This window comes from Mesorhizobium sp. M7A.F.Ca.US.011.01.1.1 (genome assembly GCF_003998295.1).
Lineage (GTDB): Bacteria > Pseudomonadota > Alphaproteobacteria > Rhizobiales > Rhizobiaceae > Mesorhizobium.
The window spans coordinates 315,953-428,025 of record NZ_RZRT01000003.1 but is presented as its reverse complement, the minus strand read 5'-3'; the positions used below and the strand labels follow the sequence as shown (position 1 = coordinate 428,025).

Annotated in this window: 113 protein-coding genes and 1 tRNA gene (2 of these 114 running past the window's edge); 68 read left to right on the top strand and 46 right to left on the bottom strand. The window is 63.3% G+C overall.

The features are described 5' to 3' along the window. Both EOA13_RS06780 and EOA13_RS06775 read left to right on the top strand, forming a co-directional pair. On the top strand, positions 1–168 hold the 3' portion of the coding sequence (locus EOA13_RS06780; RefSeq protein ID WP_127290739.1) for a hypothetical protein. It extends 159 nt beyond the left edge of the window; 168 of the gene's 327 nt are visible here — the last part of the coding sequence; its start codon lies off the left edge, out of view; its stop codon occupies positions 166–168. 35 nt (positions 169–203) lie between these two features. Then, complete coding sequence (locus EOA13_RS06775) at positions 204–782, top strand: invasion associated locus B family protein (protein ID WP_127290737.1); 579 nt, start codon at positions 204–206, stop codon at positions 780–782. An 85-nt stretch (positions 783–867) separates the two neighbouring features. Here the strand turns inward: EOA13_RS06775 and coaBC are convergent, their stop codons facing one another. The 5 genes from coaBC to ubiE all read right to left on the bottom strand — a co-directional run bounded on the left by coaBC (position 868) and on the right by ubiE (position 5,288). Beyond that, positions 868–2,100, bottom strand: a complete 1,233-nt coding sequence (gene coaBC / locus EOA13_RS06770; protein WP_127290777.1) for a bifunctional phosphopantothenoylcysteine decarboxylase/phosphopantothenate--cysteine ligase CoaBC — start codon at positions 2,098–2,100, stop codon at positions 868–870. Between the two features lie 25 nt (positions 2,101–2,125). Beyond that, a complete protein-coding gene (locus tag EOA13_RS06765) occupies positions 2,126–2,533 on the bottom strand; it encodes a type II toxin-antitoxin system VapC family toxin (protein WP_127290735.1) in 408 nt (135 codons plus the stop codon). Continuing rightward, positions 2,530–2,790 carry a plasmid stabilization protein gene (locus tag EOA13_RS06760; protein ID WP_023812567.1) on the bottom strand — a complete coding sequence of 87 codons (261 nt, stop codon included), beginning with the start codon at positions 2,788–2,790 and terminating at the stop codon, positions 2,530–2,532. The genes EOA13_RS06765 and EOA13_RS06760 overlap by 4 nt, the downstream gene beginning before the upstream one ends. 76 nt (positions 2,791–2,866) lie before the next feature. Next, positions 2,867–4,441 carry a 2-polyprenylphenol 6-hydroxylase gene (ubiB, locus tag EOA13_RS06755; protein WP_127290733.1) on the bottom strand — a complete coding sequence of 525 codons (1,575 nt, stop codon included), beginning with the start codon at positions 4,439–4,441 and terminating at the stop codon, positions 2,867–2,869. 70 nt (positions 4,442–4,511) lie between these two features. Continuing rightward, positions 4,512–5,288 carry a bifunctional demethylmenaquinone methyltransferase/2-methoxy-6-polyprenyl-1,4-benzoquinol methylase UbiE gene (gene ubiE / locus EOA13_RS06750; protein ID WP_127290731.1) on the bottom strand — a complete coding sequence of 259 codons (777 nt, stop codon included), beginning with the start codon at positions 5,286–5,288 and terminating at the stop codon, positions 4,512–4,514. Between the two features lie 134 nt (positions 5,289–5,422). Here ubiE and EOA13_RS06745 point away from each other — a divergent pair, with 134 nt between their 5' ends. The 3 genes from EOA13_RS06745 (at position 5,423) to EOA13_RS06730 (ending at position 7,962) form a co-directional block, all read left to right on the top strand. Then, positions 5,423–6,397, top strand: coding sequence for an adenosine deaminase (locus EOA13_RS06745; RefSeq protein ID WP_127290718.1), 975 nt, complete (start codon positions 5,423–5,425; stop codon positions 6,395–6,397). Between the two features lie 146 nt (positions 6,398–6,543). After that, positions 6,544–7,173 carry a uracil phosphoribosyltransferase gene (gene upp / locus EOA13_RS06740; RefSeq protein ID WP_023812571.1) on the top strand — a complete coding sequence of 210 codons (630 nt, stop codon included), beginning with the start codon at positions 6,544–6,546 and terminating at the stop codon, positions 7,171–7,173. 225 nt (positions 7,174–7,398) lie between these two features. Continuing rightward, the gene (locus tag EOA13_RS06730; protein WP_127290714.1) at positions 7,399–7,962 is read left to right on the top strand and encodes a TIGR02281 family clan AA aspartic protease; all 564 of its coding nucleotides are present in this window, start codon (positions 7,399–7,401) and stop codon (positions 7,960–7,962) included. A gap of 81 nt (positions 7,963–8,043) precedes the next feature. Here EOA13_RS06730 and deoA read toward each other — a convergent pair whose 3' ends face one another. Genes deoA through EOA13_RS06700 form a run of 6 tightly spaced genes read right to left on the bottom strand, consistent with a single transcriptional unit; the run spans position 8,044 to position 14,292 of the window. Next, positions 8,044–9,363, bottom strand: a complete 1,320-nt coding sequence (deoA, locus tag EOA13_RS06725) for a thymidine phosphorylase (protein ID WP_127290712.1) — start codon at positions 9,361–9,363, stop codon at positions 8,044–8,046. Further along, positions 9,363–10,172, bottom strand: coding sequence for a purine-nucleoside phosphorylase (locus EOA13_RS06720; RefSeq protein WP_127290710.1), 810 nt, complete (start codon positions 10,170–10,172; stop codon positions 9,363–9,365). The genes deoA and EOA13_RS06720 overlap by 1 nt, the downstream gene beginning before the upstream one ends. A 30-nt stretch (positions 10,173–10,202) precedes the next feature. After that, positions 10,203–10,595, bottom strand: a complete 393-nt coding sequence (gene cdd / locus EOA13_RS06715) for a cytidine deaminase (protein WP_127266925.1) — start codon at positions 10,593–10,595, stop codon at positions 10,203–10,205. Between the two features lie 55 nt (positions 10,596–10,650). Then, positions 10,651–11,622, bottom strand: coding sequence for an ABC transporter permease (locus EOA13_RS06710; protein ID WP_127290708.1), 972 nt, complete (start codon positions 11,620–11,622; stop codon positions 10,651–10,653). 1 nt (position 11,623) lies between these two features. Beyond that, positions 11,624–12,763, bottom strand: a complete 1,140-nt coding sequence (locus EOA13_RS06705) for an ABC transporter permease (RefSeq protein WP_127290706.1) — start codon at positions 12,761–12,763, stop codon at positions 11,624–11,626. Beyond that, complete coding sequence (locus EOA13_RS06700) at positions 12,760–14,292, bottom strand: ABC transporter ATP-binding protein (RefSeq protein ID WP_024502792.1); 1,533 nt, start codon at positions 14,290–14,292, stop codon at positions 12,760–12,762. The genes EOA13_RS06705 and EOA13_RS06700 overlap by 4 nt, the downstream gene beginning before the upstream one ends. A gap of 215 nt (positions 14,293–14,507) precedes the next feature. Here EOA13_RS06700 and EOA13_RS06695 point away from each other — a divergent pair, with 215 nt between their 5' ends. Both EOA13_RS06695 and EOA13_RS06690 read left to right on the top strand, forming a co-directional pair. Further along, positions 14,508–14,714: a SlyX family protein gene (locus EOA13_RS06695; RefSeq protein WP_206535266.1), complete on the top strand. Its 207-nt coding sequence runs from the start codon at positions 14,508–14,510 to the stop codon at positions 14,712–14,714. Between the two features lie 20 nt (positions 14,715–14,734). Next, positions 14,735–15,142, top strand: a complete 408-nt coding sequence (locus EOA13_RS06690; RefSeq protein ID WP_127290775.1) for a hypothetical protein — start codon at positions 14,735–14,737, stop codon at positions 15,140–15,142. Here the strand turns inward: EOA13_RS06690 and EOA13_RS06685 are convergent. The 5 genes from EOA13_RS06685 to EOA13_RS06665 form a co-directional block, all read right to left on the bottom strand. Then, positions 15,137–15,598 carry a GNAT family N-acetyltransferase gene (locus EOA13_RS06685; RefSeq protein WP_127290702.1) on the bottom strand — a complete coding sequence of 154 codons (462 nt, stop codon included), beginning with the start codon at positions 15,596–15,598 and terminating at the stop codon, positions 15,137–15,139. The genes EOA13_RS06690 and EOA13_RS06685 overlap by 6 nt on opposite strands. 116 nt (positions 15,599–15,714) lie before the next feature. Continuing rightward, the gene (locus EOA13_RS06680) at positions 15,715–16,704 is read right to left on the bottom strand and encodes a BMP family ABC transporter substrate-binding protein (RefSeq protein ID WP_023812582.1); all 990 of its coding nucleotides are present in this window, start codon (positions 16,702–16,704) and stop codon (positions 15,715–15,717) included. Between the two features lie 208 nt (positions 16,705–16,912). After that, positions 16,913–17,578, bottom strand: coding sequence for a peptide-methionine (S)-S-oxide reductase MsrA (msrA, locus tag EOA13_RS06675; RefSeq protein WP_127290700.1), 666 nt, complete (start codon positions 17,576–17,578; stop codon positions 16,913–16,915). A 101-nt stretch (positions 17,579–17,679) separates the two neighbouring features. Continuing rightward, on the bottom strand, positions 17,680–18,003 hold the full coding sequence (locus tag EOA13_RS06670; protein WP_127290698.1) for a hypothetical protein: 324 nt from the start codon (positions 18,001–18,003) through the stop codon (positions 17,680–17,682). A gap of 308 nt (positions 18,004–18,311) precedes the next feature. Continuing rightward, on the bottom strand, positions 18,312–19,016 hold the full coding sequence (locus EOA13_RS06665) for a hypothetical protein (protein ID WP_245490315.1): 705 nt from the start codon (positions 19,014–19,016) through the stop codon (positions 18,312–18,314). Between the two features lie 359 nt (positions 19,017–19,375). On the opposite strand from EOA13_RS06665, the gene EOA13_RS06660 reads away from it, so the two are divergent. Together EOA13_RS06660 and EOA13_RS06655 are read left to right on the top strand one after the other, a co-directional pair. After that, positions 19,376–19,465 (top strand) — tRNA-Ser (locus EOA13_RS06660). Positions 19,466–19,577: 112 nt separating this feature from the next. Continuing rightward, complete coding sequence (locus tag EOA13_RS06655) at positions 19,578–19,862, top strand: alcohol dehydrogenase catalytic domain-containing protein (protein ID WP_245490314.1); 285 nt, start codon at positions 19,578–19,580, stop codon at positions 19,860–19,862. Between the two features lie 212 nt (positions 19,863–20,074). Here EOA13_RS06655 and EOA13_RS06650 read toward each other — a convergent pair whose 3' ends face one another. Next, the gene (locus EOA13_RS06650) at positions 20,075–20,965 is read right to left on the bottom strand and encodes a LysR family transcriptional regulator (protein WP_127290692.1); all 891 of its coding nucleotides are present in this window, start codon (positions 20,963–20,965) and stop codon (positions 20,075–20,077) included. Positions 20,966–21,113: 148 nt separating this feature from the next. On the opposite strand from EOA13_RS06650, the gene EOA13_RS06645 reads away from it, so the two are divergent. From EOA13_RS06645 to EOA13_RS06635, 3 genes are all read left to right on the top strand, one after another. After that, a complete protein-coding gene (locus tag EOA13_RS06645) occupies positions 21,114–21,497 on the top strand; it encodes a DUF1330 domain-containing protein (protein WP_127290690.1) in 384 nt (127 codons plus the stop codon). Between the two features lie 105 nt (positions 21,498–21,602). Next, complete coding sequence (locus EOA13_RS06640) at positions 21,603–22,445, top strand: SDR family oxidoreductase (protein WP_127290688.1); 843 nt, start codon at positions 21,603–21,605, stop codon at positions 22,443–22,445. Between the two features lie 194 nt (positions 22,446–22,639). Beyond that, a protein-coding gene (locus EOA13_RS06635) for an IS5 family transposase (RefSeq protein ID WP_127290686.1) occupies positions 22,640–23,406 on the top strand; the annotation gives its coding sequence in 2 pieces (ribosomal slippage) (positions 22,640–23,258 and positions 23,258–23,406; 768 coding nt in all). Here EOA13_RS06635 and EOA13_RS06630 read toward each other — a convergent pair. Then, positions 23,403–24,620 (bottom strand): FAD-dependent oxidoreductase, encoded by a 1,218-nt coding sequence (locus EOA13_RS06630; protein ID WP_127290684.1) that lies wholly within the window; start codon positions 24,618–24,620, stop codon positions 23,403–23,405. The genes EOA13_RS06635 and EOA13_RS06630 overlap by 4 nt on opposite strands. 14 nt (positions 24,621–24,634) lie before the next feature. Continuing rightward, on the bottom strand, positions 24,635–25,399 hold the full coding sequence (locus EOA13_RS06625; protein WP_023810162.1) for an HpcH/HpaI aldolase/citrate lyase family protein: 765 nt from the start codon (positions 25,397–25,399) through the stop codon (positions 24,635–24,637). 110 nt (positions 25,400–25,509) lie between these two features. Here EOA13_RS06625 and EOA13_RS06620 point away from each other — a divergent pair, with 110 nt between their 5' ends. Genes EOA13_RS06620 through EOA13_RS06600 form a run of 5 tightly spaced genes read left to right on the top strand, consistent with a single transcriptional unit; the run spans position 25,510 to position 29,235 of the window. Beyond that, entirely contained in the window at positions 25,510–26,400 is an 891-nt protein-coding gene (locus tag EOA13_RS06620) for a 2-hydroxy-3-oxopropionate reductase (RefSeq protein WP_023810161.1), read from the top strand. Between the two features lie 5 nt (positions 26,401–26,405). Next, on the top strand, positions 26,406–27,218 hold the full coding sequence (locus EOA13_RS06615) for a shikimate dehydrogenase (RefSeq protein WP_127290682.1): 813 nt from the start codon (positions 26,406–26,408) through the stop codon (positions 27,216–27,218). Further along, positions 27,211–28,017 (top strand): SDR family oxidoreductase, encoded by an 807-nt coding sequence (locus tag EOA13_RS06610; protein ID WP_127290680.1) that lies wholly within the window; start codon positions 27,211–27,213, stop codon positions 28,015–28,017. Before EOA13_RS06615 ends, EOA13_RS06610 begins: the two co-directional genes overlap by 8 nt. 31 nt (positions 28,018–28,048) lie before the next feature. After that, entirely contained in the window at positions 28,049–28,396 is a 348-nt protein-coding gene (locus tag EOA13_RS06605; protein WP_023810158.1) for a RidA family protein, read from the top strand. Positions 28,397–28,446: 50 nt separating this feature from the next. Continuing rightward, positions 28,447–29,235, top strand: coding sequence for a FadR/GntR family transcriptional regulator (locus EOA13_RS06600; protein WP_164779999.1), 789 nt, complete (start codon positions 28,447–28,449; stop codon positions 29,233–29,235). A gap of 42 nt (positions 29,236–29,277) precedes the next feature. On the opposite strand, the gene EOA13_RS06595 is transcribed toward EOA13_RS06600, so the two are convergent. Then, positions 29,278–29,541, bottom strand: a complete 264-nt coding sequence (locus EOA13_RS06595; protein WP_127290676.1) for a hypothetical protein — start codon at positions 29,539–29,541, stop codon at positions 29,278–29,280. On the opposite strand from EOA13_RS06595, the gene EOA13_RS06590 reads away from it, so the two are divergent. The 22 genes from EOA13_RS06590 (at position 29,525) to EOA13_RS06480 (ending at position 54,793) form a co-directional block, all read left to right on the top strand. Continuing rightward, a complete protein-coding gene (locus tag EOA13_RS06590; RefSeq protein WP_127290674.1) occupies positions 29,525–30,235 on the top strand; it encodes an SDR family oxidoreductase in 711 nt (236 codons plus the stop codon). The genes EOA13_RS06595 and EOA13_RS06590 overlap by 17 nt on opposite strands. Before the next feature lie 11 nt (positions 30,236–30,246). Next, positions 30,247–30,996 carry an SDR family oxidoreductase gene (locus tag EOA13_RS06585; protein WP_127271850.1) on the top strand — a complete coding sequence of 250 codons (750 nt, stop codon included), beginning with the start codon at positions 30,247–30,249 and terminating at the stop codon, positions 30,994–30,996. Between the two features lie 52 nt (positions 30,997–31,048). Beyond that, a complete protein-coding gene (locus EOA13_RS06580; RefSeq protein ID WP_245490313.1) occupies positions 31,049–32,032 on the top strand; it encodes a LysR substrate-binding domain-containing protein in 984 nt (327 codons plus the stop codon). 86 nt (positions 32,033–32,118) lie between these two features. Then, positions 32,119–33,153, top strand: coding sequence for an amino acid ABC transporter substrate-binding protein (locus EOA13_RS06575; RefSeq protein WP_127290672.1), 1,035 nt, complete (start codon positions 32,119–32,121; stop codon positions 33,151–33,153). An 82-nt stretch (positions 33,154–33,235) separates the two neighbouring features. After that, complete coding sequence (locus EOA13_RS06570) at positions 33,236–34,399, top strand: ABC transporter permease subunit (RefSeq protein ID WP_127290670.1); 1,164 nt, start codon at positions 33,236–33,238, stop codon at positions 34,397–34,399. 3 nt (positions 34,400–34,402) lie between these two features. Continuing rightward, entirely contained in the window at positions 34,403–35,482 is a 1,080-nt protein-coding gene (locus EOA13_RS06565) for an amino acid ABC transporter permease (RefSeq protein WP_127290668.1), read from the top strand. Positions 35,483–35,493: 11 nt separating this feature from the next. Then, the gene (locus tag EOA13_RS06560) at positions 35,494–36,258 is read left to right on the top strand and encodes an amino acid ABC transporter ATP-binding protein (protein WP_127290666.1); all 765 of its coding nucleotides are present in this window, start codon (positions 35,494–35,496) and stop codon (positions 36,256–36,258) included. 32 nt (positions 36,259–36,290) lie between these two features. Beyond that, positions 36,291–37,721 (top strand): FAD-binding oxidoreductase, encoded by a 1,431-nt coding sequence (locus EOA13_RS06555; RefSeq protein ID WP_245490312.1) that lies wholly within the window; start codon positions 36,291–36,293, stop codon positions 37,719–37,721. 95 nt (positions 37,722–37,816) lie between these two features. Continuing rightward, positions 37,817–39,487 (top strand): thiamine pyrophosphate-binding protein, encoded by a 1,671-nt coding sequence (locus tag EOA13_RS06550; protein ID WP_127290664.1) that lies wholly within the window; start codon positions 37,817–37,819, stop codon positions 39,485–39,487. Beyond that, entirely contained in the window at positions 39,484–41,577 is a 2,094-nt protein-coding gene (locus EOA13_RS06545; protein ID WP_127290662.1) for a hydantoinase/oxoprolinase family protein, read from the top strand. The genes EOA13_RS06550 and EOA13_RS06545 overlap by 4 nt, the downstream gene beginning before the upstream one ends. Continuing rightward, positions 41,574–43,193: a hydantoinase B/oxoprolinase family protein gene (locus tag EOA13_RS06540; protein ID WP_127290660.1), complete on the top strand. Its 1,620-nt coding sequence runs from the start codon at positions 41,574–41,576 to the stop codon at positions 43,191–43,193. The genes EOA13_RS06545 and EOA13_RS06540 overlap by 4 nt, the downstream gene beginning before the upstream one ends. Beyond that, entirely contained in the window at positions 43,190–44,392 is a 1,203-nt protein-coding gene (locus EOA13_RS06535) for a pyridoxal phosphate-dependent aminotransferase (protein WP_127290658.1), read from the top strand. The genes EOA13_RS06540 and EOA13_RS06535 overlap by 4 nt, the downstream gene beginning before the upstream one ends. A 3-nt stretch (positions 44,393–44,395) precedes the next feature. Further along, complete coding sequence (locus EOA13_RS06530) at positions 44,396–45,208, top strand: NAD(P)-dependent oxidoreductase (RefSeq protein WP_127290656.1); 813 nt, start codon at positions 44,396–44,398, stop codon at positions 45,206–45,208. A 163-nt stretch (positions 45,209–45,371) separates the two neighbouring features. Next, entirely contained in the window at positions 45,372–45,596 is a 225-nt protein-coding gene (locus tag EOA13_RS06525) for an alkylphosphonate utilization protein (protein WP_013529641.1), read from the top strand. 257 nt (positions 45,597–45,853) lie between these two features. After that, the gene (locus EOA13_RS06520; RefSeq protein WP_023810142.1) at positions 45,854–46,156 is read left to right on the top strand and encodes a DUF982 domain-containing protein; all 303 of its coding nucleotides are present in this window, start codon (positions 45,854–45,856) and stop codon (positions 46,154–46,156) included. Positions 46,157–46,607: 451 nt separating this feature from the next. Next, complete coding sequence (locus tag EOA13_RS06510) at positions 46,608–46,697, top strand: K(+)-transporting ATPase subunit F (RefSeq protein ID WP_032808122.1); 90 nt, start codon at positions 46,608–46,610, stop codon at positions 46,695–46,697. Between the two features lie 21 nt (positions 46,698–46,718). Continuing rightward, positions 46,719–48,422 carry a potassium-transporting ATPase subunit KdpA gene (gene kdpA / locus EOA13_RS06505; protein ID WP_127290652.1) on the top strand — a complete coding sequence of 568 codons (1,704 nt, stop codon included), beginning with the start codon at positions 46,719–46,721 and terminating at the stop codon, positions 48,420–48,422. 25 nt (positions 48,423–48,447) lie between these two features. Continuing rightward, positions 48,448–48,645, top strand: coding sequence for a hypothetical protein (locus EOA13_RS06500; protein ID WP_245490311.1), 198 nt, complete (start codon positions 48,448–48,450; stop codon positions 48,643–48,645). Then, a complete protein-coding gene (kdpB, locus tag EOA13_RS06495) occupies positions 48,642–50,735 on the top strand; it encodes a potassium-transporting ATPase subunit KdpB (protein ID WP_127290648.1) in 2,094 nt (697 codons plus the stop codon). Before EOA13_RS06500 ends, kdpB begins: the two co-directional genes overlap by 4 nt. 12 nt (positions 50,736–50,747) lie before the next feature. Continuing rightward, entirely contained in the window at positions 50,748–51,314 is a 567-nt protein-coding gene (gene kdpC, locus EOA13_RS06490; protein ID WP_127290646.1) for a potassium-transporting ATPase subunit KdpC, read from the top strand. A gap of 54 nt (positions 51,315–51,368) precedes the next feature. After that, on the top strand, positions 51,369–54,104 hold the full coding sequence (locus tag EOA13_RS06485) for a sensor histidine kinase KdpD (RefSeq protein WP_127290644.1): 2,736 nt from the start codon (positions 51,369–51,371) through the stop codon (positions 54,102–54,104). Beyond that, entirely contained in the window at positions 54,101–54,793 is a 693-nt protein-coding gene (locus EOA13_RS06480) for a response regulator transcription factor (RefSeq protein WP_127290642.1), read from the top strand. The genes EOA13_RS06485 and EOA13_RS06480 overlap by 4 nt, the downstream gene beginning before the upstream one ends. Positions 54,794–54,805: 12 nt before the next feature. Here the strand turns inward: EOA13_RS06480 and EOA13_RS06475 are convergent, their stop codons facing one another. From EOA13_RS06475 to EOA13_RS06445, 7 genes are all read right to left on the bottom strand, one after another. Continuing rightward, positions 54,806–56,242 (bottom strand): MFS transporter, encoded by a 1,437-nt coding sequence (locus EOA13_RS06475; protein ID WP_127290640.1) that lies wholly within the window; start codon positions 56,240–56,242, stop codon positions 54,806–54,808. Between the two features lie 210 nt (positions 56,243–56,452). Further along, on the bottom strand, positions 56,453–56,932 hold the full coding sequence (locus EOA13_RS06470) for a DUF992 domain-containing protein (protein ID WP_127290638.1): 480 nt from the start codon (positions 56,930–56,932) through the stop codon (positions 56,453–56,455). A 93-nt stretch (positions 56,933–57,025) separates the two neighbouring features. Next, complete coding sequence (locus tag EOA13_RS06465; RefSeq protein WP_127290636.1) at positions 57,026–57,502, bottom strand: DUF992 domain-containing protein; 477 nt, start codon at positions 57,500–57,502, stop codon at positions 57,026–57,028. Between the two features lie 201 nt (positions 57,503–57,703). After that, positions 57,704–58,546, bottom strand: coding sequence for a tetratricopeptide repeat protein (locus tag EOA13_RS06460; RefSeq protein ID WP_127290634.1), 843 nt, complete (start codon positions 58,544–58,546; stop codon positions 57,704–57,706). A 141-nt stretch (positions 58,547–58,687) separates the two neighbouring features. Further along, positions 58,688–58,966, bottom strand: a complete 279-nt coding sequence (rpsU, locus tag EOA13_RS06455; protein ID WP_023671138.1) for a 30S ribosomal protein S21 — start codon at positions 58,964–58,966, stop codon at positions 58,688–58,690. A 201-nt stretch (positions 58,967–59,167) separates the two neighbouring features. After that, the gene (locus tag EOA13_RS06450; protein ID WP_127290632.1) at positions 59,168–59,554 is read right to left on the bottom strand and encodes an SET domain-containing protein-lysine N-methyltransferase; all 387 of its coding nucleotides are present in this window, start codon (positions 59,552–59,554) and stop codon (positions 59,168–59,170) included. Positions 59,555–59,663: 109 nt separating this feature from the next. Beyond that, the gene (locus EOA13_RS06445; RefSeq protein ID WP_127290630.1) at positions 59,664–60,422 is read right to left on the bottom strand and encodes an SDR family oxidoreductase; all 759 of its coding nucleotides are present in this window, start codon (positions 60,420–60,422) and stop codon (positions 59,664–59,666) included. 269 nt (positions 60,423–60,691) lie between these two features. Here EOA13_RS06445 and EOA13_RS06440 point away from each other — a divergent pair, with 269 nt between their 5' ends. The 8 genes from EOA13_RS06440 (at position 60,692) to EOA13_RS06405 (ending at position 68,529) form a co-directional block, all read left to right on the top strand. Continuing rightward, positions 60,692–61,945 (top strand): sarcosine oxidase subunit beta, encoded by a 1,254-nt coding sequence (locus EOA13_RS06440; protein ID WP_127290628.1) that lies wholly within the window; start codon positions 60,692–60,694, stop codon positions 61,943–61,945. Further along, on the top strand, positions 61,945–62,385 hold the full coding sequence (locus tag EOA13_RS06435) for a hypothetical protein (RefSeq protein WP_127290626.1): 441 nt from the start codon (positions 61,945–61,947) through the stop codon (positions 62,383–62,385). The genes EOA13_RS06440 and EOA13_RS06435 overlap by 1 nt, the downstream gene beginning before the upstream one ends. An 11-nt stretch (positions 62,386–62,396) precedes the next feature. Beyond that, a complete protein-coding gene (locus EOA13_RS06430; RefSeq protein ID WP_127259924.1) occupies positions 62,397–62,693 on the top strand; it encodes a sarcosine oxidase subunit delta in 297 nt (98 codons plus the stop codon). Continuing rightward, on the top strand, positions 62,690–65,686 hold the full coding sequence (locus EOA13_RS06425; protein WP_127290624.1) for a sarcosine oxidase subunit alpha: 2,997 nt from the start codon (positions 62,690–62,692) through the stop codon (positions 65,684–65,686). Before EOA13_RS06430 ends, EOA13_RS06425 begins: the two co-directional genes overlap by 4 nt. Then, positions 65,679–66,263: a sarcosine oxidase subunit gamma gene (locus tag EOA13_RS06420; RefSeq protein WP_127290622.1), complete on the top strand. Its 585-nt coding sequence runs from the start codon at positions 65,679–65,681 to the stop codon at positions 66,261–66,263. Before EOA13_RS06425 ends, EOA13_RS06420 begins: the two co-directional genes overlap by 8 nt. A 59-nt stretch (positions 66,264–66,322) precedes the next feature. Continuing rightward, a complete protein-coding gene (locus EOA13_RS06415) occupies positions 66,323–66,553 on the top strand; it encodes a hypothetical protein (RefSeq protein WP_127290620.1) in 231 nt (76 codons plus the stop codon). Positions 66,554–66,630: 77 nt separating this feature from the next. Continuing rightward, positions 66,631–67,416 (top strand): ThuA domain-containing protein, encoded by a 786-nt coding sequence (locus EOA13_RS06410; protein WP_023810120.1) that lies wholly within the window; start codon positions 66,631–66,633, stop codon positions 67,414–67,416. Positions 67,417–67,479: 63 nt separating this feature from the next. After that, positions 67,480–68,529, top strand: coding sequence for a Gfo/Idh/MocA family oxidoreductase (locus EOA13_RS06405; RefSeq protein ID WP_127290618.1), 1,050 nt, complete (start codon positions 67,480–67,482; stop codon positions 68,527–68,529). Between the two features lie 42 nt (positions 68,530–68,571). Here EOA13_RS06405 and EOA13_RS06400 read toward each other — a convergent pair whose 3' ends face one another. The 5 genes from EOA13_RS06400 to EOA13_RS06375 all read right to left on the bottom strand — a co-directional run bounded on the left by EOA13_RS06400 (position 68,572) and on the right by EOA13_RS06375 (position 72,161). Continuing rightward, on the bottom strand, positions 68,572–68,820 hold the full coding sequence (locus EOA13_RS06400) for a DUF680 domain-containing protein (protein ID WP_127290616.1): 249 nt from the start codon (positions 68,818–68,820) through the stop codon (positions 68,572–68,574). Between the two features lie 170 nt (positions 68,821–68,990). Then, positions 68,991–69,629, bottom strand: a complete 639-nt coding sequence (locus EOA13_RS06395; protein ID WP_127290614.1) for a TetR/AcrR family transcriptional regulator — start codon at positions 69,627–69,629, stop codon at positions 68,991–68,993. Positions 69,630–69,792: 163 nt separating this feature from the next. Beyond that, the gene (locus EOA13_RS06385; protein WP_127290610.1) at positions 69,793–70,824 is read right to left on the bottom strand and encodes a phosphotransferase family protein; all 1,032 of its coding nucleotides are present in this window, start codon (positions 70,822–70,824) and stop codon (positions 69,793–69,795) included. Continuing rightward, positions 70,821–71,306 (bottom strand): MaoC family dehydratase, encoded by a 486-nt coding sequence (locus tag EOA13_RS06380; RefSeq protein WP_023810115.1) that lies wholly within the window; start codon positions 71,304–71,306, stop codon positions 70,821–70,823. Before EOA13_RS06380 ends, EOA13_RS06385 begins: the two co-directional genes overlap by 4 nt. 39 nt (positions 71,307–71,345) lie before the next feature. Continuing rightward, complete coding sequence (locus EOA13_RS06375) at positions 71,346–72,161, bottom strand: SDR family oxidoreductase (RefSeq protein WP_127290608.1); 816 nt, start codon at positions 72,159–72,161, stop codon at positions 71,346–71,348. 115 nt (positions 72,162–72,276) lie between these two features. Between EOA13_RS06375 and EOA13_RS06370 the strand changes: the two genes are divergently transcribed. The 6 genes from EOA13_RS06370 (at position 72,277) to EOA13_RS06345 (ending at position 78,181) form a co-directional block, all read left to right on the top strand. Then, complete coding sequence (locus tag EOA13_RS06370; RefSeq protein ID WP_127290606.1) at positions 72,277–73,518, top strand: acyl-CoA dehydrogenase family protein; 1,242 nt, start codon at positions 72,277–72,279, stop codon at positions 73,516–73,518. Positions 73,519–73,571: 53 nt separating this feature from the next. After that, positions 73,572–74,609 (top strand): zinc-binding dehydrogenase, encoded by a 1,038-nt coding sequence (locus tag EOA13_RS06365; RefSeq protein ID WP_127290604.1) that lies wholly within the window; start codon positions 73,572–73,574, stop codon positions 74,607–74,609. A gap of 213 nt (positions 74,610–74,822) precedes the next feature. Then, complete coding sequence (locus EOA13_RS06360; RefSeq protein WP_127290602.1) at positions 74,823–75,986, top strand: glycosyltransferase 87 family protein; 1,164 nt, start codon at positions 74,823–74,825, stop codon at positions 75,984–75,986. Then, positions 75,979–76,968 carry a glycosyltransferase family 2 protein gene (locus EOA13_RS06355; RefSeq protein WP_127290600.1) on the top strand — a complete coding sequence of 330 codons (990 nt, stop codon included), beginning with the start codon at positions 75,979–75,981 and terminating at the stop codon, positions 76,966–76,968. The genes EOA13_RS06360 and EOA13_RS06355 overlap by 8 nt, the downstream gene beginning before the upstream one ends. Then, positions 76,965–77,774 (top strand): ChbG/HpnK family deacetylase, encoded by an 810-nt coding sequence (locus tag EOA13_RS06350; protein ID WP_127290598.1) that lies wholly within the window; start codon positions 76,965–76,967, stop codon positions 77,772–77,774. Before EOA13_RS06355 ends, EOA13_RS06350 begins: the two co-directional genes overlap by 4 nt. Continuing rightward, a complete protein-coding gene (locus EOA13_RS06345) occupies positions 77,771–78,181 on the top strand; it encodes a GtrA family protein (RefSeq protein WP_127290596.1) in 411 nt (136 codons plus the stop codon). Before EOA13_RS06350 ends, EOA13_RS06345 begins: the two co-directional genes overlap by 4 nt. A gap of 61 nt (positions 78,182–78,242) precedes the next feature. Here the strand turns inward: EOA13_RS06345 and EOA13_RS06340 are convergent, their stop codons facing one another. The 3 genes from EOA13_RS06340 to EOA13_RS06330 form a co-directional block, all read right to left on the bottom strand. Continuing rightward, on the bottom strand, positions 78,243–81,374 hold the full coding sequence (locus EOA13_RS06340) for an efflux RND transporter permease subunit (protein ID WP_127290594.1): 3,132 nt from the start codon (positions 81,372–81,374) through the stop codon (positions 78,243–78,245). After that, complete coding sequence (locus tag EOA13_RS06335; RefSeq protein WP_127290592.1) at positions 81,371–82,531, bottom strand: efflux RND transporter periplasmic adaptor subunit; 1,161 nt, start codon at positions 82,529–82,531, stop codon at positions 81,371–81,373. Before EOA13_RS06335 ends, EOA13_RS06340 begins: the two co-directional genes overlap by 4 nt. A gap of 193 nt (positions 82,532–82,724) precedes the next feature. Beyond that, complete coding sequence (locus EOA13_RS06330) at positions 82,725–83,552, bottom strand: MurR/RpiR family transcriptional regulator (protein WP_127290590.1); 828 nt, start codon at positions 83,550–83,552, stop codon at positions 82,725–82,727. A gap of 144 nt (positions 83,553–83,696) precedes the next feature. Between EOA13_RS06330 and EOA13_RS06325 the strand changes: the two genes are divergently transcribed. The 15 genes from EOA13_RS06325 (at position 83,697) to EOA13_RS06255 (ending at position 99,564) form a co-directional block, all read left to right on the top strand. Continuing rightward, positions 83,697–84,515, top strand: coding sequence for an N-formylglutamate amidohydrolase (locus EOA13_RS06325; RefSeq protein ID WP_127290588.1), 819 nt, complete (start codon positions 83,697–83,699; stop codon positions 84,513–84,515). A 44-nt stretch (positions 84,516–84,559) separates the two neighbouring features. After that, a complete protein-coding gene (locus EOA13_RS06320) occupies positions 84,560–86,116 on the top strand; it encodes an amino acid permease (protein ID WP_127290586.1) in 1,557 nt (518 codons plus the stop codon). Between the two features lie 87 nt (positions 86,117–86,203). After that, complete coding sequence (locus EOA13_RS06315; protein WP_127290584.1) at positions 86,204–87,574, top strand: glutamine synthetase family protein; 1,371 nt, start codon at positions 86,204–86,206, stop codon at positions 87,572–87,574. Between the two features lie 60 nt (positions 87,575–87,634). Beyond that, positions 87,635–88,072: a helix-turn-helix transcriptional regulator gene (locus tag EOA13_RS06310; protein WP_127290582.1), complete on the top strand. Its 438-nt coding sequence runs from the start codon at positions 87,635–87,637 to the stop codon at positions 88,070–88,072. Beyond that, complete coding sequence (locus EOA13_RS06305) at positions 88,062–88,481, top strand: type II toxin-antitoxin system VapC family toxin (protein WP_127290580.1); 420 nt, start codon at positions 88,062–88,064, stop codon at positions 88,479–88,481. Before EOA13_RS06310 ends, EOA13_RS06305 begins: the two co-directional genes overlap by 11 nt. A gap of 15 nt (positions 88,482–88,496) precedes the next feature. Beyond that, positions 88,497–89,882 (top strand): aldehyde dehydrogenase family protein, encoded by a 1,386-nt coding sequence (locus EOA13_RS06300; protein ID WP_127290578.1) that lies wholly within the window; start codon positions 88,497–88,499, stop codon positions 89,880–89,882. Between the two features lie 41 nt (positions 89,883–89,923). Further along, a complete protein-coding gene (locus tag EOA13_RS06295) occupies positions 89,924–90,412 on the top strand; it encodes a DUF2569 family protein (RefSeq protein WP_127290576.1) in 489 nt (162 codons plus the stop codon). A 35-nt stretch (positions 90,413–90,447) separates the two neighbouring features. After that, positions 90,448–91,620, top strand: a complete 1,173-nt coding sequence (locus tag EOA13_RS06290; protein ID WP_127290574.1) for an iron-containing alcohol dehydrogenase — start codon at positions 90,448–90,450, stop codon at positions 91,618–91,620. A gap of 242 nt (positions 91,621–91,862) precedes the next feature. Beyond that, positions 91,863–92,969, top strand: a complete 1,107-nt coding sequence (locus EOA13_RS06285) for an ABC transporter substrate-binding protein (RefSeq protein WP_127290572.1) — start codon at positions 91,863–91,865, stop codon at positions 92,967–92,969. A 63-nt stretch (positions 92,970–93,032) separates the two neighbouring features. Further along, positions 93,033–93,947, top strand: coding sequence for an ABC transporter permease subunit (locus EOA13_RS06280; RefSeq protein ID WP_023810098.1), 915 nt, complete (start codon positions 93,033–93,035; stop codon positions 93,945–93,947). Continuing rightward, complete coding sequence (locus EOA13_RS06275; RefSeq protein WP_023759707.1) at positions 93,944–94,735, top strand: ABC transporter permease; 792 nt, start codon at positions 93,944–93,946, stop codon at positions 94,733–94,735. The genes EOA13_RS06280 and EOA13_RS06275 overlap by 4 nt, the downstream gene beginning before the upstream one ends. A 30-nt stretch (positions 94,736–94,765) precedes the next feature. Beyond that, positions 94,766–95,830 (top strand): ABC transporter ATP-binding protein, encoded by a 1,065-nt coding sequence (locus tag EOA13_RS06270; protein ID WP_127290570.1) that lies wholly within the window; start codon positions 94,766–94,768, stop codon positions 95,828–95,830. 272 nt (positions 95,831–96,102) lie between these two features. Further along, a complete protein-coding gene (locus EOA13_RS06265) occupies positions 96,103–97,653 on the top strand; it encodes a sodium:proton antiporter (RefSeq protein WP_127290568.1) in 1,551 nt (516 codons plus the stop codon). Positions 97,654–97,819: 166 nt separating this feature from the next. Next, positions 97,820–98,722: an endonuclease/exonuclease/phosphatase family protein gene (locus EOA13_RS06260; RefSeq protein ID WP_127290566.1), complete on the top strand. Its 903-nt coding sequence runs from the start codon at positions 97,820–97,822 to the stop codon at positions 98,720–98,722. After that, positions 98,719–99,564, top strand: coding sequence for an EamA family transporter (locus EOA13_RS06255; protein WP_127290564.1), 846 nt, complete (start codon positions 98,719–98,721; stop codon positions 99,562–99,564). The genes EOA13_RS06260 and EOA13_RS06255 overlap by 4 nt, the downstream gene beginning before the upstream one ends. 8 nt (positions 99,565–99,572) lie before the next feature. On the opposite strand, the gene EOA13_RS06250 is transcribed toward EOA13_RS06255, so the two are convergent. From EOA13_RS06250 to EOA13_RS06200, 11 genes are all read right to left on the bottom strand, one after another. After that, positions 99,573–100,790, bottom strand: coding sequence for an MFS transporter (locus tag EOA13_RS06250; protein WP_164779998.1), 1,218 nt, complete (start codon positions 100,788–100,790; stop codon positions 99,573–99,575). A gap of 171 nt (positions 100,791–100,961) precedes the next feature. Beyond that, positions 100,962–101,270: a Dabb family protein gene (locus EOA13_RS06245; RefSeq protein ID WP_127290560.1), complete on the bottom strand. Its 309-nt coding sequence runs from the start codon at positions 101,268–101,270 to the stop codon at positions 100,962–100,964. 17 nt (positions 101,271–101,287) lie between these two features. Next, entirely contained in the window at positions 101,288–102,916 is a 1,629-nt protein-coding gene (locus EOA13_RS06240) for a choline dehydrogenase (RefSeq protein ID WP_127290558.1), read from the bottom strand. A gap of 12 nt (positions 102,917–102,928) precedes the next feature. Continuing rightward, positions 102,929–103,687, bottom strand: coding sequence for a 3-ketoacyl-ACP reductase (locus EOA13_RS06235; protein ID WP_127290556.1), 759 nt, complete (start codon positions 103,685–103,687; stop codon positions 102,929–102,931). A 199-nt stretch (positions 103,688–103,886) separates the two neighbouring features. Further along, the gene (locus EOA13_RS06230) at positions 103,887–105,389 is read right to left on the bottom strand and encodes a GMC family oxidoreductase (protein WP_127290554.1); all 1,503 of its coding nucleotides are present in this window, start codon (positions 105,387–105,389) and stop codon (positions 103,887–103,889) included. A gap of 5 nt (positions 105,390–105,394) precedes the next feature. Next, a complete protein-coding gene (locus EOA13_RS06225; RefSeq protein ID WP_127290552.1) occupies positions 105,395–106,510 on the bottom strand; it encodes an ABC transporter ATP-binding protein in 1,116 nt (371 codons plus the stop codon). A gap of 4 nt (positions 106,511–106,514) precedes the next feature. Beyond that, positions 106,515–107,459 (bottom strand): carbohydrate ABC transporter permease, encoded by a 945-nt coding sequence (locus tag EOA13_RS06220; RefSeq protein ID WP_023810088.1) that lies wholly within the window; start codon positions 107,457–107,459, stop codon positions 106,515–106,517. Beyond that, positions 107,456–108,412, bottom strand: a complete 957-nt coding sequence (locus EOA13_RS06215) for a sugar ABC transporter permease (RefSeq protein ID WP_127290550.1) — start codon at positions 108,410–108,412, stop codon at positions 107,456–107,458. Before EOA13_RS06215 ends, EOA13_RS06220 begins: the two co-directional genes overlap by 4 nt. Before the next feature lie 102 nt (positions 108,413–108,514). After that, entirely contained in the window at positions 108,515–109,768 is a 1,254-nt protein-coding gene (locus tag EOA13_RS06210) for an ABC transporter substrate-binding protein (RefSeq protein WP_127290548.1), read from the bottom strand. Between the two features lie 57 nt (positions 109,769–109,825). Next, a complete protein-coding gene (locus EOA13_RS06205; RefSeq protein ID WP_127290546.1) occupies positions 109,826–111,337 on the bottom strand; it encodes an aldehyde dehydrogenase family protein in 1,512 nt (503 codons plus the stop codon). Positions 111,338–111,346: 9 nt separating this feature from the next. Continuing rightward, positions 111,347–112,073, bottom strand: the 3' portion of a protein-coding gene (locus EOA13_RS06200) for an enoyl-CoA hydratase/isomerase family protein (RefSeq protein ID WP_127290544.1). It continues 50 nt past the right edge of the window; the window shows 727 of its 777 coding nt (coding positions 51–777); the start codon falls outside the window, past its right edge — the gene reads right to left on this strand; the stop codon is at positions 111,347–111,349.

Sequence of the window (112,073 nt, the reverse complement as noted above, 5' to 3'; positions counted from 1 at the left end):
CCCGCATTGCACTTGACGGAGGCCGTCGATTCGCCGCTCTATCGTGTCGGCGCCGGCCTTGAGCTGAATGGCGTCAATGGCGTCGGCATGTCCGTCAGATATAATGGCGCCTTCGGCCAAACGGTTAAACAGAACGCGATCAGCGCGTCTCTCAAGGTCAGTTTCTAGCTGGCCCGAGGCGGAGCCGGGCGGGAGGGATATTGATGAGGAAGTTCGCGTATTTCGTGGCGATGCTGGGTGTTGCCTGCACCGTCGGTGTGCCGGCCGTGGCGGCGCAAACCAAGAGCGACAAGGCGGTCGCGGCACCGGCTGCCGCGGATGCGCCGCAGTTGCCCGGCGGCGCGTCGGCACTGTCTGAAACCCATGGCGACTGGACGGTCAATTGCCAGATATCGGGCACGGCCAAGACCTGCAGCCTGTCGCATCAGCAATTCAACAAGCAAAGCAATCAGCGGCTGCTGGCGATCGAGCTGTCGAGCAAGACCGGCGAGGATGCCACGGGCACGCTTGCGTTGCCGTTCGGCCTGGCGCTGGCCAAGGGGGTCAGCCTGACCATCGACGATCAGAAGCTGGACGGCAGCCTGGCGTTCAACACCTGCCAGGTCGTCGGCTGTCTGGTGCCGGTGGTGTTCGATGCGACTGTCACGCCGCTGCTGAAATCAGGCACCACACTGAAGATCGACGCTTTCGCGGCGGACACCGGACAAGCGGTCAGCTTCTCCATTCCGCTCAACGGCTTCGCCGGCGCGCTTGCCCGAACCGCCGAGCTTTTGACCAATTGATGTAGAGCCGCAGGACTTAAAGCGCGCCGCCTGAATGCCGTCTCGCGGCAGGGCGGTGCGTCACTGCAGCAGAACGTCTTTCAGCTCAAACGACGATCGTTTTAAGCCTTTCGGCGATCAGGGCGGCGAGCCGCGCCGCCACATCATCCTTGCTCATCTCCGGCCATTCCTCGACGCCAGCCTTTGACACGATCCGCACCCGGTTGCGATCGCCGCCCATCACGCCCGAAGAACCGACGCCGCTTCCCTGCGACACGTCGTTGGCAACGATGAGATCGGCGCCTTTCTTCTTGAGCTTGGCCTCGGCGTTGCGCAGGAGATCCTGTGTCTCGGCGGCGAAGCCGATAACCAGGCCGGGTCGCTGGCTGTGATGGCCGACGCCGGCGAGAATGTCGGGGTTCTCGACCATGCGCAGCACCGGCGGCCCTTCGCCGGCGACCTTCTTGATCTTCTCACCCGCCGAGTTCTCGGGGCGCCAGTCGGCCACGGCGGCAACGAACACCGCCGCGTCCGCGGGCAGGAGCTGTTCCACCGCGTCGCGCATCTCTTGCGCACGTTCAACATGGATGGTCTTCACGCCTGCCGGATCGGCGATGCCGACAGGGCCGGAGACGAGGTGCACATCGGCGCCGAGCCTGGCCAGTGCCGCGGCGATGGCATGGCCCTGCTTGCCGGACGAACGGTTGGCGATGTAGCGCACCGGGTCGATCGGCTCATGCGTCGGGCCGGAGGTGACGATGATCTTGCGCCCCGACAGCGGTTTGGGGCCGCCATCGAGCAGCGCCTCAATGGCGGCGACGATCTCCAGCGGCTCGGCCATGCGGCCTTCGCCCGCCTCATTGCTTTCGGCCATCTCGCCCCTGGCCGGGCCGATGAAGGCAATGCCATCCTTCTGCAGCGTCGCGCGGTTTCGGCGGGTGGCCGGATGCGCCCACATTCTGGGGTTCATGGCCGGCGCCATCAGCACCGGCTTGTCGGTGGCGATGAGCACCGTGGAGGCCAGATCGTTGGCGTGGCCGTTTGCGAGCTTGGCCATCAGGTCGGCGGTGGCGGGGGCCACCACCAGCAGATCGGCCTCGCGCGACAGCCTGATGTGGCCGACATCGTGCTCGTCATTGCGGTCGAACAACTCGGTAAAGACCTGGTCGGCGGAGAGCGCGCCGGCCGACAGCGTGGTGATGAATTCCTGCGCGGCCGATGTCATGACCACCCGAACGCCGGCTCCGCGCTCGCGCAGCCGGCGGATCAAATCCAGCGCCTTGAAGGCAGCTATGCCGCCGCCGATGATGAGCAGGATGCGCTTGCCGGAGAGGCTCATGCCCAAGACCAGTTCCTGTCCAGTGTCATGCCGGCTTCAGCGCCGGTTCGATATCGGTATGGATGAAATCGTTGCCCTTGAAAAGCAGCGGCAGGTTTCGCGTCTTGGCCAGGGCATAGGCGAAGCAGTCGCCCATGTTGAGATCAGCACGATGATGAGATCCACGGCCATAGAGAGAGTAGGCAAGCCGTGCGACTTCAAGCTGCGCTAAATCAAAAGGAACTACCGTCAACTCGAGAAGATCGATTAGCAGTTTGAGTTCGTTGACGTTAACGCCATCACTCGACCGGCTCGCGACACAATGCGCCTCCAGCAGCGTCGCTGCGCTTACCAGTGCAACAGATGAGGTACCGAAAACGTCGACGAATGCAGCGGCATCCGGCTCTGCGCCAAGGATTGCGATCAACGCCGAGGTATCGACCGCGACTGTCACAGAAGTCCCTCGTCCCACATATGGTCAGTAATCGCCTTGAGATCAAAAGGGCGTTCCAGCTTCCGCCCGAGCGCCAAGATTTCGTCACGGGAAGCCTTCAGTCGCCACGCCCCATTCTCAAGCCTGGTTTTTGGGATTGCCGCCTCACGCAAGGCATCCCGCACTTCCTGCTCCATCGAAACGCCGCGCGCGGCGGCGCGCTCGCGGAGCACCTGCTTCACGTTGTCGTCAAGGTTGCGGACTGTTATCGTGCTCATGGTCTTGCTCCATGCCGCTTAATATAGGCAACAAGCAGCGTGCATGCAATGACAGCATTGCTGTCATTGCATGCACTCAGATGAGCTTCCAGGCGATATAGACCAGCGTCAACGCGATCACCCAGAGTGCCCAGCGGCCGGAGCGGCTGTAGCGCGCCTCGGCTTTGCCGATGGCGTGGGCGGTGGTTTCGTCGAAGCGCAGGCCGTGCTCGGCCATCAGGTCGATCTCGCGCGAAAGCCGGTCGGTGCGCGCCGCAAGCTCTGGCACCTGCCGGGCCAGCGTCAGCAGCGCCTTGGCGCCATCGCGCGCGTCGATCATCATGCCACGCGGCCCAAGATTGCCTGATATCCAGTCGCCGACCACCGGCTCGGCCGTCTTCCACATGTTGAAGGCCGGGTCGAGCGTGCGCGCCACGCCCTCGACCACCACCATGGTCTTCTGCAACAGGATCAATTCGGGCCGCGTCGCCATGTCGAAGAGTTCGGTGACCTCGAACAGCAGCGTCAGAAGCTTGGCCATCGAGATGGTCTCGGCCGGCTGGCCATGGATCGGCTCGCCGATGGCCCGGATCGCCTGCGCGAAGGCTGCGACATTGTGCTGGCGCGGCACATAGCCGGCCTCGAAATGGACCTCGGCGACACGCAGATAGTCGCGCGTGATGAAGCCGTAGAGGATTTCAGCGAGGAAGCGGCGCTCCTTCTTGCCGAGCCTGCCGGCAATGCCGAGATCGACGGCGACGATGGTGCCGTTTGCCTCGACGAACAAATTGCCCGGATGCATGTCGGCATGGAAGAAGCCGTCGCGCAGGGTGTGGCGCAGGAACGACTGGATGAGATTGGCTGCGATCGCTTTCAGATCATGGCCGGCGGCCTCCAGGCCGGCAATGTCGTTCATCTTGACGCCGTCGACCCATTCCATGGTCAAGACGTCGCGGCCGGTGCGCTCCCAGTCGACGGACGGCACGCGAAAGCCGGGGTCATCCCTGGTACTTTCGCCGAGCTCCGAGAGGGCGGCCGCCTCGAGGCGAAGATCCATCTCGATCTTGGTGGTCTGCGCCAGCGTCTGGGTGACCTCGACCGGCCGCAGCCGGCGTGACGACGGGATGTATTTCTCTTGCAGGCGAGCGGCGAGGAAATAGCTTTCGAGATCCTGGAAGAAGCGGCGGCGCACGCCGGGCCGGATCACCTTGACCGCCACCTTGGTGGCAACGCCGTCATGCATGGCGTCGGCGGCATGGACCTGGGCGATGGAGGCGGCTGCGACCGGATCGCCGAAATGCGTATAGAGATCGCCGACCTTGCGCCCGAGCGAAGCCTCGATGGCCGCGATGGCCTCGGCCCTGGGGAAGGTGTGCATCTTGTCCTGCAACATGGCGAGATCCAGCGCCATGTCGTTGCCGACGACGTCGGGCCGTGTCGCCAGGAACTGGCCGAGCTTTACATAAGATGGACCGAGCCGGACGACCGCCTTGGCCAGCCGGTCGCTGCGCTCATAGGCCAGCGCGCGGCGGCGGGTGAACAGCCGCGCCATCCGCCAGCCGAACTTCGGCAGGCCCGACAGCTCCTCACCCGGCAAGGCGGCGACGACACCCTCGCGGACCAGCACCCAGCCGGCCCTTACGAGCCGGAATCCTGCACTGACATTGCTCATGGCAGCGCCAATCCTGCCGGCTCTTTGAACCGGCATAGCACGCGTCGATTATGAGAAATGCGGTCCGGCCTCAAAGCTTCCAGCCCGAATGAAGTGCTGCAATACCGCCGGAATAGTTGCGGAAGGAAACGCGGTCGAAGCCGGCGCGGGAAATCATCGTCGCGAAATTCTGCTGATTGGGAAACCTGGCGATCGATTCGACCAGATAGGAATAGGGTTCGCCGTCGCCAGTGACCATCTTGCCGATCTTGGGGATGGCATTGAACGACCAGGCTTCATAGGCCTTGTCGAGCAGCGGCATCTCGACCTCGGAAAATTCCAGGCACAGGAAGCGCCCGCCGGGCTTCAGCACGCGAAACGCTTCGCCCAAGGCGACCTCGATGCGCGGTACGTTGCGGATGCCAAAAGCGATGGTGTAGGCATCGAATGTGGCATCAGGGAAAGGCAGTTCCTCGGCATTGGCCTCGACGAAATCGGTGTTGCCGGACAGGCCTTTCTTTTCGGCCCGGTCGCGGCCGACAGCCAGCATAGAGCCATTGATGTCGAGCACGGTGGCATGGGCATTGCCGTGGCTGGCATCGACGATGCGGAAGGCGATGTCGCCGGTGCCGCCGGCAACGTCCAGCACGCGCCAGCCGATCCTTTTGGGAGGATTGAGCCAGGCGACCATGGCGTCCTTCCACAGCCGGTGCAGGCCAGCCGACATCAGATCGTTCATCAGGTCGTAGCGGTTGGCGACCTTGTGGAAAACATCGTTGACCAGGGACTGCTTGTCGCCAGCCCCTACACGCTTGAAACCATAGGAGGTTTCCATGCCGCCCGCGGCCGTGGTTCTCTCAACTGACATTTTTTTGATCCGTCATAAAACCGGCGGGACCATAGCCGATCGATGGTGCGGGCGCTATTGTTTAAGGCGCGGTGTTCAGCCGCGCTTCCAGGTGGCGGGTTTTCGAGACCTGGACGGACCGACGGGATGATTGAATGCCTTTGAAAGCGGAACTGCACTGCCACATCGAAGGGGCAGCGGCGCCCGAACTCGTCATCCGCCAGGCGCAGAAATACGGCAAGGACACCTCGCCCTATATCCAGAACGGTTCCTTCGTCTGGCACGATTTCACCTCCTTCCTGGCGGCTTATGATTTTTCCGCCGATCTGTTCCGGACCGAGGAGGACTATGCGCGGCTGGCCGACCACTATCTGACCAGTCTCGCTCGCGATGGCGCCATCTATTCCGAAGTGTTCACCTCGCCGGACCACGCGAAAAGGGCCGGGCTGTCGCCGAAAGCCTATACCGACGCGCTCGGCGAAGGCATGGCCCGCGCCAAGGCCAAGACCGGCATCGAAGGCCGCATGATCGTTACCGGCGTGCGCCATGTCGGCGTCGAGTCCATCGAGCAGGCGGCGCGCTTCGCGGCGCGCTGCGGGCATCCGCTGGTCACCGGTTTCGGCGTTGCCGGCGATGAGCGCATCGGCGATATGGAGGACTATGTCAGGGCTTTCGAGATCGCTCGCGAAGCCGGGCTCGGCATCACCATCCATGCCGGCGAACTGACGGGCTGGGAGACGGTCCAGGCGGCGCTCGATCATATCCGTCCGTCCCGCATCGGCCATGGCGTGCGCGCCATCGAGAACCTGGACCTCGTCCGGCGCATCGCCGACGAGGGCGTCGTGCTGGAATGCTGCCCCGGTTCCAACATCGCGCTCAAGGTGTTCGACAGTTTCGCCGATCATCCGTTTCCGGCCCTGCAGGCGGCAGGCTGCAAGGTGACACTAAATTCCGACGATCCGCCCTATTTCTGGACCTCGCTGAAGCGGGAATACGACATTGCCGCCGAGCATTTCTCGATGAACGAAAAGGCGCTGGCCGCCGTCACCCGCACCGCCATCGAAGCCGCTTTCGTCGATAGAAAGACGAAGACGGCACTTCTTGCCCGGTTGAACAGCGCGGCACGCTGATTTCCGCCGACAAAGCTGTGGTCGGTGCGGGCCAAGCGGTTCCTTGGCCGGCGCATTGCCGCTAGGGTTTGCCGAGGCAGCTTGAAGCGCGGCGCGTCCGAAAGGGCTATGCGCGCATTTTCGGGCGCAGGCACCAGGAGAACACCATGAAGGGCGTCACCGTCGTCGACCACCCGCTTGTCCAGCACAAGCTGACCATCATGCGCAAGAAGGAAACCTCGACGGCTGGCTTCCGCCGGCTGCTGCGCGAAATCTCGCTGCTGCTCGGCTACGAGGTCACCCGCAACCTCGAACTGACGACGACGACCATCGAAACGCCGATGGAAACGATGGAAGCGCCGACGCTGGAGGGCAAGAAACTGGTCTTCGCCTCGGTGCTGCGCGCCGGCAACGGCTTGCTGGAAGGCCTGCTCGACCTGGTTCCGGCGGCCCGCGTCGCCCATGTCGGTCTCTACCGCGATCACGAAACGCTGGAAGCGGTCGAATATTTCTTCAAGGCGCCGAGCGATCTCGCCGACCGGCTGGTGATCGTCGTAGATCCAATGCTGGCGACCGCCAATTCGGCGATCGCGGCGATCGACAAGCTGAAAGAGCGTGGCGCCACCAACATCCGTTTCCTTTGCCTGCTGGCGGCGCCTGAAGGCATCGAGCGCTTCATCAAGGCGCATCCGGACGTTCCCGTCTTCACCGCTTCGATCGACCGCCAGCTCAACGAGAAGGGCTACATCATGCCCGGCCTCGGTGACGCCGGCGACCGCATGTACGGGACCAAGTAATACCAGGCGAAGTTCGCCTGGTACGATTTACCAAATGTTTACGCAAAGGCGCGGTTTTGGCGCGCGTTAAAGCGGCAAACACCATCCGGGTCTAACGATCGGCTGTCACTACGGCGCCGCGCGTCCATTTCGGACGCGCAAAGGACGCTGTAGCACTTTGATTTTGCGCATGAGCCTTTCCGAAAATCGATCCCGATTTTCGGGGTCATGCGGCGAGGCCGATCCATGCTGCGCAAGCTTCTCATCCTTGCCGTTTTCGCCGGTTCATCGGCATCGATACCGATTGTGTATCAGTCCAATCCGCAACTCGTCGAAAACCTGCTGAGGTCGGCGGTGCCGGGCAAACAAGCGGTCGAAGCCCAACCGGACGTCAATCTGGCATCGGTGCCCAACAAGCCCGCGGCACCGCTGCCGATGGGCCGCAAGGTGGTCGTCGCGGCTGACGAGCGCGGACATTTCTCATCGGCTTTCAAGTTCAACGGACGCCAGGTCGACGGCATGATCGACACCGGTGCGACATTGGTCGCCATCAACATTTCGACGGCACGCAGGATCGGCTTGTCGCTGAATGCTTCGGACTTCAGCCACGAGGTCAACACGGCCAACGGCACCATCAAGGCGGCCGTGGCCATGATCGACCGCCTGCAGATCGGCAACATCACGGTCAATGACGTCCAGACCATTGTGCTCGACGACAGGGCGCTGCGCACCAATCTGATCGGCATGAGCTTTCTCAACCGGCTCGACAAATACCAGGTCGAGAACGGCACGCTGCTGCTCGTCCAGTAAGGCTGTTCGTTTCCGCAATTCCAAGGGAAAGCGCTATGCGCTTTTCCCGGGAAGCCGTTTCACACTTTTCCTGAAATTGCTTTAGCCGCGCGGCAGAATCCGCCGGATGACCGACTTGTCGGCGGGCGGCTTCGAGGCGCCGACCGTATAGGCCGAAAGCACGGTTGCCGCGGCGGCCTCGGCATCGGCCGATGAGCGGGCATGGACCAGCGCCAGCGGCTCGCCGATCCCAACCTCCGCACCGACCGGCAACAGCCTGGTGATGCCGACCGCGGGGTCGATCTGGTCGTCCGGCCGCGTGCGCCCACCTCCCAGGCCGACCACGGCGAGCCCGATATCGCGGGTGGCGATGCCGGTGACGAAGCCGTTTGCGGTTGCCTTGACGGCAAATTCGATCGCCGCCGCTGGCAGATATTTTTCCGGTTTCTCGATGAAATCGGCGGGGCCGCCAAGCGCGGCCACCATGCGCGCGAAAGTGGCGGCGGCGCGGCCGCTGGCGAGCGTTTCGGTGGCGCGCCGCATGCCATCCTGATTGGACGACACCAGCCCGGCCGACTGCAGCATTTCGGCGGCCAGCGCCAGCGTCACATCCTCGAGCCTCCGGTCGCGAAACCGGCCGGCGAGGAAATCAACGGCGTTGCGCACCTCGACGGCGTTGCCGGCGGCCGACGCCAGCGGCTCGTTCATGCCGGTGATCAACGCCGAGGCCTTCAGCCCGGCGCCGTTGGCGATCTCAACCAGGCTGTTTGCGAGTGCGGTGGCGTCACGCGATTTTTCCATGAAGGCGCCGTTGCCGACCTTGACGTCGAGAACCAGCGATTGCAGCCCGGCCGCCAGCTTCTTCGACAGGATCGAAGCGGTGATCAGCGGCACCGATTCGACCGTGCCGGAGACGTCGCGGATCGCATAGAGCCGTCGATCGGCGGGCGCGAGGTCGGCGGTCTGGCCGATGATGGCACAGCCTGTTTCGAGCACCGCCTTGCGAAACAGCGCGACGTCGGGCTGGCTGATGTAGCCGGGGATGGCATCCATCTTGTCCAGCGTGCCGCCGGTGTGGCCAAGGCCGCGGCCCGAGATCATCGGCACATAGGCGCCGCAGGCGGCGACGATCGGCGCCAGCATCAGCGAGACATTATCGCCGACGCCGCCGGTCGAATGCTTGTCGGTGACCGGGCCGGGCAGGTCCGACCAGTCGAGCACATCGCCGGAATCGCGCATCGCCAGCGTCAGCGCCACGGCCTCGTCGCGGCTCATGCCGTTGAAGAACACCGCCATGGCGAAGGCGCCGGCCTGGCCATCGGTAACGGCGCCTGACGTCACGCCCTCGACGAAGCCGGCGATCTCCTCTTCCGACAGCCTGAGGCCATCGCGCTTGCGGCGGATGATTTCCTGGGGAAGCATCAGATCTCCAGCAGTCCGTCGCGAAACAGGCGGCGCAGGATCGTCGCCAGCCGCGCGCCGCCTACCGGTGCCATGTCCTTGGTCTCCTGGTGCGAAAGCTCGGCCCCGGTCATGCCGGCGGCCAAATTGGTGATGACCGAACAGGCGGCGACGCGCAGTCCGAGGAAGCGGGCGAGAATGACCTCCGGTACGGTCGACATGCCGACCGCATTGGCGCCCATGATGCGCGCCATGCGGATCTCGGCCGGCGTTTCGAAGCATGGGCCGGAGAACCACATATAGACGCCCTTGTGCAGGGTGGTGCCGGTCGCGTTTGCCGCCCGTTCGATGGCCTGGCGGATGCCGGCATCATAGGCTTCAGTCAGGCCGACGAAACGCCGGTCGCTTGGTTCGCCGATCAGCGGATTGGTGCCCGAGAAATTGATGTGGTCCGATATCAGCATCACCGAGCCCGGCGGCATGTCCGGATCGACCGATCCGGCGGCATTGGTGAGGATCAGCTTCGTGATGCCGATGCCGGCAAGCACTTCCAGCACCGGCCGCATCGCCGCGGCAACGCCGTGCTCGTAGTAATGGGCGCGGCCCGACAGCATCAGCACCGGCACGCCGGCAAACAGCCCGGCCACCACCTCGCCGGCATGCCCGGTGACACCGCTTCTGGGAAAACCCGGCAGGTCGGCATAGGAGATGCGGATCGGGCCCTCGATCTGGTCGACCAGACCGCCGAGGCCCGAACCGAGCACCAGTGCCGTGGCCGGCGCCAGGCCGTCCAGCCTTTCGACGAGATGATCCAGGGCTTTTTCCGTCATCGCTGCCAGCTGTTCATTTGAGCCCGTTGTTCACTTCAAAATATCGCCGCGGAAGCCGTAAGGCAGCATGTCGCCCATGGTCACGGTCTCGGCCACACCTGCATTGTCGCAGAGATAGAGCTTTGTTTCCGGCCGGCAGAATTCGGCCAGCCGCTGCCGGCAGCCGCCGCAAGGCGAGCATTTCGCCATGCGTTCGGCGATGACGGCGATCTCCACGATCTTGCCGCCGCCGCCCATAATGTAGTGGCCGAGCGCCGTGGTCTCGGCGCACCAGCCTTCCGGATAGGAGGCGACTTCGATGTTGGCGCCGGTAAAGACGCGCCCGTCTTCGGTTCGCAAGGCAGCGCCGACCGGAAACTTCGAATAGGGCGCGTAGGCCTTGGCCATGGCGGCCTTGGCGGCCTCGAACAGATCATGCGACATTCAGGTGTTCTCTCCGATGATCGTTTCAAAACCCGGCGCAAGGCCGGCCCGCCGCTCAACGTTCCTTGACATAAGGCACGCCGCCGGCGCGTGGCGGGATTGCCTTGCCGATGAAGCCGGCGAGCAGGATGACGGTGAGGATGTAGGGCAGCGCCTGCATGAACTGCGCCGGCACCTTGCCAATGATGGGCAGCGGTGATCCCTGCAGGCGGATCGACGCCGCGTCCAGGAAGCCGAACAGAAGACAGGCGAACATGGCGTTGACCGGCTTCCACTTGGCGAAGATCAGGGCTGCCAGCGCGATGTAGCCCTTGCCGGCGGTCATGTCCTTCACGAAGCCGCCATTTTGCACCATCGACAGGTAGGCGCCGGCAATGCCGGTGAGGATGCCGGTGCAGATCAGCGCCCTGTAGCGCAGCCAGGCGACCGATATGCCGGCGGTGTCGACGGCGGCCGGGTTCTCGCCTACGGCGCGCAGGCGCAGGCCGAAGCGGGTGCGAAACAGCACCCACCAGGTGAACGGCACCATCAGGAAGGCAAGATAGACCAGGATCGAGTGGCCCGACAGGAGCTCGGCATAGATCGGTCCGATGACCGGCACGTCGCGGATGGCCTCGGCGCCCGGCAAGGTGATGGCCTCGAAGCGCTCGCCCGGTTGCAGCGCCGGCGTGCGCCCGCCCTGCTGGAACCAGGCCTGGCCGAGGATGATGGTCGAGCCGGCAGCGATGAAATTGATCGCCACGCCGGAGACGATCTGGTTGCCGCGATGGGTGATCGAGGCAAAGCCGTGGATCATGGCGAAGGCGACCGAGATCAGGATCGCCATGCCAAGGCCGACAAAGGCCGAATGGAACACGGAAGCGGCGGCCGCGCCGGCGAAGGCGCCGACCAGCATCTTGCCTTCGAGGCCGATGTCGAAGATGCCGGCGCGTTCCGAATAGAGCCCGGCGAGGCAGGCAAGCAGCAGCGGCACCGACAGGCGGATGGTGGAGTCCAATGTCTGGATGATCGCGTTGAACACATCCATCTCAGGCACCTTTCCCCTTGACCGCTTCCATGCCCACCGATCGCGGACTGAACGAGGCGAACAGCGCCTGGATGTAGGGCCGGAACATGTGCTCGAGGGCACCGGCAAACAGGATCACCAAGCCTTGAATGATGACGATCATATCGCGGCTGATTGCCGGCATCTCGAAGGCGAGCTCGGCGCCGCCCTGGTAGAGCATGCCGAACAGGATCGCCGCCAGCACGATGCCAACAGGGTGCAGGCGGCCCATCAGCGCCACGGCGATGCCGACGAAGCCGGCGCCGGAAACGAAGTCGATGGCGACATTGTGCTGATCGCCCATCACCGGATTGAGTGCCATCATGCCGGCCAGCCCGCCCGAGATCATCATGGCGGTGATGATGATGCGGGTTTCGGAAATGCCGGCATAGCGTGCCGCTTTCGGGCTGTGACCGTAGGTGCGCATTTCATAGCCGAGCTTGGTGCGCCAGATCAGCAGCCAGACCAGGAAGGCCATGACCAGGGCCAGCAGGAAGGTGACGTTGAGCGGCGCCGAACGGATCTTGGCGCCGAACAGCTCGATGATCCAGTTGAGCTTGGGCAATTCCGCGCCGGCGAGGAAGTTACGCGTCTGCGGGGCTTGCGAGGCGGCTGGCTTCAACGGGCCGACCAGCAGGTAAACCATGATCGAGGCGGCGATGAAGTTGAACATGATGGTGGTGATGACGATGTGCGAGCCACGCTTGGCCTGCAGATAGGCGGGGATGAGCGCCCATAATGCGCCGACCGTCGCCGCAGCAAGGATCGCCAGCGGGAAGGTCAGCCACCATGGCAGTGTGCTGTCGAAGCTCAGGCAGACGATGGCGATGCCGAGGCCGGCGATGTAGGCCTGCCCTTCGGTGCCGATGTTGAACAGGCCGCAATGCGCGGCCACCGCCACCGAAAGCCCGGTGAAGATGAAGGTGGTGGCATAAAAGAGGGTGAAGGCGATGCCGGTGCCTTTGCCGAAGGCGCCTTCGACCAGGATGACGGCTGCGCGCAACGGATTCTCGCCGACCAGAAGCACGACGAAGCCGGCGACGACGAAGGCGACGAACAGATTGATCAGCGGGATCAGGCCATAGTCGGCCCAGGCCGGCAGTTTGGCGTAAGGCGCGCTCATTGCGCGGCCTCCTGGTGCTCGATGCCGGCCATCAGCAGGCCGAGCTCGCCCTCGGTCGCTTCGGGGCCGCGTTCGCCGACGATGCGGCCGGCAAACATCACCAGGATACGGTCGGACAGCGAACGGATCTCGTCAAGCTCGACCGACACCACCAGCACCGCCTTGCCCTGGTCGCGCATGGCGATCAGGCGCTTGTGGATGAATTCGATGGCGCCGACATCGACGCCGCGTGTCGGCTGGCCAACGATCAGAACACCAGGGTCCTGTTCCATCTCCCGCGCCAGCACGATCTTCTGCTGGTTGCCGCCGGAAAAATTGGCGGTCTTCAGCCGGCAGTCGGCCGGGCGGATGTCGTATTTGGCGATCTTGTCCCTGGCATCGTTGCGGATGGCATCGATGTTGAGGAACGGGCCCTTCAAATAACGGGGATCATCGTGATAGCCGAGGATCGAATTCTCGTTCTCCTCGAAGGCCAGCACCAGCCCGACGTGATGGCGGTCCTCCGGCACATGCGCCAGCCCGCGATCGCGCAGTTCGCCGGGGTCGGCGGCGCCGGTCAGGTCGATCGGCTTGCCGTCGAGCATGACCGAGCCGGACACCGCGCGCCTGATGCCGGAAATCGCCTCGAGCAGTTCGGATTGTCCGTTGCCGGCGACACCGGCGATGCCGACGATCTCGCCGGCCCTGATATCGAAGGAGATGTCGTCGACCATGGTGACGCCGCGCGTATCCCTGACCGTCAGGTTCTTGACAGCGAGCTTGACGGCGCCGGCCTCGGCCTCGCCCTTCTCGACCCGCAAGAGCACGCGCCGCCCGACCATCAGCTCGGCCAGTTCCTCGACCGTGGTCTTCCTGGTCTCGCGCGTCGCCACCATCGTGCCCTGGCGCATCACCGACACCGTGTCGGTAATGGCCATGATCTCGCGCAATTTGTGGGTGATCAGCACCACCGTCTTGCCCTGGTCCTTCAACTGCCGAAGGATGCGGAACAGGTGATCGGCCTCGGCCGGTGTCAGCACGCCCGTAGGCTCGTCGAGGATCAGGATCTCGGCGCCGCGATAGAGTGCTTTCAGGATCTCTACCCGCTGCTGCAGGCCGACCGGCAGTTCCTCGATGATTGCATCGGGATCGACTTCCAGCCCGTATTCACGCTCCAGCCGCTCCAGTTCGGAGCGCGCCTTGGCGATGCTCTTCTTCAGCAGCGCATCGCTTTCGGCGCCGAGGATGACGTTCTCCAGCACCGTGAAATTGTCGACCAGCATAAAGTGCTGATGCACCATGCCGATGCCGAGCGCGATGGCGTCATTGGGGGTTTTGATCGAGGCCGGCTGGCCGCCAACGCGGATCTCGCCGCTGTCGGCCTGGTAGAAGCCGTAGAGGATCGACATCAGCGTCGACTTGCCAGCTCCGTTCTCGCCGACAATGCCGTGGATCGTGCCGCGACCGATCTCAAGATTGATGTCCCGGTTGGCGCGCACCGCACCAAAGCTCTTGTTGATGCCGATCAACTCGATTGCGGCTTGCGCCATGCAGCCTGTCCCACTCTTATTTTTTTATCGCTTGGTCAAAACGCCTAGCATGACGCTCCGCCCGTGCCAATTGCCGGAGCCGGTTCACTCTCGACAAATCCCGGTGCGCTTGTCAATTTGCAACGTGGCCAGGGCCTTCACATTCGCTAGTATGACGGAGCCGAAATTCGCATCGCGGCGCAAGACATCGCGATGAAGACTGGGGAATTCACATGATCATGCCCGCCGACCGGCTGACGACGCTGGAGATCCGCGCCGCCGAGCAGGAGAAGACCATCGAGGAACTGTCCGGCCAGATCGCCGAGCAGTGGAAAGTGATCGAGCGCATGCAGCGCAAGCTCGACGCGCTTGCGGATCGCTTCCTGGCGCTGGAGGAGCAGACAGGAGATGAAGTGCCGGTAACCAAGCCACCGCACTGGTGAGGAAAGGGAAGGTGCACGCCGTGGTCAGTGAAAGCGATCGCATTGCGCGGGCCGGCGAATATGTGCTCGGTCTTATGAACGACAAAGACCGCGAACGGGCCGAACGTGACCTGGAGGTCGATCCCGCCTTCCGCGACGCGGTCGTGCGACTTGCCGAGCAGATGTATTTCTTCGACCGTTACGGAAAACGCGGCCTGCTGCCTGGCAGGCATTGGGAACTGGTTACCCAACGCCTAGCCGAGTTACCTCAGATGCGCAGCGTCGAGCTCGGCGGCAATGAGGTCAAACCGCGCACGGTGATCCGAAGCCTGTCGCAGCGGCCGCATGGCATCGGCGTGCACGCGCTGGGCGGCCGGCGTGGATTTGTGGTTGCCGCCGGACTGATGGTGGCGTTCGCGCTGGGCTGTCTCGTCGCGAAGCTGCTATAGGCGAGGCCGGCGTGACATCAGCGCCATCGTCTCGCCGTCCGAACCGCTTATCTCAACGGTATTCCAGCCAAGGGTCGCGTAGAAATCACGCGCATCCCATGTGTAGAGATAGAGCGTCTCGACGCCCCGTGACGCGGCATGGGCTTCCGTTGCCTTGACCAGCGCGGTGGCGATGCCTCGGCGTCGATACCTTGCATCGACAACCAACCCGGCCAGCCATGGCGTCAGATCATGCATGGGCTCCAGCTCGTGGCGGACCAGCAGGCATGTCCCGACCGGGGTGTCGCCGATCCGGGCCACGAATGCCGCCTCGAAGCCGTCACCGGCGATCAAGTCGCGAAGCCCTGCCGCATCTTCACCGAGGGTCCTTCCGGTTCCCGCGAAAAAGGTAGCCAGGCGCAGTTGCGCGACAGCTGCTATGTCGTGCTCGCCCATGGGTCCGATCGTCGGCTGCATCTGTATCCCCAAACGGTGTCCGGCACGGAGCGAAGGTTTCGCTCGAACCCGTATAAGGCAAAACCGCCGGGCTGGCGCCCGGCGGTTTGCAGATCATGGCTGTGTGTTCGTGCCGCTCAATAGGGGCAAGCGTTGTCAGCCGTATAGTCGTGTACTTCGACCTTGCCGGCAATGATGTCGGCCTTGGCTTTTTCGACGGCCGCCTTCATCTCGTCCGTCACCAGCGCCTTGTTGTTGTCGTCCATGGCGTAGTCGACGCCGCCTTCCTTGAGGCCCAGATTCTCGACTCCGCCCTTGAAGGTGCCGTTCTTGCCGTCCATGAAGGCGGTGTAGACGGCGACGTCGACGCGCTTCAGCATCGAGGTGAGCACCTTGCCGGGCTGCAGGCCGTTCTGGTTGGAATCGACGCCGATGCCGAGCTTGCCGGCATCTGCCGCCGCCTGCAGCACGCCGACGCCGGTGCCGCCTGCCGCGGCATAGACCACGTCGGAGCCCTGGTCGATCTGCGTCTTGGCGATCTCGCCGCCCTTGGCCGGATCGTTCCAGGCAGCCGGCGTATCACCCGTCATGTTCTGGATGACGTCGGTCGCACCAGCCGACTTGGCGCCGCCGACATAGCCGCATTCGAACTTGCGGATCAGCGGGATATCCATGCCGCCGACGAAGGAGACCTTCTTCGACTTCGAAGCCATGGCCGCCAGGACGCCGACGAGGTAGGAGCCCTCCTGTTCCTTGAACTTCAGCGACCGCACGTTCGGCAGATCGACCTGGTCGTCGATGATGGCGAAGTTCAGGTCGGGATATTCGGCGGCGACCTTGGCCAGCGCGTCCGTCCAGGCAAAGCCGGCCATGACGATCGGGTTGCGGCCGTCCTCGGCGAAGCGGCGCAGCGCCTGCTCACGCTGCGAGGCATTGGAGACCTCGAATTCGACGTAAGCCGTGCCGGTTTCCGTCTTGAATTTTTCGGCGCCGTTGTAGGCAGCCTCGTTGAAGGATTTGTCGAACTTGCCGCCGAGATCATAGAGGATGGCCGGCTGGACATCCGCGGCGAAAGCCGGAAGAACCATTGCGGTTGCGGCCAGGAGGCCGAGAACGATACGTTTCATGTGATCCACACCCTGTCGGTTATTTTTTCCGTTACGCGCCGCATGCCGGCCCGGTTCTCCGGCAGGCATACGACGTCAGCCAGGAGTGTACTCCCTCCCGCTCGGCGGCAATCTGGCATGGCCCGAAACAAAATTCACGCGGAATTTTGACCTTTTGGAAAAGCTTGGTGCGGGCAAGCCGCACCGCAGCTTGTCCTTGCGCCAAGTGTCAGGCGGAGGCGGCGGCAGGGATGGCGCAAGCGACGCCAGTGCCTTTGAGGTTGCACGTGCCGTAAGGATTCTTCGCCAGATATTGCTGGTGATCGGATTCTGCGAAGTAGAATTCGGCCGCCGGCGCGATCTCGGTGGTGATCCTGCCGTGGCCGGCACCGCGCAGCGAGGTCTCATACGCATCGCGCGAGGCGCTCGCCGCCGACAATTGCGCCTCGTCGCTCGTGTAGATCGCGGACCGATAGGCGGTGCCGACATCATTGCCTTGGCGCATGCCTTGCGTGGGGTCGTGGCTTTCCCAGAACAGCTTCAGAAGCCCGGCATAGGAGACGATCTCGGGGTCATGGACCACCAGCACCACTTCGGCATGGCCGGTAAGCCCGGTGCAGGTCTCCTGATGGGTCGGATTGGGGGTGAAGCCGCCGGCATAGCCAGCCGCGGTGACCCAGACGCCTTCGATCTGCCAGAACAGCCGCTCCGCACCCCAGAAGCAGCCCAGTCCGAACATCGCCGTCTGCAGCCTCTCGGGATAAGGACCCTTGAGCGGTCTTTTCAAGACCTTGTGTCTGGATGCGGTCGGGATCGCCTTGGCGCGGCCCGGCAGGGCCTCGGAGGGCTTCGGCATATTGAGCTTCTTGTTCAGCATGTCGCTGAGAAAGAACATGCGCGGCTCCTCTTCGGGTGAAACGCAAGAAGCCGCATGACGGCGGCTTTGTTTGAGCATCGGATTTCCCAAAACCGGCAACCGCTTTTGGGTCCGATGCTCTAGGTGGCGGCGAACTGCCCAGCACGCGGTGGCCGCCTGTAGCCTATCGCATAGAGCAGGAAAGCCAGCACCGCGAACACGGCGAAGCCCGGCTGATTCAGCACCCAGGCGATGGCGCCGTCCCACAGCAGCGGGCTGGCCTTGGTTCGGATGAAGGTTTCGAAGGCGGCCCGCGTGTCGGGGGAGACCGCCAGCCAACTGGTGTTGAGCGGGGTCAGCACCAGAACGGAGGCCGCCACGGTGCGTGTCGCGTCGAGCACCGCCATGATGACGGAAATCGACAGCGCGATCATTGCGGCAAGACGAAAGACGAAGCGAAACATCAGAACCCTCCTCCGGGCTGGTCCCCCTCCCGAGGGGCCTTTCAGAGATAGAATGCGCATGGCTGGATCGCAATCGCCATACGCGAATTTGCAGACTCACACTCAGGTCAACAGAAGGCCGCACGACAGTCGGTCGGGTGGCTTTTCATTGACATGTGAGGGCAGCTATGCTAACAATTTCGGTATGGTGCTGACTTGCGCCGACGACCCGCCGCACAGGCGGGTTTTTGCGTTTGGTGCCTTGCAAACCGACGTGCCGGCGAAGTCTTTAAAGACCGGGTGAACCCGGATTCCTTGCTCTGCGCGAATTATACGGCCGGCTTCCTTTTGCGCCGATGGACACGCCAGACGGCGAAAATGCCGCCGCCAATGGCGCCGATCACGAGGCCGGCCAGGCCGGTGAACACGGCAAAATAGCCGCAGGCGCCCTCGAAACAGCTCATCTCGGTGGCATCAGCGATCACCGAGCCGATGGCGAATCCGCCCACGGCGCCGATGACCGCGCCCAGGACGATGCCGAGCAGCGCGGCGACGACCGAGACGAAGGCCGATGGGCTTTCGGTTTCCGGATTGACATAAACGGCATCGGCTTCGGATCCATGGCGCAGCAGATAGATGCAGAGACCGCCGATGGCGATCTGAGCGGCCGTGATGGCAAGCGCCTGACCCGAAAAGACGAAATCCGAAATCGTCAGTGCACAGGCCTGCCAGGCCACCAGCCAGACGATTGTGGCGATCTGCCAGATGGTGAACCGCCGCGGGAAGCGGGCCGAGCGGCCGAAGGCGAGGCCGAGCAGGTAAAGCCCCCACAGGATGGTGACGATGTCGACGGCGAGCCCGCCATAGATAAGGTAAAACACGCTGTCTGGCAGGCCGGTGGCGCCGACCGCGGGCCAGACGGAGATCAGGCCGTAGACCGACCACGCCATGACGAAGACAAGCCAGCCCACCGGCACGAAGGACAGCCCGCTGTCCGGCCGCCTGACTGGCGTCTGTCCATTGCTCGATGTCATGTCCGCACAATGCCCCCGCAAAGCCTCGGCACCCGACAGGCAACTCCGGGGGAAGTCAAGGGCGGCCGGCCCCGCGGTCCTGCCTGTGCACACCATTGCAGCGGCGGCGCCTGTAAAAACGGGCATGCCGGCCGCCTTGTGAAACACTGTGTGGCCGGCAAAGCGAATAGACTGCCGTTATGGCTTGGCATTCGGCGCCGGATCGACTAGATGAGCCCCGCGCCTGTTGCTTCGGCTCAGGTGCGGGGAAGGGCGTTCGCTGGTTGGCGGCCCCGGCGCGGATTTCCACGCCTCAGCCCCAAGGGAGGTGCTTCTCCCCAACCCGCACGGCGAAACCGGCCGACGCGACATGCATGGACGGAGAGGTGGCCGAGTGGTTGAAGGCGCACGCCTGGAAAGTGTGTTTACGGGAGACCGTAACGCGGGTTCGAATCCCGCTCTCTCCGCCAATTTGCACCCCAGCCGGAGTTGCCTGGAGCCGGCGCCCAGGGCACACGGACCAAGGCAATCCTCGTCGAGCGCCACGGAGGACCCGAGGTTCTGCAGCTTGCGGAGATCGGCTTGGCGCCGCCATCGCGTGGCGAGGTCCAGATCCGTCACGCATTCATTGGGGTCAACTTCATCGACGTCTATTGCAGGACCGGCTATTTCGACCTCCTGCAGCCGCCGGGCGTTCCGGGCATTGAAGCCGCCGGTCTCATCGTAGCGGTCGGCCCGGAGGTTTCAGGCTTTTCAGTCGGCGACCGCATTGCCTATGCATGCCCGCCGGTCGGCGCCTACTGGCGCAGGCTGCCGACGCTCATCGCGATCTCGAGGCCAGGAGGACAACCAGGGCGCTTGTGCTGAAGGTGTGATAGTGTTGCCCCGGTGCTGTCATATTCTGAACAGGGCCGAATACCGGAGAATGGCAGCAAAACGGTCGATCATCTCGCCCTAGGCCGTGAACTCATAAATTGGGGAGACCGGGATCGGTGGGAACGGACGCCGACTTCCTGTACCGAGCTGCTTGGATAGGCGCCATGGTCGCCAAGGTCTGACGATCCTTATTTCAACCGTACTCAGTCGCGGTAGCGCAGCGTTTCCAGCACGAGTGCGAAAGCCGGCGAGGGTTGGCGCCGGCTTGGATAGTACAGGTGATATCCCGGCCGGAGTGGGCACCAGTCCTCAAGAACACGCACCAGGCGACCCTCTTCAAGGGGGGAGGTCACCAGGTCCTCGGGCAGGTAGGCGAGCCCGAATCCCTCAAGGCTGGCCTGACGGATCATCGCGAGGGTGTTGAACGCTGCGTGTCCTTGAACGCGCACCTTCAGCTCCCGCCCCTCCTGGCGAAACTCCCACGGTGCGAGCCCGCCTGTGGGCAGTCGCAGGGCTATGCACGCGTGATCGGCAAGGTCTTCAGGCGCGACCGGACGGGAGCGGCTTACGAAGTATGAAGGCGCTGCCACAACCGCCATGCGGAAGTCTGGTCCGATGCGCGCCGAGATCATGTCCTTGTCCACCTGTTCGCCAAGCCGCACACCCGCGTCGAAGCGATCGGCCGCAATGTCTGCCAAGCCGTAGTCATGGATGATCTCGACCCTGATGTCGGGATAGTCGCGCATGAGCCCGACCATGGCAGGCCAGATGATAGTCTCGCCGGCATGCTCCACGGTGGTGATCCGGACTGTGCCGGCCGGCTTCTCGCGCAGGGCGCTGAGGGCGGCAATTTCGCTTGCGATCTCATCGAAGTTGGGAGCGATGCTTCGGAACAGACGATCCCCCGCTTCGGTGAGCGAGACGCTGCGGGTCGTGCGGGTCAGCAGCCTAACGCCGAGGCGCTCTTCCAGCGTCCGGATCGAATAGCTCAGAGCCGACTGCGACACCCCGAGCTTGGCGGCCGCCTTGGTGAAGCTGCGCTCGCGGGCGACGGCGATGAAGGTCAGGAAGTCATCCAGACTGTCGCGACGCATTCATCAACCCCACTTCTAAGCCCATGCAGATTATACCATCTAATTGCATGCCGCTAAAGGAGCTAACTTCCTGACCTCAAGGCCAGACGGTCCGGAGCAACTCTCCGCGCAATGCCTACCGTCCAACTGGCCACCGAAGGAGAACAAAATGAAGAAGGTAATCGTGGGCGCGCTCGCCGCCCTCACCATGATCGTGAGCCCTGCCGCCTTTGCTCAGGAAGCGACGGGCGCCGTCCCCCGCGCCTACATGATCGGCAGCTATGACATCAAGGATAAGGCGGTGTTTCAGCAGTACATCGAAGCCGCCTCGCCGCTCGTCACCAAGTATGGCGGCCGGGTGATCGTCTACAACCCCAATGTCACTGCCATCGAAGGAAGCTCGAGATCGGTGATCGCCATCGCCGAGTTCCCGAGCCTTGCTGACGCCCAGCGCTACTACAACTCGCCGGAATACACGGCGGCCCGGCAGTTTTTCACCAAATCGACCGAAGGATTTCGCATCATCACCGAAGGCGCCGGCCTTCCGCAGTGACGCAGTCCGCTGGCGGATGGATACCGGCATGGGCGGCGTCAGCCCCTGCTGGCCATCGCGTCCGAATTCGAGGCCGAGCTGCGGCCTAGAGAACAGGAGCCCAATATGAGTGTTTGGTTCATCACCGGCGCAGGCCGGGGCCTCGGTCTGGATATCGCCAAGGCCGCATTGGCGGCGGGCCACAAGGTGGTGGCAACCGGCCGCAACACGGAAAAGGTCGCAAGGGCCGTCGGAAAGTCCGAGAACGTCCTTATCGTCAAGCTGGACGTGACGAGCGCGGCCGACGCCGAAGCCGCTGCCCAGGCAACGCTTGACCGGTTTGGCCACATCGACGTGCTGGTCAACAATGCGGCGAGTTTCTTTGCCGCGTATTTCGAAGAGCTGACCGCCGAACAGATGCGACTGCAGCTCAGCACCAGCCTCGTCGGTCCCATGAACGTGACGCGGGCCTTTCTGCCAGCGATGCGCAAGCAGCGGTCCGGCAGGGTCATTTCGATCTCTTCGACGGCCGGGCTAATGGGCTTCGAGTTCTGCACGGCCTATTCAGCCTCGAAGTTCGGCCTCGACGGCTGGATGGAGGCGCTGCAGACCGAAGTCGTGCCGTTCGGCATCGAGACGATGATCGTGAACCCGGGCTTTTTCCGCACCGAGCTTCTCACGGAAGAGTCGACCAACTATGCCGCGCCTTCCGTCGAGGACTACAACGAACGGCGGACGGCGCAGATCGCTTTCTGGCGTTCTCAAAACGGCAAGCAAGGGGGTGACCCCGCAAAGCTTGCGCACGCACTGATCACGCTCGCGGCTGGGGACGTGCTGCCCCATCGTTTCCTTGCCGGTGCCGATGCCATTGCGACGGCAGAGCAGAAGATTGCCATTCTGCAGCAGCAGATCGATGCCTATCGCGAGCTCTCGAGTTCCCTCGCCATCGACGAGAATGGCCATAACTAAGCGACCCCTGCGGAACATCCGTACTTGCGGTGCTGGTGGCTGAACACCACTGGCACTGCAATTCCGAGGTGAAGACTTCGTGGCTGCGGCAGCCCCAAAACGGCCACCTGTGGATTGATCAAATACGTCCGCTAAGAGGTCGATTGTCGACTGGCGGCTTTCCTATTGCAGCGGAATCTGATTCCAGACTCTGCATGAGCCGATATGACCTGACCGACTCCGAATGGCACGTGATCGAGCCACTTTTGCCCAAAAGGCCACGAGGGGTGCCGCGTGTCGATGATCGGCGCGTGCTAAACGGCATCTTCTGGGTGCTGCGATCCGGTGCGCCTTGGCGGGATCTACCAGAGCGGTATGGTCCACGCACCACCTGTTACAATCGCTTCGTCCGATTGCGGAAAGCAGGCGTGTGGGACCGCCTCATGGAAGCTATCACCAAAGTCCATGACGGCAAGGTGCAGATGATCGACACCTCTATTGTTCGCGTCCACCAGCAGGGCGCGACGGCAAAAAAGGGGGATCGAGATCATTGTCTCGGTCGTTCCCGAGGCGGGCCGACAACCAAAATCCATGCTCTTGTCGACGCCAAAGGCATGCCGATCAAATTGATGCTCACGGCAGGTCAGATGAGTGATATTGCCTCGGCAGCGGACCTGATCACGGATTTGCCGGAGGGTGCCATGCTACTCGCCGACAAGGGCTATGATGCCAACGCCTTGCGTAATGCGGTCAGCAAGCGAAAAGCATGGGCCAACATCCCGCCCAAGGCCAACCGCAAGGACCCAATCTGCTTCAGCCCCTTCTTGTATAAGGCCGCAACTTGGTTGAGCGCTTCTTCAACAAAGCCAAGCAGTTCCGCCGCATCGCAACCCGCTACGACAAGTTGGCTGAGAACTATCTTACCGCGCTCAAACTCGTCGCAATCCGCATCTGGCTACGCGGTAATGAGTCTACGTCCTAGATCACCGCTTCCTCGAGGAACGGCTCGTTGCGCTCTATGCGCTCGTAACAGAACGGCGACAGATCGAGCGTCTGGAAAGCCCCGTGAACGATGAGTTCTGAAACTCCCCGGCCCACGGCTGGCGACTGTTGCAGCCCGTGCCCCGAGAAGCCGTTGGCAAACATGAAATTGGTCACCTGCGGGTGGAAGCCGACGATGCCATTGTGGTCGAGCATGTTGTACTCGTAGTGGCCGGTCCAACTGGTCTGGACCTTGAGGGCATCGAAGGCCGGGACGCGATGCCAGAGCGCCGGCCAGATATATTCGTCGAACTCTTCATAGTGCATTTCGAAGTCGTCGTAGCCGGCCGGCCCGTCGCCCTGCGGGGTGTTGCCGGTGAGAAAAAGCTCGCCTTCCGGGCGCACGAATGTACCGGAAAGGTCGATGACGTTAGGCATCCGGCCAGGGATCGGATTGGCGCTGGCGAAGACGAAGCTGTAGCGCTTGTACGGCGCGACCGGGATCGACAGGCCGGCCATGGCTGCGACCTGTTGCGCGCGCGGACCCGCGGCGTTGACCAATGTTCCGCAGGCGATCGTCTGGCCGGTCGCGAGGCGCACCGAGACGACCCGCCCGTTGGCGATGCCAAGCTCCGTCACGGCATTGTCGATATACTCGACACCGCTGGCGCGGGCGGCTCGGCGGAAACCGTTCATCAGCCCCATGGAATCGAACCAGCCCTCTTCCCGGGCCCCCCAGGAACCGCCGCCGAGATCATCCACGTTGAGCCAGGGAAAGCGATCCTTCAGCGGGCCCGGCTCGAGGAAGACAGTGTGAGCCCCGAGACTTCGCTGCAGGTCGACGCGCTCGCGGGCCGCTTCGACGTCGTCCGGGGAGCAGCAGTAGAGATAGCCGTGCTCACGAAAGCCGAGATCGGGCGCCGGCTCGTCCTTGTAGAAGGGTGCCATGCGCTCCTGGAAGGTGCGGATGACCTCGATGCCGAACTGGCTGATCTTCACATTGATCGGATTGGAATATTGCTGCCGGATCGCGCTGGTGGACAGCGCTGTCGATGAAAACTCGTAACTGCTATCGCGCTCGACCACGAGGATCGAGGCACCGCTGCCCAGCGCCTGGCTCAGCCAGTAGGCCGTGGACGAGCCGACAACCGCTCCGCCGACGATGACGATGTCGTAGGCGTTGCGCGATGGCGCTTTGTAAGGCGGGATCGCCATGGCTCGACTCCAAGCTACTGGTTGAACAATGCGATCAGGGCATCCGAGCCCCGCGCAAGAAGGCCAAGGTCCGAACCGACGGCAACCATGGTGAAGCCTTCGGCAAGGTAGCGGTCGGCATCGGCCTTTGCCGGCGCCAGGATGCCGCTTGCCTTGCCTGCCGCAGTTGCGGCCTGACGCACGGACGAGATTGCCTCCTGGACATGTGCCGCGCCGGGATTGCCCATCGCGCCCATATTGGTGGAAAGATCGCCGGGACCGACGAAGAGAACGTCGACGCCGTCGACCGCCGCGATCTCGGCGGCATTCGCCACGCCCAATTCATCCTCAATCTGCACGGCGAGAAGCTGCTGCTCACGCGCCTTGGCGTGGTAGCCGGCGATGCGGCCGAAGGCGTTGGCGCGGTGACCGACCGAGAAGCCGCGAAATCCGCCGGGCGCATAGGTCATGGCCGCGACGATGGCGCGGGCCTGATCGGCGGTCCGTACATTGGGGATCATCAGGCTGCGTGCGCCGATATCCAGCGCCTGCTTGATCAGATTGGGATCGTCGGAGGGCAGCCTGACGACAGCCTCGCTGTCGAAGCCGCCCATCACCTGAAGCTGCGCCATGATGCTGCGCAGATGGTTGGGGCTGTGTTCGCCGTCGATGAGCACCCAATCGGCTCCGGAGCCGGCGACGATCTCCGTGGTGAGCGCCGAAGCCAGCGAGCACCAGATGCCGATGTGAGCCTGGCCAGCCGCTGTGGCAGCTTTCAGCGTGTTGAGGCGTTCTTGCATCTTGCGATCATCTCCAATCATCTGGATTGAAATTTGTATGATGTCCTATATCATATGGCTTCAAAACGCTGCAAGATGCGATGTACGGACTTTTGAATGGGAGCTGGAGAATGAGGATCGGGTTCATCGGGCTTGGCGTCATGGGAGCACCGATGGCGCGCCACCTGGCCGATGCCGGGCATGAGATCGTCACCGTTCTCAATCGCTCCCCTCTACCGCAGGGCCTGACCGCATCGGTCGTCGCGTCCGCCGCCGAAGTGGCACGGCGGTCCGAGATCATCATCACCATGCTGCCCGACACGCCTGACGTCGAACGCGTCCTATTGGGCGAGGACGGCGTCCTGGAAGGACTGTCAGCCGGCAAGCTGGTCGTCGACATGAGCTCGATCAGCCCCATCGCCACGGCGGCGTTCGCGGCGAAACTGCGAGAGAAGGGAGCCGGCTACCTCGACGCCCCGGTCTCGGGCGGCGAGGTCGGCGCCAAGGCGGCAAGCCTCACCATCATGGTCGGCGGCCCGGCCGCCGAGTTCGAGCGGGCGCTGCCGATCTTTGAGACACTTGGCAAGAACGTCACTTCGATCGGCGAGCAGAATGGCGCCGGGCAGACCTGCAAGATCGCCAACCAGATCATCGTCGCGCTCAACATCGAGGCCGTGGCCGAAGCGCTTGTCTTCGCCAGCAAGGCCGGGTGCGACCCGACGAAGGTGCGCGGCGCCCTGATGGGTGGCTTCGCCGCTTCCCGCGTCCTGGAAGTGCATGGCCAGCGCATGATCGACCGGACCTTCGCCCCAGGCTTCCGCATCAAGCTCCACCAGAAGGATCTCAACCTGGCGCTTGACAGTGCCCGCGTCCTTGGCGTGGCGCTGCCGAACACCGCCATGGCGCAGCAACTGATGAATGCCTGTTCAGGCCATCCAGGCGGCGCCGAGGCCGATCACTCGTCTCTCGTCCGGGCGCTGGAGATCCTCAGCGGCCACGAACTGTCAAAAGAAAAGGAGTAAAACCGATGCGCGGAACCGGCAAGGCCGAGATCTTCGTGATGCTGGCCCATCCCGTGGCCCATGCCAAGAGCCCCGGCATATTCAACGAGATCTTCGAGCAGAAGGGCCTCGACAGCCTCATGGTGCCCTTGAGCTGCCGCCCGGAGGATTTCGAGACCTTCTGGGCCGGCATCACGGCAGCCGAGAATATCAGGGGCGTGATCATTTCGGTGCCGTACAAGGTTGCGGTCTACCACAAATGCTCCGCCGCGCATGACCGCGCCGCGCGGGTGGAAAGCGCCAACTCGGTGCGACGGCTGCCGGATGGCAGCTGGTATGCCGACAATTTCGACGGCGTCGGCTTCATCGATGCGCTCAAGGCAAACGGACATCAGATCGCCGGCCGCCGCATTCTTCAAGTCGGTGCCGGTGGCGCCGGTGCCTCGCTCGCCTATTGTCTCGCGGAAGCCGGCGCCGACGAAATCCGCCTTACCGACATCGATACGGCGCGTGCCGGGAAACTGGCGGCGCTGGTTGGCCGCGCGTTCCCGAAATGCCGCATCCAGGTCGGAGAGGCCGAGCCTTCCGGCATGCATATGGCGATCAACGCCACACCTGTCGGCATGCATGCCGGCGATCCGCTGCCGCTTGACGTCAGCCGGCTGACCCCGGATATGACGGTCGTGGACATCATCATGGAGCCTGCGGAAACCGCTCTGCTGCGGGCGGCCAAGGGGGTCGGCTGCCGCGTTCAACCGGGACGCCCGATGATGGATTTCCAGGTCCGGGCGATGTCCGAATTCTTCGACATCGAAGGCAAGGACCGCGGCCATGGCTGAGACACCGACTGCCGTCGTCGTCGGCGGCACGTCCGGCATCGGACGCGCTATCGCGCAGCGCTTCGCCGAAGACGGTTATCATGTGGTCGTCTCCGGCCGGGATGCGACGAGAGGCAATGAGGCGGCCGGCTCCTGCCAGGCGGCAGGCGCGCCGCGTGCGCTGTTTGTCCAGACAGATGTCGCAGATAGCGGCTCAGTCGAGGCTCTGGCACGGATTGTCAGCGACGGGTTCGGCACGCCTCACGTCGTCGTCAACTGCGCCGGCATCTTGCAGAGCGGCAAGTACGTCCTTGATCAGGATCTGGACGAGGACGAGAAGATGTGGCGGGTGAATTATCGCGGCACGCTGTTGGGGTGCCAGGTGTTTGGCCGGCTGATGTCGGCCGCCCGGCGAGGCGCGATCCTGAATGTCGGCTCGCTCGCCTCTTTCGCGCCGCTGTCGCTGCCGGCCTACACGCCGGGAAAGCATGCGGTCCTAGCCCTGACCCAGATCCTCGCCGCCGAACTCGGCCCGCATGGCGTTCGCGTCAATGCGGTCGCGCCCGGCTATACACTTTCCGATGGTTTGAAGACCAAGATCGCCAAGGGTGAACGCAACCCCGAAGCCATACAGGCCTCCACGGCACTGCGACGCTTCGTCGAGCCGCGCGATGTCGCCGAGGCGGCATTGTTCCTCTGCTCGGAGCGCGCTGCTTCGATTACCGGCGTCACCTTGCCGGTCGACGCCGGCTGGCTGGTTCAGGCGCCTTACGCACAATATCTGCAGGGAAATCCCATCCGGCAAACGCCGGCTATCTGACAAGGATAATCCAGTGAGCAATATCCGGCCAGTGAGCGACATCCAGCGCTTCGACTTCGATACCCGCATCCACCACGGCGTCATCCATAACGGCACGCTCTACCTCACCGGCCAGGTCGCGAGGCCCGGCCAGTCCGCGGCCGACCAGATGCGCGAGGTGCTCGGCAAGATCGATGCGCTGCTTGGCAAGGCGGGCACGGACAAGACCCGCATCCTTCATGTGCAGATGTGGCTGGACGACATCAGGGATTTCGACGAAGTCAACGCGGTGTGGGACGCTTGGATGCCCGGGGAGCACGCACCGGCGCGCTCATCGGGCGAAGGACGGATGGCCAAGCCCGGAATGCTGGTCGAACTGATCGTCACCGCGGCGGTTTGAATGGTCCTGCCGGTTCGGGCATCATCCCGAATCTGGCGAGAGGGAGACTGATGACGAAGCGCAAGCCGCTTTCCACCGTCGTGGCGGAGAGCCTGTCCGAGAAGATCCGTTCCGGACAGCTGCTGCCCGGCGCGCAATTGCCGACAGAGGCGGAGCTTTGCGCCGAGCACGATGTCAGCCGCACCGTGGTGCGGGAAGCTGTGGCGCGACTACGTTCCGAAGGCCTGGTGGTGCCGCAGCAGGGGCGCGGCATGTTCGTCAGCGAGACGCCGGCGCCGCGCAACTTCTCGATACCGGACGAAGCGCTCAGGACCTTGCCGGAAACCATTGCGCTGCTCGAGCTGAGGTTGAGCGTCGAGGTGGAGTCGGCGGGATTGTGCGCGGAACGGCGCACCGATGCGGAAGCCAGCGCGATCCGCACCTTGATGGAACAGGTCGACGCCCAGCAGGCCGATCCCGCCGTCGTCCAGATCCACTACGACTATGATTTCCACCTGGCGATCGCCAAGGCGGCACGAAATGAATTCATCCACGGTTTCCTAAGCTATCTCGGGCCGATGATCGTGCCGCGCTTCCAGCTCGGCTATCTGGTCACGCCCGAACTCAAGGACAGCTATTACGCGCGCATACACAGCGAACATAAGACGATCGTCGACGCCATCGAAAGGCAGGATGGCCGCGCCGCCCGCCAGGCCATGCGCAAGCACCTGCACAACAGCCTCGGGCGAGTGCGCGCCCTGGCCCGAGCCTCTGGCGTGGAGGCAATCGAAGCCGAGCAGAAGGCGGCGGCGGCCTCACTTTTCACCGACATGAAAAGGCCTGTCTCGACAGGCGGATGAGGCCTCGCGAATTCGATCGCATCGGCGCGCCTGGGCCGAAAATTAGACATCCATTGCGAAAGCCGTGTTTTTTGTTCCGTCACCGGCTGCGCGGGTTTCCCAAGGGTTGAAGGCGCCAGTTTGCCAGCGTTTTCCTGGGTTTTCGGCTGCTGCGGTTATACGAGCACCCCAAGGAGGTTTGGAGGCGTTAGAAATTTTCGAAAGTTTATCTTTCCTTTTTGCTGGTTTTCTTGGTTTCGCGGCATCGGCCCGGGCCGCAAACTGAAAACAGACAATCAGGAAAGCCCACGTGACGACAGCCTTCATCACCGGTGCGACGAGCGGCATAGGGCGGGCCATAGCGATCGCGCTGAGCGACGCCGGCTACGACGTCTATGCGGTCGGACGCAGCCAGGCCGCGCTCAAGGAGCTGCAGGCACAGCGGTCCGGCATCGTGCCGATTGCCGTCGACGTCACCGACCGCGAGGCCCTGGAAGCAGCCCTGGCGGATCTCACCATCGACGTGCTGATCAACAATGCCGGGGTCATGCCGCCGCTCGGCAACTTCGCCGATATGAAGATCGCTGACATCGACACCACGCTCGAGGTGAACCTCAGCGCGGCAATCCTGCTCACGCGCCTCGTCGTCCCGCAAATGCGCGAGCGGCAGTCCGGGCATGTATTGTTCACCGGCTCCACAGCGGGCCACGCGGCATACTCCAACATTGCCGTCTATTCAGCGACCAAGGCGGCGATATCAGGCTTTGCAGCAGCGCTGCGCGCCGACCTCTCCCCATCAGGCGTACGCGTCACCGAGATCGTTGCCGGCCGTGTCGAGACGCAGCTCTACCAGGACATCCTCGACGCCAACGCGCGCGCAGCCATGTACGCCAGCAAAGTGGTGCAACCGGATGACGTGGCCAGGATGGTCGTCGCTGTGCTTGGGCTTCCCGCATGGGCCGACGTTACCCGTTTCGACATCATGCCGACTTGGCCAACCTCGCCAAGCGGTACCAAGTAAGGAAAACTGGGATGAAAGATCTTTCCGTTCTGATCGTTGGCGGTGGTGCCGGCCTCGGTGCCCTCTTAGCCGAGATGGCTGTCGAGGCCGGAGCAGCAAAGATCGGCATCATCGACATCAACCAGGAAGCCGCCGAGTCCGCGCTGGCGACCGCGAAGGCCAGCGGACTGCCTACCGCGACCGCCCTTTGCGACATCCAGGTAGGCCCACAGTGCCACGCCGCATTCGAGGCGATCGTTTCGAAACTCGGGCGCGTCGACACGCTGATCAATTGCGCCGCGATCTACCCTCGCCGCCCGCTCCTCGAAATCACCGACGCCGACTGGGATGCCTCCAACGGCATCAACATCAAGGGCACCTACCACATGATGGTGGCGGCGGTTCGCCACATGCAATCGCAGGAGCCGAAGAGCCACGTCCGCGGGCGGATCGTGAACCTGACCTCGGTCGACGCCTTCAAGGCGCATCCGCAGAACGCTCACTATGCGGCGACCAAGGCCGCCGTCGTCAGCCTTACCCGATCCTTTGCCCATCACGTGGCGAAGGACGGCATTCTGGTGAATTCGGTGGCGCCGGCCGGCATGGCGACGGAGAAGGCAAAAGCGCTCGGCTTCCTGGAGGAACTGGCCAAGGCGAGCCCGCTCGGCCGCGGTGCCGAGCCAAAGGAAATTGCCGAATGGGTGCTGATGACGGGCAGCCCCAAGAACACTTACATGACCGGTGAAAACGTAATTGTTTCAGGTGGTTACATATACGCCTAAGCCTCTTTCGCCGCGGCGACTGAACTCTGGCAGTGCATGACCGAGGCAGTGCATGACCGACCGGGCCACAGGAACGGAATTTTCGATGACCGGCAAGCTGCGCCTTCCCTCGCTGAATGCTCTGCGCGTGTTCCACGCGGTCGCGCAGCACAAGAGCTTTCGGCAGGCGGCGGATGAATTGCTGGTCACGCCGCAGGCCGTCGGACAGCAGATCAAGCTTCTGGAGGATACGCTCCAGGTAACGCTGTTCGAGCGCAAGGGCCGGTCGATCGAACTGACCGAGTCGGCCATTCTTCTGTCGCACTATGTCAAAGCCGGCTTCAACGAGTTTGCCGAAGGCGTTCGCCGCGTCACCAAGTCGAACTATCGGGACCGCATCAACCTGAATGCGAGCCCATACTTCGCCACGCACTATCTCCTGCCGCGGCTTTCGTTGTTCCGGGAAATCTTGCCGGGCGCGGATCTGCGCCTGACGACGATGGTCGACCTGCCCGATTTCGGGCGCGACGATATCGATATGACGGTCCAGTGGGGCTACGGCAACTGGTCCGACTATGAAACCACGTTGCTGGTGCCGGACCCGAAGATCATCTGCTGCACGCCGGCGATCGGCGAAAGGATCAAGTCGGCGCATGATCTGACACAGTTCACGTTGCTCGACACCGTCAAGTCGAAACGTCTGTGGCCGGACATATTGCGCCACCTTGGCGTGGAGCTGACGGATGGCGACCGCAGCATCAGCTTCGACGACGCCGCGACCATGCGCCGGGCGACCTTGCAAGGCATAGGTGTGGGCTTGGTTTCCGTCATCGACGCCGAGGAAGATTTCCGGGCGGGCACGCTGGTCGCGCCGATCGGCCGCGACGCCATTGCCGATATGAAGCCAGAGGAAGTCCCGGGTTTCTATCTTGTCGTCCCGCGCGGACATCTGCGCGTGAAGGCGGTCGCCGCACTTCACCGATGGCTGGCTCAGCAGGACTGGCGCGGCGACCTCACGATTTCCTCGTTACCGAAACCGGCCCCGCTTTCCGACTAGAAGCGGCTTCGAGACCGAGGCCTGAAAGACGCTTTTCGGGCCTCCAACAACAAGAAACCAAACAACCTCAACAGTGGAGACGGAACATGAAAATGACGAAATGGGGGGCTTCGGCCCTGGCCCTTGGCCTCGTGCATTTTGCGGCGCCGGCGGAAGCCGCCGGCGGCAAGACGCTCGAAACAGTCAAGGCACGCGGCATGCTGAACTGCACCGGCCATGACGGCTCCTATCTCGGCTTCGCCGAGGTGGACGACAAGGGCAACTGGAAAGGCATGGACATCGACCTCTGCAAGGCGGTAGCCGCGGCCGTGTTCGGCGACCCGGCGAAGCTGAAGGTCGTTCCGATCAGCTGGGCCCAGCGCTGGCCGGCCTTGCAGTCCGGCGATGTCGACATCATCATCAAGGCCTCGGGCGGCACGCTCAGCCGCGACACCGAACTTGGGCTGCAGTTCTCCATGTCCTACTATCTCGGGACCACCAAGGTGATGGCGCACAAGGAGCTGAACCTCAAGTCGCTCAAGGATGCCGCAGGCGGCACGATCTGCATTCCCGCCGGCACCTCGCAGGAACAGCAGGTCGCTGCCTATACGGCCAAGCTCGGCATCAAGCTCGAACCGGTGCTCATCGAGAAGACCGAGGAGCTCGAGCAGGCCTATTTCTCGGGACGCTGCGATCTTTATGCGCAGTGGGGTCCGACACTGGCCATTGCGCGCATCGCCAAGAGCAAGGTCGACGACCACGTCATCCTGCCCGACGTGCTCGCCGTCGAGCCTGAAGTCATGATCATGCGGCAAGGCGACGACAACTGGGTCGACATCGCCAACTGGACGCTGAGCACGCTGATCTTTGCCGAGCAGGAAGGTATTACCTCGAAGAACGTCGACGAGATAAAGGCCAAGCCGACCTCACCGCAGGTCGCCAAATTCCTCGGCGTCACGCCAGGCATGGGCAAAGGTCTCGGGCTCTCCGACGACTGGGCCTACAAGGTGATCAAGAACGTCGGCAACTACGGCGAAATCTTCGATCGCGATCTCGGCAAGGACTCGCCCTACAAGATGGATCGCGAACTGACCAATTTGTGGAACAATGGCGGTGTCCTGTTCCCGCTGGTTGTCGATTGATCCGTTCTGAACGCATCCCGCTCTAGGTCCCGCCCGGCTCACACCGGGCGGGACCGCGCGGCAATTCGGGAAGGATTTCTGAATGGTCAGCCTGCTGAGAAATCAAAAAGTCCGCAACGCACTGTTGCAGGTCCTGTATGTCGGCTCGATCGCCGCGATGGTGCTTGCCGGCATTGCGATCGCCAGACAGAACCTGGCGGCGCAGGGGATCACCTCCGGATTCGACTTCCTGTTCAAGTCGACGGGCTGGGACCTGAACTTCTCGCTGCTGCCCGCCACGGCGAACGATCCTTATTGGTGGTACTTCCTCATCGGGATCATCAATACGCTGTTTCTGGGAACCGTCGGCCTGACGCTGGCGACGATCGTGGGAACGATCGTCGGCCTGGCGCGGACATCCTCGAACGAATTGGCCCGGCTGCTCGGCCGCACCTATGTGGACATCTTCCGAAACATCCCGCTGATCCTCCAGGTTTTTTTCTGGTATGCCGTCATCACCCATCTGCCGACGCCGCGCGCCGCGCATGAGGGATGGGGCTTTCTCCTCACCAGCCGGGGGCTTTACATTCCGTTCCCCAATGTCAGCAGCGCCGCGCTCGCTGCGGCGACATTGGCTGTGATTGCCGCCATCGCGCTGCCGATCTGGCTGGGCAGGACATCGCGCCTCAGCCTGCCGGTCGGCCAACGTGGCGGCATCCAGCTTGCCGGCGCGGCGGCGGCACTTGCCTGCGCGGCCGTCGTTCTGGTGGCCGGCCGCCTGGCCGACTTGCCGCTGCTCGATTTCCCGGCGCTGCAAGGTCTCAATCTGAGAGGCGGCCTGCGCATTCCGCCGGAGTTTGCGACACTGGCCATCGCGATCGCCATCTATGGCGGCTCCTACATCGCCGAGATCGTGCGCGGCGGGTTCAAGGCTGTCGGCAAGGGCCAGGTCGAGGCGGCTCTTTCCCTGGGCCTCGGCCCGTGGCGGGTCTTCATGCTGGTGCGGCTGCCGCTGGCACTACGCGCCATGCTGCCAATCCTCGCCAACCAGTATGTCTGGCTGATGAAGGCGACCACAATGGGCATCGCGGTGGGCTTCACGGATTTCTTCATGATCGTGGCGCTGACGATCAACCATTCCGGCCAGACAATCGAAGCGATCGGCATCCTGATGGCTGGCTTCCTCGCCATCAACCTCAGCCTCGCCGCCATCTTCAACCGCATCAACAAAGCAATCGCCCTCAAGGGCAACCAGTTGAGGGGGTGAGGGATGGAAATGGTCGTTATCGCCCCTCCTGCCATTGGAAAGATCGAGGATCTGAGGCGGCGCTTCTTTGCGACACCCCTGCAGTCATTGCTGTCGCTGGCTTCCCTGGCGATCATGGTCTTCCTGGCGTGGAAGCTCCTGAATTGGGCGGTTTTCTCGGCCGTCTTCACGACGAGCGGCGGACCCGAAGCCTGTCAGGCGGCGGCGGGAGCCTGCTGGTCGGTCATTGCCGCGCGATGGCGCATCATCCTGTTCGGCCTCTATCCCTATGACGAGCAGTGGCGGTCGGCCCTGGCTTGCCTGACCGTCGTGGTCATGACGGTGCTAAGTTGCATTCCGGCCTTCTGGACGGGTCGCCGCATCGCACTCGTATGGGGAGCCGGAACGGCGCTTTTCTACGTGATGATGAAGGGCGGCGTGCTTGGTCTGCCCTATGTCGGCGAGGAGGCCTGGGGCGGACTGGCGCTTACCCTGTTCATCTTCGTGACCACCTGCCTGATCGGCTTCCCGCTGGCGATCTGCCTGGCGCTGCTGCGCCGCTCCGGCCTGCCATGGATTTCCCGCACCACCGGCCTCATCATCGACGGGGTGCGCTCATTGCCTCTGATCTCGATCCTGTTCACCTTCGCCATCGTGCTGCCGTTCGCACTGCCGCAATGGCTGGTGGGCGACAAGCTGTACCGGGTGATCCTGGGCTCGGCCCTGTTTTTTTCCGCCTACCAGGCGGAGATCGTCAGAGGTGGGATGCAGGGCGTTCCCAGTGGGCAAGAAGAGGCAGCCATGGCGCTTGGCATGCGCTATTGGCAGCGCGTCGGCCGCATTCTTCTACCGCAGGCCATGCGCAATGCGCTGCCGGCGACGATCAACCAGTTCGTGATCTCGTTCAAGGAAACCTCGCTGGTGATCATCGTCGGCTTCTTCGAGATCCTGGCCTCCGGCAATGCCGCCTACGGTACCGGCGAGTGGCGCTTCGCCTATGTCGAGGTCTATGCCTTCATCGCCTTCATCTACTTCATCTTCGTGTTCAGCCTGTCCCGCTATGGCGCTTTTCTCGAGCGCCGTATGTCGGTCGGCGAACGATAGGGGGCGTTTACGTGATTTCAGGAAGCTCGCCCCGATCCAGCGGCCCCGCGGTGCTGATCGAAAATCTCGACAAATATTACGGGACATTCCAGGCGCTGCGAAAGGTGAGCTTGTCCGTGGATCGCGGCGAGAGGATCGTCGTCTGCGGCCCGTCCGGCTCCGGCAAGTCCACCATGATCCGCTGCATCAACCGTCTGGAGCAGCACAATGGCGGCCGGATCACCGTGCTCGGCACCGAGCTCAACGACGATGTCGGCAACATCGACGGGATCAGGCGGGAAGTCGGCATGGTGTTCCAGCACTTCAACCTGTTTCCACACATGACGGTGCTGGAGAACTGCATGCTCGCGCCCATGATCGTGCGCAAGGTGCCGCGCGCGGATGCCGAGGCGACCGCCCGGCGCTATCTGGAGAAGGTACGCATTCCCGAACAGGCGATGAAGTATCCCGCTCAGTTGTCCGGCGGCCAGCAACAGCGGGTCGCGATAGCGCGTGCCCTTTGCATGCAGCCCGAGATCATGCTGTTCGATGAGCCGACCTCTGCGCTCGACCCGGAAATGATCGCGGAAGTGCTCGACGTCATAGTCACGCTCGCCTCCGAAGGCATGACAATGATCTGCGTCACGCATGAGATGGGTTTTGCGCGCCGGGTTGCCGACCGGGTGATTTTCATGGATGGAGGCGAGATCGTCGAACAGGCGCCTCCCGATGAATTCTTCACCTCCTCCCGCAACGAGCGCACGCGGCAGTTCCTGTCGCAAGTGCTTGGTCACTGATCGATGCAACGATCCCGTGTCAGGCCGCAGCCATGTCCGTGACTGATCCCGTCACCGCCTTGCGCGAGATACTCGGACCGAAAGGCTGGCTTTCGGGCAGCGATGCCAGGCCCTATCAGCGCGATTGGCTCGATCGCTACGGCGTCGCGGCTCTGGGCGTGGCCAGGCCTGCGGACACCTCCGAAGTGGCCAGTGTCGTAAAGGCATGCCACGCGGCCGGACTGGCGGTCGTGCCGCAAGGCGGCAACACCGGGCTTTGCGGCGGCGCCGTCGCCGATCGGCCGGATGCGGTGATCGTTTCGCTTTCGCGCATGACGGCGATCGGCAAACCGGACTTGGACAGCGGCTCGATCCTCATCGAGGCGGGGGCCGTGCTTGCCGCGTTGCACGAGGCGCTGGAACCGCACGGCCTGATGTTTCCGATGCATCTCGGCGCGGAAGGCAGCGCTAGGATCGGCGGCCTGGTCGGCACCAATGCCGGCGGCAGCCAGGCATTCCGGTATGGCATGATGCAAGACCTCGTGCTTGGCCTGGAGGTCGTGACCCCTGACGGGGCGATATGGAACGGGCTGCGCGCGGTGCAGAAGGACAATGCAGGCTACCAGTTGCGCAAGCTCTATTGCGGCGCGGAAGGAACGCTTGGCATCGTGACGCGCGCGATCCTGCGGCTCTACCCGATGCCGCGGCGGCAGGCGAGCGCGCTTGTCGTCATGCCCGGTTTCGCTGCCGCGGTTTCGTTTGGCACCTTTCTGCGGGGCGAGGCGGGGGAATTCCTGACCGGCCTCGAGTTCTTCTCCGACATCGGGCTGGGACTGGCCCTCAAACACCTGCCCGACCTCGCCTACCAGTTGGAGGCACGCGGCGAGGTCTATGTGCTGGTCGAACTGGCATCGGCCGCCCCCCGCGTTCCACTCGACGAGGTACTGGCTTCGGCGCTGGAGTGGGGGATGGAGCAAGGCCTGGTGCTGGACGGAGCATTGGCGGCGACGGGCGCGCATCGCGCACAATTCTGGCGGCTGCGAGAGGAGCAGCCGGAAGGACAGAGGCTGGAAGGCGAGCAGCTGAAGCACGACATCTCGGTGCCTCCGGGCGCTATCGCCCGTTTCGTCGAGGCCGGCGCAGAGATCTGCGACGACATTCTTCCCGGCGTGCGGATAAACCCATTCGGGCATCTCGGCGACGGCAACATCCACTACAATCTGTCGCCGCCGGAAGGCCGCGCCGGCTTTGACGGCAAGGCCGAGCGGTTCGCCGAGGCGCTATCGTCGCTCGCCACGGAAATGGGCGGCAGTTTCGCGGCCGAGCATGGACTTGGCCGCGCCAAGGTCGCCACGGCCGACCGAAACCGCAGTCCGTTGGAGCGCGAACTCATGGCGCGGCTCAAGGATGCATTCGATCCACGGGGAACGATGAATCCGGGTGTGCTGGTGCACGCTGCTCGGCAAAGAAAAACTTTCGAATAGACGGCATTTCTTGATTTCGCCCCGAACCGCCTGCGTGCACCTATGAACCGAAGGCAGGCTCGATCGACCTGCCGCCAAAGTGAGGATGTCGAAGCATGATCCGCAATGGCGGCCGCCTTCTCGTCGAGTGCCTGATCGGGCTTGGCGCGACCAGGAGCTTCGGCGTGCCCGGAGAAAGTTATCTGGCCGTCCTGGACGCGCTGCACGACACGCAGGGAAAGCTGGACTACACGCTTTGCCGCAATGAAGGCGGCGCGGCGTTCATGGCCTCGGCCTACGGCAAGCTTACCGGCTCGCCAGGCATCTGTTTCGTGACGCGCGGCCCAGGCGCCACCAACGCCAGCATCGGCGTTCACACGGCCATGCAGGACAGTTCGCCGATGATCCTGTTCGTCGGCCAGGTCGGCACCGACATGAAGGGCCGCGAAGCGTTTCAGGAAATCGACTACCGGGCGGTGTTCGGCACGGTCGCCAAATGGGCGGTCGAGATCGACGATGTCGCGCGCCTGCCCGAGATTGTGGCGCGGGCATGGACGACCGCATTGACCGGACGACCTGGTCCCGTCGTGGTCGCGCTGCCCGAGGACATGCTGACCACCATGACCGAAGCGGCTCCGCTCAGCGCACCGGTGGCCATTTTCGAGCCGGCGCCGGCGCCGGAAGCGATCGCTTCGGCCTTCAGGCTGCTGGCCAAGGCCGAGAGGCCGGTCCTGCTCATGGGCGGCGCCAACTGGACCGTGGACGGACGCGCGGCGCTACAGGCTTTCGCAGAGGTTTCCGACATCCCTGTCGTGGCGGCCTTTCGCTATCAGGACCAGTTCGACAACCATTCGCCGGTCTTTGTCGGCGAGGCCGGCGTCGGCATGGTGGCGCATGTCAAAGGCCTGCTCCGCGACGCCGACGTGATCCTGGCCGTCAATGTGCGTTTCGGCGAGATGACCACGGACGGCTATACGCTGCTGTCCGTGCCGTTGCCGCGCCAGAAACTGATCCATGTCCATGGCTCCGATCGCGAGATCGGCAAGATCTATGTGCCGGCCATCGGTATCCATGCCGGGCCGAACGCTTTTGCCCGGGCGTTGACGCCCGTCAAAGGCGGCTGGGCGGACTGGCGCGCGACGGCCCGCAAAGCCTATGAAGGGACATTCGGCGCGCCCGTCCAGCCCGGCCCGGTGGACATGGTGGAGGTCAGCGCCTGGCTGCGCGAAAATCTGCCTGCCGACGTCATTCTCACCAACGGCGCCGGCAATTTCACCGTCTGGCCGAACAAGTTCTTCAAGTTCGGGCCGGACGCACGGCTGCTCGCCCCGCAGTCTGGCGCCATGGGCTACGGCCTGCCGGCGGCAATTGCCGCCAAGGTTGCGTTTCCAGAACGCACGGTCGTCTGCTTTGCCGGCGACGGCGACTTCCAGATGAATTGCCAAGAACTCGGAACCGCCATGCAGGCTGGCGCGCAGCCGATCGTGCTTATCCTCAACAACGGCATCTACGGCACGATCCGCGCCCATCAGGAGCGCCACTATCCGGCGCGCGTTTCGGGCACGTCGCTCGAAAACCCTGATTTCGTGACACTGGCAAAGGCCTATGGCTTCCATGCCGAGCGGATCGAGGCGACGCGCGATTTCGCGGCGGCGTTCGATCGGGCGCTCGGATCCGTGACGGGAGCGGTCCTCGACATCGCCATATCTCCCGAAGCGCTGACGCCCCGACAGACCCTTTCCCAGATGCGTGACGCCGCGCTCGCTTCCCAGAAGGCCAAGGCATGACCTCCAAAGACGACATCCGTCTCGGCGCGGACATAGGCGGCACGTTCACCGACGTCGCGCTCGACCTCAGGGGAACGATCTTCTCCACCAAGGTGTTGACCAATTATGCGGCGCCCGAGCAGGCGATCCTGGACGGCATTGCCGTCGTCACGCGCGATGCCGGTATCGCGCTTGCCGAGATCGGCATCATCATCCACGGCACGACGCTGGCGACGAATGCGCTCATCGAACGCCGTGGCGCCAAGACCGCGCTGGTCACCACCGAAGGGTTCCGCGATGTCATCGAGATGCGCACGGAAAACCGCTTCGAGCAGTATGACCTCGACCTGCAGCTGCCGGCGCCGCTAATCCCGCGCGAGCACCGTTTCACGGTAAAGGGCCGGATCGGCGCGGAAGGCCAGGAGCTTCAGCCGCTCGACGAAGCCGCCCTGGAAGGCATTGCCGACCGGATCGCGGCCGGCGGCTTCGGCTCCGTGGCGATCGGCTTCATCCACGCCTACACCAACCCTGATCATGAGCGCCGGGCACGCGCTATCCTGTCCCGCAAGCTTACCATCCCGATTTCGATCAGCGCCGAAGTCTCGCCGCAGATGCGCGAGTTCGAACGCTTCAACACGGTCTGCGCCAACGCCTATGTGCGGCCGCAGATGGCGGACTATCTCGCGCGTTTCCAGACCCGCTTGAAGGAGATGGGCGCCGAGTGCCCGGTCTTCATGATCCATTCGGGCGGCGGTCTGATCTCGGTGGAGACGGCCTCGGAATTTCCCGTGCGCCTCGTGGAGTCCGGCCCGGCCGGCGGCGCCATCTTCGCCGCCGACATCGCTAGGCGATTCGGCCTGGAAAAGGTCGTCTCCTATGACATGGGCGGCACCACTGCAAAGATCTGCCTGATCGAGGATTATGCGCCGCGCACCGCCAGAACCTTCGAAGTGGCGCGTACCTATCGCTTCTGCAAAGGTTCCGGCATGCCGATCTCCATTCCCGTGATCGAGATGATCGAGATCGGCGCCGGCGGCGGCTCGATCGCCTGGGTCGACGCCATGGGCCGCATCCAGACCGGTCCCGAAAGTGCCGGATCGGAACCTGGCCCGGCCTCCTACGGCCGCGGCGGCAGGCGCCCGGCCATCACAGATGCCGACCTGGTGCTCGGCAAGCTCGATCCCGACAATTTCGCCGGCGGCGCCATCAGGCTGGACACGTCCGCATCCGAACAGGCGATCCTGCGCGATGTCGGCGAACGCCTGTCGCTCGATGCCATGGCGACGGCCTTCGGCATCTGCGAGGTGGTGGACGAGAACATGGCCAATGCCGCCCGCGTCCATGCCGTCGAAAACGGCAAAAACATTTCCGACAACGTGATGATCGCCTTCGGTGGCGCGGCCCCGCTTCACGCCGCAAGGCTTTGCGAGAAACTCGGCATCGACCAGTGCATCGTCCCCAAGGGCGCGGGCGTCGGATCGGCGATCGGCTTCCTCAAGGCTCCGTTCGGCTACGAAGCCCTGGCATCCCGGCTGACGCGGCTGTCGCAGTTCAAGCCGGCCGAGGCCAATGCTTTGCTCGACGACCTCAAAGTGTCAGCCGAAAGCTTCGTGCGGGCAGGGGCCAACGGTACGATCACATGCGAAATCACCGCCTTCATGCGCTACGCCGGCCAGGGCTGGGAAATCCCCGTGCCGCTGCCGGACAAGCCGTTCGGCAACGATGCCGCAACCACGCTCGAGGATTTGTTCCAGGCGAATTACCAACGCTTCTTCGGCCGCGCCATCGAAGGACTTGGCGGCCTGGAGATCGAGATCGTCACCTGGTCCGTGAAGGCGACGGATGTCCGGCCTGCTGTCGCCAGGCACGAGCTGATCACCGGCAAGCGGACCACTCAGCCGGCAACAAGCCGCGCGGTGTTCGATCCGGCCAGCGGTGCGCCACGGACCTATGGCATCGTCGAACGGGAGGGGCTGTGCACCGGCGATCGGGTGGCCGGCCCGGTCATCATCGTCGAACGCGAGACGTCCACCGTCGTCACCACGAGCTTCGACGCCGTCATCCAGAGCGACGGCGCGATCCTTCTGATCCGCAAAGGCAGCCAGGCATGAGCGACATCAGTGAAATCCGCATGCAGGTCATGTGGAACCGGTTGATCTCGGTGGTCGAGGAGCAGGCCCTCACCTTGCTGCGCACGGCTTTCTCGACATCGGTGCGCGAATCCGGCGACCTGTCGGCGGGCGTGTTCGATCCCCGCGGCCAGATGCTGGCACAGGCGGTGACGGGAACGCCCGGCCATGTCAACACCATGGCCGAGGCGGTGCTGCATTTCATGAACGAAATCCCGCGCGAAACCATGTTCGAGGGCGACACCTACGTCACCAATGACCCCTGGTTGGGCACGGGCCACCTGCACGACATCACCATGGTGTCGCCGTCGTTCCTGAACGGCGAATTGGTTGCGTTCTTCGCCTGCACGGCGCATGTGGTCGATGTCGGTGGGCGCGGCTTCGGCGCTGACGGCAAGTCGGTCTACGAGGAAGGCATCCAGATCCCGATCATGAAGTTCGCGGAGAAGGGCAAGGTCAATTTCGATCTCGTCAGGATCCTGCGCGCCAACGTCCGCGAGCCGAACCAGGTCGTCGGCGATTTCTATTCGCTCGCCGCCTGCAACGAAGTCGGCCACCGACGCCTCATCGACATGATGAAGGAGATCGGCCTGGCATCGCTGGACGGGCTTGGCGAGTTCATCTTCTCGCGCACACGCGACGCCATGGTCGAACGCATCAAGGCGATGCCCAAAGGCAGCTGGTCGAACGCGCTGGTGACCGACGGCTACGACAAGCCGGTGAAGCTCGCGGCGACCGTCACGGTTCGGGACGCCGGCGTCGAGGTCGATTTTACCGGTACCGACCCGATGAGCCGATGGGGCATCAACTGCCCGATCATCTACAGCAAGGCCTATGCCTGCTACGCGTTGAAATGCGTGGTGGCGCCCGATATTCCTAACAATGCCGCGTCGCTCGCCTTCTTCACCGTGTCGTCTCCGGTCAACATCCTGAACGCCGTGCGGCCGGCGCCGGTGGCGCTCAGGCACATCTTCGGCCACATGGTTCCCGATCTGGTGCTCGGCGCGATTGCCAAGGCGATGCCCGGCAAGATCCTTGCCGAGGGCGCCGGCGCACTGTGGAACATCCATATCTCGGTTCGGCCGGTCTCCGGCGGTTCGGGCCGCCGCGCCGAGGTGCTGATGTTCAATTCCGGCGGCATGGGCGCGCGCCCCGGTCTCGACGGATTGTCGGCGACGGCCTTCCCCTCCGGCGTCCATACGATGCCGATCGAGGCAACGGAGCACACCGGCCCGATCGTCATCTGGCGCAAGGAGCTGCGGCCCGATTCCGGCGGCGACGGCGAGTTCCGCGGCGGGCTCGGGCAGGTTATCGAAATCGAGGCGATCGAGGGCCATGAATTCGACTTTTCGGCCATGTTCGACCGCGTCAATCATCCCGCCCACGGGCGCAACGGCGGCGGGCCTGGAGTGGCCGGCGTGGTCAGGCTGGACGATGGCACGCAGATGCGACCCAAAGGCTGGCAGCATGTTCCGGCCGGCCGTCGGCTGATCCTCCAATTGCCGGGCGGTGGCGGCTATGGCGATCCGTCCAAGCGCAGCACCGAGGCGCGGGCGAACGACCGCTCCAAGGAATACATTTCGGAGAACGGCAAATGAGCTACATTGCCTCGCGCCTGTCTGCGGTGAAGCCTTCGGCGTCCATGGCTGCTTCGCAAGCAGCCAAGGCCCTGCGCGCCAAGGGCGTCGACGTGATCGATCTTGGCTTGGGCGAGCCGGATTTCCCGACACCGAGCCACATCATCGAAGCGGCGCATTTCGCCGCGAAGGCCGGCCAGACGCTATACACGGGTGCCGCCGGCACGGCCGAGGTGCGCGAAGCCGTGGCCGGCAAGTTCCGCCGCGAAAACGGACTGGACTACACGGCGGACGACGTCGTCGTGGCCAATGGCGCCAAGCAGATCATCTTCAACGCGCTGATGGCGACGCTGGAGTCTGGTGACGAAGCGATCCTGCCGGCGCCCTACTTCGTCTCCTATCCCGAGATGGTGAAGCTGCTCGGCGGCACGCCTGTCGTTATCGAGTGCCCGGAAACTTTGGGCTTCCGGCTGACGCCGGAGCTGCTCGAAAAAGCCATCACGCCAAGGACGAAATGGCTGTTCCTCAACATGCCCGGCAACCCCTCCGGCGCCATATATTCGCAATCGGACCTGCGGGCACTCGGAGCGGTTTTGGCAAGGCATCCGCAGGTGCTGGTGCTTTCCGACGAGATTTACGAGCACATCCTGTTCGACGGACGCGACTTCGTCTCCTTCGGCAAGGCTTGCCCGGAACTCAGGGACCGCACCCTGATCGTCAACGGCGTCTCCAAATCCTATGCGATGACCGGGTGGCGTGTCGGCTATGCCGCCGGGCCGGCGCCGCTCACCAGGGCGATGGCGACCATCCAGAGCCAGTCCTGCACGTCCGTCTGCTCGATCGCGCAAGCGGCGACGGTGGCCGCGCTCAACGGCCCCCAGGACGAGGTGGCACGCTTTCGGCAGGCGTTCGAGGCGCGCCGCGATCTTGTCGTCGACGGCATCAGGCGAATCAACGGTCTTACGCTTTCGCCACCGGAAGGCGCCTTCTATGCCTATATCGGCTGCGCCAGCCTGATCGGCCGCAGGACCCCAAAAGGCGTCGTGCTCGAGGACGACACGGCAGTGGCGAATTATCTCCTGAACGAAGGGCGCGTGGCCTCGGTGCCGGGCGCCGCCTATGGACTTTCACCCTATTTCCGCATCTCGACCGCGACCGGCGAAGAGGTGCTGACCGAAGCGATCGCGCGCATCAACGCCGCCGTCGCGCAAGTGGAGTAGATCATGCCGCATTACGAACGCATCCTGATCACCGGCGCGGCCGGCCGCCTCGGTTCGGAACTGCGAAAGGGGCTGGTGCCGCTGGCAAAAACGATCCGCCTGGCAGGCCGCGAACCGTTCGGCGATCTTGCTCCACACGAGGAAGAAGCGGTCTTCGACCTCGCCGATATGGAGGCGACGATTGCCGCCACCAAGGATTGCGACGCGATCGTGCATTTCGGCGGCGCACCACTCGAATGCGAATGGCAAACTATCCTGGATTCCAGCATCCGCGGCTCTTATCACATCTACGAGGGCGCCCGGAAACACGGCGTGAAACGAGTCATCTATGCCTCCTCCGTACATGCCGTCGGCTATCACGAGGTCGAGGCGCATATCGGCGTCGACGCGCCGGTCCGTCCCGACAGCCTCTATGGCGTGTCGAAGAACTTCGTCGAGAGCCTGAGCCGGCTTTACTGGGACAAGTTCGGCATCGAGACGGCGTGCCTGCGCATCTTTTCGTCCTTCCCCGAACCGGCGGACCGTCGCATGCTATGGTCATACCTCTCCTTCGCCGACTGTGTGCGTCTGGTCGAGGCAGCTCTCACCGCGCCGCGCGTCGGCCATACGATCTCCTTCGGCCTTTCCGACAACAAGGTGAAAACGGTCGACAACAGCGGCGCCAACCATCTGGGGTTTTCTCCGCAGGATAGTGCCGAGCCGTTCCGCGCAGCGGTCGAGGCGAAGACGCAAATTCCGGATCCCAAGGCGCCATCGGTGAAGTATCTGGGCGGGTGGTTCTGCGAGCTTGGCCATCCGGATGACGAGCCGGCGTAGCTATCGAAATACCAATCCGCTAGATGGCGCAGACCGGAAGCCGAGATGCGGCAGGCGATGGATTCACGCATGGTGGCGGAGATCGAGCAGGTTGTCGGCGGTCGTCATCGGTTTTGGGATTCTCACCTGATCTGGTAGTGGGATCCAAATCACAGGAGATGGCATGCCGAACGATGTAATCGTGCGCGACAGCAATGGCGCTCAATTGAATGACGGCGATTCCGTCACGCTGATCAAAGACCTCAAAGTCAAAGGCACTTCCGAGACGATCAAGCGCGGCACGTTGGTGAAGGCCATCCGGCTGAACGGCAATCCCGGCGAGATCGAATGCAACACCAAGCAAGTGAAAGGCCTGGTGCTCAAGACGGAGTTCGTGAAGAAGGCGTAAGCCTCAAGGCGGCAAGCGATCTCGATGGCTCCTTCGGGATTCCGGAAAGCCTGCCGTCGCCAAGTGGGTCGCGGAGCCGTGAGCGTTCGGCACCCGACAGTTGCGCTGTAAAATTGATGATTTCGCCGACCAGGCACAAAAAAACCGCCAAGACCTAAGTCTGGAACCTCCTGCCGCTCCGCGCGTTTCACGGCGTCCCGTTCGCGGACCCGCCCGGATATCTCTCCAAGCGCGCGAAAAAACCAGGAGCCCGCTTCATGCACGACAAGCTGTTTCATTCACCGGTCGCACTGTCGGTCGGCCTCGGCTTCAAGCGCGAGATTGCCTCGCTGGCCGAAATGCACGATTTCCTCACCAATTGGACCACCTCCCGCCGCGGCCCGCTCTACCGAAATGCGGTGAAGGCATGTGATCTGGCCGTTCCAGGTTATGTGAGCGTCGAGCAGGCGCGCCGGGCGTTGCTTGAATTCGCGCAAGCCGCCGGCATCCTGTGGCCGGACCTCGAGCCGGTGGCGGGCGTGCACGCCGTTGCGCGTGGTTATGGCGGCTACGCCGCCTGAAGATTGATGTTCCCCGTGGCGGCTGAAGCCACACAACCATAGAAAGCCCGGCTGGCCCCCAGCCGGGCTTTCCCGTTTCCGGCAGCTCGCAAGGAAATCGCAATCCTGTGGTTGGCCGTGTGCCTTGGGCGACAATCCCTGGGTGGAGTGTTGGGAAGAGCCCGCGCAAAAATCTTTATGACATTCCTATTTCTTTCCACTGCGCCCTGTCTCGAACCTTTATGGCGATTGGGTCCATATTCCCTTCAGAAAACACAACCGGTTCCGTCACCAAAGATGCGACGGGCCACTTTCGATATATTGCGAACTCTCCTGTCAAATCCGCAAAGCACAAAAGAACAAAAGGAATAAACACAATGGATATAGCCGTTATCGGGATCGGAATTTTGTTCTTCGCTTTTTGTCTCGCCTACATAAAAGCTTGTGACGCGCTCTAGAGCGAGGCTGAAAAATGATCGTCGACTATATTCTCGGTGGCGGCGTTACGCTGTTCCTGCTCGCCTACCTGACATACGCCCTCGTTCGTCCAGAACGCTTCTGAAGGCACGGAAAGCCCACAGCCATGACACTGAACGGTTGGATACAGATCCTCGTCTACTGCGGGATCGTCATATTGCTGGTGAAGCCGCTCGGCGGCTACATGCACCGCGTCTTCAACGGCGACCGCACGCTGCTTTCGCCGGTCCTTCGCCCGCTTGAGCGCGGGCTTTATCGTATCTGCGGAACCAGCGAACGCGAGGAACAGCACTGGACCACCTACGCGGTGGCCCTGCTGCTCTTCAACCTCGCCGGCTTCCTGGTGCTTTATGCCCTGCAGCGTCTGCAGGGCAGCCTGCCTTACAACCCTGCCGGCATGACAGCGGTTGAACCAGGGCTGGCCTTCAACACCGCCGCCAGCTTCATGACCAACACCAACTGGCAGAACTATGGTGGCGAGAGCACGATGTCCTATCTCGTGCAGATGGCCGGGCTGACGGTGCAGAACTTCGTTTCGGCAGCCACCGGCATTGCCATCGCCATCGCGCTGATCCGCGGCTTTGCGCGGGCCTCCGGCAAGTCGATCGGCAATTTCTGGGTCGATATGACCCGCTCCACACTCTATCTGCTTCTGCCGTTCTGCATCGTGCTGACGCTGGTCTATGTCTGGCTCGGCATGCCGCAGACGCTTGGCGCCTACGTCAACGCCACGACGCTGGAAGGCGCGCAGCAGACCATCGCCGTCGGCCCGGTCGCTTCGCAGGTGGCCATCAAGATGCTCGGCACCAATGGCGGCGGTTTCTTCAACGCCAATGCCGCGCACCCGTTCGAGAACCCCGACGCGATCTCCAACCTGATCCAGATGGTGTCGATCTTCGCCATCGGCGCCGCCTTGACCAACGTCTTCGGCCGCATGATCGGCAACCAGCGCCAGGGCTGGGCGATCCTCTCGGCCATGGGCGTCATGTTCATCGCCGGTGTCGCCATCTGCTATTGGGCGGAAGCCGCCGGCAACCCGCTGGTGCATGCGCTGGGCATCGACGGCGGCAACATGGAGGGCAAGGAGACGCGTTTCGGCACCGCCCTGTCGGCGCTGTTTGCCGTCATCACCACGGCCGCTTCCTGCGGCGCGGTGAACGCCATGCACGGCTCGTTCACCGCGCTCGGCGGCATGATCCCGATCATCAACATGCAGCTTGGCGAAGTCATCGTCGGCGGTGTCGGCGCGGGTCTCTACGGCATCCTGATGTACATCGTCGTTGCCGTCTTCGTTGCCGGCCTGATGGTCGGCCGCACGCCCGAATATCTCGGCAAGAAGATCGAGGCCAAGGAGGTCAAGATGGCTATGCTGGCCATACTATGCCTGCCGCTGGCGATGCTGATCTTCACGGCCATCGCCGTCGTGCTGCCGACCGGCGTGGCGTCGATGGGCAATGCCGGCCCGCACGGCTTCTCCGAGGTTCTGTATGCCTACACTTCGGCGGCGGCCAACAACGGTTCGGCCTTTGGCGGCCTCAGCGGCAACACGCCCTGGTACAACATCACGATCGGCATCGGCATGCTGATGGGCCGCTTCCTGGTCATCATCCCGGCGCTGGCCATTGCCGGCTCGCTGGTGGCGAAGAAAACGGTTCCGGCTTCCGCCGGCACCTTCCCGACCGATGGCCCGCTGTTCGTCGGGCTGCTGGTCGGCGTCATCCTGATCGTCGGTGGCCTCACCTTCTTCCCGGCGCTCGCCGTCGGGCCGATCATCGAGCACCTGGCCATGGCTCACGGGCAGACCTTCTGAGACCGTCATGTCCTGGTTCAATGCCATGCGCCGCAAGGTCGGCCACAGGGACGATCACGGAAAGGAGGAGAGACCTCCTCCTTTCCCGACCCTGTCGACGTTTCTCGGCCTTGCGGCAGTCATGCTCGTCCTCTGGCTGCTGGCCTACGGGCCGCCGCATTTCCTTTCGGCATCCAATCATCGGGTGCCGTCCAACAACACCGAAGCCGGAGCTTCAAAATGAGCAACTCGAAATCGGCCAGCATCATGGATGCCCGCATCTTGGTTCCCGCCATCGGCGGCGCCTTCCGCAAGCTCGATCCGCGCACGCTGGCCAGGAACCCGGTGATGTTCGTCGTTGCCGTCGTCTCGGCGCTCACCACGGTGCTGTTCGTGAAGGACCTGGTCACCGGAGGCGGCAATCTCGGCTTCACGCTGCAGATCATCATCTGGCTTTGGTTCACCGTGCTGTTCGCCAACTTCGCCGAAGCGGTCGCAGAAGGCCGCGGCAAGGCGCAAGCGGATTCGCTGCGCAAGGCACGCACAGAGACCCAGGCCAAGCTTTTGACCGGTGAGGACCGCACCAAATACAAACTCGTGCCCGGCACCAGCCTCAAGGTCGGCGATGCCGTGCTGGTCGAGGCCGGCGACATCATCCCGTCCGACGGCGAGGTGATCGAAGGCGTCGCTTCGGTCAACGAGGCGGCGATCACGGGCGAATCGGCGCCGGTCATCCGCGAATCCGGTGGCGACCGTTCGGCGGTCACCGGCGGCACGCAGGTGCTGTCAGACTGGGTCCGCGTCCGCATCACCGCCGCCTCCGGCCATACCTTCCTCGACCGCATGATCTCGCTTGTCGAAGGTGCCGAGCGCCAGAAGACGCCGAATGAGATCGCGCTCAACATCCTGCTCGTCGGCATGACGCTGATCTTCGTGCTGGCCACCGCGACGATCCCGAGTTTTGCTTCCTATTCGGGCGGCTATATCTCGGTGACCGTTCTGGTGGCGTTGTTCGTCACCTTGATCCCGACCACGATCGGCGCGCTGCTTTCGGCCATCGGCATCGCCGGTATGGACCGTCTGGTGCGATTCAACGTGCTGGCCATGTCGGGTCGCGCCGTGGAAGCCGCAGGCGACGTCGACACGCTGCTGCTCGACAAGACCGGCACGATCACGCTCGGCAACCGCCAGGCGACGCAGTTTCGCCCGGTCAAGGGCGTCAGCGAGCAGGAACTGGCCGACGCGGCGCAGCTTGCCTCGCTGGCCGACGAAACGCCGGAAGGCCGCTCGATTGTCGTGCTGGCCAAGGAGAAATACGCCATCCGCGCCCGCGACATGGCAACGCTGCACGCCACATTCGTTCCCTTCACAGCGCAGACCCGTATGAGCGGCGTCGACATCGATGGTTCATCGGTGCGCAAGGGCGCCGTCGATTCCGTACTTGCCCATGTCAACCAGTCGGCAGCCGCCGCCCATGGCACGCGCCCAAGCAGCGAATCCATCCGCGATCTCCAGTCCATCGCCGACGAGATCGCCAAGTCCGGCGGCACGCCGCTGGCGGTCGAACGCGATGGCCGGCTGCTCGGCGTCGTCCACCTCAAGGACATCGTCAAGGGCGGCATCAGCGAGCGTTTCACCGAACTGCGCCGCATGGGCATCCGCACGGTGATGATCACCGGTGACAACCCGATGACGGCGGCGGCGATCGCCGCGGAAGCCGGCGTCGACGACTTCCTCGCGCAGGCCACACCGGAGGACAAGCTGAAGCTGATCCGCGACGAACAGGCCAAGGGCAAGCTGGTGGCCATGTGCGGCGACGGCACCAACGATGCGCCAGCCCTTGCGCAAGCCGATGTCGGCGTCGCCATGAATACCGGCACGGTTGCCGCCCGGGAAGCCGGCAACATGATCGACCTCGACAGCGATCCGACCAAGCTCATCGAGATCGTCGAGATCGGCAAGGCGCTCTTGATGACGCGGGGCTCGTTGACGACCTTCTCGATCGCCAACGACGTGGCCAAGTATTTCGCCATCATTCCGGCGATGTTCGCCGTCTTCTACGTCGCGCCGGGACAGACGACCGGCCCGCTGCAGGCACTCAACGTCATGCATCTGGCAACGCCGCAGAGTGCCATCCTGTCGGCCATCATCTTCAACGCGCTGATCATCATCGCGCTGATCCCGCTGTCGCTGAAGGGCGTCAAATACCGGGCCATCGGCGCCGGCGCGCTGCTCAGCCGCAACCTGCTTGTCTACGGCCTCGGCGGCCTCATCGTGCCTTTCGTCGGCATCAAGGCGATCGACATGATCGTCACCGCGCTTGGCCTCGCTTAAGGAATTGCGCTCATGTTCAAACAGATAAGACCCGCGATGATCATGATCGTCTTCTTCACGGTGCTGACCGGCCTGATCTATCCCCTGGGCATGACCGGCATCGCCCAGGCGCTGTTCCCGCGTCAGGCCAATGGCAGCCTGGTCGAGAAAGACGGCAAGATCATTGGCTCCGAACTGATCGGCCAGGGGTTTGCCAGCGACAAGTATTTCCACGGCCGCCCCTCGGCTGCCGGCGACGGCTACAATGCGGCCGCCTCGAGCGGCAGCAATCTCGGCCCGACCAATCCCAAGCTGATCGATCGTATCAAGGGCGATGCCGAGAAGTTGAAAGCGGAAAACCCGAACCAGCCCGTGCCGATGGATCTGGTGACGACGTCCGGCAGTGGCCTCGATCCCGATATCAGTCCCGAAGCAGCCTACTTCCAGGTCGCCAGGGTGGCCAAGACCAGGGGGATCGATGAAGCCAAGGTCAAGGCGCTTGTCGACAGCGAGGTCGAGGGCAGGGAACTCGGCTTCATGGGCGAACCGGTGGTCAATGTGCTCGGTCTCAACCTTGCGCTGGACGCCGCGAAACAGTGAATGGTGCGGGCCGGGGATCGACAGTATCCCCGGCGCCATCCATGATCGATCCCGATGCCGGACGACAGAAGCAACGACGCCAGACCTTCTCCCGACGCACTGCTTGACCATGCCGAGCGGGAAGGTCGCGGCCGGCTGCGGATATTCCTGGGTGCCGCTCCTGGCGTAGGCAAGACCTACGAGATGCTGATGTCGGGCCGCGCCAGGCTGACCGACGGCGTGGATGTGGTGATCGGTGTCGTCGAGACGCATGGGCGCAAGGAGACACTGGCCTTGGTCGAGGGTTATGAGGTCATTCCCCGCCGCAAGGTCGACTACAAGGGGCGCATCCTCGACGAGATGGATATCGACGCCATCCTCGCCCGGCGCCCGGTGCTGGTTCTCGTCGACGAACTCGCCCACACAAATGCGCCTGGCAGCCGGCACCCCAAGCGCTATCTCGATGTCCAGGAAATCCTGACGCACGGTATCGACGTCTACACGACGCTCAACATCCAGCATGTCGAAAGCCTGAACGACGTCGTCGCCCAGATCACCAAGGTCAGGGTTCGCGAGACGGTTCCCGATTCCATCATAGACCAGGCCGACGATGTCGAGATCATCGATCTCACCCCCGACGACCTGATCAAGCGGCTCGAGGAAGGCAAGGTCTATTTCCCCAACACCGCGCAGCGCGCGATCGAGAACTATTTCTCGCCGGGCAATCTGACGGCGCTCAGGGAACTGGCGCTGCGCCGCACCGCGCAGCGCGTCGACGACCAGTTGCTGATCCATATGCAGGCCCACGCCATTCCCGGACCGTGGGCCGCGGGGGAAAGGGTTCTCGTCTGCGTCGACGCGCGTCCGGGCGGGGCGGCGCGTATTCGCTACGCGCGCAGGCTGGCCGACCGGCTCCGTGCCCCGTGGACGGCGCTGCATGTCGACAGCCCTCGCTCGGCCAGCATGCCCGAGGCGGACAAGGATCGGCTCGCTACGAACCTGCGGCTTGCCGAACAGCTCGGCGCCGAGGTGACCACCATTCCCGGTCAAAACATCGCGCAGGACATTGTTCGCCATGCGACGGCGAACAATTTCACCCATATCGTGGTCGGCAGGCCGACTCGGTCGCGCTGGCGGGAATTGATCGAAGGCTCGCTCACCTACGATCTCATCCGCAATGCCGGCGACATCAGCGTCCATGTCATTTCAGGAACCGAACGCAACGCCGAGGTGACGTCGAGGAGTGTCAAGGCGGCGGACGAGCAGTGGCAGTTCGAGATCTGGCCCTATCTCAAGGCCACGGCCTTTGTCATCGGTTCGCTCGCCTTCGCCGTCGTTCTCGACCAGTTTCTCGACGTTCGCAACCTGGCGATCATTCTTCTCATCGGCGTACTGGCATCGGCGGTAACCGGCGGTCTGTGGCCGGCTCTGTACGCTTGTTTCGCCAGCGCCCTTGCTTTCAATTATTTCTTCCTGGAGCCTCGTTATACGCTGACGATCCGGGATCCGGAGAGCATCGTCGCGCTCGGCGTCTTCCTCGTCGTTGCGGTCATCGCCAGCAATCTGACGGCGCGCGTGCAGCGCCAGGCGGTTGCCGCCCGCTCGCGGGCGCGGGCCACGGAAGACATCTACCTCTTTTCAAAAAAGCTCGCCGGCGCCGGCACGCTCGACGACGTCCTTTGGGCCACGGCCTTCCAGATCGCGTCGATGCTGAAGCTGCGGGTGGTGCTGCTTTTGCCGGAGGACGGGACCATCACCGTCAAGGCCGGCTATCCGCCCGACGACACGCTGGCCGAGGCCGACATCGCCGCCGCCCGCTGGGCCTGGGAGCACAATCGTGCCGCGGGTCGCGGCGCCGACACGCTTCCGGGCGCCAAGCGCCTCTATTTGCCCTTGCGGACGGGGCGCACGGCCATCGGGGTCGTCGGCCTGGACAATGACAAGCAGGGTCCGCTGCTGACGCCCGAGCAGCAGCGGCTGCTTGACGCACTGGCCGACCAGGCGGCGGTCGCCATCGAACGTATTCAATTGGTTGCCGACGTCGACCGTGCCAAGCTCGCGGCCGAGGCGGACAGGCTGCGCTCGGCGCTGCTCACCTCCATTTCCCATGATCTGAAAACGCCGCTCGCCGCCATCATGGGCGCGGCCGGCACGCTGCGGGATTTTTCAGCAGCACTTCCCGAACCGGACCGGGCCGAACTGCTGTCGACGGTGCTCGACGAATCCGAGCGGCTGAACCGCTTCATCGCCAATCTGCTCGACATGACCAAGATCGAGTCCGGCGCGATGGAGCCGAACTACGCCTTTCACTATGTCGGCGATATCGTCGGCTCCGCCTTGCAAAGGGCCAGGAAAATCATTGGCGAGCACAAGATCGAGACCGACATCCCCAAGGATTTGCCGATGTTGAAGGTCGACCCGGTGCTGTTCGAGCAAGCGTTGTTCAATCTTCTCGACAATGCGGCGAAATATGCCCCGGCAGGCTCGACGATTCGCATGCAGGGTTGGACCGACAATGGCTCCGTCCTGCTGCAAATCATGGATGAAGGGCCAGGCATTCCTCCCGGCGATCTGGAACGGATTTTCGACACGTTCTACCGGGTGCGCAAGCGCGACCAGATCCGCGCCGGTACGGGGCTCGGTCTGTCGATCTGCCGCGGCTTCGTCGAAGCGATGGGGGGCACGATCATGGCGGCAAACCGGACCGACGGTTCGGGCGCGGTGTTCACCATCAAAATGCCCAGGCCGGCAAATCCGCCCAATTTCGACGCTTCGAATACCGACGACCACGATGTGGGTGACCTGGCATGACAAACTCGAACGTCAGGATATTGGTCGTCGATGACGAGCCGCCGATCCGCAAGCTGCTTCGCGTCGGGCTCGGCAGCCAGGGCTACGCGATCAGCGAGGCGCCGAACGCCAAAGTGGCGATCGAACTGATGGAGGCGGAGAAGCCGGACCTCGTCCTGCTCGACCTTGGCCTGCCCGGCATGAGCGGCCATGAGCTGCTGCGCAAATGGCGCGACGATGGTCTCGACATTCCAGTGGTCATCCTGTCCAGCCGGACCGACGAGGCCGGTATCGTCCAGGCCCTGGAACTCGGCGCCGACGACTATGTCACCAAACCCTTCGGCATGAACGAGCTGGTCGCCCGCATTCGGGTGGCGCTTCGCCACAAGTTCCAGCAGCAGGGCGAGAAGCCGATTTTCCAGACCGGCGATCTCAGCGTCGACCTGGTCAAGCGCATCGTCAAGGTCGAGGGCAAGGAGGTAAAGCTGTCGCCGAAGGAATACGACATCCTGCGCATGCTGGTGCAGCACGCCGGCAAGGTGCTGACCCACCATTTCCTGTTGAAGCAGGTCTGGGGCGACTCGACCGACGTGCAGTATCTCAGGGTCTATGTGCGGCAGCTCAGGCAGAAGATCGAGAAGAGCCCCGACCAGCCGCGCTACATCACCACCGAGACGGGCGTCGGCTACCGCCTGCGTGAGGTCGAGTAAGCGGTTTGGATTTTAGCCGGTCGCTTCCAGCTGCCGACCAAACGGTCTGGAAACCCGCAAGGCCGCCAGGCAGCCGACAATGCCGAGCGGCACGAAGGCGAGAAACAGCCAGGACGCGACATTCGCCGCCGCGTCGTGGTTCAGACCTTGCGAAAAGCCGCTGGCATTGGCGACGATGCCGGCAAGGGCTGCGCCCACGGCATAGCCGATGCGCTGCATGGTCGGCACCGCCGCCGAGGCGATGGTCTGCTCGCTCTCCGGCGTTGAGGCGACGATGACGCGTGTCAGGAACGGCCAGGCGATGCCGAAGCCGCCGCCCTGCAACAGGGCGCACATCAGGATCAGCGGGATGGAGCCCAGGGGTATCGTGTAGGCAAAGCCGGCGATGCCGGCCGCGATCATCACCGCGCCGCCGATGATGATCAGCCGCTCGCGCTGCGGCGGCGCGTTGGCGACCAGGATCGACAGGATCGACCAGGCGATCGATTCGGCGGCGATGATGTAGCCGGTGGTCAGCAGCGGAATGTCGTGAAGGCTGGTCAGCAGCAGCGGCCCGTAGACGCCGAAGGAACAGGTCGCCACCGAAAAGGCGGCAACCATGGTCATGCCGGCGCCGACCGGCGTGCGCCATGAGAACAGCCGCGCCGGGAACAGCCGCGAACGCGGCTTCAGCGCGTCGATGGTGAAGAACAGCACCAGGCCGATGAGGCCGACGGCCATCAGCAGCGAAGAGCGCAGCAAGGCGATGTCGACGCCGGCCGAGGCGATCAGCACCACGGCGACGGCAAGGCAGCCAAGGGCCGCGAACGGGAAGGGCGGCGCCCCGCCTGTGCTTGCCCTCGGCCTCGTCGCCTCCGGCGTGTTGAGCACGAGGAAGCTTGCCAGCGCCATGGCGGCGCCGCCGAGGGTGAAGATGCCGAAGGCCCAGCGCCATGACAAAAGCTCGGTCATGATCGCGCCGAGCAATGGTCCGCTGAAGGCGGCGACGCCCCAGATCGCCGACATGATGCCGAAAAGCTGCGGCCAGATGGCGCGCGAGAACAGTCGTTCGACCGAGACGAAGGCCAGCGACACCAGCGCACCGCCGCCAAGTCCTTCGATCAGGCGGCCGGCGAGGAACAGTTGCATGGAAGGCGAGGTGGCGCAGATCAGGGCGCCTGCTGCGTAAAGCAGCGCGGCGACCACCATGTTGGTGCGCAAGGGGACATAACTCACCAGTCGTCCGGCGGCCGCGCCGGCAACGATGGCGCCGAGTTCGTAGATGGCCAGCGACCAGCCGACGAGCTGTACGCCCGCCAGTTCGCCGACCATGGCCGGCATCACCGTTGCCACCATCGTCTCGTTGGTGGCGTGCAGCAGGATGCCGAGGCTGATGAAGCAGAAGCGCGCCAGGTCGCCGCTTGCCCACAATAAGCGCCAGTCGACCCTGTTTGTGCTGATCTCGGTCATTTCCACCCCTGTCTTGCATATCTCGACGCCAGCGCAGCACGCCAGAAGCCAGTACGGGTTTCCGGCAGGACCATGCGAATTGACAGCGCCGGATCGAGGCGTTGTGGCGTTCGGGGCAGGCTTGTAAAACCTCAACCGGGGTTGAGCTCAAGCGGTTTTTTTGAAGATCGTTCGCGCGGCAGCCTTTCCGGTTGCGGGTTCGTTGCGCGATCAGTTCTCGGTGCTGCGCAGCTGGAATTGGCTGACGCCGATCGCGAGGTTCATGCCGGTCTGCGTCTGCAAGCTGAGCGGCTGCAAGGTGAAGGCCTGAGAGAAGCCGCCGACCAGTAGATTGGCGCCGGCGCCGACGGCGGCCGTCACCTCCGCGCTGGCGCCGATGTAGTCGCCGGCCAGCGCACCCGGCGCATAGATGTTCTTCAGCGGCGTCAGCACGATCCACTGCATGACCGTCTGCTTCGTCGTGCCGATGTCGAGGCCGTATTTGTTGACGGCGCCGAAATAGGCTTCCGGCGCGAAGCTTTTGTCGGCGGGGTTAAAGGTGCAGCTCAGATCCTTGCTCGAGCCGAAGATGAAGCCGGTGCCGCCGCCTATGGCGCAGTCAAGCGTACCGACTTCCATGCCTCGGTCCTGCGCCTGCACCGCTCCGGATAGCGTGGTGAACATGGCGGCAGCTATGGCTGTCTTCAGCATGATGGTTCCCCTCCAAAATCAAACGGCGCGAAACCATCCTATCTGGTTCTGCGCCGCGGGGTGAGGGGTCATGGAGCGCACGGCTCCATGCAATCACTTGAATGAGTGGATCAGCTGGAGCGAAGTCACGGCCACGGCAAGGTTGACGCCGGTCTGCGCCTGGACGCTGAGCGGCTCCAGCATGACGGCGCTGTCCAGGCCGCCAACCAGCAGATTGGCGCCGCCGCCGGTCACCACGCTCGCTTCGGCGTTGACACCGTAGTAGCTGCCGGCGAGATCGCCTCCGTCACGGTCCCGGGTCGCAGCCAGCACGGCCCAGACGAGCTGGCCCTGATGCGTCTGGCCGACATCGAGGCCGATCTTGGAGATGACGCCTGTGTAAATCTCGGACGGCCCGTGATGATGAGGCCGGAAGACACAGGACACGCCCTTGTTGGAAGCGACGATATAAGCGGTGCCACCGTCGATGGTGCAATCGAGCGTGCCGAGTTGCAGCTTGCCGGCGCTGGCCGGAGCCACCGCGAACATCGTCGTGGCGAGGGCAGCGGCGCAGGCGAGTTTCTTGATCATGGGAGGGTCCTTTCGCAAAATACTTTCAACAACGGCTTGGGTGGGTAGACCGTTCCGCCGAAAACTTGGCGCGATCAAGGCAGGGGCCGAAAGCCTCCTGCCGGGGTTAATGCGCGGTTGCGAAGTGCGTCCTTTCGGACACGCAAGGAACCCGCGGCACTTGGACGTCACGCGGATTTGTAGGGAAAGCCGAAACCGAGATCAGCTGACGCGGGCGAGGCCATCCTTGGCCGGCTGGTAGGTAGGGTCGAGGCGAACAGCTTCCTTATAGGATTTCGCGGCCTTCGCCTTGTCGCCGCGCCGCTCATAGATCAGCGCCTGATTGGACCAGGCCTCGGCATTCCTGCCGTCGAGCTTGATCGCCATGTTGAAATCGGAGAAGGCGTTGTCCTCGTCGTTGGTCGCCAGATAGGAGAGGCCGCGGCCGTTGTAGGGCTCGGCGGCGTCCGGCGCCAGCGAGATGGCTGTCGAGAAGTCCTCGATGGCGAATTTGTGCTGGCCCTGGCTCTGATAGATCAGGCCTCGATTGTGGTAGGCGCGCGCGTCGGTCGTATCGAGCTGGATCGCCTTCTGGAAGTCGTTGAAGGCGTCCTGGGTGCGACCCGCCTTGCGGTAGAGATTGCCGCGGCCGATATAGGCGGCGTCATAGTTCGAGTTGATCTGGATCGAACGGTTGTAGTCCGCTAGGGCGGCTTCCTGGTTGCCGAGGAAGCGCTGGATGAGCGCGCGGTTCGAATAGGCCTGGAAGAAATTCGGGTTGAGCTGGATGGCTTGATTGAAATCCTTGAGCGCCGCCTGGTACTGACCGCCACGGCCATAGGCCGAGCCGCGCACATTGTAGCCTTCGGGATCCTGGGGATTGCGCTGGATGACCGCCGACAGCGAGGAAATGTTCTCGCTCGACCCTTGCGCCTTGTCGATGTTGTTGAATTCACCGGTCGGGCCTGATGTCTGGCAGCCGGCAAGCGCCAGTCCGGAGAGCAGGGCCATTGTCAGGGCGAAACCACGCAATGCGGTCCCGCGCTCCACGCTTGTTGCGTTCATGTCTGCCCTGTCCTCACTTCAAGCCGCGTCGTTCAGGTCCGGTTCCCCCCTCCGGGCCGGGTCACAACCAAAACAAAAAGGTGGCGGCGATTCCACATCGCGCCACCTCTGATATCCTTCGAAAAGGACGAAAAATTGGCGTTAGAACCGCGGCGGACGCGGAGCGCCACCTGGACCACCAGCGGCGCCAGCAGCAACAGGGCGCGGCGTCATCGGCAGCAGGCCTTCGCGCTGGGCGCGCTTGCGGGCCAGCTTGCGGGCGCGGCGAACGGCTTCAGCCTTTTCGCGGGCGCGCTTCTCGGACGGCTTCTCGTAGTGACCGCGCATCTTCATTTCACGGAAAATGCCTTCGCGCTGCATCTTCTTCTTGAGAGCGCGAAGCGCCTGATCAACGTTATTGTCGCGGACGAGTACCTGCACGGGCAATCCTGTCTTTCGGGTTTGATATCAACAGGCAAGCGGCCATAGCCACTAGCCTCCGCAGCGGTTTACACCACGAATTGTGGCGGCTGATAGCAGAATCATGCCGCGCTGTCCACAGCGGAAATGAATTTGCGGGGCCAGCCGCCGTCTGTTTGCCCTGGGACAAGTGTGCCACTTGCCCATGAGATAAGGAGCCGACTAGGCCGTCGCGAGGTGCAGCAACTCGAAATCCTCGAAGAACTCGCCGTAGTCGCAGGTGATCTCCTCGCCCACGCCGATGTCGCGGGTCGCGGTGGCCCCGCCATATTGCGAAAAATCCGTGTTCGGATTGCTGGAATGGTTCATGAAGCGGCCATTGTCGACTTCATAGACCATGAAACCCGGCCGGTCCGGGCTCGGATAGGCATAGCGGTCGAGCAGCTCCCTGAGATGCGGGGGTGCCGTCTCGTATTTGTCCATGGGGATCAGCCGGTCGAAATCCGGATCGAGCCGCCAGATCGAAGCGCCTTTCCTGATCGGCTCCGCGGCGAACACGCCGACACCTTCGATCGCACTCGCAGTCACATAGGTTCTGATCAGCATCATGGTTCCAGACCCCGCTTTTGGACATAAACGGAATCGCCAAATCGCGGCGAAAAATCAAGAGCGGCCGTTTGCCTGGCGGCTATGAACATGCGTCCCGCCGCTGGAATCTTCACGTCCGGTTGATCGACACGCCGCCATCGGCAAACAGAGCCGCTCCGGTGGTGAAACTCGAGGCGTCGGAGGCGAGATAGAGTGCCGAGCGGGCGATCTCCTCCGGCATCGCGATACGCTTCAAAGCATGCAGGCCTTCGACGAAAACCCGTGATTCCGGGGTCTTGAAGGTTGCCGCGGGTGTGTCGGTGCCGCCGGGCAGCAGCGCGTTGACCCGCACGCCTTTCGGGCCGTATTCGGCGGCCAGCACCTGTGTCAGTCCGATCAGGCCGGCCTTGCTCGCGGCATAACTGGTCATGCCGGGCATCCCGACTGTGTGACCAACGAAGGTGGAGGTGAAGATCAGCGAACCGCCGCCGCGCTCGATCATTGCCGGCACCTGATATTTCGCGCCGAGAAACGCGCTGGTGAGGTTGGTGTCGAGCGAATCGCGCCATCCCTCCAGCGGCAGGTCCGAAATCGGCCCCATCCGGCCAACGGCGCCGGCATTGTTGAAGGCGATGTCGAGCCCGCCGAACTTTTCGACCGCCAGATCGACAAGGGCCTTTGCATAGGCTTCCTCCCTGACATCGCCGGCAAGCGCGATGGCCGCGCCATCATTGTCTTCTATCTCGGCGACGAGCGTATCGAGCTCGGCCTGACGGCGGGCGGCGGCGATGACCTTGGCGCCTTCCTCAGCAAAGAGTTTTGCCGAGGCCCGTCCGATGCCGGAACTGGCGCCGGTGACGATGGCGATCTTGTTTGCGAGTGCGAACATTTTTGCATCCTTTTCTTCGCGCCGGCCTGACCGGCAGTTGGGGTGCTTGGTCGCAGATCGAGGCAAGGCGAGCCACCCGATACGTGCCAAGATGCTGGAAAGCGCCGACGCACCGGATGCGTCTTTTTCACCACGGCGCAAAACGGCAAGCGCCGTCGCAAACAGCGCAAGGGTGGAAGCGCTGTTTCGCTAGTGATACACCTCGCGCGCCGGGACCGAATGAACGCCGGCCGCCATTCGCGAAGCCTTTTTGGGGCGAGGTTGGGACGTTGAAGAAATATTCGGTATTCGCCATCGCCCGTGAAGCCATGCGCGGTCACAAGGGCTGGGAGGAGCAGTGGTCCTCGCCCGAGCCCAGGAAGGAATACGACGTCATCATCGTCGGCGCCGGCGGCCATGGCCTGGCCACCGCCTATTACCTCGCCACGGTGCACGGCATCACCAATGTCGCGGTGCTGGAAAAGGGCTGGCTCGGCGGCGGCAACACCGGCCGCAACACCACCATCATCCGCTCCAACTATCTCTATGACGAGAGCGCCGGCATCTACGACCATGCGCTGAAGTTGTGGGATGGGCTCAGCCAGGAGCTCAATTACAACGTCATGTATTCGGCGCGCGGCGTCATGATGCTCGCGCACAATGTGCACGACGTGCAGGTGCTGAAGCGTCACGTTCACGCCAACCGGCTGAACGGCATCGACAATGAGTGGCTGACCCCGGAGCAGGCGAAGGAATTCTGCCCACCGCTCAACACCTCCAAGGATGCGCGCTATCCGGTGGTCGGTGCGGCGCTGCAGCGTCGCGGCGGTACGGCGCGTCACGATGCGGTTGCCTGGGGCTATGCGCGCGGCGCTTCGGCGCGTGGTGTCCACATCATCCAGAATTGCGAGGTCACCGGGGTCAAGCGGGCGGCCAATGGCGCGGTCATGGGCGTCGACACGACGCGCGGCTTCATCGGCGCAAAAAAGGTCGGCGTCGTTGCCGCCGGCCATTCCTCGGTGATCATGAACATGGCCGGCGTGCGCATGCCGCTGGAGAGCTATCCGCTGCAGGCGCTGGTGTCGGAGCCGGTCAAGCCGGTGGTTCCCTGCGTGGTGATGTCGAACACGGTGCACGCCTATATCTCGCAGTCCGACAAGGGCGAACTGGTGATCGGCGCCGGCACCGACCAGTATGTTTCCTATTCGCAGACCGGCGGCCTGCACATATTGCAGCATACGCTCGACGCCATCTGCGAGATGTTCCCGATCTTCACACGCATGAAGATGCTGCGCTCGTGGGGCGGCATCGTCGACGTCACGCCCGACCGTTCGCCGATCCTGGCCAAGACGCCGGTGCCCGGCCTCTATGTCAATTGCGGCTGGGGCACGGGCGGCTTCAAGGCGACGCCGGGCTCGGGCCATGTCTTTGCCCACACCATCGCGAAAGACGATCCGCATCCGATCAACGCGCCCTTCACCATCGAGCGCTTCCGCACCGGACGGCTCATCGACGAGGCGGCGGCGGCGGCGGTGGCGCACTGATGATGGCGCAGATGGCTGTCGCGATGCCGCTGATGCTGGCGGGGGAACAAGTGCCGGTGGGGGAACGGGGCATGTTCCATTTTCCGTCGGCGGACGAAGTGCGCACGCAGCCGATCAGCCGCACCGGCAACGAAACCGTCTGGCCGTTTTCGGTCGATGACGGCACGCTGGCCTGCGTCTGGAGCGGCGGCCAGAGGGTGGTGATGTTCTTCGAGGGACGTCCCGAAGGGCTCGACCAGGACGAGACATTCCAGCCGCGTCAAGTCATCGTCACCACCGATCCGATGCAGCTCACCCTCGGCAACATGGCGTCCCGCGATCTGTTTCGTCCCGCTGCAAGCGTGGAAGAGCGCATCCGGCTCGTCGCACCGTTCGCGACCTTGGGACAGAAGCTTTGCGATCAACCGGCGGGCGCCCGCGTCGGCCACGGCGAATTGTAGGAACGAACCAAATGCTTCTCATCCGCTGCCCCTATTGCGAGGAAGAGCGTCCGGAACTCGAGTTTCGCAACGCCGGCGAGGCGCATATCGCGCGCTCGGCCAATATGGCCGGGGAGAGCGACGACGATTTTGAAAAGTTCTTCTTCATCCGCTCCAACCCCAAGGGCATCATTTATGAGCGCTGGCGGCACATGCATGGCTGTGCGCGCTTCTTCAACGCCGTACGCGACACCGTCACCGACAAATTCGTCATGACCTACAAGGCCGGCGAGCCCAAACCCTCCAAGCTGCCGGGAGTTGGCAAATGAGCGGCGCGTCGTACCGCATTTCCGGCGCCGGCCGCTTCAGCCAAGCCAAGACCGCGCGCTTCAGCTTCGATGGCCAGTCCTATGCCGGCATCGAGGGCGACACGCTGGCCTCGGCGCTGCTCGCCAATGGCGTCCATCTCGTCGGCCGCTCGTTCAAGTACCACCGTCCGCGCGGCATCCTGTCGGCGGGCGCCGAGGAGCCGAACGCCCTGGTCGAAATCAGGCGCGACGCGGCACGCAAGACGCCGAACGTGCGGGCGACCGTGCAGGAGCTCTATGACGGGCTTGACGCGCAGTCGCAGAACCGCTGGCCGTCACTGTCCTTCGACCTCGGTGCGGTCAGCGATATCGCCTCGCCGCTGCTTTCGGCCGGCTTCTACTACAAGACCTTCATGTGGCCGAAAGCGGCGTGGAAGACGCTCTACGAGCCAAAGATCCGCGCCGCGGCCGGTCTTGGCGTTTCCCCGGACCAGCCGGATCCCGACCATTATTCATCGCGCTATGCGCATTGCGACGTGCTGGTGCTCGGCGGCGGCGCGGCAGGCATCGCGGCAGCGCTTGCGGCGGCCGAGACCGGCGTGCGCGTCATCCTCGCCGACGAGCAGGCCGAGTTCGGCGGCAGCCTGCGTTTCGAGAGCGGCGCGAAAATCGACGGCCAGGACGGTTTTGCCTGGGCGCAAGCTGCCGTGGCGAAGCTCGCCGCGATGGACAATGTCCGCGTGCTGTCGCGCACGACGGCGTTCGGCTACTATGCGCAGAATTTTATCGGGCTGGTCGAGCGTGTCAGCGAACATCTGAGGACCCCCGGCCACGAATTGGCGCGCGAGCGGCTGTGGCAGGTCCGGGCCAAGCGCGTGGTGCTGGCCTCCGGTGCGATCGAGCGCCACATGGTGTTTGCCGACAACGACCGGCCGGGCATCATGCTGGCGGGTGCCGCGCGCACCTATCTCAACCATTATGGCGTCGCGGTCGGCAGGAATGTCGGCGTCTATACCGCCAATGATTCCGCTTACTCGGCGGCCATCGACCTGAAGAAAGCCGGCGTCAACGTGGCGGCGATCGTCGATCTGCGCGACAATCCGACCGGACCGGTGATTGACGAGGCGAGGGCGCTCGGCATCGAGATCAATTTCGGCCGCGCGGTGATCCGCGCTGGCGGTAAGCTCAGGGTGTCGTCGATGACCGTGCAGCCGAAGAATGGCGGCGGCGAACGCACCATCCCGGTCGATGCGATCCTGATGTCGGCCGGCTGGACGCCGTCGGTGCATCTGTTCTCGCAGTCGCGCGGCAAGGTCGCCTTCAACGACGAGACCAAGCGCTTCGTGCCGGGCATCTATGCGCAGGACTGCGTCTCGGTCGGCGCCTGCAACGGCACCGACGGGCTGTCTGCGACGGTCGATGAGGCCTATGCGGCAGGCGCCAAGGCGGCCAGGGATGCGGGTGCCAAAACCGCCAAGGGCAGCAAGCCGAAGGTAGACGCCTCGGAGAGCTGGTCGCGCGGCATGCTGGGTGCAGCCCCCGGCGCCGGGTCGGATACGACGGTGAAGGCCTTCGTCGATTTCCAGAACGACGTCACCGCCAAGGACATCCGCCAGGCGGTGCACGAAGGCATGCGCTCGATCGAGCACGTCAAGCGCTTCACCACCAACGGCATGGCGACCGACCAGGGCAAGACCTCCAACATGCACGGCTTGGCGATTGCCGCCGAGGTGCTGGGAAAGCCGATCCCGGAAGTCGGCCTGACCACGTTCCGGGCGCCCTATACGCCGGTGACTTTCGGCGCCATCGTCAGCCATGCGCGCGGTCCGCTGTTCGACCCGACACGTAAGACGGCGATCCATCCCTGGGCCGAAGCCCAAGGGGCGGTGTTCGAGGATGTCGGGCAGTGGAAGCGTGCCTGGTACTTCCCCAAGGCGGGCGAGGACATGCACGCCGCAGTCGATCGCGAATGCGTCGCGGTGCGCAAGACAGCCGGTCTGTTCGATGCCTCGACGCTGGGCAAGATCGAAGTGGTCGGTCCGGATGCGGCCAAATTCATGGAGCTGCTCTACACCAACCCATGGGAGAAGCTGGAACCCGGCCGCTGCCGCTACGGCATCATGCTGCGCGAGGACGGGTTCATCTATGATGACGGCGTCGTCGGCAGGCTGGCGCCCGACCGTTTCCACGTGACGACGACGACCGGCGGCGCGCCGCGCGTCATGAACCATATGGAGGACTATCTCCAGACCGAGTTCCCGCATCTCAATGTCTGGCTGACCTCGATCACCGAGCAATGGGCTGTTATCGCGGTGCAGGGACCCAAGTCGCGCGACATCATCGCGCCGCTGCTCGAAGGGATCGACATGTCGGACGAGGCGCTGCCGCATATGTCGGTGCGCGAAGGCAAGATCTGCGGCGTGCCGACGCGGCTGTTCCGCATGTCGTTCACCGGCGAGCGCGGCTTCGAGGTGAACGTGCCGGCCGACTATGGCCAGGCGGTCTGGGAAGCGCTGTGGGCCGAAGGCCAGAAGCATGGTGCGGCTGCTTATGGCACCGAGGCGATGCACGTGCTGCGCGCCGAAAAGGGCTACATCATCGTCGGCCAGGACACCGACGGCACGGTGACGCCGAACGACGCCGGCCTCGATTGGGCGGTCGGCAAGAAGAAAACCGATTTCGTCGGTATCAGGGGTTTGACGCGGCCGGATCTCGTTGCCAGGGGCCGCAAGCAGCTGGTCGGCCTCAAGACCAGAGATTCCGAGGTGGTGCTGGAAGAAGGCGCGCAGATCGTCGAGGATCCGAAACAGGCGATCCCGATGAAGATGATCGGCCACGTCACCTCGAGCTACTGGTCGGAAAATTGCGGCCGCTCAATCGCATTGGCGCTGGTCGCCGGCGGCCGCGACCGGATGGGCGAGACCCTTTATGTGCCGATGCCGAACGGGGTGATCGAAGTGGAGGTTACCGGCATGGTGTTCTTCGACGAGACGGGAGGGCGCCTCAATGGCTAAGGCCGCTGCAAGAAAGACGGCTCCGGCTGCATCGCCTTCGGTGGAACGCCGTCTGGCGCTGGCTGGGCGCAGCACCACTGCCGCCAGCGTCAAGGTCGAGGTGCTGCCGCCGGCCGAACGCGTTTCATTGCGGGCGCCGGAGGCTTCGGTCGCAGCGCTTTCGAAGGCGCTCGGCGTGACCTTGCCGAACAAGCCGAAAACCGCTGCCGCGAACGGCGGGCGCACCGCTCTGTGGCTCGGCCCCGACGAATGGCTGGTCATCGATGAGGCCGACAACGATCCGCTCGCCGATTGCGCCAAAGTATCCGCGCTGCATTCGGCGGTCGGCGTCTCGCATCGCAACATCGCGATATCAGTGACGGGCGCCGGAGCGGCGGCGACGATCAATGCGGGCTGCCCGCAGGACCTGTCGCTCGAGGCCTTCCCGGTGGGAGCAGCGTCGCGCACCATCCTGGGCAAGACCGAGATCGTGCTGCTGCGCACGGGTAACGACGCCTTCCGGGTCGAATGCTGGCGTTCCTTCTCGGACTATGTCTTTACTTTGCTGTCCGAGGGATCGCGCGACGCGGCGGTCTGAACTCGGAACGTTTTGCAGGGCACGCTCGTTCTGCATCCGCACGCCGAGGGAGAATGCCGATGCCGTCGAATTCCGCGCCGAAGTCGCCGGTCATAAAGACATCGGCTGTCCGCTCGCTCGAACACGAGCGGCACGAAGCGCCGAGCGCTGAAGAGGAACTCGAGGAAGGCCTCGAAGACACGTTCCCGGCCAGCGATCCGATATCCATTACCGGAACCGCTATCCCCGGCGCACCGGCGAAACCGGGCAAGGCCAAGACCGTGCCGGGGCGCAAGAGGCGCAAGACATAGTATTCCATCGGACCAGACGGCACCGGACCTTCTCAATCCCCTTGGACATGCTATTTAAAGCGCTTTGGGAGATGAAAATGCCGACAAAAGCGATCGTGTGGGGCGAGAACGTCCACGAGCAGACCAATGAAGCCGTGCGCGACCTCTATCCCTTGGGGATGCATGGCACGATTGCCGCCGCCCTCAACCAGGACAAGGGTATCGAGGCGACCACCGCCACCTTGCAGGAACCCGAACATGGCCTGAGCGAGAAGCGTCTGGCGGCCACCGACGTGCTTTTGTGGTGGGGCCACGCGGCGCATGGCGAGGTCAAGGACGACATCGTCGAACGGGTGCAGAAGCGGGTGTGGGAAGGGATGGGCCTGATCGTGCTCCATTCCGGCCACTACTCGAAGATCTTCAAGCGGCTGATGGGCACGCCCTGTTCGCTGAAATGGCGCGAGGCGGGCGAGCGTGAGCGCGTCTGGGCGATCAACCGCGGCCACCCGATCGCGCAAGGCATCGGCGAGTGCCTGGAGATCGGCGAGACGGAAATGTATGGCGAGCCGTTCGCGGTGCCGGAGCCGCTGGAGACGGTGTTCGTCTCCTGGTACGAGGGCGGCGAGGTGTTCCGGTCCGGGCTGACCTACCAGCGCGGCGCGGGACGGATCTTCTACTTCTCGCCCGGCCACGAGACCTATCCGATCTATCACAATGAGGGCGTGCAGCAGGTGCTACGCAACGCCGTCCATTGGGCGCACAACCCGGCGCCGGCCTGGTCCGGCATCACCAACGCGCCGAACGTGCCGACGGATGCGGCCAAGGAGAAGATCGTGCAGAAGGGCCTGCGCCTGCATGCCGACGGCGACAAGGGCCTGAGTTGATTCGGCCTGAGCTGATCGGGGCCTGAATTGCTTAAGGCGTGAGTTGATTGGGGCTTGGGGCTAATGCATCGAATTCTTCTGCTCGGCACCGGCGGTATCGCCGGGCATCATGTCGAGGAGTTTGCCGAGATCCCGGGCTGCAGCATCGTCGCCTGTGTCGACCAGGTGCCCGGCCGCGCGGCAGCGTTTGCCGCCGTCAGCAAGATCGGCGATTACTTCGAAAGCCTGGAAGCGGCGATCGCCTGGGGTCAGTTCGATGCCGCCATCAACGCGACGCCGGATGGTGCGCATATGGCAACTACGCTGGCGCTGCTTGCCCAGGGAAAGCATGTGTTTTGCGAAAAGCCGCTGGCGCCGAACCACGCCGACGCGCTTGATATGACCGAAGCGGCCGAGGCTGCAGGGGTGGTCAACATGGTCAACCTGACCTATCGCAACTCACCGGCGATCCATGAAGCGCGGCGCATGGTGCTGGCCGGCGAGATCGGCGTGTTGCGCCATGTCGAGGCAAGCTACCGACAAAGCTGGCTGGTCAGCCAGTCGTGGGGCGACTGGCGGGTCGAGGACAAATGGCTCTGGCGCTTGTCGAGCCGGCACGGTTCAACCGGCGTGCTGGGCGATGTCGGCATCCATATCCTGGACTTCGCCACCTATGGCGCCGGCCAGGATATCGTCAGCCTGCATGCCGATCTGGTGACGTTTCCGAAGGCCGAGGGCGAGCGCATCGGCGACTATGTGCTGGACGCCAATGACAGCGTGGCGATGACGGCGCGGCTCAGTTCCGGCGCGCTCGCCACGATCGTGGCGAGCCGCTACATGACCGGCCACGCCAACGATTTGTCGCTGGCCCTGCACGGCACCAAGGGCGCCATCAAGGTCGAGACCGACGGCAAGGCATCGAACCTGTCGGCCTGTCTCGGCGGCGATGTCGATCTTCAGCAATGGCGAACGCTGGCGCTGCCCAGTGTCAAGCGCAATGCGCGACGCTTTGCCGATGCGCTGGTTACAGGCCGGAATGGCGATCCGTCGTTCCGGCGCGCCGCCGACATGCAGAAGCTGATCGACGCGGCCTTCGAGAGTTCAGCGGTGAAGCTGCCGGTTTCGGTCGGCTGAAGCTGGCCGGCTTGTGCCGGCCAGACGCGATCCTTGCTGATGTCAAAATGCGCTTGGTACAATCCACGGATTGATGCTGATGCCGAGGCGCGGGCCCTTGCCTTCAGCGGTGTTTTCCGTGGCACCCTTCTTTTCGACCGAACCGGTCGAAGCGCAATCGAGCTTCACGTTGGTCTTGGTGTCAACGCAGGCCGCCACCGGCGCATGCTTGACGGGGTGGGTGGTGTTGGCGGCGAAGGCCGAGCCCGAAAGTGCCAGCACGGCGGCGAGGGTGAGGAGTGTCTTTTTCATTGTCAGTCTCCGTTTTCGACGGGTAAATTTCTCTCGTACATGTACGATGCACTGTACATATACGCCCGTCGGTCGCGAAGTTCAAGGAAAACCGTACGCGTACAATAAATTTTTTGTTAACCAAGAACCCCCAAGGTCTGGAGGGATACACAAACCAAAGGAAACGGCGTTCAGCAGTTGACCGGTGTCTCGGTCAGCGGTGGGACGTTTTGCGTGCTGAGCGTGGCGAGCGTGAAATCGCACATCCGCTTCACGAAGGCCTGCGGATCGCCGAAGGGGTAGAAAGGAAAGGTGATGAGCAGCGAGATCGTGCCGTGTCCGACCGCCCACAGCATGGTGGCGATGGCGCGCGGATCGCCCTGCAATTTGCCGGCGGTGACGCAGGCCTCGACCCTGCTGATCAGCACCTTCATAGCGGGGTTGCTCTCTTCCATTTCGTTGTAGCCTTCCGGCAGCTTGGTCTTTTCGGTCATGAACACGGTGCGGTATTCGTTGGGATTGCCGAGTCCGAAAGCGGCATATTCGGTCATCACCGCCTGCAAGGCCTCGATCGGATCGTCGGATGGATGCCCCTCGATGCGGCGGGCGAGTGTCTCGAATGCATCCTCGGCCAGAGCGAACAGGATGTCCTGCTTGTCGGCGAAGTAGGAGTAGACCGACATCGGGGCATAGCCGACCCGCTTGGCCAGCTTGCGAATGGTCAGGCCTTCATAGCCTTCTTCCTGGACGAGCTTGTGCGCGGCCTCGACCAGTTCGGAGCGCAGTTCGGCCTTTTGTTTCTCGCGGCGTGTCTGGACGCTCTGCGGCAAGATCTGGTGCCTTTGGTTGGTTGGTGGCTGGCTAAATTATATACGCTGTACGGAAACGGACAAGGGCACGGGAAGTTCCCAAGCGGTATGCTTCGGATCGTGCCCACGCTCGTCGAAGTTGGCGGCACCCGTGATCAGCACCTTTGCTCCGTCAAAGCGGCCATCACGCCTCCTTGTCGATCAGCTTCGCGGCAAGACGCGAAAGCAGCTTCACCGCCTCGCCATAGGTCCGGGCTTTTTCCGGATTGGAGGCATTGCCGTCCAGCGCCCGCTTGAAGACGCCCTGGCAGATCGCAGCCAGCCGGAAGAAGGAAAAGGCGAGGAAGAACGTCCAGTTGCCGATACTGGTGAGTCCGCGCCGCCGGCAGTAGGCGGCGACGTAGTCCGTTTCGGAGGGCAGCCCGAGCGCCGCGCGGTCGACACCGCCCAGGCCGCGAAAGCCCGACGCGTGCGGCAGCCGCCATTGCATGCACTGATAGGCGATATCGGCGAAGGGGTGGCCTGATGTCGACAGTTCCCAGTCGAGCACCGCCAGAACTGTTGGTCGGTCCGGCGCGAAGATCAGATTGTCCAGCCGGTAGTCGCCATGGACCAGGGAGACGCGGCCGTCATCCTCCGGCATGTGTGTCTCCAGCCAGGCAATCAACCGGTCCATATCGGCCACCGTGCCGGTCTCCGAGGCGCGGTACTGGCTGGTCCAGCGCGCCAGCTGGCGCTCGAAATAACTGCCCGGCCGGCCGAAATCGCCGAGTCCCACTGTTTCGACATCGACCTCGTGCAGCGCCGCGAGGGTTTCGTTCATGGCATCGTAGATGGCGGCGCGATCTTCGTTGTCGCGAGCCTCCGGCAGAGCCGGATCCCAGAAGATGCGGCCGTCCAGGAAATCCATCACGTAGAACATGCGGCCGATCGGCGAGGCTTCGTCGGAAAGATGCAGCATCTGCGGCACAGGCACGGCGGTGCCGGCAAGCGCGCTCATCACCCTGAATTCTCGGTCGACCTGGTGCGCCGATTTCAGCAATTGCCCCGGCGGCTTCGCGCGCAGCACGTAACGGCCGCTTGCCGCCGTCAAAAGGTAGGTCGGGTTCGATTGGCCGGATTTGAACTTCTCGACTGCAGCAAGCCCGGAAAAGCCAGGTATGTTCGCCTCGAGGTAAGGCGCAAGCGCTGCCTGGTCGAGAACGGGATCACTCATGCCGTCTCGGGCTGGCGTTCGATCAAGGTCAGCGTCAACCAGCGCGCGGTCAGTGCCGGCTTCTTCGAACCCTCGATCTCGATCGTCACGTCATGCGCGGTCTGCACCCAGCCCGACGGCCTGACCTTGACGTCGGCCAGCACAAACCGCGTGCGGATGCGCGCGCCGGTTTTCACCGGCGCCAGGAAGCGCAGCGAATCGAAGCCGTGGTTGACGCCCATCTTGCCGTTTTCCAGCGGCGGCATGGTCTCGAAAGTCATCGCCGACAACAGCGACAGCGACAGGAAGCCGTGCGCGATGGTGCCGCCGAACGGCGTTTCGCGCATGGCCCGCTCCGGATCGCAGTGGATGAACTGGTGGTCGTCGGTGGCGTCGGCGAACTGATCGATCATGCGTTGCGTGACCGCCCGCCACGGCGACACGCCAACCTCCTTGCCGACACTGGCCAGAAGCACATCGAGACTGATCGGTTCCACGCTCATGTCCTCCAGTTCACCCCCGGCTTCTGTGGCCGGAAAATGTCATTCCTTGAACAAGGTCAGCCCGTGCTGCACCGACTGTCCGCCGTCGATCGGCAGGATGGCGCCGGTGATGTAGCTGCCTGCACGGCTGCACAAATAGAGCGTTGCGCCGGCAATGTCATCCGATGCGCCGATACGGCCGATCGGAACATGGCTGCCAACGTGCCTGGCCTGCTCATCCGTGCCCGTGGCGAATGCCGTCATCCGGCTCTGGAAGGGGCCGGGTGCGAAGGCATTGACGGTGATGCGGCGGCCGGCGAACTCGAGCGCAAGGGTGCGGGTCAGATGATGCACGGCTGCCTTGGACGCCGTGTAGGAATAGGCGTCGTCGGCCAGCGGCTGCGTGCCCATCACCGAACCGAGATTGATCACCCTGGCCGGATCGGCGTCGCTGGCGGCAGCGTCGAGCAGTGGCAGCAATTCGCGGGTCAGATGGAAGACTGCGGTGACATTGACGCCAAACACCTTGGCCCAAGCCGAATAGGGGAAGCTTTCCAGCGGCGCGCCCCAGGAGACGCCGGCGTTGTTGACCAGAATATGCAGTTTCCCGGTCCGCGCTTTGACCTCGGTAACGAGTGCGGCAATGCCGGTTTCGCTGGAAACGTCCCCGGCGAAGCCCTCGGCCCGGCCCGGTGCACCAAGCTCGTTCAACTCTTCGGCGACCTGGATGCAATCCTCGCCCTTGCGTGACGCGATCATCACGCTGGCGCCGGCCCTGACCAGCGCGGTCGCCGCCATGCGGCCTATGCCGGTCGCGGCACCCGTCACCAGCGCGGTCTTGCCGGCCACCGAAAACAGCTCGTCCAGATAGCTCATCACAATCCTCCGCGCTCGGCATGCGGGCAAACAGTTCGCGTTGACAAGGCTATCCGAAGTACGGTCATCCTTGCCACTGACAAAATGCCTGGCATGCATGAAGGGTTAGCGACCGATGACGGAGATGAATCTCGGCATGACCGAGCGGCTGAAGCCGATCCACGCGCGCGTCGCGGCCATGGTTCGCGACGAGATCATGCCGCTCGACAGGGAATTTCTGAGCGAGGTGGGCAAGGCAGGCAACCGCTGGGTCTACAGTGCGCGCCAGAGCGAGATCCTCGAAGGGCTGAAGAAAACCGCAAGGGAGCGTGGCCTGTGGAATTTCTGGCTGACCGGCTCGGAACGCGGCTATGGCCTTTCCACCGTCGAATATGCCTATCTGGCCGAGGAGATGGGCAAGGCGCATCTCGGCGCCGAGACCTTCAACTGCTCGGCGCCAGACACCGGCAACATGGAGGTGCTGGAACGGTATGGCTCGGCCGACCACAAGAAAGAATGGCTGGAACCGTTGCTCGAGGGCAAGATCCGCTCGGCCTATCTGATGACCGAGCCGGATGTCGCTTCGTCCGACGCCACCAACATCGCCATGCGCTGCGAACGCCAGGGCGACGACTATGTGCTCAACGGCGAGAAATGGTGGGCATCGGGCGCCGGCGATCCGCGCTGCGCCATCTATATCGTCATGGTCCGGACCGGCGGCGATGGAGAGCCGCAGCACCGCCGCCATTCGATGATCCTGGTGCCATCAGGCACAAGGGGCGTGACCAAGGTCCGGGCCATGCAGGTCTATGGCGACGACGACGCGCCGCATGGCCATATGCACCTTCGCTTCGACAATGTGCGCGTACCGGCGTCGAACCTGATCCTCGGCGAGGGCAGGGGGTTCGAGATCGCGCAAGGGCGGCTCGGCCCCGGCCGTATCCATCACTGCATGCGCGCCATCGGCCAGGCCGAGATGGCGCTCGAGATGCTGTGCCAGCGTTCCGTGCGCCGCGAGGCCTTCGGCCAGAAGCTGGCAAAGCTCGGCGCCAATTTCGACATCATCGCCGAATGCCGCATGGAGATCGAAATGGCCCGGCTGCTCTGCCTCAAGGCGGCGTGGATGATCGATCAGGGCGATGCGCGGGCCGCCGCCCCCTGGATCAGCCAGATCAAGGTGGTGGCACCGCGCGTCGCGCTCAAGGTCACCGACGAGGCGGTGCAGATGTTCGGCGCGCAAGGCATCAGCCAGGACACTCCGCTGGCGCGGTCGTGGACGCATCTGCGGACCTTGCGCCTTGCCGACGGGCCGGACGCCGTGCATCGCCGTCAGGTGGCGCGCACCGAGCTGAAGAAATACACGCAGGAAAAGGTCTGAGCATCGGCATCGTCATCCGACGATGCCGATGGGTCCAAGCGAGGAGTGTACCAATGACAGTCCCCTCCGAAATGAAGGCGCTGTTGCTGACCGGCGATGGCTACACCAGGACGCCGAGCGGCAGTGTGCTGGAGGCGATGGAGCCGTATGTCGAGCTGGGCAACATCGCGGTGCCGACACCCGGACCGACGCAGGTGCTGATCAAGGTCAGCCTCGCCTCGATCAATCCGTCCGATGTCGCCTTCGTCAAGGGCCAGTACGGCCAGCCGCGCGCCAAGGGACAGCCGGCCGGCTTCGAGGGCGTCGGCATCGTCGTCGCCAGCGGCGACGAGACCTATCCCCAAAGCCTGATCGGCAAGCGCCTCGCCTTTGCCACCGGCGTCACCAACTGGGGCTCGTGGGCCGACTATGCCGTCGCCGAAGCTGCCGCCTGCATTCCGCTGCTCGACACGGTTCGCGACGAGGATGGCGCGGCGATGATCGTCAACCCGCTCACCGCGCTCGCCATGTTCGACGTCGTCAAGGAGGAAGGCGAAAAGGCCTTTATCATGACCGCCGGCGCCAGCCAGCTCTGCAAGCTGATCATTGGCCTGGCCAGCGGAGAGGGCTTCCGGCCGATCGTCACCGTGCGCCGCGACGACCAGATCGCTTTGCTGAAAGAGCTTGGCGCGGCGCACGTGCTCAATGAAAAGGCGTCGGATTTCAAGGCGGCGCTGCGCGAGGTGGTGAAGGCCGAGCAACCGCGCATCTTTCTCGACGCGGTGACCGGGCCGCTGGCTTCCGCCATCTTCGACACCATGCCGAAGCGGTCGCACTGGATCATCTATGGGAAGCTCGATCCCGAAGCCACTGTTATCCGCGAGCCCGGCCAACTGATCTTCCAGCACAAGCATATCGAAGGTTTCTGGCTGAGCGAGTGGATGCGCCAGTTCCGCGATCGCCGCGGCCCGGCGATCCTGGAAGCGCAGAAGCGTTTTTCCGATGGGCGCTGGTCGACCGACGTGACGGCGGTGGTGCCGCTTGCCGAGGCGATGGCGCGGGTGCCAGCGGAACTGGCCAAGCCGAACGGCAAGGTGTTCATCCGGCCTTAGGCCAATTCGAAAGATTCGAGCAGCTTGGACGCGAGGGGCCTCGGAGGGCTTTGCGGGCAGAGATTGCCGGTTATCCGCCGACGCGGGACCGTCAGGCCGATATACGTCCATCAAGCCCCCTATGCCACGCCGCTGCGTCCGTGATATGCCGCCGCCATCGAATGCCGGGACAGGCTGGACTGAGCCTGTTCCGGGATTGTGTGGGGTGCCTTGATGACGATTTCCAAGCCGGTTTTCGACCGTTTAGGGTTTGGCCTGTGGATCGGAGCGTTCCTGGTCGTTGTTGCCATGGTCCTGTGGTCGCCGTACACGCGGACGGTATGGAAGGCCTATATAGATGGCAGCGAGGCGCTTCTGGCCGGTCTGCCACTCTACGACACCCAATCCGAGATGGGATATCTCTACGCGCCGGCCTTCGCCGCGCTCTACACTCCAATAGTCAAGCTCGGTCCGCATCTGGGCGGCGTGATGTGGCACTCCCTCGGGTTTGCGGTGCTGACCTATGCCGCGATGCGGCAGGTGCGCAAGCTCGGTGGTGACGAGTTGATGTGGCTGCTTTCTTTCGGCCTCTTCCTCGCTTTGCCGATGGCGCTCGGCGCGATCCGCAACGGCCAGTCGACTATCCTTTTGACCGGCGCTTGCTGGCTTCTCACATTGTCGGCGCTGGAAGGCCGACGGGCGGAGACGTTCTTCTGGACTTCGCTTGCCATCATCGCCAAGCCGACCGCGATCATAATGCTGTTGTTGGTAGGAGCCCTTCGGCTTCGGTTGATACCGGTGCTGGTGCTGGCGGTGCTGTTCGTGCTCGCACTGCCTTACGCTTTTGCTCCCGCCGGCTATCTCAACGATCAGTATCGTGTCTTCGCCCGGATGTTGACCTCCATGGCCGTCGACAATACCAGCCATTTCGTGTCCACCGATTTCACGGCACCGTTCACCACGATAGGGCTGCCGATACCGGAATTCGGCGCAACAATCGTGCGCATGGTCATGGCCCTGCTTACGCTTTCAGCCGTCATCTGGTTCGACCGCAGGCTCGAACAGGGAAAGGCGGCGCTGGCGATCTTCCTGACGGCCACCTTCTACATGTGCGTCTTCAACCCGCGCGTCGAACCCAACACCTTTGCCATGATCGCGGTACCAGCCGGTCTTGCCATCGCCCTGTTGTGGCGCGAAGAACGGGGCGGCGTCCTCGCCTCGGTGCTGTCGATGACGCTGTTCGTGACCGGGCTGAGCGGCGTCGAGCGCCATGTGCACGATTTCCTCTTCCCCTGGTTCCGGCCGGTCGCCGTCACTTTCATCGCCGGTTCGCTGATCTGGTGGTTCTGGGCCAAGGCACGGGAAAAGGTAGTGAATGCGGGAGTCGCGAATGGCTGAGCTGCGACAGAGCCTCGATATCGTTGCGCCATTCTTCAACGAGGCGGCATCGGCATCGGCCTTCGCGCGCCTGCTAGGCGAGCTCGAAGCGGCCGTGGCACAGCGCTTCGGCATGACCGTGCACAAGATCCTGGTCGATGACGGCAGCCGTGACGATGGCGCTGGACGATTTTCGCAAGCGCTGACGGGATCGTGGGAGATCGTGCGCCTCAGCCGCAATTTCGGCAAGGAAGTCGCGGTGCTCGCCGGCCTCGACCAGTCGCGCGGCGACATGGTGCTGATCATGGACGCCGACCTTCAGCATTCCCTGGACATCAGCCTGAAGCTGATCGCCGAGCTGGTGGACCATCCCGACATTGACGTCGTCTTTGCCCAGAACGACCGCCGCGAGGCGAGCTGGCGGCGCAGCCAGCTTGCACGGCTTTTCTACAGCCTGATCAACAGCAGCCAGCGTTTCGACATTCCCGAAAATGCCGGTGACTTTCGCGTCATGCGCGGCGCCGTGGCGCGCGCACTGACCAGCCTGCGTGACAAGCGTCGCTTCAACAAGGGCCTGTTTGCCTGGGCCGGCTTTCGCCAGAAGGCGTTGCCCTATTCGCCGGAAGGCCGCGCCAGCGGCACATCGAAATGGAGCCGGCTCAACCTGATCGCCTTCTCGCTCGAAGGGTTCACCTCGTTCTCCGTCATTCCGCTGCGCCTGATCAGTCTTAGCGGGCTGCTCGCGGCGTTGGCCGGCGCGCTCTATGGCGCCAAGGTGTTCTTCGAGGTGATCTTCTACGGCATTGCCGTTCCGGGCTACCCCAGCCTGCTGGTTGCCGTCGTTCTGCTCGGCGGCCTCAATTTGACCCTGCTTGGCCTGATCGGCGAATATGTCTGGGTCACGCTCAGCGAGAGCAAGGATCGCCCGGTCTATCTCGTGCGCGACGTCGTGCGCAGCGTGGCCCCCGGCGACCGGCCGGAGCCGGGCTCTTCGAACAGATGACGCGGCGCATTCGCCTGATCGCTGACGATTACGGCCTGGCGCCTGGCGTTTCCGCCGGGATTCTCGATCTTCTCGATCGGGGGCGCCTGACCGGCACCAGCTGCATGACCGGCTTTCCCGAGTGGGCAAAGGAGGCAGAGCGCATAAAACCGCTGTGCGGCCGGGCCGCGGTCGGGCTGCACCTCACCTTGACCGACCAGTTGGCCGTCACCGGCCGGTCGGCCCTGGCGCCGGAAGGCCGGCTGCCACCGCTCCGCGCACTGGCCTTGCCTGTTCTTCGCGGCCGCATCGGCGACCGCCATGTCCATGCCGAGCTTGACGCCCAGTACAGCCGCTTCGTCGAGGCGCTTGGCCGCCGCCCCGATTTCGTCGACGGGCACCAGCATGTGCATTTCCTTCCCGTCGTGCGCACATGGCTGCGCACGCGGTTTCCAGAAGGCGCCGACAGGCCGGTCCTGCGCGGCGCCCCGGCGCTGGCCGCGGGAGCGAAAGTCGCTGCGATTGCCGCGCTCGCCGCCGGGTTCAACCGCTCGATGCAGCGCGCGGGCTTCATCGTTTTCCAGCCGCTCGCCGGCATCTATGACTGGCGGCAGCCCGAAAAGTTCGCTGCGGTTCTGCAGGCGGCCGTCGAAGGGTTGCCGGAGCGAGGGCTGTTCATGTGCCATCCCGGCCATGTCGACGAGACGCTGCGCGCGCGCGACACCATGCAAGATGTGCGCGAGGTCGAATTCGCGGCCCTCGCATCGGACGAATTCGGCGCTGGCCTGGCCCGCGCCAATGTCGCAATCATGGATGGCAGGGGATGAGCGACGCCGAGCGGCCCCCGCGTTCGACCGGCAACAAGATCGTCCGCTTTGCCATTGTCGGACTGGCGAACACGGCCATCGACCTTGCCAGCTTCTTCCTGCTGCTCAAGCTCGGGGTCTCGCCGCTGCTCGCCAACATCGCTGCCTGGTTCATCGCCGTCACCTTCTCGTTCGCGGCGAACGGCTTGTGGTCGTTCGAGCGCAATCGAGCCATCCGGCTGCATGACGCGTTCCTTCGTTTCGCCACGCTTGGAGCGCTGATTTCGCTCGGTGTCTCCAGCCTCTCGATCGCGCTATTCGCCGGCATCATTGGGGTGTGGCCGGCGAAAATCGGCGGCGTCGTGGTGGCGGCGGTGCTGAATTTCCTCGCCGCACGCTGGTCGATCGAAGGCCGGTTGCTGAGATAGGCGGAATTATTTTTCTTACGAAATTCCGGACGAAAAACCGCTACACACTTTCCTGGAATTTCTATTCTGCCGGCTCCACATTGGTGTAGGCGGCTTCCTCCAACTCGCGCTTCAGCCGGGCTTCCTCGTGGGTCTTCGGCGTGACGAAGCGGCCAAGCAGGAGATAGGCGACCGGCGTCAGGAACAGCGTCGAGACGGTGGCCAGCCCCAGGCCGCCGACGATGACCCAGCCGAGCGCGACGCGCGCCTCGGCACCGGCGCCGCTCGCCAGCACCAGCGGCAGGCCGCCGAGCACGGTGCAGATCATCGTCATCATCACCGGCCGCACGCGGATGATCGAGGCCTGTTCGATCGCCTCGCGCACGCCAAGCCCGCGGTCGCGCAACTGGTTGGCGAATTCGACGATCAGGATGCCGTTCTTGGCCATGACGCCGACCAAAAGCACCAGGCCGATCTGGCTGTAGGCGTTGAGACTGGTGCCCGAGAGGAGAAGCGCGAAAATCGCACAGGCCAGCCCGAGCGGCACCGTCGCCATGATGATGACGGCGCTGACAAAACTCTCGAACTGGGCGGCCAACACCAAAAGGATGATGACCAGCGCGAAGCCGAAAATGGTGACCATGGCGCTGTTGGTCTCGCCCAGCGTCGCCGCCTCGGCCAGGGGCAGGATGCGGCTGCCTGGCGGCAGCAGTGGTGTGGCGATTTGCTCGGCGCGGGTGAGCGCGTCGCCAAGCGCGAAGTCGCCGCTGAGGTTGGAGGTGATCGCCACAGAGGGCTGCTGCTGTTCGCGCGACAGCGATGGCGGCACGGCGCGTTCGGTCAGCGTGGCGATGGTCGACATTGGCACGAAACGTCCGTCGGCTGTTTTCAGGAAGATGTTTTCCAGATCCGTCGGATCGTTGATCGGATTGGTGGTCGAGACCAGCTTCACGCCGTAGCTGCGGTCGGCGATGTAGACGTCGACGACGTCGTTGCCGTCGAGCATGGCCTGCAAGGTGTTGGCCAGTCCTGATATGTCGATGCCGAGGTCGGAGGCGCGCTCGCGGTCGATGGCCACGGCCAGCTGCGGCTGCGTCGGGTCGATGGACAGGCGCGGTGTCTGGAAGCGCGAGTCCTTCTGCATCTCGGCGATGATCTTCACGGCGGCGTCACCGAGTGCCTTGCGGTCGTTGCCGACCAGCGCGAATTGCAGGCCGTTGCCGGCGCCACGGATACCGAGGCTGTTGGGCTGCACCGGGAAGATGCGCACGCTCGGCACCTGCCTGGTCAGCTGGCTGATCTCGGCCATGATCTCCTGCTGGCTGCGGCTGCGCTCGTTCCACGGCGCCAGCGTCATCACCATGAAGCCGGAGTTGTAGGAGCCGTTCTGGCCGGCATTTTCGAAAGTGCTGCGGATCTCGCCGGAATCGCGCATCGGCTGGATCAGTCTCTCGATCTTCTGCATCTGCTGCGTTGTGTAGTCGAGGCTGACGCCTTGCGGGGCGCTGATGCGCAGAAGCACGGCGGCGCGGTCCTCGGTCGGCGTCAGCTCCTGGCGGATGGTGCCGAACAGCGTGAAGGCGGTGCCGGCGAACAGCACCGCGACCAGAAGCACGATCCATGGCGCGTCGAGGCAGGCGTGCAGGCTGCGCTTGTAGGCCGTATTGAGCGCGCCGCCGATGCGGGCGCCGATGCCATGGCCACCTTCGTGGTGAAGCGATGCGCTGGTCAGCATGCGCGAGGCGAGCATCGGGCACAGCGTCAGCGCCACCACGCAGGACAAGAGCACCGACATGGCAAGCACGAAGCCGAATTCGCGGAACAAGCCGCCGGTTTGGCCGGGCAGGAACGAAATCGGCACGAAGACGGCGACCAGCGTCAAGGTGGTGGCGATAACAGCAAAGAACACTTCCTGCGCGCCAAGCACCGCGGCAGCACGCGGTCCCATGCCTTCGTTGCGTCGTCGCACGATGTTTTCGAGCACGACGATGGCGTCGTCGACGACCAGTCCGGTCGCCAGCACCAGAGCGAGCAAGGTCAGGATGTTGACCGAGAAGCCGGCCAGATAGATGGCGGCGATGGTGCCGATCATGGCGACCGGCATCGACAGGCCGGGGATCAGCGTCGCACGCCAGTCGAGGAGAAACATATAGATGACGATCAGCACCATGGTGACGGACAGGCCGAGCGCGATCTCGACCTCGTGCACCGCCCCCTTGACGAAGACGGCGTCGTCGCTGGTGATCTTGATCGACATGCCCTTGGGCAGGTTTTCCTGCAGCTTGGCGACGGCGGCCTGGACACCGGTCGAGATGTCCAACGTATTCGATTCCGCCTGGCGGATGATGCCGATGCCGATGCCGGTCTTGCCGTCCGAACGCAATGTGGTCTGGCCGACGTCGGGGCCGAGCGTGACGGTGGCGACGTCGCGAATGCGCGTCGTGCCGCCGATGATGATGTTTTCGAACTCTTCCGGCGTGGTCACGTCGGCAGTCGTGCGGACGATCAGGTCCTGGTTGGTCGTGGTGATCGAACCGGCGGGGGAATCGAAGGCGACCGAGGCAAGGGCGGCCCTGAGGTCGGCGACCGTGAAGCCGAGGCTGGCCAGCTTGTTCTGGTCGACGTCGATGCGAAAGATCTTGTCGCGGTCGCCATAGACCTGGACATCGGCAACGCCGGGCACGGCGGCCAGCTCGTCCTCGATCTGGTCCTGGACCACCACGGTCATGTCCTGGATCGACATGTTGTCCGAGGTCACCGCCAGTCGCATCACCGGGTCGGAATTGGCGTCGGCCTTGACGATGCGCGGCGGATCGGCGGTGTCCGGCATCTGGTTGGCGACGCGGCCGACGGCGTCACGCACGTCGGAGGCGGCGACATTCAGATCGACGCCGTCGTTGAACTCGATGGTGACGCGGCTCGAGCCGAACGAGGAAGACGACGAGATCGACTTGACGCCTGAGACGCGGGCGACGGCGCCCTCGATCGTGTCGGTCAGTTCGCGGTCGACGGTCTCGGCCGCCGCGCCCTCGAAGGTGGTGGAAACAGTGACGACCGCGCGATCGACGTCCGGCAGTTCGCGGATTTCGACGCCGTAAAAGGCGGCCAGGCCGGCGACCGCGATCAGCGTGTTGAGCACGAAGGCCATGACCGGCCTGCGGATGAACAGCGCGGTGAAGCCGGTATCGCTGGCGGCGTTGATGGTTCCGGTCATGAGCCTTGGGCCGCGTCCGCCGCGCGCTGCTCTTCGCCGGCGAGGCGGACCGCGCCGCCCTCGCTGACGCTCTGGGTGCCTTCTGTGACCACCATGTCGCCATTGTCGATCTCGGCGTCGATCAGCACGGTCTCGGTGTTGCGCTGGATGATGCGCACCGGGACTCGCCTGGCCTTCCCATCCTCGATTTGCCAGACATAGGCGCCGTCCGACCCCCACAGGATCGCCAGCGGGCTGACGGCCGGATAGGTTTGCCCCGGAAATTTCATGATGATGCCGAACGACATGCCGGCGCGCAGCGAATCGGCCGGGTTGGCGATCTTGGCCTTAACCAGCAGGGTGCGGCTCTTTTCATCGATGTGATTGTCGATGGCCGAAACGGTGCCGCTATAGGCGTTGCTGGGATTGGCGATCGGCGTCGCCGTCAATTGCGCACCTACCTTGACGGCGGCGGCGAAGCGCTCGGGCACCAGGAAGTCGACCAGGATAGAGGACCGGTCGTCGAGCGTGGCGATGGCCGACTGGTTGGTGACATAATTGCCGGCCGAGATCGGTAGGATGCCGACGGTGCCGGCGATCGGCGCCAGAATCGACCGGCGCTGCAGTGCAAGTTCCGCATCCTGAAGCGCCAGCTTAGCGCCCGCCAGCACCACCTCGGCATCAGCCACGGCCACCGGGGTCGCGGCATTGGAGGCACGAAGCGACTTGACGCGGTCAAGCTTGGATTGCGCGTCCTGCAAGGCCAGCTTGGCACGGTCCTGAGAGATCACTTCGGTCTCGGAATCGAGGGTTGCGAGGATCTGTCCCTTATCGACATGGCTGCCGGATTCGACCAGCAGTTCGGCGAGGCGGCCGGAGCTGTAGGGATTGACTGTCACCGAGGCGTTGGCACGGCCGGTGCCGATCGCCTGCAGGCGGTCGTTGATAACAGCCGAAGTGGCCGCCAGGGCAACCACGTTCACCGGCTGGTTGCCGTTGCGGCCGTCTGCCTGCCTCGCGTTCGCGGCGCCGCTTGCAGCCGGGGGCGTTGCCGCGTAGGCCCAGTCGATGCCCCAACGTGCCAGCACGTCCGGCGCGCTGGGATAAAAGCGCAGCCAGGCGACTGCCGCCACCACCAGCACCACGAGTGCAAAAAGTATCTGTTTCCAGGCGGCCATCAGCACTCCGGTTGGCAAAACAATCCTTCCGTCTACCGCTTTCCCGAAATGAAGCAGACGCAGCGAGGCTATTGTAAGGCAAAGAAGCCGCCTCGATATCGCGTCTTTATGACAATTCTCCGGGGGCTGCGCACATTAAATATATGTAACGTTTGAGAAAATATGCGTAACGCTTTGGATCATCGCACAGGCACTAACGCAGACTTTCCATCTCACGAATGCGTTTGGCGCCTTCTGCTTCCAGTTGCCTGGTGACGGCGCCGATCAGCGTTTCGGCGACGACGAAAAGGGCAGCCGATGAATCCCATGCCGACGGCACCGCGGTTCGTCCGGCGATAACATGGCGAGCAAAGCGGGCGATCGGCGACAGCCACTGGTCGGTGAACAGCACGATCTGGACGCCACGCTGATGCGCCTTTTCGGCGAAGCGGAGGAGGCTGTCCTGGTAGCGCCTGATGTCGAAAATCACCAGCACGTCGCGCTTGCCCATGTCGATCAGGCGGTCACGCCATATGCTTTCCTGCCCGGCGAGGTGAAAGACATCCGGCTGGATGATGGCGAGGTGGGCGGCCATGTAGCGCGCCAGCGGATCGGTGAAGCGACCGCCGATCAGGAAGGTCTTGCCGCGCCGGTCCGCTAGCCGGGCGGCGATGTCGGCAAGCTGCTTGTCGGACAGGTGCCTGAACGTCTCGCGCATATTGTCGAGCGTCGCTTCCAGCATCGGCGACACCGTCCCACCGCCAGGCGAGGGCGGGTTGAGCGTCCTTGTCGCCGGCGATTGCAGTTGCGCCGCCAGTTCGTCCTGCAGGCTCGACTGGAACTCCGGATAGTTCTGAAAGCCCAGCCGGGCGACGAAACGCAGGATTGTCGGTGAGGAGACGCCCGCCGCGGCCGAGAATTCTGCAACAGTTTTCAGGCCGATCATCGGATAGTTGGCGATCAGCGTCTGGGCCGCGCGCCGTTCGCTGGCCGGCATGGTACCGATGCGGTCGGCGATCAATTCGGCAATGCTGGAAATCATGTTGTCCCCACCCCTGGCTCGGTCGACGGACTTTTCCGAGATCGCATTTGACAAAGCCGGACAAACTGTATGAAATCATCCACAGGGACGCAATGAGGCAAAATACGTAACATACGATACAGCGCTCCCCGGGGACGGCAGAGTATGGAGAAAGCACGGCCCACCAGCCTTGCATCGTCTGATACCGTAAGGGTGACGAACCCCGGCGGATCAAGCCCTTTCGTGCTGACTTGCGATCACGCCTCGAACTTCCTGCCCGCCGAATTCGGCACGCTCGGCCTTGCCGCCGAGGACCTGTCGCGCCACATCGCCTGGGATCCCGGCGCGCTGCCGGTTGCTCGCCGCATGGCGCAGGCGCTCGATGCGACGCTGGTCGAAACCCGCATTTCGCGCCTTGTCATCGACTGCAACCGGCCGCTTGACGCGCCCGACCTGGTGCCGCCGGTCAGCGAGACAACGGCAATACCGGGCAATGCCGGCCTGTCGGAAACTGAGCGCGCGGCGCGTGTCGCGCTGTCATGGCAGCCATTTCATGCCGCCATCGAGCATGTTGTCGACGACAGGCTGGCGCGTGGACAGACGACCCGCCTGGTTTCGGTCCATTCCTTCACGCCGGTATACAAGTCCAAAAACCGGCCCTGGCATATAGGCATCATCCATGACGAGGATCGCCGACTGGCGGCGCCGCTGATATCGGCGCTGAAGCGGCTTGCCGGCGTCACCGTCGGCGTCAACGAGCCGTATTCACCTGTTGACCGCGTCTATTTCACGCTGGAACGGCATGCGCGCTCGCGTGGCCTGCCCTGCGCGATGATCGAAATCCGCAACGACGAAATCGCCGGCGAGACCGGGCAGCGGAAATGGGCGGATCTGCTCACGGGCATTTTTTCGGATCTGGAGCCAGAGGAGGCCGGATATTCCAGATCGCATTCAGTAGGAAAGTCAGTTCAATCGGCTAGCTAGGGCGGGATGTCATCCCGACTCGAGAATCAACAGGGGACGCTAAAATGGCAGCACCGGGTTATACTGAAGTTGACAAGGCGGAGGACGTAAAGCACCTCCACAGCATGGGCTATGCCCAGGAACTGGAGCGGCGTCTCAGTCGCTTTTCGAACTTCGCCGTTTCCTTCTCCATCATCTGCATCCTGTCGGGCGGCATCAATTCGCTGGCGCAAGGCACCTCCGGCGCTGGCGGCATCGGCATCGGCATCGGCTGGCTGGTCGGTTGCTTCGTCTCGCTGACCTTCGCGGTCGCCATGTCGCAGATCAGCTCGGCCTATCCGACGGCCGGCGGCCTCTACCACTGGGGTTCGATCCTCGGCAACCGCGGCACCGGCTGGGTCACCGCCTGGCTCAATCTGCTCGGCCTGATCACCGTGCTCGGCGCCATCAATGTCGGCACCTGGACGTTCTTCATCGGCGCCTTCGGACCGACGCTCGGCATCGAGGGCACGCTGACCAACCAGATGATCTTCCTGATCATCATCACCGGCGCCCAGGCGCTGATCAACCATCTCGGCATCAAGCTGACGGCCAAGCTGACCGATTTCTCAGGCTATCTGATCTTCTTCGGCGCGATCCTGATTGCCGTCGTCTGCCTGATCTCCGCCGAGACCTGGGATTTCAGCCGTCTCTTCACCTTCCACAATTACTCCGGCGATGCCGGCGGCGGCGTCTGGCCAGCGGTGTCGAATGCCTGGGTGTTCGCGCTCGGTCTGTTGCTGCCGATCTATACGATCACCGGTTATGACGCTTCCGCGCACACCTCGGAGGAAACCATCAAGGCGGCTTCTTCCGTGCCGCGCGCCATGGTCATGTCGGTGATCTGGTCGGCCGTTTTCGGCTACCTGTTCCTGGCTGCCTTCGTGCTGATGATCCCGAACATGGACGATGCCGCCAAGCAGGGCTGGAACGTGTTCTTCTGGGCTTTCGACCAGCGCGTCAGCCCCGGCATCAAGGAGTTCGTCTACCTCGTCGTGTTCGTCGCGCAGCTGCTGTGCGGTCTCGCAACCGTGACCTCGGCTTCGCGCATGATCTTCGCCTTCTCGCGTGACGGCGGCCTGCCGGGTTCGGCGGCACTCGCCAAGGTCAGCCCGACCTACCGCACGCCGGTGGCGGCGATCTGGACGGCCTCGATCCTGTCGGTGCTGTTCGTCTGGGGGTCGACGCTGGTTTCGGTCGCCGGCACTTCGGCCTACACCATCGTCGTGTCCTGCACCGTCATCTTCCTGTTCCTGTCCTTCACCGTGCCGATCGTGCTCGGCATGCTGGCCTGGGGCACACCGAAGTGGGACAAGATGGGGCCGTGGAACATGGGGCGCGGCGTCTTCATGCTGTTCGCCTTCCTGTCGATCGTCTCGATGATCCTGATCTTCATCATCGGCATTCAGCCGCCGAACGATTGGGCGCTCTACATCACCGTCGGCTTCTTCATCCTGACGGCGGTCGTCTGGTTCGGCTTTGAGAAGCGTCGCTTCCAGGGCCCGCCGCTCGGCGACATCATCGCGGCGCGTCAGGCGGCCATCAAGGCAGCCGAACAGGCCGTCGGCGAAACCGGCCACTGATATCGACCATCATGGCCATGGCCGGCATCGTGCCGGCCATGGTTTTGTTCAACTCATTCAAAGCCCAAGCGCTGGAGTGCCAAAGGAATGGCCGGAAATTTCTCGTTCGATCAGTTGAAGAAAGCGGTCTCCAGCGGCGAGATCGACACCGTGCTGGCCTGCATCGTCGATATGCAGGGCCGGCTGGCGGGAAAGCGCTTCCTGGCGCAGTACTTCGTCGATTCCGCGCATGACGAAACGCATGGCTGCAACTATCTCCTGGCGGCCGACATCGATATGGAGCCGGTGCCGGGCTACAAGGCGGCAAGCTGGTCGAAAGGTTATGGTGACTTCGTCATGAAGCCGGATCTCGCCACGCTTCGGCGCATTCCCTGGCTGGAAAAGACCGCACTCGTGATCTGCGACGTGCTCGACCACCACACCCATGACGACCTGCCGCATTCGCCACGCGCCATCCTGAAGAAGCAGGTCAAGCGACTGAGCGAGCGCGGCTATATCGGCTATTTCGCTTCCGAGCTTGAATTCTATCTGTTCAACGAGACCTACGATTCCGCCCGCAAGAAGCACTGGCAGGGTCTCGACACCGCATCGCCCTATATCGGCGACTACCAGATCGGCATCACCACCAAGGAAGAAGGCGTCATGCGCCGGCTTCGCAATGAGATGGAAGCGGCCGGCATTCCGATCGAGAATTCCAAGGGCGAGTGGGGTCCGGGCCAGGAAGAGATCAATGTGCGCTATGCCGAGGCGCTCGACATGGCCGACCGCCACGTCATCCTGAAGAACGGCGCCAAGGAAATCGCCGAGTCCGAGGGCAAGGCGATTTCGTTCATGTCCAAGTATAATTACGGGCTCGCCGGCAATTCCAGCCACATCCACAATTCGCTGTGGAGCGCCGACGGCAAGACGCCGCTGTTCTTCGACAACACGGCCGACTGGACGCTGTCGACGCTTGGCCAGCAATGGGCCGCCGGGCAGTTGAAATACGCAAAGGAATTCACCTGGTTCCTGGCGCCCTACATCAACTCCTACAAGCGCTTCCAGGCCGGTACCTTCGCGCCGACCAAGATCATGTGGAGCGAGGACAACCGCACCGCCGGCTTCCGCCTGTGCGGTGAGGGCACCAAGGGCATCCGCATGGAATGCCGCATCGGCGGCGCCGATCTGAACCCGTATCTTGCTTTCGCAGCGCTGATCGCCGCCGGCCTTGCCGGCATCGACGAGAAGCTGGAATTGCAGAAGCCGTTCGTCGGCGATGCCTACCAGGCATCGCGCCTGCCGGAGATCCCGAAGACGCTGCGCGATGCGACCGAGACGCTGGCGAAGTCGAAGATGCTGAGGCAGGCGCTCGGCGAGGATGTGCTCGAACACTATGTCCACACCGCAAAGTGGGAGCAGTTCGAATACGACCGCCGCATTACGGATTGGGAACTGCACAGAGGGTTCGAGCGATATTGACACTGTTGCGTTTTTCGCACTATGTTGTGATTATAGCAGCACAACATATGGGAGGCAGGATTGCCCCAAGGCAAAGCCAACGTCGACAAGGTATGGTTTGACAGTCAGATGAAGGAGCGCAACCTGACGGTGCGCCGCATGGCCACCCAAATGAACATGCACTACAGCGCCCTGTCGCGGACGCTGAACGGTGAGCGGCGTATGCAAGTTGATGAAATACGCAAGATCGCTGAAATTTTCGACCAGCCGGAAAGCGAGGTGTTGGTCCACCTGGGCTCTTCGGATGCGAAGGCGGCGGAGCGTCGTTCCGGCTTCATGGAGGGGCAGGTGGATTTCGAGAATGCGTCAGACATAAACGACACCGCTGGAGAATACATCGTGCCGCCTCGAGGCGGCGATCCGTTGTTTGGGTGCATGGCTGGGACGCTCACGCTTCTTCCGGACGTCGATTACACCGCACCCGCGGATCCGGACTGGGGCAAAGTGTATGACGACTGATGGGGTGCTCCTGGACACATGCTTCATACTATGGCTCTCGACGGAACAACCGGTCGCGAGAGCGGCGGTTGAGAGGGTGACAAGCGCGCGGAAAAATGGCGACGTGATCGCCGTTTCCGTCATGTCCGCCTGGGAAATCGGAATGCTGGTTTCTAAAGGCCGGCTTCCGTTCATCAAGTCACCGCTCGCATGGTTTGAACGGTTCGTGCAGGCTGGTGCAACGAGTGTTGAAGGGATCGACAGTGAGCTCTTGGTCGAATCTTCGTTCCTGCCCGGCGTCGTTCACAACGATCCAACAGACCGGATCATCATAGCTACGGCGCGCTCGAAGAATTTGGAAATTATCACCCGCGATCGCGCGATCCTTGCCTATGGCTCGGCTGGCTTCGTCAAAACAGTTCCTTGTTGATTTGGAGACGTTTAATTGGAAACCGTGAAACTCCTATCCCCCGTCGATGGTTCGATCTATGCCGAGAGGCCCGTGGCAACGGACCAGGCGATCAACGCCGCGGTGGAGCGCGCCAAGGCGGCGCAGGAGAAGTGGGCCGAGACGCCGATTGTCGAGCGCGGCAAGTACATGCTGGCGATGCTGGAAGCGCTGGTTGCGATGACCGACGAGATCGTGCCGGAGATCGCCTGGCAGATGGGGCGGCCCGTACGCTACGGCGGCGAGTTCGGCGGCGTCAGGGAACGCACCACCTATATGGTCGAGATCGCCGAGCAGGCGCTCAAGTCGGTGCCTGCCTCCAACCCGAAGGACCGCTTCCGCCGCTATGTGAAGAAGGACCCCCTCGGCGTGGTCATGGTGATCGCGCCGTGGAATTATCCCTATCTCACCGCCGTCAACACCATCGTGCCGGCGCTGATGGCCGGCAACACCGTCATCCTGAAGCATGCGGCGCAGACCCTGCTGGTCGGCGAGCGCTTCCAACAAGCTTTCGACAAGATCGGCCTGCCCAAGGGCGTGTTCCAGAATGTCGTGCTGAACCACGCCCAGACCGAAAGGCTGCTCGGCTCGGGGAAGATCGACCATGTCAATTTCACCGGTTCGGTCGCCGGCGGCCGCGCCATCGAAAAGGCAGCGGCTGGCACTTTCATGACGCTCGGCCTGGAGCTTGGCGGCAAGGATCCGGCCTATGTGCTGCCCGACGCCAAGATGGACCATGCGGTCGCCAATCTGGTCGACGGCGCCTTCTACAATTCCGGCCAGTGCTGCTGCGGCATCGAACGTGTCTACGTGCACGAGAAGGTCTATGACGAATTCGTCGAAGGCTTCATCGCCGAGACCAAGAACTATGTCGTCGGCAACCCGCTCGACCAGGCGACGACGATGGGACCGATGGCGCAGGCGCGCTTCGCCGACCTGATCCGCGAACAGAAGGCCGAGGCATTGCGCAAAGGCGCGGTGGCACACATCAACATGAAGGTGGCGAACGACAAGGCCGGTTCGCCCTATCTGGCGCCGGAAGTGCTGACAGAAGTCGACCATCAGATGAGCGTCATGCGTGAGGAAAGCTTTGGCCCGATCGTCGGCATCATGAAGGTGCGCAACGACGAAGAGGCGATCGCGTTGATGAACGACAGCCCCTACGGACTGACCGCTTCGATCTGGACGCGCGATACCGAGCATGCTGTGGCGATCGGCAACCGCGTCGAAACCGGCACGGTGTTCATGAACCGCTGCGACTATCTTGACCCGGCCTTGGTCTGGACCGGGGTCAAGGACACCGGCAAGGGTGCGGGCTTGTCGGCCATCGGCTACGATAATCTGACCCGGCCGAAATCTTTCCACCTGCGCGAAGCCATCTGAGCTGCCTGAGTACCGAGCATTGGGCCACTCAAGGAGGAGAAATGTCTGAGATGCAGCCGTCCGCACCATTGGCCCGTCAGAGGCCGGAGGGTATTGGCGGCTACCTCATCGTGCCGATGCTTGGCCTCTTTTTCATGCCTCTGGCTGGCCTGGTTGCGTTCGGGCACCATATCGGCCTGTCCGAGTATTTTAGCCTACTAACCGGTCCGCAGAAGGCCTTCGTCATGGCGGAGATTTTTGGATACCTGGCGATCGCCGTCGCCTGCCCGCTTGGGCTGCTTATTCTGCTGTTTGGCAAGAAGCAGGCCTTTCCGCGCCTTTACATCGTCTGGGCCGCCGTCTGTCCTGTCTCTATCCTGGTCGATCTTGCCGCCGCAAAAATCCTGCTTGGTGATATCTTCGAAGCGCAAGGCTTGGCTTTGTTCGGTGGGGAGACGGCAAGGAGTATTCAAGGCTCGATCGTGTATTTCGTGATCTGGATTCTATACATGCAGAAGTCCCTGCGCGTTCAAAATACCTTCACCCAATAACCTGCCATCAACCATTGTTCTGAAATCGAGAAAAAATGTCCAAGCTGATCTCCAAATGGAACTATCCCACCACCGTCCGCTTCGGCGCCGGGCGCATCAAGGAATTGCCCGAGGTATTGACGGCCACCGGTATCAAGCGGCCGTTGTTCGTCACCGATCCTGGTCTGGCGAAACTGCCGGTCGTCGCCTCGACCTTGAAGATCCTCGACGATGCGAAGGTCCCTTACGGCGTTTTCTCCGAGGTCAGGCCGAACCCGGTCGAATCCAACCTGACCGCCGGCATCGCCGTGTTCAAGAAGGGCAAGCATGACGGCGTCATCGCCTTCGGCGGCGGCTCGGCGCTCGATCTCGGCAAGCTGATCGCCTTCCAGGCCGGGCAGACGCGGCCGGTGTGGGATTTCGAGGATGTCGACGACTGGTGGACGCGCGCCAATTCGGATGCGATCGCGCCGATCATCGCCGTGCCGACCACCGCCGGGACCGGATCGGAGGTTGGCCGCGCCGGCGTCATCACCAATGAGGCCACGCACACCAAGAAGGTCATCTTCCATCCCAAATTGTTGCCGGCCATCGTCATTGCCGATCCGGAGCTTTCGGTCGGCATGCCGGGCTTCATCACCGCCGGTACCGGCATGGATGCGCTGGCCCATTGCCTCGAAGCCTATTGCGCGCCCGGCTACCATCCGATGGCCGACGGCATCGCCGTCGAAGGTGTGAGGTTGGTCTTCGAGAACCTGCCGAAGGCCTATGCCAACGGCAAGGATCTCGTCGCACGCGCGCATATGATGAGCGCCGCCGCGATGGGAGCCACCGCCTTCCAGAAGGGCCTCGGCGCCATCCATTCGCTGTCGCATCCGGTCGGTGCGCTCTACGACACTCATCACGGCATGACCAATGCGGTGTTCATGCCGTATGTGCTCGCCTTCAACCGTGACTCCATTGAGGCGCGCATCGGCCGGCTCGCCGCCTATTGCGGCATCAAGGGCGGTTTCGACGGCTTCGCCAAGGCGATCATCAAGCTGCGCAAGGAATTGAAGGTGCCGCATGCGCTGCCGGGCCTGATCAAGGGGCTCGACATGGACAAGAAACGCAAGGCGCTGATCGCCGACATGGCAGTGGTCGATCCGACCGCCGGCGGCAACCCGGTCAAGCTGACCAAGAAGGCGGCGCTGACCTTGCTCGAAAACGCCATTGCCGGCACGATCTGAGGCGTTTTCGGTACAGGAAAGTGATCTGAAAGAGGGCTACAAAAACAAGGGGGAGGGTGAAGGGCAAGGCAGAAAATAATTAGCCGGAAAAATAAGTGATGGCTAATTGCTACATCAGGTTAAAAAGAGTTTACTTTTTCGCACTGCGAGCAGCCGCTTTCACAAAGCTTTCATCTGGCTGTCACATGAAAACGATACCGCATCGCAGGCGTCCAACGGCGTCAGTTCAACGGAGAGAACACATGTTCAAATTCACGGGGAAAGTGCTTTCCCTTTCGGCCGCGGCGCTTTTCGCGTCGACGGTGATTTCGTCCGCGGATTCGCTGGACGATCTCGTCAAGGCCGCCAAGGCGGAAGGCCAGCTCACCACCATCGCGCTGCCGCATGACTGGTGCGGTTACGGCGACGTCATCGCCGGCTTCAAGGCGAAGTATCCGGAAATCACCGTCAACGAACTCAATCCCGATGCCGGTTCCGGCGACGAGATCGAGGCGATCAAGGCCAACAAAGACAACAAGGGCCCGCAGGCGCCTGACGTCATCGACGTCGGCCTGTCCTTCGGTCCGACCGCCAAGGCCGATGGCCTGATCCAGCCCTACAAGGTGTCGACCTGGGACTCGATCCCCGACAGCGCCAAGGATGCCGAAGGCTTCTGGACCGGCGACTATTACGGCGTGCTTTCCTTCCAGGTGAACAAGGACCTCGTCAAGGAAGCTCCGGCCGACTGGGCCGACCTGCTGAAGCCGGAATTCGCCAACTCGGTAGCCCTTGCCGGTGATCCGCGTGCCTCGAACCAGGCGATCCAGGCGGTTTATGCCGCCGGCCTGTCGTCAGGCGCCGCCGCCGGTGAGGCTGCCGGCACCGCGGGCCTCGACTTCTTCAAGAAGCTCAATGCCGCCGGCAATTTCGTGCCGGTCATCGGAAAGGCCGCGACGCTCGCCCAGGGCCAGACCCCGATCCTCGTCACCTGGGACTACAACGCGCTCGCCGGCCGCGACACGCTGAAGGGCAATCCGCCCGTCGACGTCGTCGTGCCGAAGACCGGTGTTGTCGCCGGTGTCTATGTGCAGGCGATCAGCGCCTACGCGCCGCATCCGAATGCAGCCAAGCTCTGGCTCGAATACCTCTACTCGGACGAAGGCCAGATCGGCTGGCTGAAAGGCTATTGCCACCCGATCCGCTTCAACGATCTCGCCAAGAACGGCAAGATCCCGGCTGACATCCTGGCCAAGCTGCCGCCGGCCGAAGCCTATGCTTCCGCCGTGTTCCCGACACTCGACGAGCAGGGCAAGTCCAAGGAAGCCATCACCAAGAACTGGGATGCCGTCGTCGGCGCCAACGTCAAGTAATTCACACCATGCCGGGCGGCTTCGCGGCCGCCCGGTCCTTCTCTCGAAGACGGTAGCCGGCGCATGACCGATATCTCATTGTCCGACCACGCTGTTACCGGGAAGACCGCGCCTCCCGCCGAAGCACGCAGCATGCGGCTGCCGACACAATGGCTTGGCGTTGCACCGTTCTTCATCTTCGCCATCATGTTCCTCATCCTGCCCACGCTCTATCTGATGCTGGGTGCATTCCAGAACGATGCCGGCGAATTCACTCTCGAAAACATCGCAGCGCTGGCGCAACCGTCCATCGTTGCCGCCTACTGGATTTCTATCAAGATCAGTCTTGCTTCATCGCTGATTGGCGCATTCGCGGGCCTGGCGATTGCCATTGCCATCGTGCGCGGCGGCCTGCCGGACTGGATACGTTCGGCGACACTGACGTTTTCCGGCGTGGCCTCCAATTTTGCCGGCGTGCCGCTGGCCTTTGCCTTCCTCGCCACGCTCGGCCGCCTCGGCCTTGCGACGGTGATCCTGAACACCGTGTTCGGCCTTAACATCTATGCGCATGGCTTCAACATCCTGTCATTCTGGGGCCTGACACTGACCTATGTCTATTTCCAGATACCGCTGATGGTGGTGATCATCGTGCCAGCTATAGACGGGCTGAAGAAGGAATGGGGCGAGGCCGCCGCGACGCTGGGCGCGACCATGTCGCAGTACTGGCGCATGGTGGTCATTCCGGTGATCTGGCCGAGTTTCCTCGGCACCGTGATCCTGTTGTTCGCCAACGCCTTCGGCGCCATCGCCACCGCCTATGCGCTGACCGGCTCGTCGCTCAACATCGTGCCGATCCTGCTTTATGCACAGATCCGTGGAGATGTGCTGCACAATGCCCATCTCGGCTATGCCATCGCCTTCGGCATGATCGTCATCACCGGTCTTGCCAATGTGTTCTACATCTGGTTCCGGACCCGTTCCGAGAGGTGGCTGAAATGAAGTCGGGAAAGTTCTGGGCCTGGCTCGTCTTCGCTCTTGGCGCGGCCTACTTTTTCATCCCGCTGATCGCGACCGTGGAGTTCTCGATGCGCATGCGGCGCGGGGAGTACTCCTTCGACGCGTACAAGGTCGTGTTGGGCGACGCCCGCTTCCAGGCCACCTTCGGCTATTCGGTACTGGCCGCCGTTTTCACCATCATTCTCGGTGTGCTGATCGTGGTGCCCGCCGCTTATTGGATCCGGCTTCGGCTGCCGCAATTGCGGCCGATCGTCGAGTTTATTACCCTGCTGCCGCTGGTTATCCCAGCCATCGTCATCGTCTTCGGCTACATCAGAATGTACGGGTCGAATTCGCCGCTGCCGTTTCTGGCGACCGATACAGGCACCAATGCCTTGCTGGTCATCGGCTATGCGACACTGGCGCTGCCCTATATGTATCGCGCCGTCGACACCGGGCTTCGCACAATCGACGTGCGCACCTTGACGGAAGCGGCCCAGATCCTTGGGGCTGGCTGGGGCACCATCATCACCCGTGTCATCCTGCCCAACGTGCTGATCGCGGTGCTCTCGGGCGCCTTCCTCACCTTCGCCATCGTCATCGGCGAATTCACCATGGCCAGCCTGCTCAACCGGCCTGCCTTCGGCCCTTATCTGCAGAATATTGGTGCCAACCGCGCCTATGAGCCGGCGGCACTTGCCATCATCGCCTTCGCCATCACCTGGGGCTGCATGTCGCTGATCCAGATACTGTCCCGCTTCGCGCCGAGATCCGCGAACCGTCCCAATTGATCGAAAAGTACTGATCGAAAGAAGAACGCCATGGCCGACCCATTCCTCTCCATCCAGCACGTTCGAAAATCCTTCGGCGCCACCACAGTCGTGGAGGATTTCAATCTCGACGTCGAGCGCGGCGAATTCGTCTCCTTCCTCGGTCCGTCCGGTTGCGGCAAGACCACCGTGTTGCGCATGGTCGCCGGTTTCGAGGAGCCGAGCGCGGGCACGATCGTCGTCGGCGGCAAGGACATTACGCGGCTGAAGCCCAACCAGCGCAATGTCGGCATGGTGTTCCAGGCCTATGCGCTGTTTCCGAACCTGACCGTGGCGCAGAACATCGGCTTCGGCCTGAAGGTCGCCGGCATGCCCAGGGCGGACATCGATGCCCGCGTCACCGAGATGCTCGGTATCATCAAGCTGCCGCAGATGGCGGATCGCTATCCCTACCAGCTTTCGGGCGGCCAGCAGCAGCGCATCGCGTTGGCCCGCGCCATCGCGCCGAAGCCGAAGCTGCTGCTGCTCGACGAACCGCTGTCGGCGCTCGACGCCAAGGTGCGCGTGTCGCTGCGCGAGGAAATCCGCTCGATCCAGAAGAAGCTCGGCATCACCACCATTTTCGTCACGCACGACCAGGAAGAGGCGCTGTCGATCTCCGACCGCATCGCCGTCATGTATGGCGGCAAGGCCGAGCAGGTCGGCACGCCGTTCGAGATTTACAACCGCCCGGCGACCAAGTTCGTCGCCAATTTCGTCGGCACGCTGAACGTGCTCGAAGGCACCGTCACCGATGCGGCTGCAGGCACGGTGCGGGTCAACTCCGAGCAGGTCTCGCTCAAGGGCAAGCTCAACGGCTCCAAGTCGGGCGACACGCTGTCGCTGGCGTTGCGTCCGGAGGCGATTTCTCTTGGCCGTCAGCCCGGCCGCGACTCCAGTCTTTCCGGTGAAATCTCCGAAGTGCACTTCCTCGGCTCGGTCATCCGGGTTCGCGTCGGCATCGGTGGCAACACGGTCTCGCTCGACACCTTCAACAGCCCGGCGACACCGCCCCCCGCAGTCGGTGAAAAGGCCGAGATCTCGTTCTCGTCGAGCGATATGCTGGTGCTTCACTAGGCTGATGCGCTTGTTCAAAATGAATGGCTGCATCCCGGTCTGCGAAGACGGGAGGATGCTTCCGTCCGCGTGGCATGGGCTGCAATGCAGGGAAGTCCGTGTTTAAGCGAACCCCATATCAGGTGATCTCGATGTCGGTGTGGTCGGCGCGTTTGTCGAATTAGCAGAAAGGCAATTCGCGGCATATTCCTGCCGGCTCAAGCATGCTGGGCTATTAACAGTTTCAGCCGCTTTGCCGCTGCCAGAATCTCGCTTCCCGGCTATAACAGGCCATGGTTCTTTTCGAACTGACACTCGTTCTGCTTTTGATCGCTGTCGCGCTGACGGCGCTGTCGCGGCGCGTGCAGGTTCCCTATCCCTCTTTGCTGGCGCTGGCAGGGGTGGCCATCGCCTTCGTGCCTGGCGTGCCGACCATAGAGATCGATCCGGAACTGGCGCTAGCCCTGTTCATCGCGCCGGTGCTGCTCGATGCCGCCTATGATACCTCGCTGCGCGATCTCAACCGTTACAGGGTGCCGCTTGTGCTGCTGGCGCTTGGCGCCGTCCTTTTCACGACAGCGACGGTTGCGCTTGCCGGCTGGGCGATGGCAGGTCTGCCGATCGCCGCGGCCATAGCGCTTGGCGCCATCGTGGCGCCGCCCGATGCGGTTGCGGCATCGGCCGTGCTTGGCCAGTTCAAGGTGCCGCACCGCATCACTGCCATTCTGCAAGGCGAGAGCCTGCTTAACGACGCCACCGCGTTGCTGATCTACCGGATGGCGATTTCGGCGGCAGCAGGTTCCATTCTGCTGAGCAGCGCCGTTCCGATGATCCTGCTGTCCACGCTCGGCAGTCTTGCGGCCGGCTACCTGCTTGGCCGGGTGTCTCTGATGACGCTGGGCCGGATCGAGGACCCGGCGAGCGGCACCGTGGTGCAATTTGCCGGCACATTCGGGGTCTGGATTCTGGCCGACAGGATCGGACTGTCGGCCATCATCACCATAGTCGTCTATGCCATGACGATCGCCCGCACCGCGCCGCGCCGCATGCCGGCCAGAAACCGCATCAGCTCTTATTCGGTCTGGGAAACGGCGGTCTTCGTGCTCAATGTGCTGGCCTTCGTGCTGATGGGCCTGCAGGCGCGTACGATCGTCGGCCGGCTTGCCGGGCAGGGGCAAACCGATGCGTTCGTCCTGGCCGGAACAGTGCTTGCCATCGTCATCGTTTCACGCCTCATCTGGGTGCTGGGGTGCGGCGCGATCATCAGGTGGTTTGGTCGCTTCGGCGTAGCTGATCGTCAGCGTGACGCTCCGTCGTTTCGTGGCGGCGTGCTGATCGGCTGGTGCGGGATGCGCGGTTTGGTGACGCTTGCGGCGGCATTCGCCCTGCCGGCTGAATTCCCGGCCCGCGACCCGATCGTGCTCGCTGCCTTCACGGTCGTGCTCGGCACGCTGGTGCTGCAAGGCATGAGCCTGAAGCCGCTGCTGCGCCTGCTGAATCTCGACCCTGACGAAACCGTCGACCGCGAGGTTGCGCAGGCACGCGTTGTGGTCATGCAGGCCGCGCTCGACATATTGAGCGGCAAGACATCGGACGCGGCGGCCGCGGTGCGCGAGCAATATGCCGCTCAACGCAAGATCGCCAAAAATCCCGACGATGCCCAGGCGGCGACCGAATATGACCGCTTGCGTCTTTATGCGATCAAGAGCCAGCGCGACGCGCTGGAGGAATTGCGCCGCAACGGGACGATTGGCGACGAAGCCTATCATCGCCTTGAGGAAGAGATCGACTGGACCGAACTGGCGGCGTCGCCACCCGGCCGGTTCCAGCCGCTGAATACATAAGGCATCGCACGCCGTTTTCCGGCGCACGGAAGATACCGAAGTGCTTCGGGATCGGTGCATGATCCCGGTGAAGGGCAAGGCTGGTCCAAGCCACATCCATTCTCCTGCACATTGCAACCGCGGCATCGAACCGCTACTGCCAACACGAAATTGAGCCGGATAAGCAATGAAGCTGGTCAGCTACAACATCCAGTACGGGTTCGGCGGCGATGGCCGCTACGATCTTTCGCGCGCCGCGCGCATCGTTGCCGGCGCCGACATCATTGCGCTGCAAGAGGTCGAGCGGCACTGGCATCGCAGCAATTTCGACGACCAGCCGGAGCTGCTTTCCCGTCTGCTGCCCGACCATCACTGGGTCTATGGCCCGGCCTTCGACATGGATGCCAGCGAGCAGCTCGGAGGTCGTGTGGTCAACCGGCGCCGCCAGTTCGGCACCATGGTGCTGTCGAAACTGCCGATCGTCTGGTCGCGGCTGCATGCGCTGCCGATGCGCCGCACGCAGCGGCCGCTCAACACCCGCAACGCCGCACTTGAATGCATGATCCGCACGCCGGCAGGGCCGGTGCGGGTGTTGTCGCTGCATCTCGCCCATATCGCGGCCGAGGAGCGGCTGGAGCAGATCGACTATCTCCTGGCCGAGCATCGCCGGGCACCGTCCGATGGCGGGCCGTGGAGCGGCGTCGACGACGAACCCACGCGCAACTGGACAAGCGGCGAAGCGGAGCCGGAAAACCCGCTGGCGGCGATCTGGATGGGCGATTTCAACATGGAGCCGGGCAGTGCCGAATATCGCCGCATCGTCGGCAGCACGCCTTACCATCGCGGCGCGGCCTATCTTGACGGCTTCATCGATGCCGCCGCCATTGCCAGCGAGCCGGCCGCGGACTTCCACACCCATGTGAAGACCATCGACGGCAAGCTGGCAAAGCGCCGGCTCGACCATTGCTTCGTCGGCGGCATGTTCGCCGGGCGGGTGCGCTCGATCAGTGCCGACGTCGGCGAGGTTGCGTCGGATCATTTTCCGCTGCGGGTCGACATCGACCTGGAAACGCCCGGCATTGCCACATGACGCTTTTCGTCTTCTTCGCGGTGCTTGCCGCCGCCGCCATGCACGCGATCTGGAACGCGCTGGTCAAGGTCCATCTCGACCGCTTCCTGTCGATCACGCTGATGACGCTCGGCATGGGCGCTGCGGCCCTCGTGGTGCTGCCTTTCGTCGAAGTGCCGAAGGCGGAAGTGTGGCCCTACATCATCGCCTCGGTCATTTTCCACATGGGCTACCGGACGTTCCTGATCGGCGCCTACAAGGCCGGCGATTTCGCACAGACCTATCCGCTGGCGCGGGGCACAGCACCTCTGCTCTCGGCCTTTGGAGGCATGTTCGTCGTCGCCGAGATTCCCGGCCCGTTCGCCATGCTCGGTATCTTCCTGTTGTCGGCCGGCACGCTGGTGATGTCGTTTCGTGGCGGCGCGCATCTGGAAAAGCTTAACCTGCGCGCGGTCGGTTTTGCGCTCGGCACTTCCATCTTCATCGCCAGCTACACGCTGTCGGACGGCAGCGGCGCGCGGCTGGCCGCCACGGCGCAAAGCTATGCCGCCTGGCTGTTCATCTGCGATGCCGTTGGCGCACTGGTGCTGTGCCTCATCTTCCGTGGGCCGAAGGCGCTTCCCGTGCTGGCACGCGACTGGAAGGCGGGGTTGTTCACCGGCGTGCTCAGTGGCGCGGCCTACTGGATCGTGATGTGGGCGATGACCAAGGCGCCGATCGCCTCGGTGGCGTCGCTGCGCGAGACCTCGATCCTGTTCGCCATGATGATCTCGGTGTTCGCGCTCGGCGAGAAGATGACAGGCTGGCGCGGTGCTGCCGCGCTCAGCATCGTTGCAGGTGTCGTTGCGCTAAGGCTCGGCTGACGCGGCCTTTAATTGAGCACTGTCATCAGCTCGCCGCGTCGTTCCGGACTGAAGCGGATGACGACGATGATGCAGACGGCGACGACACCGGCAAACAGCGCCAGCGCATAGCCATAGCTGCCTCCGGCGCTTTCGGCGATTCCGGCCTGATAGGGTCCGCCATAGGATGCGGCGAGATTACCCGCCTGATAGATGAAGCCGGGCAAGGTCGCCCGCACCGCGCCAGGCGAAAGCTCGTTGAGGTGCACCGGGATGACGCCCCAGGCGCCTTGGACCGCGACCTGCATGACGAAGGCGCCGATGGCGAGCATGAACGGCGTGGTCGAGTAGGCCCATAGCGGGATGGAGGGCAAGGCGATCAGGCATGCCAGCGTGATGGCGTTGACGCGGCCGATCTTCTCGGACAACGCGCCGAACGCCAGGCCACCGACGATGGCGCCGATATTGGCAACGATGGTGATCCAGCTCACCGTATGCGGATCGAAGCCGTGCTGCTTCTTCAGGAAGGTAGGGTAGAGGTCCTGCGTGCCATGACTGAAGAAATTGAAGAACATCATCAGCACGACGGCATAGAGCGCGACGCCCCAGTGCTTCTGCAGCGTTTCCCACATGCCCGGTCTTGCGGTCTTTTGCGCTTCGACAAAGGCCGGCGATTCCGGCACATGCGAGCGGATGAAGAGCACGATCAGCGCCGGCACGAAGCTGAGCAGGAACATGGCGCGCCAGCCGATCCTGTAGCCGCCGATCGTCTGCTGATAGAGCAGACCATAGACCACCGCCGCCAGCAGATAGCCGGCCGGATAGCCGCATTGCAGGATGCCGGAGACCATGCCGCGTGCGCTCGGCGGAATGGACTCCATGGCCAGCGAACTGCCAAGCCCCCATTCGCCGCCCATGGCGATGCCGAACAAAGCACGCAGGGCGAGGAATATGCCGAGATTGGGCGAGAAGGCGGCCAGCGCGCCGATCACCGAATAGCTGACGATGTTGAGCATGAGGATCGGCTTGCGCCCGTATTTGTCGGCAAGCATGCCGAAGAAGAACGCGCCGATGAAGCGTGTCGCCAAGGTCAGGAACAGCGCCTTGGAGACCGCGGGCACGTCGGCGTGGAATTCGGTCGCGATATCGGTGAGCAGGAATGTCAGAAGGAAGAAATCGAAAGCATCGAGCGTCCAGCCCAGGAATGAGGCGAGGACGGTCTTCTTCTGCTGCGAATTAAGGGGCAAATCTTCCTCCATCTTCATCGATGGGGGGAATTATCGGCCAGTTCAGGGAAGACCGGTGGTCACGTTTTCGCGTGGCTCATTTGATCGAACGCCCGCTGGAATGGCGGAAGGTGCGATGAGACCGACCGGTGCCATCTGTCGATGAACTCGATCGTGGCTTGAGGATGAGGTCTAGATTTCGAGATCGAACACCATCAGTCCGTCCGTGCCGCCTTCCAGGGCAGCGACCAGGCGCGCGCCGGCGCGCTGGTGCGCTTCATGCACAAGATAGGCATCGCGCGCGGCAGCATCGCGGAAATCGATGGTGAAGCCGTGGGTGAAGCCGCGTGCGAACGGCTCCGGGCTGACATTGGCGCTGAATTTTACTGCGTCCATGCCGTCGATCACCTGTCGCAGCGCCTCGAGATCGGCATGGATCGCCGTGCGCTCGGTGGCGGCGACATCATTGCGGAATCTAGCGAAAACACAATGCCTGATCATATCTTACCCCTCAGTGGCTAAGCAGCCCGGTTTCCGGAAAACACAGCCGGCGGCAGCGGCTCGCGTCCAAGGACCAGGTCGGCGCCCTTTTCACCGACCATGATGGTCGGCGCATTGGTGTTGGATGAAGGCACGCGCGGCATCACCGAGGCGTCGCAGACGCGCAGGCCCTCGATGCCGCGCAGCCGCAGATCCGGCGTCACGACAGCCATCTCGTCATGACCCATGCGGCAGGTGCCAACCGGGTGATGGTCGGTCTTGGAGGCGCGGCAGGCATAGGCGAACAGCTCGTCGTCGCTGGCGAGCGACGGTCCGGGCAGCACTTCGCGCAGCACGTAAGGGGCAAGCGCCTTCTGCCGCATGATCTCGCGCGCCAATCGCAGCCCGTTGATCGACATGGCGCGGTCGTAGGGATCGGACCAGTAGTTCGGATCGATCAGCGGGTGGTCGGCCGGGTCGGCACTCTTCAGCCGCACCGTGCCGCGCGAACGCGGGCGCAGGAAGGCCGAATTCAAGGTGACGCCCGGGTTTTTCAGCTTCTCGACGCCGGCTTCGATGCCGGAGCCCAAGCCGAGATGGAACTGGATGTCGGGCGAGGCGGCGGTCGGGTCAGCGTACCAGAAGCCGCCGGTCTCGAACAGGCTGGAGGCCACCGGCCCCTTCTTCAGCAGCAGATATTGCAGGCCGGCCCAGGCCGTGCGGTGCAGCTTGGCGTAGTTGTCATAGGTGTGATCGCCGGTGCATTCGGCGATGACGAACAGATCGAGATGATCCTGCATGTTGGAGCCGACGCCGGGCAGGTCATGCACCGGCGTGACGCCGACCGACTTCAGATGGTCCGCCGGGCCGATGCCCGACTGCATCAGGAGTTTCGGCGAGCCGATGGCGCCGGACGAGACGATCACCTCGCGCTCGGCGCGCAGGATTTTCTTCTCGCCGCCTGGCCTGTCGACCACCTCCACGCCGACGGCGCGGCCGTTCTCGACGACGATGCGCGTCACCAGCACATCGGTTCGGACGGTCAGGTTCTTGCGGGCGCGGATCGGCCTCAAATAGGCGACTGAAGCGGACGAGCGCCGGGCATCCTTCTGGGTCAGCTGATAATAGCCGACGCCTTCCTGGGCAGCGCCGTTGAAGTCCGGATTGAAGGGGATGCCCATCTCCTGGCCGGCACGGAAATAGGCCTCGCAGATTGGCAGCGGCGAAATCGGGTTCGACACGCCAAGCGGGCCCTGGTCGCCATGAAAATCGTTGGCGTAGCGCTGGTTGTTTTCGGCGCGTTTGAAGTAAGGCAGCACGTCGCGATAGCCCCAGCCGGCGAGGCCTTCTTCCTTCTCCCAGGCGTCGTAGTCGCGGGCGTTACCGCGCGTGTAGATCTGGGCGTTGATGGACGAGCCGCCGCCGACCACCTTGGCCTGCGTGTACCAGAAGACGCGGTCCTTCATGTTTCTCTGCGGCACGGTCGACCAGCCCCAGGAGGCGATCCCCTTCGTCATCTTGGCGAAACCGGCCGGCATGTGGATATAGGGATGCCAGTCCTTGCCGCCGGCTTCCAGCAGCAGGACCGAATTTGCCGGATCCTCGCTCAATCGGTTGGCCAGAACGCAGCCGGCCGGACCGGCGCCCACGATGATGTAGTCGGTCATGACACTGTCCACTTACAGTCGCGGCACGGAGAGGGCGCCATCGACATTGATGATCGAGCCGGTCGAAAAGCCGAATTTGCCGCCGGCGAGCGCCGCCACCACTGCACCGATATCTGATGCTTCGCCCCAGCGTTTGGCCGGCACCAGTCCACTGTCGATGAGGGCATCGTATTTGGCGGTCACGCCTGAAGTCATGTCGGTGCGGATGATGCCGGGCCGCACCTCGAACACGCCGATGTTTTCGGGAGCCAACCGCAGCGCCAGGTTCTTCACCCACATCGAAAGCCCGGCTTTCGAGATGCAGTAATCCGGCCGCTCCGGCGACGCCATTTCGGCGCTGACCGAGGTGATGGTGATGATCGATCTCTGATCGCCCGAAGTGGCCAGCATCGCCTTGGCGACAGCCTGGCTGAGGAAGACAGTGCCGCGCAGGTTGATGCCCATTGTGCGGTCGAAGTTCTCCGGTTTGAGGTCCAGGAGGTCACCGCGCACCACGGCGCCGACGCCGGCATTGTTGACCAGGCAGTCGATACGGCCGAAGGCGCGCATAGTGGCGGCGACAAGTACGGTGTGGCTGGCGAGATCGGCAATGTCGCACTGGACGTAGGCGAATTTCGCGCCGCGCCCGGCGATATCAGTAGCAAGATCATCCGGCGCTTGTTCGGCAAGATCGGCGACCAGGATGTCGAAGCCGGCATCCGCGAGCGCCTCGGCGCAGGCCAGCCCAATGCCGCGCGCGCCGCCGGTGACGATGGCGGAGGGTCGGATCATTGGAGGCTAGCCTTGCGGATGTCAGCGCTGCCCCTCATCGCCCTGCCGGGCACTTCTCCCCGTATGGTGACGGGGAGAAGGATGCCTTCGCCGACGGCTTCGCCAATCGCCAAAGGAGCGCCGGGGTTGCGGTCAGCATTCTTCTCCCCGTTCACGGGGAGAAGGTGCCGGCAGGCGGATGAGGGGCGGCACTGACCTATCATGCGGCATGCTCCACCTTGCGGATGTGGTCGGCTACACGCAGTGCTTGCGCTGCGATCGACAGCGCCGGATTAACAGCGGCCGAATTCGGCAGGAAGCTGCCATCGACGACGAACAGGTTCCGGTGGTCGAACGACCGGCAGAAGGGATCGAGTGGCGCGGTGGCCGGATCGTCGCCCATCTTGACCGTGCCGCATTGGTGCGACGGCGTGCGCTTGTCGAAGGGTCGCGAGAGAACGATGGGATAACCGCAGGCGCGGAAATTTTCGCGCATCACCTTGGTCAGCCCGTCGAGCGACTGCATGTTGGAGCGCCGCCACTGCATGACGATGTCCTTGCCGTCGACCATGATGCGACTTTCAGGATCGGGCAGGTCTTCGCACATCAGGTACCAGTCGAGGGCGTGGCCGGCCATGAAATCGAGCGCGAATTTCGGCGTGTACTTGACATTGGCCCGCAGCATGTTGCCGTCGATCTTTCCCAGAAGCTGGACATTGCCGAGCGGCTTGCCGCCCTTGCCGTCGGACAGGTAATAGTCGTTCAGCATCAAGGTCTTCTGGTAGACGGCATCGTTGCGGCGGCGCGGGTCGATCGCCAGCATGGCGCTTGAATTGTGGTTCATGAAATTGCGGCCGACCTGGTCGGAGCGGTTGGCCAGGCCTTCGCCATCAGGAGAGGGCGAGCGCAGCAGGATGACTGCGGAATTGACCGCGCCGGCTGAGAGGATGACCAGCTTCGGTGATACTTTCTTCAACTCGCCATTCTGGCGGTAGTGAATGGCTGATATCGTCGTGCCGTCCGCCGAGGCTTCGAGATATTCGACGCAAGCGCCAGTCTCGAGCCGAATTTTCTGGTCGGTCAGCGCCGCCGTCAGCGGACCGGTCTGCGCGTCGACCTTGCCCTGGCCGGTGTTGGGAAACGCGTCCCAGCCGGTCTTGCCCTCCTTCAGCCAGGTTTCGATGTCGACGCCGAGCGGCAGCGAGGCGGGATGCAGGCCAAGGTTTTTCAGCTCGGCGCGGGCGCGGGCGATCGGTGCCTCGTCGGGCACCGGCTTGTAGGTGTAGGGGACCGAATGGAACGGCTCGGTCGGATCCTCGCCCAGTGCACCGCGCACGCGAAACAGCTGTTCGGCTTTCGAATACCAGGGCTCGAACTCATCATAGGAAAATGGCCAGGCCGGAGAGACGCCGCCGAAATGCTCCATGGCCGCAAAGTCCTCCTTGCGGTAGCGGATCAGCACCGCGCCATAGAACTTCGAATTGCCGCCGACATAGTAGTAATTGCCGGGGTTGAAGGCGGCGCCACCGGCCTCACGCCACATCTCCTTCGGCCTGTAATGGCCGTCGACGAAGATCGAGCGCGTATCGCGCGCGTGTGGCGTCGCCGGCAACGGCTCGCCGCGCTCCAGCATCAGGATCGAAGCGCCGCTGCCGGCAAGGCCGGAGGCGATCGTGGCGCCGCCAATGCCGGAGCCGATGATGACGATGTCCGGATTTGCCATAGCCGTCAGCGAATGCGGTTTTCGGTCGCCGGATCGAAGAACACCGCCTTGGTCAGGTTGAAGGCGAGCGGCGTGTTGGTGCCCGGCTGGATGTTGGCGTCGGCGCGCAGCCGCGCCACCACGCCCTTGCCGCCGAGATTGGTGACGGCGAAGGTGTCCGAGCCTGCCGGTTCGACGACCTCGATATGGCAGTCGGCGGTGGCGATATTCGACGCATTGCGCTCGGCACCTTCCGGATCGGTCAGGGCTTCGGGGCGGACACCGAAAATGATCGGCTTGCCCTGGAATGCCGACAGGCCCGCCGGCGCATTGGCCATCGGCAGCGAGATCGGCTCTCGCGCTTCGCGCTGCAGCACGACGGACAGCGCATTGCCTGACGTGCCGATGGTCGCCGGGATCAGGTTCATCGCCGGCGAGCCCATGAAATCGGCGACGAAGAGATTGCTCGGGTTGTTGTAGATCTCGGCCGGGGTGCCGAACTGCTGCACCTCGCCATCCCGCATGACCGCGATCTTGGTGGCCAGCGTCATCGCCTCGATCTGGTCGTGCGTGACGTAGACGATGGTGGTGCCGGTGGTGGCGTGCAGGCGCTTGATTTCGATGCGCATGTCGACGCGCAGCTTGGCGTCGAGGTTGGACAATGGCTCGTCGAAAAGGAACAGTTTTGGGTCGCGCACCAGCGCCCGGCCCATGGCGACGCGCTGGCGCTGGCCGCCCGAAAGCTGGCTCGGCTTGCGCTGCAAGAGGTGGCCGATCTGCAGCACCTTGGCCACCTTGTCGATGGCCTTCTGGCGCTCCGCCGCCGGCACGCCGCGCATCTCCATGCCGAACGAGATGTTTCCGGCCACCGTCATGTTCGGGTAGAGCGCATAGCTCTGGAACACCATGGCGATATCGCGCTTGGAGGGGTGCAGATCGTTGATGGTGCGGCCGTCGACACGGATTTCGCCAGACGTGATCGTCTCCAGGCCGGCGATGGTGTTGAGCAAGGTCGACTTGCCGCAGCCGGAAGGGCCGACCAGCACCAGGAAGCCGCCTTTCTCGAGTTCGACATCGATCCCTTTGAGGATCTCGACCTGGCCGAAGCGCTTTCTCAGACCATCAATTTCCAGAAAAGCCATCAGATCATCCTTTGACGGCGCCAGCCATGAGACCACGCACGAAGTAGCGGCCGGCGAGCACATAGACGAGAAGGGTGGGCAGTGCCGCGATCATCGCGGCGGCCATGTTGACGTTGTATTCGACGACGCCGGTCGACGTGTTGACGACGTTGTTGAGCGCCACCGTCATCGGCATCGCGTCGCCGGTGCCGGCGTAAGCCGAGGCGAACAGGAAGTCGTTCCAGATGTTGGTGAACTGGTAGATCACCGTGACGACGAAGATCGGCATTGAATTCGGCAGCATGATGCGGCGGAAGATCTGGAAGAACGAGGCGCCGTCGACCTGTGCCGCCTTGACCAGTTCGGTCGGGAACGCCTCATAGTAGTTGCGGAAGAACAGCGTGGTGAAGCCGATGCCGTAGACGACGTGGACGAAGACGAGGTTGACCGTCGGGTTGCCGAGGCCAAAGCTGGTTCCCGTTGCATTCTGCAGCGTGACGCCGAAGCGGCCGAGGCTGCCGAGGATGGTCGCCATCGGCAGCAGCACCGACTGGAACGGGATGAAGCAGGCGAACAGCATCAGCCCGAACACCAGCGTTGCCCCGCGAAAACGCCACTTGGTCAGCACGTAGCCGTTGAGCGCGCCGAGCATCGTCGAGATCAGGACGGCCGGGACCACCATCTTGATGGAGTTCCAGAAATAGCCCTTGATGCCGGCGCAGGTGAGGCCGACGCAGGTCTCGCCCCAAGCCTTCAGCCACGGATCGAAGGTCGGCGCCCTGGGCAGCGCCAGCATGTTGCCGTTCTGGATCTCGTCCATGGTCTTGAACGAGGTCACCAGCATGACGAACAGCGGCATCAGATAAAATAGCGCAAACAGCGCCAGCAGCCCGTAGATGACGATGCGGTTGATAACCTTGACGTTGACGCCGCCGGAGGCCTGGCGGGCGGGAGTGGTGACGGCGCTCATCGCGGCTTCTCCCGCAGTTCCGAATAGAGATAGGGCACGATGATGGCGACGATGGTCATCAGCATGATCACCGCACTTGCCGAGCCGACGGCCATTTCGTTGCGCTTGAACGTGTACTCATACATGAAGTTGGATGGCAGCCAGGCCGAGCCGCCGGGGCCGCCGCTGGTCAGCGCCACGACCAGATCGTAGGACTTGATGGCGAGGTGCGCGAGCACGATGAAGGCTGACAGGAAGATCGGCCTCAGCAGCGGAATGACGATGCGGCGGTAGAGCTGGAAGGTGGTGGCGCCGTCGATCTGCGCCGCCTTCATGATCTCGCCGTCGATGCCGCGCAGGCCGGCCAGGAACATCGCCATGATGAAGCCGGAGGCCTGCCAGACGCCGGCAATGACCACCGTGTAGATGACGAAATCCTTGTTCTTGATCCAGTCGAAATGGAAGCTCGTCCAGCCCCATTGATGCAAGGTCTGCTCGAGGCCGAGGCCGGGATCGAGGAACCATTTCCAGGCGACGCCGGTGACGATGAAGGACAGCGCCATCGGGTAGAGATAGATCGGCCTCAACACGCCTTCGCCGCGGATCTTCTGGTCGAGCAGGATGGCCAGGAACAGGCCGAGCGCCAGGCAGATGAAGATGTAGAGAAAGCCGAAGATACCCATATTGGTGATCGACGTGTACCAGCTCGAGGGCGGGTCGGTGTCGAAGGTCCAGCCCCACAGTCGCTGATAGGCGCGCGAGCCGGTGATGACATAAGATGGAAAGGTCTTGGAATTGGTGAAGGACAGATAGATCGTCCACAGGATGAAGCCGTAGACGAAGACGATGGTGATGGCGAAGCTGGGCGCCAGCACGATCTTCGGCAATGCGTCCTGCAGGCGTGAGCGCACCGAGGCGCGTGGCCGTGCATGCTCCGGCGTCAGCTTGATCTGGCTTGTCGCTACCGTGCTCATGAGGCTCCTCCCGTCGACGCGCGGCCAACCAGCTTCGCGGATCTAAGTTCGCGGATCTGGGCCTTCCCCGCGGAGCGGGGAAGGCGTTTTTGGCGCGTGTGCTTACTTCGCGTCGTCGATCGCCTTGACCAGTTCGGTCACGGCCTCGTCCGAGGTCTTGATCTGACCATGGACGAACTTCGAGACGACGTCCTTATAGGCATTGGCGACCGCCGGAGGCGCGCCATAGCCCTGGGCGAGCGAGCCGAACAGCGTGCCGCCTTCGTTGGCTGCCTTCAGGTCGGCGATGCCCTTCTTGCCGCAGGCGTCGAAGTCGGTGTCCGGAACATCGGTACGAGCCGGGACCGAACCCTTGACGACGTTGAAGGCTGACTGGAAGCTCTTCGACAGGGTGGCGGTGGCCAGCGCGACCTGGGCGGCCTTGCGGTCGTCCGGAACATTGAACATGCCGAACATGTCGGAGTTGTAGATCACCGAGCCGTCGGTGCCCGGGAAGCGATAGCACAGGAAGTCGGTGCCCGGCGTTTTCTTGGCGGCGTTGAACTCGCCCTTGGCCCAATCGCCCATGACCTGCACCAGAGCATCGCCCTTGATGACCATGGCGGTGGCAAGGTTCCAGTCGCGGCCCGAGAAGTTGGGGTCGACATAGGTGACGAGCTTGGCCAGATTGTCGAACGACTTCTTCATCGTGTCGGACTTCAGGGACTCGTCATCGAGGTCGTTGAAGGCCTTCTTGTAGAACTCGGGTCCGCCGGTCGACAGCACGACCGAGTCGAACATCGTGGCTTCCTGCCAGTTCTGGCCGCCGAGAGCGAGCGGGATCACCCCTGCCGCCTTGGCCTTGTCGAGCAGGGCAACGAAGTCGTCGAAGGTCTTCGGCTCGGTGCCGCCGATCTTGTCCAGGACGGCCTTGTTGATCCACAGCCAGTTGACCGAGTGAACGTTGACCGGAGCCGCGACCCACTTGCCCTCATAGACCGAAAACTTCTGCAGGGCTGCCGGAACGGACTTGTCCCAGCCTTCCTTCTTCGCCGTTTCGGTCAGGTCGCCCATGACGCCGGCAGCGGCGTAGTCGAGCACGGTGTAGCCGAGCATCTGCGAGGCGGTCGGATAATTGCCGGCCGCGACCATCGCCTTCAGCGCGGTCATGGCGGCGTCGCCGCCACCGCCGGCCACTGGCACGTCCTTCCAGGCATAGCCTTCCTTGGCCAGGTCGCCCTTGAGGACGTTGAGAGCAGCCGCTTCGCCACCCGACGTCCACCAATGCAGCATCTGGACTTCCTTGACGTCCTCGGCGTGGGCTGTGAAAGCCAGGCCCGACGCGAGAGCCGTTCCGATAAGCAGTTTGCGCAACATGTACTACCTCCCTTGTTGCATTACACGACCGGCGGATGCCGCCGGGTTCTTCTCAACTCAGCCGACCCACCACCCGGTGCGCTGGCCGCGATGAAACTGGATTGTCTTTTCCTCGGTATAGTCCTCGACGGCGCGTTTGCCGAGTTCGCGTCCGAGACCGGACTGCTTGTAGCCTCCGAAAGGCAGCTCGGGATAACCTTCCATGAACGTGTTCACCCAAACGGTTCCCGAACGCACCCCACGCGCCACCGACATGCAGGTGTCTATGCTGGCGCTCCACACGCCCGCCGATAAACCATAGGGCGTGTTGTTGGCGATGTGCAACGCCTTTTCAATCGATTCAAATGTCAGCACCGAGAGCACCGGGCCGAACACTTCTTCGCGGGCGATGGCCATATCCTCGGTGACGCCGCGAATGATGGTGGGATCGAGATATTGGCCGACATTGGAGGCCAATTGCTTGCCTCCGCTATAGACGCTGCTGCCTTCGGCCGCGGCTGCCGTGACGTACCCTGCCACCTTGGCTAGGTGGTCTGACGAGATCATCGCGCCGACTTTGGTTTGGTCATCGAGCGGATCGCCGACCGTAACCCTGGCGGTAAGCGCCTTGACGGCGCTGAGAAAATCGTCGGCGATCGCCTCGTGCACGATCAGCCGGCTGCCGGCATTGCAGCACTCGCCGGCATTGAAGAAGCCGCCGAACACCGCCGCATCGGCGGCCGCTTCGAGGTCGGCGTCCGGGAAGACGACCTGACCGTTCTTGCCGCCGAGCTCCATCGAAACTTTCTTCAGCGATAGCGCGGCGGACGCCATGGTCATCTTGCCGACGCGGGTCGAGCCGGTGAACGAGACCATGTCGACCAGGGGATGGCTGACCATCGGCGCGCCGACGTCGGCGCCAAGCCCGGCCAGGATGTTGACGACGCCGGGCGGGAGGCCGGCCTGCAGCAGGATATCGCCGAGCACAAAGGTCGAGGCCGAGGTCATTTCGCTCGGCTTGACCACCGCCGTGCAGCCGGCGGCGAGCGCGAAAGGCAGTTTCTGGCTGACGATCAGGAACGGGAAATTCCACGGCGTGATGATCGAGACGACGCCGATCGGCTCGCGCAGCACGACGCCCAGCATGTCGTCGCCGAGATTGGCGTAGCTCTCGCCGTGCAGCGTGCGGGCGAGCGAGGCGGCGTAGCGCCAGATATCGACGGCGCCGCCAATCTCACCGCGCGCCTGGGCGATCGGCTTGCCGGATTCCAGTGCATCGAGCCGGGCGATGTCTTCCAGCCGGCCCTCGATCAGGTCAGCCGCCTTGAGCAGGATCGCGGCACGCTCGGCTGCCTTCATGCGCGGCCATGGACCGGTCTCGAACGCCTTGTGGGCGGCCTGAACAGCGGCTTCCACTTCGGCCTCGCCGGCCTGTGCGTAGTGCGAGACGGTGAAGCCGTGGCCGGGGCTATTTCGAGCAATCGTGCGGCCGTCGCGGGCATCGACATGCTTGCCGCCGATCAGCAGTCTGTACGCTTTCGGTGCCGCAGCCGCCTCGGCCGGCATGCAAATCTTGAGGGGTGCGTTCATGTGTTTTCTCTAGGATCCCGAAAAGGCCGGCTTCTGCTTGGCCTTGAAGGCATCGACGCCGGCCTTGAGATCTCCGGTCAGGGCGATGAAGCCGCTGGCCAGCGCTTCGGTGGCGGCGGCACTTTCCTCGCCTTCGGCGACCGCGATCATCAGCTTGGCGGCTTCGGTCGCCAGCGGGCCGCGCTCGGCGATCTTTTCCGCCCACGCCCTTGCTTCGTCGTATGCCTTGCCAGTCGCGACCACCCGGTCGACGATGCCCAGAGCGAGTGCCTCGGGGGCGAGAAAGATCTCGCCGCCGAGCGCCATGCGGCGCACCGTCTGCGCGCCGAAGCGCCGCACGGCGCGCTGCGTGCCTGACCAGCCGGGTACGACACCGATCGAGGTTTCGGGGAAGCCCAGTTTCACTTGTGTTTCCGCCACGCGGAAGTCGCAAGCCACAGCCAGTTCCAGGCCGCCGCCCAGTGCATGGCCCGACAAAACGGCGATGGTCGGCTGCCTGAGCCGCGCCAGCCGGTCGAAGACGCGGTGGCCGTAGCGGACCCATTGCACCTGGAAATCGGCGGCACTCATCCGCGCCCAGGCTTCAACATCGCCACCGGCGCAAAATCCCTTGCCTTCGCCGCGCAGCAGCACGACGCGGACGCCCTCGGCCATCTCGGCCGCGTCGAGCGCCGTCTCCAGCGCGCGCAGCATCGGAATGTCCAGCGCGTTGAATTTCTCCGGCCGGCGCAGCGTG

Coding starts and splice junctions, on each gene's coding strand:
- kdpB (WP_127290648.1), top strand. CDS start 48,642: ATGAGCAACTCGAAATCGGCCAGCATCATGGATGCCCGCATCTTGGTT.
- EOA13_RS06450 (WP_127290632.1), bottom strand. CDS start 59,554: ATGATGCTGATCAGAACCTATGTGACTGCGAGTGCGATCGAAGGTGTC.
- EOA13_RS06260 (WP_127290566.1), top strand. CDS start 97,820: ATGAAGCTGGTCAGCTACAACATCCAGTACGGGTTCGGCGGCGATGGC.
- EOA13_RS06615 (WP_127290682.1), top strand. CDS start 26,406: ATGCGCGGAACCGGCAAGGCCGAGATCTTCGTGATGCTGGCCCATCCC.
- EOA13_RS06290 (WP_127290574.1), top strand. CDS start 90,448: ATGTCCAAGCTGATCTCCAAATGGAACTATCCCACCACCGTCCGCTTC.
- EOA13_RS06360 (WP_127290602.1), top strand. CDS start 74,823: ATGACGATTTCCAAGCCGGTTTTCGACCGTTTAGGGTTTGGCCTGTGG.
- EOA13_RS06685 (WP_127290702.1), bottom strand. CDS start 15,598: ATGCAGCCGACGATCGGACCCATGGGCGAGCACGACATAGCAGCTGTC.
- EOA13_RS06275 (WP_023759707.1), top strand. CDS start 93,944: ATGAAGTCGGGAAAGTTCTGGGCCTGGCTCGTCTTCGCTCTTGGCGCG.
- EOA13_RS06415 (WP_127290620.1), top strand. CDS start 66,323: ATGCCGTCGAATTCCGCGCCGAAGTCGCCGGTCATAAAGACATCGGCT.
- EOA13_RS06585 (WP_127271850.1), top strand. CDS start 30,247: ATGAAAGATCTTTCCGTTCTGATCGTTGGCGGTGGTGCCGGCCTCGGT.
- EOA13_RS06595 (WP_127290676.1), bottom strand. CDS start 29,541: ATGAAGGCTGTCGTCACGTGGGCTTTCCTGATTGTCTGTTTTCAGTTT.
- EOA13_RS06580 (WP_245490313.1), top strand. CDS start 31,049: ATGACCGACCGGGCCACAGGAACGGAATTTTCGATGACCGGCAAGCTG.
- EOA13_RS06365 (WP_127290604.1), top strand. CDS start 73,572: ATGACAGTCCCCTCCGAAATGAAGGCGCTGTTGCTGACCGGCGATGGC.
- EOA13_RS06525 (WP_013529641.1), top strand. CDS start 45,372: ATGCCGAACGATGTAATCGTGCGCGACAGCAATGGCGCTCAATTGAAT.
- EOA13_RS06220 (WP_023810088.1), bottom strand. CDS start 107,459: ATGAGCGCCGTCACCACTCCCGCCCGCCAGGCCTCCGGCGGCGTCAAC.
- EOA13_RS06670 (WP_127290698.1), bottom strand. CDS start 18,003: ATGTTTCGCTTCGTCTTTCGTCTTGCCGCAATGATCGCGCTGTCGATT.
- EOA13_RS06445 (WP_127290630.1), bottom strand. CDS start 60,422: ATGTTCGCACTCGCAAACAAGATCGCCATCGTCACCGGCGCCAGTTCC.
- EOA13_RS06210 (WP_127290548.1), bottom strand. CDS start 109,768: ATGTTGCGCAAACTGCTTATCGGAACGGCTCTCGCGTCGGGCCTGGCT.
- EOA13_RS06320 (WP_127290586.1), top strand. CDS start 84,560: ATGGCAGCACCGGGTTATACTGAAGTTGACAAGGCGGAGGACGTAAAG.
- EOA13_RS06500 (WP_245490311.1), top strand. CDS start 48,448: ATGCGCCGCAAGGTCGGCCACAGGGACGATCACGGAAAGGAGGAGAGA.
- EOA13_RS06600 (WP_164779999.1), top strand. CDS start 28,447: ATGACGAAGCGCAAGCCGCTTTCCACCGTCGTGGCGGAGAGCCTGTCC.
- EOA13_RS06720 (WP_127290710.1), bottom strand. CDS start 10,172: ATGACGGAAAAAGCCCTGGATCATCTCGTCGAAAGGCTGGACGGCCTG.
- EOA13_RS06640 (WP_127290688.1), top strand. CDS start 21,603: ATGAGTGTTTGGTTCATCACCGGCGCAGGCCGGGGCCTCGGTCTGGAT.
- EOA13_RS06645 (WP_127290690.1), top strand. CDS start 21,114: ATGAAGAAGGTAATCGTGGGCGCGCTCGCCGCCCTCACCATGATCGTG.
- coaBC (WP_127290777.1), bottom strand. CDS start 2,100: ATGAGCCTCTCCGGCAAGCGCATCCTGCTCATCATCGGCGGCGGCATA.
- EOA13_RS06665 (WP_245490315.1), bottom strand. CDS start 19,016: ATGACATCGAGCAATGGACAGACGCCAGTCAGGCGGCCGGACAGCGGG.
- EOA13_RS06700 (WP_024502792.1), bottom strand. CDS start 14,292: ATGGCGCAAGCCGCAATCGAGTTGATCGGCATCAACAAGAGCTTTGGT.
- EOA13_RS06530 (WP_127290656.1), top strand. CDS start 44,396: ATGCCGCATTACGAACGCATCCTGATCACCGGCGCGGCCGGCCGCCTC.
- upp (WP_023812571.1), top strand. CDS start 6,544: ATGAAGGGCGTCACCGTCGTCGACCACCCGCTTGTCCAGCACAAGCTG.
- EOA13_RS06215 (WP_127290550.1), bottom strand. CDS start 108,412: ATGAGCACGGTAGCGACAAGCCAGATCAAGCTGACGCCGGAGCATGCA.
- EOA13_RS06235 (WP_127290556.1), bottom strand. CDS start 103,687: ATGATCCGACCCTCCGCCATCGTCACCGGCGGCGCGCGCGGCATTGGG.
- EOA13_RS06520 (WP_023810142.1), top strand. CDS start 45,854: ATGCACGACAAGCTGTTTCATTCACCGGTCGCACTGTCGGTCGGCCTC.
- EOA13_RS06465 (WP_127290636.1), bottom strand. CDS start 57,502: ATGATCAAGAAACTCGCCTGCGCCGCTGCCCTCGCCACGACGATGTTC.
- EOA13_RS06730 (WP_127290714.1), top strand. CDS start 7,399: ATGCTGCGCAAGCTTCTCATCCTTGCCGTTTTCGCCGGTTCATCGGCA.
- EOA13_RS06350 (WP_127290598.1), top strand. CDS start 76,965: ATGACGCGGCGCATTCGCCTGATCGCTGACGATTACGGCCTGGCGCCT.
- msrA (WP_127290700.1), bottom strand. CDS start 17,578: ATGTTCTTTCTCAGCGACATGCTGAACAAGAAGCTCAATATGCCGAAG.
- EOA13_RS06565 (WP_127290668.1), top strand. CDS start 34,403: ATGGAAATGGTCGTTATCGCCCCTCCTGCCATTGGAAAGATCGAGGAT.
- EOA13_RS06485 (WP_127290644.1), top strand. CDS start 51,369: ATGCCGGACGACAGAAGCAACGACGCCAGACCTTCTCCCGACGCACTG.
- kdpC (WP_127290646.1), top strand. CDS start 50,748: ATGTTCAAACAGATAAGACCCGCGATGATCATGATCGTCTTCTTCACG.
- EOA13_RS06375 (WP_127290608.1), bottom strand. CDS start 72,161: ATGAGCTATCTGGACGAGCTGTTTTCGGTGGCCGGCAAGACCGCGCTG.
- EOA13_RS06745 (WP_127290718.1), top strand. CDS start 5,423: ATGCCTTTGAAAGCGGAACTGCACTGCCACATCGAAGGGGCAGCGGCG.
- EOA13_RS06610 (WP_127290680.1), top strand. CDS start 27,211: ATGGCTGAGACACCGACTGCCGTCGTCGTCGGCGGCACGTCCGGCATC.
- EOA13_RS06225 (WP_127290552.1), bottom strand. CDS start 106,510: ATGGCTTTTCTGGAAATTGATGGTCTGAGAAAGCGCTTCGGCCAGGTC.
- EOA13_RS06555 (WP_245490312.1), top strand. CDS start 36,291: ATGTCCGTGACTGATCCCGTCACCGCCTTGCGCGAGATACTCGGACCG.
- EOA13_RS06760 (WP_023812567.1), bottom strand. CDS start 2,790: ATGAGCACGATAACAGTCCGCAACCTTGACGACAACGTGAAGCAGGTG.
- EOA13_RS06330 (WP_127290590.1), bottom strand. CDS start 83,552: ATGATTTCCAGCATTGCCGAATTGATCGCCGACCGCATCGGTACCATG.
- EOA13_RS06620 (WP_023810161.1), top strand. CDS start 25,510: ATGAGGATCGGGTTCATCGGGCTTGGCGTCATGGGAGCACCGATGGCG.
- EOA13_RS06420 (WP_127290622.1), top strand. CDS start 65,679: ATGGCTAAGGCCGCTGCAAGAAAGACGGCTCCGGCTGCATCGCCTTCG.
- EOA13_RS06325 (WP_127290588.1), top strand. CDS start 83,697: ATGGAGAAAGCACGGCCCACCAGCCTTGCATCGTCTGATACCGTAAGG.
- EOA13_RS06335 (WP_127290592.1), bottom strand. CDS start 82,531: ATGGCCGCCTGGAAACAGATACTTTTTGCACTCGTGGTGCTGGTGGTG.
- EOA13_RS06535 (WP_127290658.1), top strand. CDS start 43,190: ATGAGCTACATTGCCTCGCGCCTGTCTGCGGTGAAGCCTTCGGCGTCC.
- EOA13_RS06385 (WP_127290610.1), bottom strand. CDS start 70,824: ATGAGTGATCCCGTTCTCGACCAGGCAGCGCTTGCGCCTTACCTCGAG.
- EOA13_RS06380 (WP_023810115.1), bottom strand. CDS start 71,306: ATGAGCGTGGAACCGATCAGTCTCGATGTGCTTCTGGCCAGTGTCGGC.
- EOA13_RS06370 (WP_127290606.1), top strand. CDS start 72,277: ATGACGGAGATGAATCTCGGCATGACCGAGCGGCTGAAGCCGATCCAC.
- cdd (WP_127266925.1), bottom strand. CDS start 10,595: ATGTCGCATGATCTGTTCGAGGCCGCCAAGGCCGCCATGGCCAAGGCC.
- EOA13_RS06285 (WP_127290572.1), top strand. CDS start 91,863: ATGTTCAAATTCACGGGGAAAGTGCTTTCCCTTTCGGCCGCGGCGCTT.
- EOA13_RS06270 (WP_127290570.1), top strand. CDS start 94,766: ATGGCCGACCCATTCCTCTCCATCCAGCACGTTCGAAAATCCTTCGGC.
- EOA13_RS06405 (WP_127290618.1), top strand. CDS start 67,480: ATGCATCGAATTCTTCTGCTCGGCACCGGCGGTATCGCCGGGCATCAT.
- EOA13_RS06340 (WP_127290594.1), bottom strand. CDS start 81,374: ATGACCGGAACCATCAACGCCGCCAGCGATACCGGCTTCACCGCGCTG.
- EOA13_RS06255 (WP_127290564.1), top strand. CDS start 98,719: ATGACGCTTTTCGTCTTCTTCGCGGTGCTTGCCGCCGCCGCCATGCAC.
- EOA13_RS06410 (WP_023810120.1), top strand. CDS start 66,631: ATGCCGACAAAAGCGATCGTGTGGGGCGAGAACGTCCACGAGCAGACC.
- EOA13_RS06475 (WP_127290640.1), bottom strand. CDS start 56,242: ATGACCGAGATCAGCACAAACAGGGTCGACTGGCGCTTATTGTGGGCA.
- ubiB (WP_127290733.1), bottom strand. CDS start 4,441: ATGAGCAATGTCAGTGCAGGATTCCGGCTCGTAAGGGCCGGCTGGGTG.
- EOA13_RS06230 (WP_127290554.1), bottom strand. CDS start 105,389: ATGGCAAATCCGGACATCGTCATCATCGGCTCCGGCATTGGCGGCGCC.
- EOA13_RS06510 (WP_032808122.1), top strand. CDS start 46,608: ATGATCGTCGACTATATTCTCGGTGGCGGCGTTACGCTGTTCCTGCTC.
- EOA13_RS06550 (WP_127290664.1), top strand. CDS start 37,817: ATGATCCGCAATGGCGGCCGCCTTCTCGTCGAGTGCCTGATCGGGCTT.
- EOA13_RS06650 (WP_127290692.1), bottom strand. CDS start 20,965: ATGCGTCGCGACAGTCTGGATGACTTCCTGACCTTCATCGCCGTCGCC.
- EOA13_RS06470 (WP_127290638.1), bottom strand. CDS start 56,932: ATGCTGAAGACAGCCATAGCTGCCGCCATGTTCACCACGCTATCCGGA.
- EOA13_RS06280 (WP_023810098.1), top strand. CDS start 93,033: ATGACCGATATCTCATTGTCCGACCACGCTGTTACCGGGAAGACCGCG.
- EOA13_RS06425 (WP_127290624.1), top strand. CDS start 62,690: ATGAGCGGCGCGTCGTACCGCATTTCCGGCGCCGGCCGCTTCAGCCAA.
- EOA13_RS06630 (WP_127290684.1), bottom strand. CDS start 24,620: ATGGCGATCCCGCCTTACAAAGCGCCATCGCGCAACGCCTACGACATC.
- EOA13_RS06480 (WP_127290642.1), top strand. CDS start 54,101: ATGACAAACTCGAACGTCAGGATATTGGTCGTCGATGACGAGCCGCCG.
- EOA13_RS06355 (WP_127290600.1), top strand. CDS start 75,979: ATGGCTGAGCTGCGACAGAGCCTCGATATCGTTGCGCCATTCTTCAAC.
- EOA13_RS06305 (WP_127290580.1), top strand. CDS start 88,062: ATGACGACTGATGGGGTGCTCCTGGACACATGCTTCATACTATGGCTC.
- EOA13_RS06710 (WP_127290708.1), bottom strand. CDS start 11,622: ATGGATGTGTTCAACGCGATCATCCAGACATTGGACTCCACCATCCGC.
- EOA13_RS06205 (WP_127290546.1), bottom strand. CDS start 111,337: ATGAACGCACCCCTCAAGATTTGCATGCCGGCCGAGGCGGCTGCGGCA.
- EOA13_RS06460 (WP_127290634.1), bottom strand. CDS start 58,546: ATGAACGCAACAAGCGTGGAGCGCGGGACCGCATTGCGTGGTTTCGCC.
- EOA13_RS06570 (WP_127290670.1), top strand. CDS start 33,236: ATGGTCAGCCTGCTGAGAAATCAAAAAGTCCGCAACGCACTGTTGCAG.
- EOA13_RS06680 (WP_023812582.1), bottom strand. CDS start 16,704: ATGAAACGTATCGTTCTCGGCCTCCTGGCCGCAACCGCAATGGTTCTT.
- EOA13_RS06430 (WP_127259924.1), top strand. CDS start 62,397: ATGCTTCTCATCCGCTGCCCCTATTGCGAGGAAGAGCGTCCGGAACTC.
- EOA13_RS06705 (WP_127290706.1), bottom strand. CDS start 12,763: ATGAGCGCGCCTTACGCCAAACTGCCGGCCTGGGCCGACTATGGCCTG.
- deoA (WP_127290712.1), bottom strand. CDS start 9,363: ATGCTTCCCCAGGAAATCATCCGCCGCAAGCGCGATGGCCTCAGGCTG.
- kdpA (WP_127290652.1), top strand. CDS start 46,719: ATGACACTGAACGGTTGGATACAGATCCTCGTCTACTGCGGGATCGTC.
- EOA13_RS06245 (WP_127290560.1), bottom strand. CDS start 101,270: ATGATCAGGCATTGTGTTTTCGCTAGATTCCGCAATGATGTCGCCGCC.
- EOA13_RS06240 (WP_127290558.1), bottom strand. CDS start 102,916: ATGACCGACTACATCATCGTGGGCGCCGGTCCGGCCGGCTGCGTTCTG.
- EOA13_RS06540 (WP_127290660.1), top strand. CDS start 41,574: ATGAGCGACATCAGTGAAATCCGCATGCAGGTCATGTGGAACCGGTTG.
- EOA13_RS06265 (WP_127290568.1), top strand. CDS start 96,103: ATGGTTCTTTTCGAACTGACACTCGTTCTGCTTTTGATCGCTGTCGCG.
- EOA13_RS06435 (WP_127290626.1), top strand. CDS start 61,945: ATGATGGCGCAGATGGCTGTCGCGATGCCGCTGATGCTGGCGGGGGAA.
- EOA13_RS06545 (WP_127290662.1), top strand. CDS start 39,484: ATGACCTCCAAAGACGACATCCGTCTCGGCGCGGACATAGGCGGCACG.
- EOA13_RS06295 (WP_127290576.1), top strand. CDS start 89,924: ATGTCTGAGATGCAGCCGTCCGCACCATTGGCCCGTCAGAGGCCGGAG.
- EOA13_RS06625 (WP_023810162.1), bottom strand. CDS start 25,399: ATGCAAGAACGCCTCAACACGCTGAAAGCTGCCACAGCGGCTGGCCAG.
- EOA13_RS06345 (WP_127290596.1), top strand. CDS start 77,771: ATGAGCGACGCCGAGCGGCCCCCGCGTTCGACCGGCAACAAGATCGTC.
- EOA13_RS06775 (WP_127290737.1), top strand. CDS start 204: ATGAGGAAGTTCGCGTATTTCGTGGCGATGCTGGGTGTTGCCTGCACC.
- EOA13_RS06575 (WP_127290672.1), top strand. CDS start 32,119: ATGAAAATGACGAAATGGGGGGCTTCGGCCCTGGCCCTTGGCCTCGTG.
- ubiE (WP_127290731.1), bottom strand. CDS start 5,288: ATGTCAGTTGAGAGAACCACGGCCGCGGGCGGCATGGAAACCTCCTAT.
- EOA13_RS06315 (WP_127290584.1), top strand. CDS start 86,204: ATGGCCGGAAATTTCTCGTTCGATCAGTTGAAGAAAGCGGTCTCCAGC.
- EOA13_RS06400 (WP_127290616.1), bottom strand. CDS start 68,820: ATGAAAAAGACACTCCTCACCCTCGCCGCCGTGCTGGCACTTTCGGGC.